The 113320-nt window shown below is 72.7% G+C and carries 100 protein-coding genes, 1 tRNA gene and 1 pseudogene (2 of these 102 running past the window's edge); 40 read left to right on the forward strand and 62 right to left on the reverse strand.

The genetic code is table 11. The annotated features are described in order from the left end of the window. The 3 genes from tdh to IE252_RS18980 all read right to left on the reverse strand — a co-directional run. Positions 1 to 757, reverse strand: the 5' portion of a protein-coding gene (gene tdh, locus IE252_RS18970; protein ID WP_190090629.1) for an L-threonine 3-dehydrogenase. The gene continues 272 nt to the left of window position 1, outside the view; 757 of the gene's 1029 nt are visible here — the first part of the coding sequence; it begins with the start codon at positions 755 to 757; its stop codon lies off the left edge, out of view. 173 nt (positions 758 to 930) lie between these two features. Further along, complete coding sequence (locus IE252_RS18975) at positions 931 to 4203, reverse strand: ATP-binding protein (RefSeq protein ID WP_190090630.1); 3273 nt, start codon at positions 4201 to 4203, stop codon at positions 931 to 933. A 40-nt stretch (positions 4204 to 4243) separates the two neighbouring features. Continuing rightward, positions 4244 to 4954, reverse strand: coding sequence for an MmyB family transcriptional regulator (locus IE252_RS18980; RefSeq protein WP_229848564.1), 711 nt, complete (start codon positions 4952 to 4954; stop codon positions 4244 to 4246). Positions 4955 to 5242: 288 nt separating this feature from the next. On the opposite strand from IE252_RS18980, the gene IE252_RS18985 reads away from it, so the two are divergent. The 3 genes from IE252_RS18985 to IE252_RS18995 all read left to right on the forward strand — a co-directional run bounded on the left by IE252_RS18985 (position 5243) and on the right by IE252_RS18995 (position 8045). Then, the gene (locus IE252_RS18985; protein WP_190090632.1) at positions 5243 to 5920 is read left to right on the forward strand and encodes a helix-turn-helix domain-containing protein; all 678 of its coding nucleotides are present in this window, start codon (positions 5243 to 5245) and stop codon (positions 5918 to 5920) included. Positions 5921 to 6009: 89 nt separating this feature from the next. Beyond that, the gene (locus tag IE252_RS18990) at positions 6010 to 7284 is read left to right on the forward strand and encodes a VWA domain-containing protein (RefSeq protein WP_190090633.1); all 1275 of its coding nucleotides are present in this window, start codon (positions 6010 to 6012) and stop codon (positions 7282 to 7284) included. Then, the gene (locus IE252_RS18995; protein ID WP_190090634.1) at positions 7284 to 8045 is read left to right on the forward strand and encodes a hypothetical protein; all 762 of its coding nucleotides are present in this window, start codon (positions 7284 to 7286) and stop codon (positions 8043 to 8045) included. The genes IE252_RS18990 and IE252_RS18995 overlap by 1 nt, the downstream gene beginning before the upstream one ends. A gap of 89 nt (positions 8046 to 8134) precedes the next feature. On the opposite strand, the gene pcaG is transcribed toward IE252_RS18995, so the two are convergent. The 4 genes from pcaG to IE252_RS19015 are packed head-to-tail and all read right to left on the reverse strand — an operon-like array spanning position 8135 to position 10990. After that, positions 8135 to 8656: a protocatechuate 3,4-dioxygenase subunit alpha gene (pcaG, locus tag IE252_RS19000; protein ID WP_190090635.1), complete on the reverse strand. Its 522-nt coding sequence runs from the start codon at positions 8654 to 8656 to the stop codon at positions 8135 to 8137. Continuing rightward, a complete protein-coding gene (pcaH, locus tag IE252_RS19005; RefSeq protein WP_190090636.1) occupies positions 8653 to 9417 on the reverse strand; it encodes a protocatechuate 3,4-dioxygenase subunit beta in 765 nt (254 codons plus the stop codon). The genes pcaG and pcaH overlap by 4 nt, the downstream gene beginning before the upstream one ends. A gap of 11 nt (positions 9418 to 9428) precedes the next feature. Further along, positions 9429 to 10190 (reverse strand): CoA-transferase subunit beta, encoded by a 762-nt coding sequence (locus tag IE252_RS19010; RefSeq protein ID WP_190090637.1) that lies wholly within the window; start codon positions 10188 to 10190, stop codon positions 9429 to 9431. Then, positions 10187 to 10990, reverse strand: a complete 804-nt coding sequence (locus IE252_RS19015) for a CoA transferase subunit A (protein ID WP_190090638.1) — start codon at positions 10988 to 10990, stop codon at positions 10187 to 10189. Before IE252_RS19015 ends, IE252_RS19010 begins: the two co-directional genes overlap by 4 nt. Before the next feature lie 190 nt (positions 10991 to 11180). Here IE252_RS19015 and IE252_RS19020 point away from each other — a divergent pair, with 190 nt between their 5' ends. After that, on the forward strand, positions 11181 to 11645 hold the full coding sequence (locus tag IE252_RS19020; RefSeq protein WP_190090639.1) for a MarR family winged helix-turn-helix transcriptional regulator: 465 nt from the start codon (positions 11181 to 11183) through the stop codon (positions 11643 to 11645). Positions 11646 to 11653: 8 nt separating this feature from the next. Here the strand turns inward: IE252_RS19020 and IE252_RS19025 are convergent, their stop codons facing one another. Further along, positions 11654 to 13063, reverse strand: a complete 1410-nt coding sequence (locus tag IE252_RS19025; RefSeq protein ID WP_229848566.1) for an FAD-dependent oxidoreductase — start codon at positions 13061 to 13063, stop codon at positions 11654 to 11656. 123 nt (positions 13064 to 13186) lie between these two features. On the opposite strand from IE252_RS19025, the gene IE252_RS19030 reads away from it, so the two are divergent. After that, positions 13187 to 14092 carry an alpha/beta fold hydrolase gene (locus IE252_RS19030; RefSeq protein WP_190090640.1) on the forward strand — a complete coding sequence of 302 codons (906 nt, stop codon included), beginning with the start codon at positions 13187 to 13189 and terminating at the stop codon, positions 14090 to 14092. A gap of 62 nt (positions 14093 to 14154) precedes the next feature. Here the strand turns inward: IE252_RS19030 and IE252_RS19035 are convergent, their stop codons facing one another. The 4 genes from IE252_RS19035 to IE252_RS19045 form a co-directional block, all read right to left on the reverse strand. Further along, positions 14155 to 16212: a phosphocholine-specific phospholipase C gene (locus tag IE252_RS19035; protein ID WP_190090641.1), complete on the reverse strand. Its 2058-nt coding sequence runs from the start codon at positions 16210 to 16212 to the stop codon at positions 14155 to 14157. Positions 16213 to 16388: 176 nt separating this feature from the next. Beyond that, positions 16389 to 18086, reverse strand: a complete 1698-nt coding sequence (gene qcrB / locus IE252_RS19040; protein ID WP_190090642.1) for a cytochrome bc1 complex cytochrome b subunit — start codon at positions 18084 to 18086, stop codon at positions 16389 to 16391. Positions 18087 to 18274: 188 nt separating this feature from the next. After that, on the reverse strand, positions 18275 to 18397 hold the full coding sequence (locus tag IE252_RS43995) for a hypothetical protein (RefSeq protein WP_268248416.1): 123 nt from the start codon (positions 18395 to 18397) through the stop codon (positions 18275 to 18277). A gap of 375 nt (positions 18398 to 18772) precedes the next feature. Next, positions 18773 to 18860 (reverse strand) — tRNA-Leu (locus tag IE252_RS19045). 322 nt (positions 18861 to 19182) lie between these two features. Here IE252_RS19045 and IE252_RS19050 point away from each other — a divergent pair. Beyond that, entirely contained in the window at positions 19183 to 20454 is a 1272-nt protein-coding gene (locus tag IE252_RS19050) for a DUF2254 domain-containing protein (RefSeq protein WP_190090831.1), read from the forward strand. Between the two features lie 65 nt (positions 20455 to 20519). Then, positions 20520 to 20975 carry a peroxiredoxin gene (locus IE252_RS19055; RefSeq protein ID WP_190090643.1) on the forward strand — a complete coding sequence of 152 codons (456 nt, stop codon included), beginning with the start codon at positions 20520 to 20522 and terminating at the stop codon, positions 20973 to 20975. Between the two features lie 131 nt (positions 20976 to 21106). On the opposite strand, the gene IE252_RS19060 is transcribed toward IE252_RS19055, so the two are convergent. Both IE252_RS19060 and IE252_RS19065 read right to left on the reverse strand, forming a co-directional pair. Beyond that, positions 21107 to 22642 carry an aldehyde dehydrogenase family protein gene (locus IE252_RS19060; RefSeq protein WP_190090644.1) on the reverse strand — a complete coding sequence of 512 codons (1536 nt, stop codon included), beginning with the start codon at positions 22640 to 22642 and terminating at the stop codon, positions 21107 to 21109. Positions 22643 to 22969: 327 nt separating this feature from the next. After that, entirely contained in the window at positions 22970 to 23917 is a 948-nt protein-coding gene (locus IE252_RS19065) for a beta-ketoacyl-ACP synthase III (RefSeq protein WP_373298572.1), read from the reverse strand. 281 nt (positions 23918 to 24198) lie between these two features. Between IE252_RS19065 and fdhD the strand changes: the two genes are divergently transcribed. Then, complete coding sequence (gene fdhD / locus IE252_RS19070) at positions 24199 to 25047, forward strand: formate dehydrogenase accessory sulfurtransferase FdhD (protein ID WP_190090833.1); 849 nt, start codon at positions 24199 to 24201, stop codon at positions 25045 to 25047. Positions 25048 to 25068: 21 nt separating this feature from the next. On the opposite strand, the gene IE252_RS19075 is transcribed toward fdhD, so the two are convergent. Both IE252_RS19075 and IE252_RS19080 read right to left on the reverse strand, forming a co-directional pair. After that, positions 25069 to 25602, reverse strand: coding sequence for an isochorismatase family protein (locus tag IE252_RS19075; RefSeq protein ID WP_190090645.1), 534 nt, complete (start codon positions 25600 to 25602; stop codon positions 25069 to 25071). 80 nt (positions 25603 to 25682) lie between these two features. Continuing rightward, complete coding sequence (locus IE252_RS19080) at positions 25683 to 26147, reverse strand: MarR family winged helix-turn-helix transcriptional regulator (protein ID WP_229848568.1); 465 nt, start codon at positions 26145 to 26147, stop codon at positions 25683 to 25685. Positions 26148 to 26254: 107 nt separating this feature from the next. Here IE252_RS19080 and IE252_RS19085 point away from each other — a divergent pair, with 107 nt between their 5' ends. Continuing rightward, complete coding sequence (locus IE252_RS19085) at positions 26255 to 27187, forward strand: quinone oxidoreductase family protein (protein WP_190090646.1); 933 nt, start codon at positions 26255 to 26257, stop codon at positions 27185 to 27187. On the opposite strand, the gene IE252_RS19090 is transcribed toward IE252_RS19085, so the two are convergent. Continuing rightward, complete coding sequence (locus tag IE252_RS19090; protein WP_190090647.1) at positions 27171 to 28202, reverse strand: bile acid:sodium symporter family protein; 1032 nt, start codon at positions 28200 to 28202, stop codon at positions 27171 to 27173. The two genes, IE252_RS19085 and IE252_RS19090, sit on opposite strands and share 17 nt — an antisense overlap. Before the next feature lie 171 nt (positions 28203 to 28373). Between IE252_RS19090 and IE252_RS19095 the strand changes: the two genes are divergently transcribed. Then, positions 28374 to 29243: a LysR family transcriptional regulator gene (locus tag IE252_RS19095; protein ID WP_190090648.1), complete on the forward strand. Its 870-nt coding sequence runs from the start codon at positions 28374 to 28376 to the stop codon at positions 29241 to 29243. Here the strand turns inward: IE252_RS19095 and IE252_RS19100 are convergent. After that, the gene (locus IE252_RS19100; RefSeq protein ID WP_190090649.1) at positions 29218 to 30183 is read right to left on the reverse strand and encodes an Lrp/AsnC family transcriptional regulator; all 966 of its coding nucleotides are present in this window, start codon (positions 30181 to 30183) and stop codon (positions 29218 to 29220) included. The genes IE252_RS19095 and IE252_RS19100 overlap by 26 nt on opposite strands. A 114-nt stretch (positions 30184 to 30297) precedes the next feature. On the opposite strand from IE252_RS19100, the gene IE252_RS19105 reads away from it, so the two are divergent. Further along, entirely contained in the window at positions 30298 to 31782 is a 1485-nt protein-coding gene (locus IE252_RS19105; RefSeq protein ID WP_190090650.1) for an MFS transporter, read from the forward strand. Positions 31783 to 32024: 242 nt separating this feature from the next. Further along, positions 32025 to 33824 carry an AMP-dependent synthetase/ligase gene (locus tag IE252_RS19110; RefSeq protein ID WP_190090651.1) on the forward strand — a complete coding sequence of 600 codons (1800 nt, stop codon included), beginning with the start codon at positions 32025 to 32027 and terminating at the stop codon, positions 33822 to 33824. 59 nt (positions 33825 to 33883) lie between these two features. Here the strand turns inward: IE252_RS19110 and IE252_RS19115 are convergent, their stop codons facing one another. From IE252_RS19115 to pqqA, 10 genes are all read right to left on the reverse strand, one after another. Then, entirely contained in the window at positions 33884 to 35962 is a 2079-nt protein-coding gene (locus tag IE252_RS19115; RefSeq protein ID WP_190090652.1) for a PQQ-dependent sugar dehydrogenase, read from the reverse strand. A gap of 20 nt (positions 35963 to 35982) precedes the next feature. Then, positions 35983 to 37257, reverse strand: coding sequence for a family 8 glycosyl hydrolase (locus IE252_RS19120; RefSeq protein ID WP_229848570.1), 1275 nt, complete (start codon positions 37255 to 37257; stop codon positions 35983 to 35985). Positions 37258 to 37267: 10 nt separating this feature from the next. Further along, positions 37268 to 38269 carry a chitinase gene (locus IE252_RS19125; RefSeq protein ID WP_190090653.1) on the reverse strand — a complete coding sequence of 334 codons (1002 nt, stop codon included), beginning with the start codon at positions 38267 to 38269 and terminating at the stop codon, positions 37268 to 37270. A gap of 156 nt (positions 38270 to 38425) precedes the next feature. Further along, the gene (locus IE252_RS19130; RefSeq protein ID WP_190090654.1) at positions 38426 to 41692 is read right to left on the reverse strand and encodes a glycosyl hydrolase family 28 protein; all 3267 of its coding nucleotides are present in this window, start codon (positions 41690 to 41692) and stop codon (positions 38426 to 38428) included. Next, positions 41689 to 42930: a glycoside hydrolase family 88/105 protein gene (locus tag IE252_RS19135; protein ID WP_229848572.1), complete on the reverse strand. Its 1242-nt coding sequence runs from the start codon at positions 42928 to 42930 to the stop codon at positions 41689 to 41691. The genes IE252_RS19130 and IE252_RS19135 overlap by 4 nt, the downstream gene beginning before the upstream one ends. Before the next feature lie 7 nt (positions 42931 to 42937). After that, a complete protein-coding gene (pqqE, locus tag IE252_RS19140; protein WP_190090655.1) occupies positions 42938 to 44044 on the reverse strand; it encodes a pyrroloquinoline quinone biosynthesis protein PqqE in 1107 nt (368 codons plus the stop codon). Then, the gene (gene pqqD, locus IE252_RS19145; protein WP_190090656.1) at positions 44041 to 44298 is read right to left on the reverse strand and encodes a pyrroloquinoline quinone biosynthesis peptide chaperone PqqD; all 258 of its coding nucleotides are present in this window, start codon (positions 44296 to 44298) and stop codon (positions 44041 to 44043) included. Before pqqD ends, pqqE begins: the two co-directional genes overlap by 4 nt. Next, on the reverse strand, positions 44295 to 45035 hold the full coding sequence (gene pqqC, locus IE252_RS19150) for a pyrroloquinoline-quinone synthase PqqC (RefSeq protein WP_190090657.1): 741 nt from the start codon (positions 45033 to 45035) through the stop codon (positions 44295 to 44297). The genes pqqD and pqqC overlap by 4 nt, the downstream gene beginning before the upstream one ends. After that, positions 45032 to 45940: a pyrroloquinoline quinone biosynthesis protein PqqB gene (pqqB, locus tag IE252_RS19155; RefSeq protein WP_190090658.1), complete on the reverse strand. Its 909-nt coding sequence runs from the start codon at positions 45938 to 45940 to the stop codon at positions 45032 to 45034. The genes pqqC and pqqB overlap by 4 nt, the downstream gene beginning before the upstream one ends. 10 nt (positions 45941 to 45950) lie before the next feature. Further along, positions 45951 to 46061: a pyrroloquinoline quinone precursor peptide PqqA gene (gene pqqA / locus IE252_RS19160; RefSeq protein ID WP_190090659.1), complete on the reverse strand. Its 111-nt coding sequence runs from the start codon at positions 46059 to 46061 to the stop codon at positions 45951 to 45953. Positions 46062 to 46357: 296 nt separating this feature from the next. Between pqqA and IE252_RS19165 the strand changes: the two genes are divergently transcribed. Then, entirely contained in the window at positions 46358 to 47197 is an 840-nt protein-coding gene (locus tag IE252_RS19165) for an aldo/keto reductase (RefSeq protein ID WP_190090660.1), read from the forward strand. A gap of 292 nt (positions 47198 to 47489) precedes the next feature. Here IE252_RS19165 and IE252_RS19170 read toward each other — a convergent pair whose 3' ends face one another. Continuing rightward, the gene (locus IE252_RS19170) at positions 47490 to 48449 is read right to left on the reverse strand and encodes a class I SAM-dependent methyltransferase (protein ID WP_190090661.1); all 960 of its coding nucleotides are present in this window, start codon (positions 48447 to 48449) and stop codon (positions 47490 to 47492) included. Further along, positions 48446 to 49432, reverse strand: coding sequence for an AraC family transcriptional regulator (locus tag IE252_RS19175; protein WP_190090662.1), 987 nt, complete (start codon positions 49430 to 49432; stop codon positions 48446 to 48448). Before IE252_RS19175 ends, IE252_RS19170 begins: the two co-directional genes overlap by 4 nt. A 116-nt stretch (positions 49433 to 49548) precedes the next feature. On the opposite strand from IE252_RS19175, the gene IE252_RS19180 reads away from it, so the two are divergent. Both IE252_RS19180 and IE252_RS19185 read left to right on the forward strand, forming a co-directional pair. Further along, entirely contained in the window at positions 49549 to 50412 is an 864-nt protein-coding gene (locus IE252_RS19180) for an NmrA family NAD(P)-binding protein (RefSeq protein WP_229848575.1), read from the forward strand. A gap of 214 nt (positions 50413 to 50626) precedes the next feature. Further along, positions 50627 to 51505: a sigma-70 family RNA polymerase sigma factor gene (locus IE252_RS19185; protein ID WP_190090664.1), complete on the forward strand. Its 879-nt coding sequence runs from the start codon at positions 50627 to 50629 to the stop codon at positions 51503 to 51505. A 36-nt stretch (positions 51506 to 51541) separates the two neighbouring features. On the opposite strand, the gene IE252_RS19190 is transcribed toward IE252_RS19185, so the two are convergent. Further along, positions 51542 to 51853, reverse strand: a complete 312-nt coding sequence (locus tag IE252_RS19190) for a 4a-hydroxytetrahydrobiopterin dehydratase (protein WP_190090665.1) — start codon at positions 51851 to 51853, stop codon at positions 51542 to 51544. 78 nt (positions 51854 to 51931) lie between these two features. On the opposite strand from IE252_RS19190, the gene IE252_RS19195 reads away from it, so the two are divergent. Then, positions 51932 to 52945: an NAD-dependent epimerase/dehydratase family protein gene (locus IE252_RS19195; RefSeq protein ID WP_190090666.1), complete on the forward strand. Its 1014-nt coding sequence runs from the start codon at positions 51932 to 51934 to the stop codon at positions 52943 to 52945. A 7-nt stretch (positions 52946 to 52952) separates the two neighbouring features. Here the strand turns inward: IE252_RS19195 and IE252_RS19200 are convergent, their stop codons facing one another. Together IE252_RS19200 and IE252_RS19205 are read right to left on the reverse strand one after the other, a co-directional pair. After that, positions 52953 to 54065: a sensor histidine kinase gene (locus IE252_RS19200; protein WP_190090667.1), complete on the reverse strand. Its 1113-nt coding sequence runs from the start codon at positions 54063 to 54065 to the stop codon at positions 52953 to 52955. Between the two features lie 2 nt (positions 54066 to 54067). Continuing rightward, positions 54068 to 54808 (reverse strand): response regulator transcription factor, encoded by a 741-nt coding sequence (locus tag IE252_RS19205; protein ID WP_190090668.1) that lies wholly within the window; start codon positions 54806 to 54808, stop codon positions 54068 to 54070. Positions 54809 to 54924: 116 nt separating this feature from the next. Here IE252_RS19205 and IE252_RS19210 point away from each other — a divergent pair, with 116 nt between their 5' ends. Genes IE252_RS19210 through IE252_RS19215 form a run of 3 tightly spaced genes read left to right on the forward strand, consistent with a single transcriptional unit; the run spans position 54925 to position 56938 of the window. Then, positions 54925 to 55635, forward strand: a complete 711-nt coding sequence (locus IE252_RS19210; RefSeq protein WP_373298573.1) for a glycosyltransferase family 2 protein — start codon at positions 54925 to 54927, stop codon at positions 55633 to 55635. Continuing rightward, entirely contained in the window at positions 55632 to 56282 is a 651-nt protein-coding gene (locus tag IE252_RS43310) for a TIGR04282 family arsenosugar biosynthesis glycosyltransferase (protein ID WP_229848577.1), read from the forward strand. Before IE252_RS19210 ends, IE252_RS43310 begins: the two co-directional genes overlap by 4 nt. Then, complete coding sequence (locus IE252_RS19215; protein ID WP_229848579.1) at positions 56279 to 56938, forward strand: methyltransferase domain-containing protein; 660 nt, start codon at positions 56279 to 56281, stop codon at positions 56936 to 56938. The genes IE252_RS43310 and IE252_RS19215 overlap by 4 nt, the downstream gene beginning before the upstream one ends. 64 nt (positions 56939 to 57002) lie before the next feature. Here IE252_RS19215 and IE252_RS19220 read toward each other — a convergent pair whose 3' ends face one another. After that, positions 57003 to 59015, reverse strand: coding sequence for a putative Ig domain-containing protein (locus tag IE252_RS19220; protein ID WP_190090671.1), 2013 nt, complete (start codon positions 59013 to 59015; stop codon positions 57003 to 57005). 250 nt (positions 59016 to 59265) lie between these two features. Here IE252_RS19220 and IE252_RS19225 point away from each other — a divergent pair, with 250 nt between their 5' ends. After that, positions 59266 to 60084: a TrmB family transcriptional regulator gene (locus tag IE252_RS19225; RefSeq protein WP_190090672.1), complete on the forward strand. Its 819-nt coding sequence runs from the start codon at positions 59266 to 59268 to the stop codon at positions 60082 to 60084. Between the two features lie 59 nt (positions 60085 to 60143). Here IE252_RS19225 and IE252_RS19230 read toward each other — a convergent pair whose 3' ends face one another. Together IE252_RS19230 and IE252_RS19235 are read right to left on the reverse strand one after the other, a co-directional pair. Further along, entirely contained in the window at positions 60144 to 60548 is a 405-nt protein-coding gene (locus IE252_RS19230; RefSeq protein WP_190090673.1) for a hypothetical protein, read from the reverse strand. Further along, positions 60548 to 61705 (reverse strand): molybdopterin-dependent oxidoreductase, encoded by a 1158-nt coding sequence (locus IE252_RS19235; RefSeq protein ID WP_190090674.1) that lies wholly within the window; start codon positions 61703 to 61705, stop codon positions 60548 to 60550. The genes IE252_RS19230 and IE252_RS19235 overlap by 1 nt, the downstream gene beginning before the upstream one ends. Before the next feature lie 172 nt (positions 61706 to 61877). Between IE252_RS19235 and IE252_RS19240 the strand changes: the two genes are divergently transcribed. Together IE252_RS19240 and IE252_RS19245 are read left to right on the forward strand one after the other, a co-directional pair. Further along, positions 61878 to 63260, forward strand: a complete 1383-nt coding sequence (locus IE252_RS19240; protein WP_190090837.1) for a glycosyltransferase 87 family protein — start codon at positions 61878 to 61880, stop codon at positions 63258 to 63260. Positions 63261 to 63263: 3 nt separating this feature from the next. Further along, positions 63264 to 64067 carry a helix-turn-helix domain-containing protein gene (locus tag IE252_RS19245; protein ID WP_190090675.1) on the forward strand — a complete coding sequence of 268 codons (804 nt, stop codon included), beginning with the start codon at positions 63264 to 63266 and terminating at the stop codon, positions 64065 to 64067. Here IE252_RS19245 and IE252_RS19250 read toward each other — a convergent pair. After that, positions 64057 to 64437 (reverse strand): nuclear transport factor 2 family protein, encoded by a 381-nt coding sequence (locus tag IE252_RS19250; protein WP_373298574.1) that lies wholly within the window; start codon positions 64435 to 64437, stop codon positions 64057 to 64059. The genes IE252_RS19245 and IE252_RS19250 overlap by 11 nt on opposite strands. A 244-nt stretch (positions 64438 to 64681) precedes the next feature. On the opposite strand from IE252_RS19250, the gene IE252_RS19255 reads away from it, so the two are divergent. Together IE252_RS19255 and IE252_RS19260 are read left to right on the forward strand one after the other, a co-directional pair. Further along, on the forward strand, positions 64682 to 67588 hold the full coding sequence (locus IE252_RS19255; RefSeq protein WP_190090676.1) for a glycoside hydrolase family 2 TIM barrel-domain containing protein: 2907 nt from the start codon (positions 64682 to 64684) through the stop codon (positions 67586 to 67588). A gap of 281 nt (positions 67589 to 67869) precedes the next feature. Next, complete coding sequence (locus IE252_RS19260; RefSeq protein ID WP_190090677.1) at positions 67870 to 68946, forward strand: type III polyketide synthase; 1077 nt, start codon at positions 67870 to 67872, stop codon at positions 68944 to 68946. 21 nt (positions 68947 to 68967) lie between these two features. Here IE252_RS19260 and IE252_RS19265 read toward each other — a convergent pair whose 3' ends face one another. The 6 genes from IE252_RS19265 to IE252_RS19290 form a co-directional block, all read right to left on the reverse strand. Further along, the gene (locus IE252_RS19265; RefSeq protein ID WP_190090678.1) at positions 68968 to 70566 is read right to left on the reverse strand and encodes an alpha/beta hydrolase; all 1599 of its coding nucleotides are present in this window, start codon (positions 70564 to 70566) and stop codon (positions 68968 to 68970) included. A 156-nt stretch (positions 70567 to 70722) separates the two neighbouring features. Beyond that, positions 70723 to 70872, reverse strand: coding sequence for a hypothetical protein (locus tag IE252_RS19270; protein ID WP_190090679.1), 150 nt, complete (start codon positions 70870 to 70872; stop codon positions 70723 to 70725). 62 nt (positions 70873 to 70934) lie between these two features. Next, positions 70935 to 71267, reverse strand: a complete 333-nt coding sequence (locus tag IE252_RS19275) for a hypothetical protein (protein WP_190090680.1) — start codon at positions 71265 to 71267, stop codon at positions 70935 to 70937. 130 nt (positions 71268 to 71397) lie between these two features. Beyond that, complete coding sequence (locus IE252_RS19280) at positions 71398 to 72792, reverse strand: amino acid permease (protein ID WP_190090681.1); 1395 nt, start codon at positions 72790 to 72792, stop codon at positions 71398 to 71400. Between the two features lie 66 nt (positions 72793 to 72858). Then, positions 72859 to 74985: a phage holin family protein gene (locus IE252_RS19285; protein WP_190090682.1), complete on the reverse strand. Its 2127-nt coding sequence runs from the start codon at positions 74983 to 74985 to the stop codon at positions 72859 to 72861. A 98-nt stretch (positions 74986 to 75083) separates the two neighbouring features. Beyond that, positions 75084 to 75488, reverse strand: a complete 405-nt coding sequence (locus IE252_RS19290; protein WP_190090683.1) for a recombinase family protein — start codon at positions 75486 to 75488, stop codon at positions 75084 to 75086. 267 nt (positions 75489 to 75755) lie between these two features. Between IE252_RS19290 and IE252_RS19295 the strand changes: the two genes are divergently transcribed. Next, positions 75756 to 76526, forward strand: coding sequence for an MBL fold metallo-hydrolase (locus IE252_RS19295; protein ID WP_190090684.1), 771 nt, complete (start codon positions 75756 to 75758; stop codon positions 76524 to 76526). Beyond that, a complete protein-coding gene (locus IE252_RS19300; protein ID WP_190090839.1) occupies positions 76526 to 77185 on the forward strand; it encodes a DedA family protein in 660 nt (219 codons plus the stop codon). Before IE252_RS19295 ends, IE252_RS19300 begins: the two co-directional genes overlap by 1 nt. Position 77186: 1 nt before the next feature. On the opposite strand, the gene IE252_RS19305 is transcribed toward IE252_RS19300, so the two are convergent. The 3 genes from IE252_RS19305 to IE252_RS19315 all read right to left on the reverse strand — a co-directional run bounded on the left by IE252_RS19305 (position 77187) and on the right by IE252_RS19315 (position 80387). Beyond that, a complete protein-coding gene (locus tag IE252_RS19305) occupies positions 77187 to 78257 on the reverse strand; it encodes an MBL fold metallo-hydrolase (protein ID WP_190090685.1) in 1071 nt (356 codons plus the stop codon). A 70-nt stretch (positions 78258 to 78327) separates the two neighbouring features. Beyond that, complete coding sequence (locus IE252_RS19310; RefSeq protein WP_190090686.1) at positions 78328 to 79542, reverse strand: aminotransferase class I/II-fold pyridoxal phosphate-dependent enzyme; 1215 nt, start codon at positions 79540 to 79542, stop codon at positions 78328 to 78330. 137 nt (positions 79543 to 79679) lie between these two features. After that, complete coding sequence (locus IE252_RS19315) at positions 79680 to 80387, reverse strand: ANTAR domain-containing response regulator (protein ID WP_190090687.1); 708 nt, start codon at positions 80385 to 80387, stop codon at positions 79680 to 79682. Between the two features lie 71 nt (positions 80388 to 80458). On the opposite strand from IE252_RS19315, the gene IE252_RS19320 reads away from it, so the two are divergent. Then, positions 80459 to 81661, forward strand: a complete 1203-nt coding sequence (locus tag IE252_RS19320; protein WP_190090688.1) for a PAS domain-containing protein — start codon at positions 80459 to 80461, stop codon at positions 81659 to 81661. Here IE252_RS19320 and IE252_RS19325 read toward each other — a convergent pair. Further along, entirely contained in the window at positions 81573 to 82406 is an 834-nt protein-coding gene (locus IE252_RS19325) for an RNA polymerase sigma factor SigF (protein WP_190090689.1), read from the reverse strand. The genes IE252_RS19320 and IE252_RS19325 overlap by 89 nt on opposite strands. A gap of 247 nt (positions 82407 to 82653) precedes the next feature. Between IE252_RS19325 and IE252_RS19330 the strand changes: the two genes are divergently transcribed. Then, complete coding sequence (locus tag IE252_RS19330) at positions 82654 to 83133, forward strand: CBS domain-containing protein (RefSeq protein WP_190090690.1); 480 nt, start codon at positions 82654 to 82656, stop codon at positions 83131 to 83133. 7 nt (positions 83134 to 83140) lie between these two features. On the opposite strand, the gene IE252_RS19335 is transcribed toward IE252_RS19330, so the two are convergent. Continuing rightward, positions 83141 to 83731 (reverse strand): TIGR03086 family metal-binding protein, encoded by a 591-nt coding sequence (locus IE252_RS19335; RefSeq protein WP_190090691.1) that lies wholly within the window; start codon positions 83729 to 83731, stop codon positions 83141 to 83143. 84 nt (positions 83732 to 83815) lie between these two features. On the opposite strand from IE252_RS19335, the gene IE252_RS19340 reads away from it, so the two are divergent. Then, entirely contained in the window at positions 83816 to 85336 is a 1521-nt protein-coding gene (locus IE252_RS19340) for a bifunctional phosphatase PAP2/diacylglycerol kinase family protein (RefSeq protein ID WP_190090692.1), read from the forward strand. A gap of 100 nt (positions 85337 to 85436) precedes the next feature. Here the strand turns inward: IE252_RS19340 and IE252_RS19345 are convergent, their stop codons facing one another. Then, positions 85437 to 86198 (reverse strand): MBL fold metallo-hydrolase, encoded by a 762-nt coding sequence (locus IE252_RS19345; protein ID WP_190090693.1) that lies wholly within the window; start codon positions 86196 to 86198, stop codon positions 85437 to 85439. 230 nt (positions 86199 to 86428) lie between these two features. Between IE252_RS19345 and IE252_RS19350 the strand changes: the two genes are divergently transcribed. Next, positions 86429 to 87238, forward strand: a complete 810-nt coding sequence (locus IE252_RS19350; RefSeq protein WP_190090694.1) for a methyltransferase domain-containing protein — start codon at positions 86429 to 86431, stop codon at positions 87236 to 87238. Positions 87239 to 87262: 24 nt separating this feature from the next. After that, positions 87263 to 87613, forward strand: a complete 351-nt coding sequence (locus tag IE252_RS19355) for a VOC family protein (RefSeq protein WP_190090695.1) — start codon at positions 87263 to 87265, stop codon at positions 87611 to 87613. Positions 87614 to 87695: 82 nt separating this feature from the next. On the opposite strand, the gene IE252_RS19360 is transcribed toward IE252_RS19355, so the two are convergent. The 4 genes from IE252_RS19360 to IE252_RS19375 form a co-directional block, all read right to left on the reverse strand. Beyond that, the gene (locus IE252_RS19360; protein ID WP_190090696.1) at positions 87696 to 89666 is read right to left on the reverse strand and encodes a DUF5107 domain-containing protein; all 1971 of its coding nucleotides are present in this window, start codon (positions 89664 to 89666) and stop codon (positions 87696 to 87698) included. Positions 89667 to 89830: 164 nt separating this feature from the next. After that, positions 89831 to 90379: a GNAT family N-acetyltransferase gene (locus IE252_RS19365; protein WP_190090697.1), complete on the reverse strand. Its 549-nt coding sequence runs from the start codon at positions 90377 to 90379 to the stop codon at positions 89831 to 89833. 260 nt (positions 90380 to 90639) lie between these two features. After that, positions 90640 to 91077: a YdeI/OmpD-associated family protein gene (locus IE252_RS19370; protein ID WP_190090698.1), complete on the reverse strand. Its 438-nt coding sequence runs from the start codon at positions 91075 to 91077 to the stop codon at positions 90640 to 90642. A 109-nt stretch (positions 91078 to 91186) separates the two neighbouring features. Continuing rightward, positions 91187 to 91435: a lipopolysaccharide assembly protein LapA domain-containing protein gene (locus IE252_RS19375; RefSeq protein WP_190090699.1), complete on the reverse strand. Its 249-nt coding sequence runs from the start codon at positions 91433 to 91435 to the stop codon at positions 91187 to 91189. Between the two features lie 197 nt (positions 91436 to 91632). Here IE252_RS19375 and IE252_RS19380 point away from each other — a divergent pair, with 197 nt between their 5' ends. Next, on the forward strand, positions 91633 to 92373 hold the full coding sequence (locus tag IE252_RS19380; RefSeq protein WP_190090700.1) for a GntR family transcriptional regulator: 741 nt from the start codon (positions 91633 to 91635) through the stop codon (positions 92371 to 92373). Between the two features lie 32 nt (positions 92374 to 92405). After that, complete coding sequence (locus IE252_RS19385; RefSeq protein WP_190090701.1) at positions 92406 to 93497, forward strand: adenosine deaminase; 1092 nt, start codon at positions 92406 to 92408, stop codon at positions 93495 to 93497. A gap of 62 nt (positions 93498 to 93559) precedes the next feature. Here IE252_RS19385 and IE252_RS19390 read toward each other — a convergent pair whose 3' ends face one another. Genes IE252_RS19390 through IE252_RS19405 form a run of 4 tightly spaced genes read right to left on the reverse strand, consistent with a single transcriptional unit; the run spans position 93560 to position 98692 of the window. Continuing rightward, complete coding sequence (locus tag IE252_RS19390) at positions 93560 to 94507, reverse strand: S66 peptidase family protein (protein WP_190090702.1); 948 nt, start codon at positions 94505 to 94507, stop codon at positions 93560 to 93562. Continuing rightward, positions 94504 to 96525 carry a S9 family peptidase gene (locus IE252_RS19395; protein WP_190090703.1) on the reverse strand — a complete coding sequence of 674 codons (2022 nt, stop codon included), beginning with the start codon at positions 96523 to 96525 and terminating at the stop codon, positions 94504 to 94506. The genes IE252_RS19390 and IE252_RS19395 overlap by 4 nt, the downstream gene beginning before the upstream one ends. A gap of 15 nt (positions 96526 to 96540) precedes the next feature. Further along, positions 96541 to 97866 (reverse strand): M20/M25/M40 family metallo-hydrolase, encoded by a 1326-nt coding sequence (locus tag IE252_RS19400; protein WP_190090704.1) that lies wholly within the window; start codon positions 97864 to 97866, stop codon positions 96541 to 96543. Further along, positions 97859 to 98692, reverse strand: a complete 834-nt coding sequence (locus tag IE252_RS19405) for a M55 family metallopeptidase (RefSeq protein ID WP_190090705.1) — start codon at positions 98690 to 98692, stop codon at positions 97859 to 97861. Before IE252_RS19405 ends, IE252_RS19400 begins: the two co-directional genes overlap by 8 nt. Positions 98693 to 98871: 179 nt before the next feature. On the opposite strand from IE252_RS19405, the gene IE252_RS19410 reads away from it, so the two are divergent. Then, complete coding sequence (locus tag IE252_RS19410) at positions 98872 to 99723, forward strand: lytic polysaccharide monooxygenase auxiliary activity family 9 protein (protein WP_190090706.1); 852 nt, start codon at positions 98872 to 98874, stop codon at positions 99721 to 99723. Between the two features lie 16 nt (positions 99724 to 99739). Here IE252_RS19410 and IE252_RS19415 read toward each other — a convergent pair whose 3' ends face one another. The 4 genes from IE252_RS19415 to IE252_RS19430 form a co-directional block, all read right to left on the reverse strand. Continuing rightward, the gene (locus tag IE252_RS19415) at positions 99740 to 100465 is read right to left on the reverse strand and encodes a class I SAM-dependent methyltransferase (protein ID WP_190090707.1); all 726 of its coding nucleotides are present in this window, start codon (positions 100463 to 100465) and stop codon (positions 99740 to 99742) included. A gap of 105 nt (positions 100466 to 100570) precedes the next feature. Continuing rightward, a complete protein-coding gene (locus tag IE252_RS19420) occupies positions 100571 to 103012 on the reverse strand; it encodes a SpoIIE family protein phosphatase (RefSeq protein ID WP_190090708.1) in 2442 nt (813 codons plus the stop codon). 134 nt (positions 103013 to 103146) lie between these two features. Continuing rightward, positions 103147 to 105546, reverse strand: a complete 2400-nt coding sequence (locus IE252_RS19425) for an MFS transporter (protein WP_190090840.1) — start codon at positions 105544 to 105546, stop codon at positions 103147 to 103149. 316 nt (positions 105547 to 105862) lie between these two features. After that, a complete protein-coding gene (locus IE252_RS19430) occupies positions 105863 to 106306 on the reverse strand; it encodes an SRPBCC family protein (RefSeq protein WP_190090709.1) in 444 nt (147 codons plus the stop codon). A gap of 166 nt (positions 106307 to 106472) precedes the next feature. Between IE252_RS19430 and IE252_RS19435 the strand changes: the two genes are divergently transcribed. The 3 genes and pseudogenes from IE252_RS19435 to IE252_RS19445 form a co-directional block, all read left to right on the forward strand. Further along, positions 106473 to 107513, forward strand: coding sequence for an Rv2578c family radical SAM protein (locus tag IE252_RS19435; RefSeq protein WP_190090710.1), 1041 nt, complete (start codon positions 106473 to 106475; stop codon positions 107511 to 107513). A 48-nt stretch (positions 107514 to 107561) separates the two neighbouring features. Next, positions 107562 to 107963, forward strand: coding sequence for a RidA family protein (locus IE252_RS19440; protein WP_190090711.1), 402 nt, complete (start codon positions 107562 to 107564; stop codon positions 107961 to 107963). Positions 107964 to 108000: 37 nt separating this feature from the next. Beyond that, positions 108001 to 108405 (forward strand): annotated as a pseudogene (locus IE252_RS19445) (GNAT family N-acetyltransferase); the annotation flags it as partial. Between the two features lie 74 nt (positions 108406 to 108479). On the opposite strand, the gene IE252_RS43315 reads toward IE252_RS19445, so the two are convergent. Continuing rightward, positions 108480 to 109055, reverse strand: coding sequence for an adenylosuccinate lyase (locus IE252_RS43315; RefSeq protein WP_229848581.1), 576 nt, complete (start codon positions 109053 to 109055; stop codon positions 108480 to 108482). A gap of 369 nt (positions 109056 to 109424) precedes the next feature. Here IE252_RS43315 and IE252_RS19450 point away from each other — a divergent pair, with 369 nt between their 5' ends. From IE252_RS19450 to ccrA, 3 genes are all read left to right on the forward strand, one after another. Beyond that, positions 109425 to 111206, forward strand: coding sequence for a 3-hydroxyacyl-CoA dehydrogenase family protein (locus IE252_RS19450; RefSeq protein ID WP_190090712.1), 1782 nt, complete (start codon positions 109425 to 109427; stop codon positions 111204 to 111206). Positions 111207 to 111321: 115 nt separating this feature from the next. Next, complete coding sequence (locus IE252_RS19455) at positions 111322 to 112140, forward strand: TetR family transcriptional regulator (RefSeq protein WP_190090713.1); 819 nt, start codon at positions 111322 to 111324, stop codon at positions 112138 to 112140. Between the two features lie 404 nt (positions 112141 to 112544). Continuing rightward, positions 112545 to 113320, forward strand: the 5' portion of a protein-coding gene (ccrA, locus tag IE252_RS19460; protein ID WP_190090714.1) for a crotonyl-CoA carboxylase/reductase. 562 nt of this gene lie beyond the right edge of the window; only the first 776 of its 1338 coding nucleotides appear in the window; it begins with the start codon at positions 112545 to 112547; the stop codon falls past the right edge of the window.

A 113320-nucleotide genomic window follows, 5' to 3' on the forward strand; every position in this document is an offset into this window, starting at 1 on the left:
TGTTGTCGATCATGTCGCGCATGGCCTCGGCGCGGCCCGACATCTCCAGGCCGACGTCGAAGCCCTCGCGCAGACCTAGCCGGCGCTGGGCGTCCGCGATCGAGGACTGCGCCACGTTCACCGCGAGCGTGGCACCGGCCTTGCGGGCCAGCTCCAGGCGCTCGGGGCTGACGTCGGTGATCACGACGTTGCGGGCGCCCGCGTGCTTGGCCACGGCCGCCGCCATGATGCCGATCGGGCCCGCGCCGGTGATCAGGACGTCCTCGCCGACCAGCGGGAAGGAGAGCGCGGTGTGCACGGCGTTGCCGAACGGGTCGAAGATCGCGGCGACGTCGAGCGGGACCGGCGTGCGGTGCACCCACACGTTGGCGGCGGGCAGCGCCACGTACTCCGCGAAGGCGCCGTTGCGCCCCACGCCGAGGCCGATCGTGGAGCGGCACAGGTGGCGGCGGCCCGCCAGGCAGTTGCGGCACTTGCCGCAGACCAGATGGCCCTCGCCGCTGACCAGGTCGCCGACCGCGATGTCCCGGACGTCCGCGCCGACCGCCGCGACCTCGCCGACGAACTCGTGGCCGAGGACGAGGGGGGTCTTGACCGCGCCCTGCGCCCAGCCGTCCCAGGAGCGGATGTGCAGGTCGGTGCCGCAGATGCCGGTGCGCAGCACCTTGATCAGCACGTCGCCGGGGCCGGTCTCCGGCTCCGGGACGTCCATGAGCCACAGTCCGGGTTCGGCGTGCTGCTTGACAAGGGCCTTCATGGCGGGCGGCTCCCGGGACGTACAAAGAGGGGCGAAAGCCATGGTTCCATGGCTGATCACTAATCTGCCGAGCAAGAGCCGCCCGCGTCCATCGAGGTTTTCTTAAGCGGGCCAACAGCCGAGCTTCACGCGCCCCTCGCGCACTCCCCCTTCACCCTGTTCACCACCGCACCTCACACCAGGGACGCGGCCGCCTCCACCGCGAGCCCGTGCCCCTCTTCGTACGAGCGGCGGTACGCGGTGTCGTCGAGCACGGCGCGCAGTTCGGCCTCGGCGCGGCGCCGCACGGCGGGCTCGGACGGCAGCGGGCGCAGCCCGAAGCCGCCGTGGCGCCCGTCGGCGTGCCGGTCGTAGGCGCCGAGCAGCCGGGCGCCCTCCTCGGCAGCGCCGAGGTGCGCCTTGGCCCAGGCGGCGACGAGGAACTGGCTGGTGATCAGATTGGGCGCGACCAGATACGCCTGCCCCTCCAGCTGCCGCACCGCCTCGCGCACATGCCCGAGCGCGTCGGCGTACGCGCCGCCGAGGCAGTCCAGCCAGCCGTCCACCCCGGCGACCAGACCGCGGAACATCTCCGGCACGTTCTTCGTGAACTCGGCCTCCATCAGCCGCAGTTGCTCACGCGCCCGGCCGACGCGAGCGGTGGCCGCGTAGTGGTGGGCGAGCAGCATCCGGGCGGTGCCGACGCCCTCGCCCGCGTAGTGGCGCGACTCCTCGACGGCGTCGAGCAGCAGCCGCTCGGCCCGCCCGGCCTCCTCGTCCGTCCGGGCGACGGCGAGGCGGACCGTGGCGAGACGCGCCTTGAACATGGGGCCCTGGGCGTACGCGCCGGTCCAGGTGGTGGACGCCATGGCGCGCTCGAAGTCGGCGGCGGCCTCCTCGTACCGGCCCCGCCGCGAGTGGTCCTCGCCGCGCGCCGAGAGCGTCTCGGCGATGGCCCACGGGTCCCCGAGCCGTTCGAACAGGGCCAGTGCCTCGTCCGCGTCGGGGCCGCCGACCAGCTTGGCCCGCAGCAGCAGCGCGAAGGCGAGGTCCCACGGTTCGCCGAGCGCCCGGCAGTCCTCGACCATCGCGTCGACGGCCTGCGGGAACCCGGCGAACTCGTGCGTGAGCATCCGGGCGAAGTACCAGACGGACCCGGGCTGGCGGCAGTTCTGCGGCAGCGCCGAGCCGTACGCGGCCACGATCCGGCGCAGATACGGCTGGGCCGCCGGGCTGGCGAACTCCGCGCCCTCGCCCTCGCCGCCGCCCGCGAACAGCATCATCCGCACCCCGCGCCGGGCCTCCCACAGCTGCTCCTCGGACCACGGCGGCGGCGCGTCGGTGCAGCGGGCGGTGAGCGGCACGGCGGGGCGCACCGGCTCCGCGAACGGGTCGGGCCCCATCCCGGCCGCCGCGAGCGACCAGGCGCGGGCGTCGCTCTGGTGGCCGCGCAGCTGCCAGAACCAGCTCATCGAGAGGGCCGTGCAGAGCGCGTCCTGCTCGCGGCCGTGCTCGACCGCCCGGCCCAGCGCGGTCCGTACGTTCCCGTGCTCGGTCTCGAACCGCCGCATCCCGTCGGCCTGCCGGGGCCCGCGCAGCACGGCCTCGCCGGTGCGGGCGAGTTCGCGGTACGCGACCAGATGGCGCAGCTCGACCGCCGCGCCCTCGCCCGACTCGGCGAGCCGCTCGGCGGCGTACTCCGCGACGGTCTCAAGGAGCCGGTAGCGCATCGCGCCGCCGTCCGGGTCCGCCACGACCAGGGACTTGTCGACGAGGGAGGCGAGCAGGCCGAGTACGTCGCCGGGGTGCTCGGCCGGGTCGGCGGGATCGGCGCAGACCGCCTCCGCCTCGGGCAGCGCGAAGCCGCCGGAGAAGACGGCGAGGCGGCGCAGCACGGCCCGCTCGCGCGCGTCCAGGAGCTCCCAGGACCAGTCGACGACGGCCCGCAGGGTCTGCTGCCGGGGCCGCAGCGTCCGGCTGGTGCGGGCTCCGTCGCCCAGCAGGCGGAAGCGGTCGTCGAGGCGGTCGGCGAGCTGGCGCGGGGTGAGCATCCGCAGCCGGGCCGCGGCGAGTTCGAGGGCGAGGGGCAGCCCGTCGAGGCGGCGGCAGACCTCCGCGGCGGCCTCCGGGTCCTCGGCCACGCGGAAGCCCGCCCGGGCCGCCGCGCCCCGCTCGCCGAACAGCCGCAGGGCGGTGTCCAGCGGCAGGGGTCCCACCCCGCGCACCCGCTCGCCCGGGACGCCGAGGGGTTCCCTGCTGGTGGCGAGAATGGTGACTTCGGGGCAGGCGGTGAGCAGTTCGTGCGCCAGCTCGGCCGCCCCGGCGGCGATCTGCTCGCAGTTGTCGAGGACGAGCAGCATCCGGCGGCGGCCGCAGTGCGCGACGAGCCGTGCCAGCGGGTCTCGGGGCCCGGCCTCGGCCGCGGTGAGCAGCACGCTCTCGCGCGCGCCGAGCGCGGTGAGCAGGGCCTGCGGCAGCTGCGCCGCCTCCCGTACGGATGCGAGCTCGGCCAGCCAGACGCCGTCGGCCCACTCGTGGGCGACAGCTTCGGCGGCCTCCAGGGCGAGCCGGGTCTTGCCCGCGCCGCCGGGTCCGGTGAGGGTGACGAGCCGGGCGTCGGCCAAGTCGGCGCGCAGGGCGAGGAGTTCGGGCTCGCGCCCGACGAAGGAGGTGAGGCGGGCGCGGAGGTTGCCGGGGGCGCTTTCCGCGCGTCGAGCCGGATCCGCCGATGGGGTGTCCTTCAGCAACTCGGCGTGCAGCGCCCGCAGTTCGGGACCCGGGGCGGTGCCCAGCGCGTCGTCGAGGGCGAGGCGGGCCGACTCGTACGCCGCCAGCGCCTCGGCCCGGCGGCCCGCCGCCGTCAGGGCGCGCAGGTACAGGGCTCGCAGCGGCTCGTCCAGGGGCGCCGCCGCGACCAGCCCGGCCAGTTCCGGCAGGGTGTGCTCGGCGCGGCCGAGCGCGGTGTCGGCGGCGAGGCGGCAGCGGCGGGCCTCGGCGTGGCGGCGCTCGGCCCGGACGACCAGCGGGTCCCGTTCCCGTACCGGAAGCTCGGCCAGGACCGGCCCCTGCCACAGCGCGAGGGCGTCGTCGAGCAGTTGCGCCGCCTTCCGCGCGTCCCCGTCCGCCAGCGCGTCCGCGCCTTCCCCGGCCAGCCGTTCGAAGCGGAACACGTCGATGTCGTCGGGGTCGGCGGCCAGCCGGTAGGCGCCCGGCGCGGACTCCACGGCGTCCCGGCCGAGCGCCCGCCGCAGCCGTCCGACCAGCGCCTGGACGGCCGCGGCCTCGTCGGCGGGTGCGGTGTCGTCGGCCCAGAGCCGGGCGGCCAGCTCCGCTACCGGCACCGCGCGTCCGGCGCCCGCTGCCAGCGCGGCGAGCAGGGCCCGCAGCCGGGCGCCGCCGAGCGGCACCTCACTGCCGTCCGGGCACAGGGCCCGCGTCGGTCCGAGTACGCGGTAGCGGAGTGTCACCCGCCCATTGTCTACGGCGGCCGTGACCGGCGGCTCCCGATCAGCTCTCGACGGGGGCCGGTTCCATGCGGACGAGGCTCAGATGGCCCCGGCGCCGGGTGATCACGACGTTCCTGGGCGCGCTCTTGGGGGCGTGCGCGCGGGGCTCGGCGGGCGTGCGGCGCAGCACCAGGGTGACCCGGCGCAGTCCCAGCTCGCCCAGCGTCCCGGAGGACTCGTCGAGGACGCGGCACTCCACGGCGTCCCAGCCGGGGTCGGGGTGGCGCACGGCCCGTACGGTCCCGTCGTGGTGCACGGCGGCCGGGCCGACCATGCGCATCCAGTGCGGCAGGCCCTGCTGGTAGGCCGCGCTCATCAGCGGGTCGTCGGCGATCTCGCGGTGCACGGCGCGCAGTTCGGGGTCGTGCGGGTCGCGCTCCAGGGCGGACGAGAGCTGGGCGAGCATGGGGAGGCACCAACCCGTCTCGTGCTGGGCGAGCACGGAGCCCGCGTGGGGGTGGAAGAGGACGAAACGCAGGAAGTTGTCGCGGGGCATCGCGGTGGGGTGGGGGCCCACGGCGCGGAACAGCCTGTCGTACGCGGTGTTGGCGTGCACGACGTTCCAGCTGCGATCGACGAGGAACGACGGTAAGTCCGTGGCGTCCATCATCGCTATGTGGTCGTCGACGTAGGCACGCGCCTCGGCGTCCCACTGGTCGGTGGCGGTGGCGCCCCGTCCGTTGTCCGGTACGGGGCCGGCTGACCTGTTCACCAACGGTTCTTTCACCATCGAGAACGCGACTCCTCTTGCAGGCACGCGGTGCGCCTGCCGTCCTCCACGTCCTCATCGCACAGAGGTCGATCTTCGCACCGTGCTGCGATCCTGCTCCCGCCGACAAGACAATGTCAACCATCGTGGCATTCCGGCCCGAGAACGCCTCAAATACGCCACAGCTGTGGCAAGTTCTGGTTCTCTACGGCGTGAGCAAGTAGCCTCCGGACATCTTCACTCTGTGTTCGAGGTGTGCGGAGCAACTCGTGTGATCTAGGAGAATTACTGGTGACGGACGGCTTCTCGGATCCGGGACCGGCGGCCACGGGCCCTCTGGGGGACATCGCGGCCCGCGTCGACGAACTGGCCCGCAAGCTCGGAATGAGCCAGGCAGAGGTCTTCGACGTGCACCAGCTCTCCGACGCCTCGGGCGTTCCGGCCGACGTCGTCCAGGCGCTGCTCGAAGGCCGTCCGGCCGGTGAACCGGACGTCCAGGCCCGGTTCCTCCAACGGTTCGGCGCGCTGCGCCGCTCCCGGCTGAAACCGAACGGCCGCCCCTACACCCAGCAGGAGATCGCCGACGGCGCCGGGATGTCCCGGCAGCAGGCGGGCGCCCTCATCAACGGCGACCGGCGCCCCACCATGGAGCACTGCGACGCCATCCAGCGCTTCTTCAAGGTCCACGCGGGCTATCTCACCGCCGAGGACAGCGAGGCCCTGAGCGACGCGCTGCTCCGTACCGAACAGGAGCTGCTGCACGCCTTCGCCGCCCGCGAGCACGACCGGGAGCGCGAACTCGACGCGCTCGCCCCGGCCGGGGACGACCCCCTTGAGCGCCTGCTCCAGGACCACGGTGTGCGCGGCATCGCCTGGCGGGCCGCCCAGCTCCCCACGGACAAGCACCGCGACAAGGTCACCGAGTGGCTGGACATGCTTCTGGAGAACGTGAAGCGCGCGGATCCCTGACCCGGGCGGGCCCCGGTCCGCCGCCCGGCGGAACCGGCCGCGGAGTCGCTGGATTTGGGCGGGGATACGATCTTCCATAGGATCCGGCGATGATCACCAGAAAACGGTTGGCGGCCGGGGTGGGCGCGCTGCTCGCCACCCTCGCCACCGGCATCCTCCCGGCCGACGCGGTCGCGGCCGACGGACCGCCCGCACAGAAGGCCGCACCCAAGGTCGAGCTGGTGCTCGACGTCAGCGGCTCCATGCGGGCCCGCGACATCGACGGCCAGTCCCGGATGGTCGTCGCCAAGCAGGCCTTCAACGACGTACTGGACTCGGCCCCGCCGGAGGTCGAGCTCGGCATACGGACGCTCGGCGCCAACTACCCGGGCAACGACCGCCAGGTCGGCTGCAAGGACACCCGCCAGCTGTACCCGGTCGGCCCGCTCGACCGCACCGAGGCGAAGACCGCCGTCGCCACCCTCGCCCCGACCGGCTGGACGCCGATCGGCCCCGCCCTGCAGGGCGCGGCGCAGGACCTCAAGGGCGGCGAGGCGACCCGCCGGATCGTGCTCATCACGGACGGCGAGGACACCTGCGCGCCGCTCGACCCGTGCGAGGTGGCGCGCGACATCGCCGCCCAGGGCATCCACCTGGTCATCGACACGCTCGGCCTGAACCCGGACGCCAAGACCCGTGACCAGCTGACCTGCATCGCGCAGGCGACCGGCGGCACGTACACCTCGGTGAAGCACAAGGACGAGCTCAAGGACCGCGTCAAACAGTCGGTCGACCGCGCCGCCGACCCGGTGGTGGTCCCGGTCGCCACCAACGGCGCCGCGAGCTGCGAGAGCGCGCCGCAGCTGAAGCCCGGCCTGTACACCGACCGCGAGACGTTCGGCGAGCACCGCTGGTACAAGGTCGACGTCAAGCCCGGCCAGGAGCTGCGCGCCGCCGTCAGCATCGGCGCCGACCGCGCCGTCAACAACGACTACGGCGTGCTGATGCGGGCCGTCACCCGGCACGGCCGGGAGATCGTGCGCGGCTCCGAGGCGGGCGACGGCCGCACCGACCTGATCTCTACGGGTCTGCGCTATCCGAAGCCGAAGGCGAAGGACGACGCCGACAAGGACGCCGTGGAGACCGTCTGCCTCCAGGTCAGCAACTCCTTCTCGGCGCCCGCGTCGGTGAAGACCACGCCCGGTATGCCCGTCGAGCTGACCGTGGACGTCGTCGACGGCCCCGACCAGCCCTCGGACGTGGCCGCCTTCGGCCTCGGCCGCGGCTGGTGGCTGCTCGGCGTGCTGGTGCTCACCGGCCTCCTCGCCGGTCTGCTGTGGGGCTGGATCTCGCGCTGGCGCGTGGCTGTCTGGAGGACCAACTGATGCGTACCACAAGGATGCTGGCCGCGGCGCTGCTCACCGGCGCCGCGCTGCTCGCCCCGGCGGCACCGGCCTTGGCCGACACGCCGTCGCCCGGCCCGAGCAAGTCCTCCGGCGCGCCGACGGAGGCGGGCACCACGTTCCGTACCGCGACGCCCGTCAAGCAGGGCCAGCAGGCCACCGCGACGGCCTCCAGCGGTGACTACCTGTACTGGGTCTTCCCCGCCGACGCGGGGCAGCGCCCCACCGTCGACGCCACGGTGACGCTGCCGTCCGCCGGCCGCCAGACCGCGACGACCTGGCGGATCGACGTGTACGACGGGCTGCGCCGCCGCCAGCCGTGCATGTACGGGGCGCAGTCCCGCTCGGCCGCGCCCGACGCCACCAGCGTGACGCTCTCCTGCACGCTGCGCCCGGTGCGCGCCTGGGCCGACGGCTGGTCGAACGACCCGCTGCCGGGCAGCTACTACGTACGACTCACCGCCGTCGGGCTGCCCGCCTCCGAGCGGGGTCTGCCCGTCAAGGCGGAGATGAAGCCGACCACCAAGGACACGGGCGGCGCCCACGCGGTGGACGGCAGCCTGTCCACGCCGCTGGGCGCTGGCGGCCCGAAGGCGGAGCCGGAGGACGGCTGGTCGTCCGGCTGGTGGACCGACCGCTGGATCTGGACGGCCGTCGGCGGTGTGCTCGGCGCACTCGCCGGTGTCGCCGGGTACGCGCTGACGCGCGGCCGGGGCCGCGCGTCGTACGTCCCGCAGAGCTGACGCTCCGTCACTCCCCCTTCGCCGTCGGCCCGGCAGGCACGCGCCGGGCCACGGCGGAGGCGGCGGGGATCCCGAGCGCGTCCCCGAGGTCAGCGGAATGCGAGGAACACCGTCTCCTTCGGTCCCTGGAGGTGGATGTCGAAGCGGTGGGCGCGCACGGCCGGGTCGGCCACGGCCATCAGCGTGCGGCGCAGCTCCGGCTCCAGGGAGTCGAGCAGCGGGTCCGGCGCCTCGCTCAGATACACCCGGGTGAACAGGTGGTGCAGCAGGCCCCGCGCGAAGACCGCGACGCACAGGTACGGGACCCCGCCGGGCGCCAGCGTCCGCAGGGTCCAGTGGCCGGACGCGTCGGTGGGGACGCGGCCGAAGCCCGTGAAGTCGACCCCGTTGCGGCCGAGCGAGCCGGGTTCGCCGGTACGGGAACCGTCCGGTCCCGGCTGCCAGAATTCCAGGAGGGCGTCGGGCACCGGCTCGCCGTCCCCGTCGTAGACGTGGCCGTGCAGCGTGAGGGTGTCCGGGTGGCCCGGCGGGGCCATCGCCTCGCCGCCCGCGAAGGGCAGGGCGTGGCCGTAGAAGGGCCCGATGGTCTGCGAGGGCGTGGGCTGGTTCACCGCTCCCCCTCCTCGAACGTGGTGGCGGACGTGCCGCCGAGCACGATGTCCCAGCGGTAGCCCAACGACCAGTCCGGTACGGAGAGTCGGGGATCGTACGCCGCGACCAGCCGGCTCCGCGCGGCCTCGTCGGGGACCGAGAGGAAGATCGGGTCGTACTCCAGCAGCGGGTCGCCCGGGAAGTACATCTGGGTGATCAGCCGCTGGGCGAAGGCCGTCCCGAAGAGCGAGAAGTGGATGTGCGCGGGCCGCCAGGCGTTCTCGTGGTTCTGCCAGGGGTACGCGCCCGGCTTGACGGTGGTGAAGGAGTAGCGCCCGTCCGCGTCGGTGAGGCAGCGGCCGAAGCCGGTGAAGTGGGGATCCAGCGGCGCGCGGTGCCGGTCGAGTTGATGGGCGTACCGCCCGGCCGCGTTGGCCTGCCAGATCTCGGTCAGCTGGCCCGCCACCGGCCGCCCCCCGCTGTCCACGATCCGCCCGCTGACCGTGACGCGCTCGCCCAGCGGCTCGCCCCGGTGGTGCGCGGTCAGGTCGTGGTCGAGCGGGCCGACGTCGGTGGCGCCGAAGACCGGCCCGCGCAGCTCGACGGCCTCCGGGTCGCGCACCGGGAACGGCGGACGCCTCGGGTGGCGCAGCCGACTGCCCACGTACGGCGGGAAGTCGCGGGGCGGGTGGTCGGCGCCCCGGACGTCGGCCGCCTCGGTGTCGACGACGTGCTGATCAAGACCGTCGGGCGGCTTCCCGTACTGCTGACGCACTGCCATCTCTCCCTCTCTCAGACCGACTTGAGGGCGTTCAGCTCCCTCAGCTCCAGTTCGCTGGGCGGTGGTGTCACCCCCACCCGGTCCGCGGTCCGCAGCGGCCACCCCGTCGCCTCCCGCACCTGGCCGACGGTGACACCGGGGTGCACCTCGGTCAGTATCAGTTCGGCGGTCGCCGGATCCGGGCGCAGCACGCCGAGGTCGGTGATGACGGAGACCGGGCCCCGGCCGCGCAGCCCGTGCCGGGCGCGGTCGCCGGGGCCGGTGCCGTGGCCCAGCGTGGTGACGTAGTCGAGGCGCTCGACGAAGGTGCGCGGCGAGTGGCGCACCGCGATCAGCACCTCGCCGCAGTGCGCGGCGATCTCGGGGGCGCCGCCCGCGCCGGGCAGCCGCCCGCGCGGGCGGCCCGGACCCCGGTCCACCTCTGTGGTGTTGATGTTGGCGTACCGGTCCAGCTGCGCGGCGCCGAGGAATCCGACGTCGATACGGCCGCCCTGGAGCCAGTAGGTGAACATCTCGGTGACCGGTACCAACGCGTCGGCGGTGTCGGCGAGTTCGCCGTCGCCGATGGAGAGCGGCAGCCGGGACGGCTTGGCGCCGATGGCACCGGACTCGTAGATCAGGACCAGGCCGGGGTTGTGCACGCGGCGGGCGAGGTTGGCGGCCGTGGACGGCAGTCCGATGCCCACGAAGCACGTCCGCGCACCCACGAGGGCCCGGGCCGCGCCGACCGCCATCAGCACGTCGCCGCCGACGCGGCCCGGTCCGTCGCTCATCCGGTCACACACTCCTTGAGCCACTGCTGGAACACGTCCCGGTCGCGCGAGACGCGGTCCCACTCCCGGTAGTAGTCGTTGTCCCGTTCCGAGTACCCGGCGGCGTACGAGGGATGGGCGCCGCCCGGCACCCAGGCGACGGCGTCGACCACCCAGCCCGGCAGCACCACGCCGCCCGGGCGCGGCTCCAGCACTTCGACGAGCTCCTCGACGGTGACGAGCACCCGCTCGGCCGCGAGGACCGCCTCCTTCTGCACCCCGGCGAGCCCCCACAGCTGGACGTTGCCGTCGCGGTCGGCCTGCTGGGCGTGGATGACCGTGACGTCCGGGTTGACCGCGGCGACCGCCGCCAGCTCCTGCCCGGTGAACGGGCAGTCGATCGTTGACAGCGTTGTCGTACGGCGTCCCAGATCGCTGCCCCGGTAGCCGTTGAGGAGCGCGAACGGCAGCCGGGAGGCGCCCGCCGCATAGCGGTTGGCCATGCCCGCGTGGCTGTGCTCGTCCAGCTCCAGCGGCCGCGGCCAGCCGTTCTCGACCGCGTCGCGGAACCGGTGCAGCGAGCCGACGCCCGGGTTGCCGCCCCAGGAGAACACCAGCTTCCTGGCCAGCCCCGCCCCGATGAGCTGGTCGTAGATCACGTCCGGGGTCATCCGCACCAGCGTGAGATCGGTGATGCCCTGCCGGATGACCTCATGGGCCGCCGCGAACGGAATGAGATGGGTGAACCCCTCCATGGCGACCGTGTCCCCGTCGCGAATCAGGTCGGCCACCGCCTCGCGCAGCCCTCGAATTTCGGCCATTGCTTCCCCCTGCCCTTCGCTTCCCCGTAGCGGTAGGCTCAGTGTTTAGTCAGTGCACTGAGCACCTACCGCCTTCCGAAGCTAACGGGACGAGTCGGACGGGTCAACACCCGCAGTGGGCTGAACACTTGACCGTACGCGGTTGACCGAAAGCGCTCGCTATCGAGCGGCAGCACGAGAGGAACACACCGTGTCCGCAGTCGACTTGAGCGGCCACCCCGGACATCTGGCCCGGCGGCTCCAGCAGGTCCACTATCTGCTCTGGAACACGATGGTCTCCGAGCAGACCACGTCCCCGCAGTTCGCGGTCCTCAACACCCTGGTCGCCTCCCCGGGCCTGGACCAGCGGACCGTCGGCGAGCGGGTGGGCCTGGACCGGTCGACGATCGCCGAGGTCATCAGCCGGCTGACCCGGCGCGGTCTGCTGCGCAAGACGCGCGACCCGCGCGACGGCCGCCGCTCCCGGCTCGACGTCACCGACGAGGGCCGCGCGGTGCACCGCGAACTCACCGTCCGCACGGCTCGGATGAACGAGGTGTTCCTGGCCCCGCTGGCCCCCGCCGAGCAGACCGTCTTCCTCGACCTGCTGCGCCGGGTCGCGGACGCGGCCGAGAGCTTCGGCGGTGCGGCCGAGGAAGAGGCGCAGGCCGGCTGACCCGGGGTCTAGACCCCCTCTCGCCGCACCGGCGGTTCCTGCGGGGTCGGCCGTACGGGACCGAACAGCACCGCCCTCGCGATGCGCGGCGCGAACAGCGCGGTCACCGGGGCGGTCAGGTACAGCACGTCGCGGAAGACCCGGCCGACCGCCGGATCGCCCGGCGCGCGGGCCTCGACGCGCGCGAGGTACCACCCGGAGACCCGGTCGGCAGGCGTGCTGCGCGCCGCGCCGCCCGTCGCGGTCGGCATGTTCTTGTCGGAGCCGGCCGAGATGTCCCAGGCCTGCCGCGAGGCCGCGAACATCGCCTTCTGCACCCGCCGGGTCGTCGGCGTACGGCGTGTGTCGGCCAGCGCGTCGCGCAGCGCGAGGGCACTCATGGCGGCGACCGTCATGCCCTGGCCGTAGATCGGGTTGAACACGCACTGGGCGTCACCCGTGGCCAGGAATCCGGCGGGACGGCGGCCCGGAAGGTCGTAGCGGCGGCGGATGTTCGCGGTGGTGCGGTAGGCGAGCGCGGGCGCGTCGGCCTTGGCCGCGTCCAGCCAGTTCCGGGTGATCGGGTGCGGCAGCCGGTCGGCGAACTCGGTGAACCCCCGGTCGTCCAGCGGCGGTTCGTTGCCCCGCAGCCCCGAGAGCGTGACCATCCACCGGTCGCCCTCGGCGGGCAGCACCACCGCGCCGTGCGTCTGGCCGGGGTTGGGGACGATGAAGTGGGGCTCCGCGTCGTCGTCCTCGCCCGTACGGTAGACGCGCGTCGCGTAGGCGAGCCCGGTCTCCAGGGTCTCCTCGACGGCCGGTTCGGCGCCGATGGCACTCAGCCAGTCGGCGGCCTTGCTGCCGCGGCCCGAGGCGTCGACCACCAGGTCGGCGGCAAGCCGCTGCGGCTCCCGGCCCACGGCGACGGCTGCCGCGCCCCGCTCGCGCAGCAGCACCCCGCGCACCCGCGAGGCGTCGCCGACCAGGCCCACGGTCTCGGTGCCCTGGACGAGCTCGATACGGGGATCGGCCAGCACCCGGCGGCGTACCAGCCACTCCAGCAGGGGCCGGGTCGGGCAGATGAAGAAGGCGGTCTCCTCGGTGCGGCGGAACCAGCGCCCCGCCTGCCACTGCGCCAGGTCGCTGGGCGCGCCGACACGGGGCGCGCCGTGTGCCATCAGCTCGTCGGTGAATCCGGGCAGCAGGGCGTCGTAGGCGCGTTGACCGCCCGGGATCAGCACATGGGTGTGGCGGCTCTGCGGCACCCCGCCGCGCGGCTCGGGCCCGTCGGGCAGCCGGTCGCGCTCGATCACCGTGACCCGGTCGGCGTGGGCCGCGAGCACCTGGGCCGCGAGCAGCCCCGCCAGACTCGCCCCGATGACGACGGCGTGCCGCCCCCCGTCCCCGGACGCGCCGGTCCCGTTCACCGTCTCCAACACCGTGCTTCCCCTTGTCCGCCGCGATCCGTGGCCGCCCAGTATGACGCGCCGCGACGCCCTCGACCTGGCGGAGTCATACGATTTGGCCCGATCCGACCGCTCGCTCGGCAAAGGTCAGGCCCCATGGAACGCACCGACCGCACCGCTCCCCCTGACCCCGGGATCGACGGCTTCGCCTACCACCGCGTGCCGGTCGCCCAGGCGGTGGCGCTCCAGGTGGCCGTGGGCGGTTCGGGCCCGCCCGTGGTCCTGCTGCACGGCTTTCCCCAGACACATCTGATGTGGCGTCATGTCGCCGCCGAGCTCGCCGCCGACCACACGGTGATCTGCCCGGATCTGCGCGGCTACGGCGACAGCGACAAGCCGGTGGACACCGACGGCTCGGTGTACGCGAAGCGGACCCTGGCCGCCGACGTCGTCGCCCTCGCCCGTGCGCTGGGCCACGAGCAGTTCGCGCTCGTGGGGCACGACCGGGGCGCGCTGGTCGCGATCCGCGCCGGGCTCGACCACCCGCACGCCGTCACCCACCTCGCGTCCCTCGAAGTGGTGCCGACCCTGGACACCTGGGACGTGCTGCGCGGCACGTCCGGCGCCGCCGGGTTCCCGCTCTCTCTGACGGCCCAGCCGCCGGGCCTGCCGGAGCGGATGATCTCCGCCACCGCCGACGAGTTCTTCGGCCACTTCCTCGACCTGTGGACCCGCGACCCGGACGCCATCCCCGCCGAGGTGCGCGCCGCGTATCTGCGGGCCTGCCGTGCGGCCGTCCCCTCGATCGTCGCCGACTACCGCGCCTCGGCCCACATCGACGTCGAGCACGACACGGCCGACCGCCGCTGTGGCAACCGGCTGCGCATGCCGGTGACCGTGCTCCAGCAGGACTGGGGCGCCGCCCCCGACGCCGGGACGGCCGAGCGGTGGCGCACCTGGGCCCCCGACCTGGTCCACCGGACCGTCTCCTGCGGCCACTTCATGGCGGAGGAGTCCCCGGCGGAGGTGGTGGAGGTCCTGCGCGAGCTCCTGGCGCGCTGACCCCCCGTACACGCGGACCGGGCCGCCCCCTGGGGGACGGCCCGGCCGTTGAGGCGGAACGATCAGGCGGTGAGGATCGCCGGGTCGCTGACGCCGGCCGTGCCGGTCTCCACGTGTCCGGCGAACCGGCGCAGGAAGGTGGAGGCGGTGCTGGAGACCACCGACACGTCGTACCAGCGCTTGCTCGCCGTCAGGTCGACCGTGTACTTGACGGTGGCGCCCGGCTGGACCGTGAGCGCCTGGGAGGCGCCGCCGTACCCGTCGGTGACCGTGAGGCGCGCGCTCGACGTGCCCGCGTTGGTCAGGGTCAGGTCGAGGTTGCCGGTGGTCGCGTTGTGCCGGGCGGTCACCTCGGGGCCCGCGGTCTTGCCGGGGTTGCGGAAGGTGCGCAGGAACCCGTTGGGGCCGAAGACCGTGAGGTCGGTGGTGCCCTTCGAGTACGCGGTGTTCCACGTGTCGGAGAGCGTCTTGCCCGCCTCGGTGGTGTACGTCCACGGCCCGTCGGTGCGGTTCGGCGAGGTCACGAAGAACTGCGCGCCCGCCGAGGCGCCCGCGCCGAAGGTCAGCGTGAACTTGCCGGTGGACGCGTTCGCCGAGCCGTCCACGTACGGCGCGTACCGCAGCGGCCGGGTCTTGCGCGAGCCGCGCTCCTGCTTGGGCACGCTGCCGGTGGTGGGCGGCACCGGCACGAAGTCCGGGTGCCGGTTGTGGTCCGGCGGCAGATAGCCGGCCGTCGAGGGCAGCGAGGCGGGCGTGGTGTTGGACTTGCCGAAGTCGAACGCCGAGGTCAGGTCGCCGCAGATGGCCCGCCGCCAGGGCGAGATGTTGGGCTCCTGGACGCCGAACCGGCGCTCCATGAAGCGGATGATCGAGGTGTGGTCGAAGGTCTCGGAGCAGCTGTAGCCGCCGGTGGACCAGGGCGAGACGACGAGCATCGGAACGCGCTGGCCGAGCCCGTAGGCACCGGCGCCGTGGCTGATGTCACCGGCGTAGTAGTCGGCCGAGGTCGAGACCGTGGACAGGCCCTGGTTGGCCGAGGAGGGCGGGAACGGCGGCACGATGTGGTCGAAGAAGCCGTCGTTCTCGTCGTACGTGATGAACAGCGCGGTCTTCGCCCACACATCGGGGTTGGAGGTCAGCGCGTCGAGCACCTGGGAGATGTACCAGGCGCCGTAGTTGGCCGGCCAGTTGGGGTGCTCGGTGAACGCCTCGGGCGCGGCGATCCAGGAGACCTGCGGCAGCTTCCCCGCCTTCACGTCGGCCTTGAGGATGTCGAAGAAGCCCTGGCCCGCCTTGGCGTTGGTGCCGGTGCGCGCCTTCTCGTAGAGCGCGTCGCCGGGCTTGGCGTTGCGGTAGCTGTTGAAGTACAGCAGCGAGTTGTCGCCGTAGTTGCCGCGGTAGGCGTCGTTGATCCAGCCCCAGCCGCCGGCCGCGTCAAGGCCGTCGCCGATGTCCTGGTAGATCTTCCAGGACACCCCGGCCTTCTCCAGGCGCTCGGGGTACGTCGTCCAGCCGTACCCCTTCTCGTCGTTGCCGAGGACGGGCCCGCCGCCGGTGCCGTCGTTGCCGGTGTACCCGGTCCACATGTAGTAGCGGTTCGGGTCGGTGGAGCCGATGAACGAGCAGTGGTACGCGTCGCAGATGGTGAAGGCGTCGGCGAGCGCGTAGTGGAACGGGATGTCCTCACGGGTGAGGTACGCCATCGTGGTGGACGTCTTGGCGGGCACCCACTGGTCGTACTTGCCGTTGTTGAACGCCTTGTGGCCGCCGGCCCAGTCGTGGTTGAGGTCCTGGATGAACTGGAGACCGAGGTTGTCCGCCTTGGGCCGGAACGGCAGGACTTCCTTGCCGCCGCCCTCCTGGTGCCAGACCGGCTTGCCGCTGGGGAGCGTGACGGGGCGCGGGTCGCCGAAGCCGCGCACGCCGCTGAGCGAGCCGAAGTAGTGGTCGAAGGAACGGTTCTCCTGCATCAGGACGACCACGTGCTCGACGTCCTGGATGCTGCCGGTGCTGCCCTGCGCCGGGATGGCGGCGGCGCGGGCGATGCTGTCGGACAGCATGGTGAGGGCCGCGGTGCCGCCGGCGAGCTGCATGAACCGGCGCCGATTGAGTTCAGCCATGAGTGAGGTGACCTCTGCAAGGGTGTGGGGACAGAAGCGACTGGAGTGTTCCAAGAACAGCGAGCAATACGGAAGACCCAGTGGCGTATCCGTGTCGAGCGGCGGTACGCGAGACGAACACGGGCCCCGCCGTGACGACCGGCGGGGCCCGTGTTCCGTACCGATGCGCGATGCCTCTAACGGGGCTGGTGCTCCTGCTCCTCCACCTGCTCGTGGCCGTGGCTGTCGCCGTGGCCGTGGCCCGAGGCCTGGATCTGCTTGTACTCCTCGACGGTGGCCTTGGGGACGTGCGAGCCCGGCCCGTACATGGCCTTGGCGAGCTTGGCGCGCAGCCGCTGGGAGCGGGTGGTCTTGCGCCGGACGCCGTTCGCGTCGACCTCCGGGCCCAGTTCGAAGGGCGCGGGCTGCTCGTGCTGGGTGAGCTTGTACAGCTGGCCCTGGTCGAGCGGCTCGTGCACCTCCACGTACTCACCGTGCGGCAGCCGCTTGATCATGCCGCTCTCCCGGCCGTGCAGCGCCTTGTCGCGGTCGCGGAGCTGGAGTCCGTGGCAGATGCGCTTGGTGACGATGAAGGTGAGCACCGGTCCGGCGAAGAAGGTGATCCGTACGAACCAGGTGATCGAGTTGATCGAGAGGTGGAAGTGGGTGGCCCACAGGTCGTTGCCGCCGCCGATCAGACACACGAAGTACATGGCCAGCCAGGCCGTGCCGAGGCCGGTGCGGACGGGGTGGTTGCGCGGCCGGTCCGCGATGTGGTGCTCGCGCTTGTCGCCGGTGACCCACGCCTCGATGAACGGATAGGCGCCGATCGCGGCGAGCAGCACCGGGAAGAGCATGAAGGGGATGAGGACGCCGAGGGCGAGCGTATGGCCCCAGGCGTTGATCTCCCAGCCCGGCATCACCCGGATCAGGCCCTCCGAGAAGCCCAGGTACCAGTCGGGTTGGGCCCCGGTCGAGACGAGGTCCGGCCGGTAGGGCCCCATCGCCCAGACGGGGTTGATGGTCGCCACCGCGCCCATGATCGTCAGCAGCCCGAAGACCAGGAAGAAGAACCCGCCCGCCTTGGCGGTGTAGACGGGCATCAGAGGAGCGCCCACCACGTTCTTCTCGGTCCGTCCGGGACCGGCGAATTGGGTGTGTTTGTGGTAGAAGACCAGGATCAGATGGGTGACGACGAGCCCCAGGATGAGCCCTGGCAGCAGCAGCACGTGCGCCGAATAGAGCCGGGGAATGATGTCGTGCCCCGGGAACTCTCCGCCGAAGAGGAAGAAGGAGATGTACGTGCCGACGATCGGGATCGACAGGATGGCGCCGTCGGCGAACCGGATGCCGGTGCCGGAGAGCAGGTCGTCCGGGAGCGAGTAGCCGGTGAGGCCGGTGATGAGGGCCGTGAACAGGATGGTCCAGCCGAACAGCCAGTTCAGCTCGCGCGGCTTGCGGTAGGCCCCGGTGAAGAACACGCGCATCATGTGCACCAGCAGCCCGGCACAGAAGACCAGCGCGGACCAGTGGTGGACCTGACGGATCAGCAGCCCGCCGCGCACGTCGAAGCTGAGGTCGATGGTGGACTCGTAGGCCCTGGTCATCCGGACGCCGCTCAGCGGGGTGTACGAGCCGTTGTAGACGACCTCCACACCGCTCGGCTCGAAGAAGAGCGTCAGATAGATGCCGGTGAGTATGAGGACGAGAAAACTGTAGAGGCAGATCTCGCCGAACATGAAGGACCAGTGGTCCGGGAAGATCTTGCGCATCTGGGTCCGGGCGATGGAGTAGATGCCGAGGCGCCCGTCCGCCCAGTCGGCCAGCTTCTCGCCCTTCGCCGGCTCTTTGGGTCGCGCTGTGTCCTCGGTGCCGCTCCTGATATCGGTGCTCATGCGTCTCCCCCTCAGGCGTTCCATCCCTCAAGGCCTGTAACAGGGTAGACATCCGAACACCCGGGCCAACAGCCCCCACCCGGACGCGAGTTGAGTGACCCGGGCCACGTGGTGACGCTGTGTTCCGGGCGGGGGCCGACCGCGACACCCGCCGGACGCCTCGGACACGCCCGGCGGGTGCCCGCGGGTCAGCCGCCGAGCGGGACCTCGCGCGGGACGAACTCCCAGGTGGGCTCGGACAAGGCGGTGACGGCGGCGATGGCTATCGCCGCGGTGACGGCTGTGGCGGTGGCGGTGGCTGTGGCGTTCAAGTGCTGCTCCCCTGCGAGGTGTTCGGTGGGGTGGGGGTGACGGCGGAGATGGCGGTACCGGCGGCGCCGTGACAACGGCGGCTCGCGATGGGACGCCTAAGAATACCTACCGAGCGGTTCATTTTGCCAGCGGCGGTGCAAGCTCAAGTAGGCCTCAAATGCCACAGAAGACTCAGGAACGGGATCTTCCATCGAATGGAACCAGGCACTTCGGTCTTATTTCGGTGCGCGAACCAGGACGCCGCTCACTACGGACGTGGGTCGTGTGTACCGCGTCCGGCTATAGCGGGAGTCGCGAGGGGCGCCGGGCCGCATGCGCACCGGCCCCGGAAACGCAGAAAACCCCAGATCGACTGGGGTTCTCGCTGGTGTTGCTGGTGTCCGAGGGGGGACTTGAACCCCCACGCCCGATAAAGGGCACTAGCACCTCAAGCTAGCGCGTCTGCCATTCCGCCACCCGGACTAGGTGTGTGTCTCGCGGGCTTTTCCCCCGCGGCGACAGAGATAACTCTACCAGGGGTTTGAGGTGGTGTTCACCCGCATATTGCGTGGTCAGGCGATCGCGGGGCCTTGGCATGGGTGACGGTCGGGCTCCTCGGCCGTTGATCGCCCGAACGGGGGCCGAGGGTGGTCGTTCGGGCACTCAGCGTGAAACCCGCAGGGGCGGCGTCCGCGCCACCATGTGGGTACGGCCGTGGGCTCGCCGGGCGTGGGGCCCGGGTCGCGCGGGGTGCGGGCCCTAGCCTCGGGGCGTGGGCAACGGCGAGCGTTATCGGCGGCCCCGGATGCTGTCTCCGCTGCGGGAGCATCTGCGGGACACCTTCTGGTTCGCGCCGAGCGCGGCGCTGGTGCTGGTGTACGTGCTGTGGCAGCTGGCGTACTGGCTGGACACGGCGATCGTCGACGAGCTCCAGCGGCAGCGGGAGTACGACGCGGTCAGCGAGCTGATCGGGGTCGTCGACGATCTGAAGACCGTGATCACCACGGTCAGCTCGGCGATGATGACCTTCATCGGTGTCGTCTTCAGCATCTCACTGGTCGCCGTGCAGATGGCGAGCGGGCAGTTCACCCCGCGCGTGGTGCGGATCTTCGTACGGTCCCGGATCACCAAGCTGACCTTCGCCGTCTTCCTGGCGACCTTCGCTCTGTCGCTGCTCGTCCTCACCTCGTACAGCGGGGTGACCGATCCCAAGCTCGTGGACAGCGTGCCCATCGCGCAGAGCCTGCTCACGATCGGCATGGTCACGCTGAGTCTGCTGCTCTTCATCGCGTACGTGAACGCCACGCTGCGGTTGATGCGCGTCGGGCACGTCGTCGACCGGATCACCGCCGAGGCGTTCCGGGTGGTGCAGAAGATGCCGCAGGGAGGCGTGGGCGAGGAGCCGGCGGCGGAGAGCGGGCAGATCGGGCACAGCGGGCGGGCCGGGGTGCTGCGGGACGTGAACATCGCGCGGCTCGTGCGCGCGGCCCGGCGCCAGGGCGTCGTGCTGCGGCTGATCCCCCGGATCGGGGACTTCGTGGTGCCGGGCACGCCCGTGCTCGCGGTGCACGGCGGTCGGGCGCCGTCGCGCGGCGCGCTCGGGTACACCGTGTCGGTGGGGGTGGAGCGCACGTTCCACCAGGACCTCGGGTTCGGGCTGCGGCAGCTCTGTGACATCGCGCTGCGGGCCCTCTCCCCCGCCGTGAACGATCCGACGACGGCCGTGCAGTGCCTCGACCGGATCGTGCAGCTGCTCGCCGAGCTCGCCCACCGGCCGCTCGGCGCGGTGGGACACCGTGACCGCCGGGGTGCCGTACGGCTGGTGCAGCCCGTCCCCTCCTGGGAGGACCTCGTCGACCTCGGCTTCACCGAGATCCGTATCTACGCCGTCGGCAGCCCGCAGGTCACCCGGCGGATCGTGGCGGCCCTGGACGAGCTGCTGCGGCTGGCTCCCGAGCAGCGGCGCCCGCCGCTCCTGCGGCACCGGGCCCTGCTCGTCCACGCCGTGGAACGAGACGTTCCGGAGGCGGCCGAGCGGGCGTTCGCGCTGGAGGCCGACCGGCAGGGGATCGGCTAGCGCCTGCCCGCCCCGGCTCCCGCCCTCCCCGTCGGCAGCCCCTCCGTCAGTGGTTGACTGCGCCCATGAGAATTGGCGACAAGGTCGACGACTTCAAGCTCCCCGACGAGACGGGCACCCTGCGCACCCTCTCCGAGCTGGTGACCCAGGGCCCGGTGGTGCTCTTCTTCTACCCGGCCGCCTTCACCCCCGGCTGCACCGCCGAGGCGTGCCACTTCCGCGACATCGCCGGGGAGTTCCGGGCGCTCGGGGCCCAGCCGATCGGCATCAGCGCCGACGCGGTGGAGCGGCAGGCCGAGTTCGCGCAGAAGCACTCCTTCGGCTATCCCCTGCTCTCGGACTCCGACGGCACGGTACGGGAGCTGTTCGGCGTCAAGCGCGGGTTCAGCATCGCCCCGACCAAGCGTGTCACCTTCGTCATCGACACCGACCTGCGGGTGCTGGAGGTCGTCAAGAGCGAGCTCCGGATGAGCGTCCACGCCGACCGCGCCCTCGCCGCCCTGCGCAAGCGCGACGCGTAGGCCGTCGGTATCCCCCCGTACGCGTGAGGGCACGCCGCCGGTCCGGCTGGCCGGGGTCGGGGGTGCTGCTCCGACCCCGGCCAGCCGGTCGTGTACTCAAGCCGTTCGCGTACTCAGGAAGCCGACGCCTCCTACGCGTACGACTCCGGGAAGTTCCCCGGCAGCCGCTCCCCCGCCGGGCCCTCGGTGACCGCCCGCACCAGCAGCTCGCCGCCGACGAAGGCGCCGCGCCACGAGGCGCCGAAGCCACCGAACAGCTCCTCGCGGTCGCCGCGCGAACGCGGCTTGCCCCGGCCGACCTTGAACGCCCGGATCTGCGGCGCCAGGCGGGCGTACGTCTCGGGGTCGTCGGTCGACAGGCTGGCGACCAGGGCCCCGTTCGAGGCGTTCATGGCGGCCAGGAGCTCCGCCTCCGTGTCGACCAGGACGATGGTGTCGACCGGGCCGAACGGCTCCGCGTGGAACAGCGGTGAGGACGAGGGCGGGTTGAGCAGGCTCACCGGCGGCAGGTACGCGCTGGTGTCCTGGCCCGGCAGGAACCGGCCGTCGGCGAGGCCGCCCCGGTGCAGCGGGACGGCGCCCCGGTCGATCGCCTCGGCGACCTGGTCGCCCAGCTCCTTCGCCTTCGCCGCGTTGATCAGCGGCCCGAAGTCCAGCTCGGGCAGGGCGTCTTCGGGGTGCTCGACCGCGAGGGGGTGGCCCGTGCGGACGGTGTGGACCGCCGGGAGGTACGCGGCGAGGAACCGGTCGAAGAGCGCGCGCTGCACGACGAACCTCGGATACGCGGTGCACCGCTGCTTGCCGTAGTCGTACAGCTTCGGGATGACGGCGGACAGCGCGTCCCAGTCCGTGTAGTTCCAGATTCCCCAGGTGTTGAGTCCTTCCTGTTCGAGGATGTGCCGCTTGCCGATGTCGGTGACGGCCGTGGCGATGCGCGCGCCGGTGTCGCGCCCGCCCACGAACGACACACAGCCGATCTCCGGCGAGCGCACCAGGGCCTCGGAGAGCTCGCCGCCGCTGCCGCTGACGAGGGTGACGGGGATGCCCTCGCGCGCGGCCAGCGCACTGGCCAGGGTGAGGCAGGAAAGGCCGCCGTCGGTCGGGGTCTTGGCGATGACCGCGTTGCCCGCCAGTGCCTGTACCAGCATGGCGTGAACGAGCACGCTCATCGGATAGTTCCAGCTCGCGATGTTGGAGACGGGGCCGTCGAGCGGGGTGCGGCCCTCCAGCATCGCGTCGATGTTCTCCACGTACCAGCGGACCCCGTCGATGGCCCGGTCCACGTCCGCCTGGGCCAGCTTCCAGGGCTTGCCTATCTCCCAGACGAGGAGCAGGGCGAGGAGTTCGCGGTGTTCGGTGAGCGCGTCGAGGGTGGCTCCGACGCGGGCGCGGCGCTCGGGCAGCGGGATGTGCCGCCAGGCGCGGTGCTGGTCGAGGGAGGCGCGGACCGCCTGTCGGGCGGTGGGCGCGTCGAGTCGCGGCGGGCCCGCGATGGGGCTGCCGTCGATCGGGCTGGTGGCCGGCAGGGCGCGTCCGTCGGGCTGCCACTGGCCGTTCCAGAGGTTGAGGACGCGGTCGTCCCGGAAAGCCTCGGGGGCGATCGCCCGGCAGCGCTGCCAGGCGTCGGTCCAGGCGGTGCCGGGCTTGAGGATGAGGGTGGGTGCCATCTGTGGGTCTCCGCTCGGGTCGGGCGGGGCAGGAAGTGGCGCTGGCCGCCCTCGCACCGGGCGGCCGTACGGCGACGTTAGTGACTCGGAGACCTGCCGCGATACGCACCCACGGTCAATTATGAGTGACATCACTTGAGGCCGGGGGCTGTTGGGCGCGCGTGTGCCCGGCCGGGCGGTCGATGCCCGCGCACAGCCAGTGGTCCTGCCCCCGGGTGCGGTGAACCCTCGGTGTCAGGTCACGCGCCGTCAGCGACGACCCTCGCGCGGCCCGACGGCGACGTCGAGAGCGACGTGCCCGCGCGGATGCCCCGGCCCCTGCTCCCGTCACGGGCAGCGGATGACCTGTCCCGCGTACGACAGGTTGCCGCCGAAGCCGAAGAGCAGGACCGGGGCGCCGGTGCGGATCTCGCCGCGTTCCACCAGCTTGGACAGGGCCATCGGGATGCTGGCGGCCGAGGTGTTGCCGGAGTCGACGACATCGCGGGCGATCACCGCGTTCACCGCGCCGATCTTGCGGGCCACCGGCTCGATGATGCGGAGGTTGGCCTGGTGCAGGACGACGGCGGCCAGCTCCTCCGGGGTCACCCCGGCGCGCTCGCACACCCGACGGGCGATCGGCGGCAGCTGGGTGGTGGCCCAGCGGTAGACGGCCTGGCCCTCCTGGGCGAAGACGGGCGGGGTGCCCTCGATCCGTACGGCGTGGCCCATCTCGGGGACCGAGCCCCACAGGACCGGGCCGATCAGCTCCTCGTCCGCGGCCTCCACCACGGCGGCGCCCGCGCCGTCGCCGACCAGGACGCACGTGGTGCGGTCGGTCCAGTCGGTGACCCCGGTCATCTTGTCGGCGCCGATGACCAGGGCCCGGGTGGACGAGCCGGCCCGGACCGCGTGGTCGGCGGTGGCCAGGGCGTGGGTGAAGCCCGCGCAGACGACGTTGAGGTCCATGACGGCGGGCGAGCCCATGCCGAGGCGGGCGGCGACCCGGGCCGCGGTGTTCGGGGAGCGGTCGATCGCGGTGGAGGTGGCGACCAGGACCAGGTCGATGTCGGCGGGGGTCAGCCCGGCTGCGGCCAGCGCCTTGGCGCCGGCGTGCGCGGCCAGCTCGTCGACGGGTTCGTCGGGCCCGGCGACGTGGCGGGTGCGGATGCCGACCCGGCTGCTGATCCACTCGTCGCTGGTCTCGACCATGGCGGCGAGCTCGTCGTTGGTGAGCACCTTGGCGGGCTGGTAGTGCCCGAGCGCGACGACGCGTGAACCTCGCAAGCCGGTCATGCCGCGGTTTCCCCTCGTAGGACATCAGGAGCCATCCAGTCTTCGTGGCTACCGACCGGTACAGGGGCAAGAGATCCAACAGGCTTCCCGGCGTGCCTTTGGAGCCTTGTGTCAGCTCCCGAGGGTCTTGCGCGTACCGCGGCGCCGACTGACGCCTCACTTTCCCCGTGCAGGACAATGAGCTCGTCGAGGTCACCTCGCCGCACGACGGCCCGGTGACCCACGGCACCCTCGCATCAAGGGCCGCTTCGGCCTCCAGCACGTACAGAATCGGGAATGAGATGGGACGGGTCACCGAACGCCGCCGCATCATCCGCATCCGGGACGGGGCCGTCTCCGCCCGGCCGGACACGCTGGTGGCCGAGGAGCCACTGGAGATCCGGCTGAACGGCAGACCGCTCGCCATCACCATGCGCACCCCGGGCGACGACTTCGCGCTGGCGGCCGGGTTCCTGGTCAGCGAGGGCGTGATAGCGGCGGCCGACGAGGTGCAGTCGATCGTGTACTGCGCCGGGGCGACCGCCGACGGGGTCAACACGTACAACGTGGTGGACGTGAAGCTCTCCCCCGGCGTCGAGGTCCCCGACATCACGCTGGAGCGCAACGTCTACACCACGTCGTCGTGCGGTCTGTGCGGCAAGGCCAGCCTGGACGCCGTCCGTACGCAGGCGCGCTTCCCGATCGCCGACGCTCCCCCGGTCAGCGTCACCCCCGAGCTGCTCGCGAGCCTCCCCGACCGGCTGCGGGCCGCCCAGCGCGTCTTCGACCGGACCGGGGGCCTGCACGCGGCCGCGCTCTTCTCGGAGGAGGGCGAGCTCCTGGACGTACGGGAGGACGTGGGGCGGCACAACGCGGTGGACAAGCTGGTGGGGCGGGCCCTGCGGGACGGGCGGCTTCCGCTGTCGCGGGCGGTGCTGCTCGTCTCGGGGCGGGCCTCGTTCGAGCTGGCCCAGAAGGCCGTGATGGCCGGGATCCCGCTGCTCGCCGCCGTCTCGGCGCCGTCGTCGCTCGCCGTGGACCTGGCCGCCGAGACGGGCCTGACCCTGGTCGGCTTCCTGCGGGGCGCCAACATGAACGTGTACGCGGGCGAGCACCGCATCGCCCTGGAGGCCCCGGCCGCCCAGGGCTGACGGGGCCCCATAGTCGGTGTCCTACGGCGCCGCCGCGAAGACGACCGCCGAGGCGGGCAGGACCGTGCCGAGGCGCGGGAAGTTCAGGCCGACCGCCGCCCGGTGCTCGTCCTCGGTGAGCGCCGCCATGGCGTCCTCGGCGAAGACGAGTTCATAGCCGAGGTCGGCGGCGGCGCGGGCGGTCGACTCGACCCCGAGGTTGGTGGCGATGCCGCCGAACACCAGCGTCGTGACGCCGCGTTCGGCCAGCCGCTCGTGCAGACCGGTGCCGTGGAAGCCGCCGATGGTCCGCTTGACGACGGTCAGGTCGCCGTCCGCCGCGAGCCCCGCCACCAGGTCGCTGCCGGGCGGCTGCACCTCGACGTGCGGCCGCTCGACGCGGACGAGCACGACAGTGGCGCCCGCCGCACGGGCGCGCGCCGCCAATTCCTGGGCGGTGGCGACCACTTCGTCCCCCGAGCGGGGCGCGAGCGGCAGCGCGGTGATGCGGTCCATCAGATCGACGAGGACGAGCGCGGTACGGGCGGGATCCAGCGGAGCGTCAGGTGCGGTCATGACGGCACGCTACCGCCCCGATGATCAAGAAGACGGCCGGGGGCGCCCCTTGCGGCAACCGCGATGACCAAGGGCGCCCATCAGGCCCCCTCCTCCAGCTCCGCCGCCCCGATCCGCCGCAGCAGCGCCATCAGCTGCTCGCGCTCGGCCGCGCCCAGCGGTGCCAGGAGTTCGTCGTTGGCCCGCTCGGCCGCCACCGCGCAGCGGGCCAGCATCGCCTCCCCCTCCTCGGTGACCGAGACCGCGTTCTTGCGGCGGTCGCGGGGGTCCGGCTCGCGTACGACGTATCCGTCGGCCTGGAGGTCGTTGAGGACGCCGACCAGATCCTTGGGGTCGAGCGAGATCCGGCGCCCTAGGTCGGCCTGGGCGAGCGGTCCGTACTCGGACACGGCGGCCAGTACGGCGTGGTGCCACATCTTGGCGCCCTCGTTCGCGATGGCCGCCGCCACGAGGCCGCGGCCCCTGGTGGCCGCCCGGCCGAGGATCCAGCTGGGCAGGGCCTGGATGCGCTGGAGGGCGGGGAGGGAGTCGGCGCGTTCGGTCACGTAGACGACCTTACCCAGAAACCATTGGACTTCCCAACGATTCCCGGTCTATTGTTCAACTCGTTGGGACCACCAATGAATCCAGTCCATCCACACCGGGAGAGTCCATGCGCCGTGTTCGCTTCGAGGTCAACGGCGGCCCCGAGGTCCTGTTCACCGAGGACGTCGAGGCCCCCGCGCCCGGGCCCGGCGAACTGCTGGTCCGCACCGACGCCATCGGCGTCACCCTGCCCCTCGTCCGCAAGGTCCGCGAGGGCAAGGGGCCGTTCCCGCTCGGGGGCGAGGTCGCGGGCACGGTGACCGCGGTCGGCGAGGGCGTCACCGCCTTCGCCCCGGGCGACCGCGTGACGGGACTCTGCTTCTCGCACGGGTACGCCGAACTGGCCGTCCTCCACGAGGCCATGGCCTCCCGCATCCCCGACCACGCCTCGTCCGTCGAGGCGGTCGCGCTCGTCCGCAGCGGTCTGGTGGCGCGCGGCGCCTACGAGTCGGCGCGGCCGCAGCCGGGCGAGTCGGTCCTGGTGACGGCGGCGGCGAGCGCGGTCGGGCAGCTCGCGCTCCAGCTGGCCCGGGCGGGCGGCGCGAGCCGGGTGGTCGCGGCGGTGAGCTCGACCGAGAAGGCCGATTTCGTACGGGAGATGGGCGCCGACGAGGTCGTGCTCTACGGCGACGAGTCCTGGGGCGAGCCGGTCGACGTCGTCCTCGACGGCGTCGGCGGCGAACTGCTCAAGCCCGCGGTGAAGGCGCTGGCGCCGGGCGGACGGCTGGTCGCGTTCAGCTCCGGCGGCGGCACCGTCGAGGTCTACGACCTGCTGGTCGGCGGCAAGTCGGTGATCGCCTTCCAGATGGCGCTGATCGCCCGCGGCAAGCCGGCGCTGTACGCGGCCTGGCGCGACGAGCTGTGGGAGCTGCACCGCGCCGGCAAGCTGCGCGCGGCCGTCGCCGCCGAGCTGCCGCTGGAGGAGGCCGCCCGCGCCCATGAACTGATCGACTCGCGGCGCAACTTGGGCAAGGTGGTGCTCGTCACCGGCGCCGCGTGAGAGCGGCGGGCCGGGCGACCGGGCCGGGCGCCGCCTCCTCCAGCGGGTCGCGCGCCCGCCGTCTGGCGATCACCGCGCAGACCATCAGCTGCATCTGGTGGAAGAGCATCAGCGGCAGCACCGCGAGCGCCGCCTGGGCTCCGAACAGGACGCTGGCCATGGGCAGCCCGGCCGCCAGGCTCTTCTTGGACCCGGCGAACTGGATCGCGATCCGGTCGCCCCGGCCGAACCCGAGCCGCTTCGCCCCGTACCAGCTCAGCGCGAGCATCGCGGCGAGCAGCACCGCCTCGACCCCGAGCAGCGCACCGAGCCGGGCCGGGCTCACCTGGCCCCAGATGCCCCGGACCATGCCCTCGCTGAACGCGGTGTAGACGACCAGCAGGATCGAGCCCCGGTCCACCAGGCCCAGCACCTTCTTGTGCCGGGTGAGGAAACCTCCCACCCAGCGCCGCAGCAACTGCCCGGAGGCGAACGGCACCAGGAGCTGGAGGGCGATCTTCAGTACCGAGTCCGCCGGGACGCCTCCGGCGCTGTCGCCGAGCAGCAGCGCCGCGAGCAGCGGGGTCACGAAGATCCCCGCCAGGCTGGAGAAGGAGCCCGCGCAGATCGCGGCGGGCACGTTCCCGCGCGCGATCGAGGTGAAGGCGATCGAGGACTGGATGGTCGACGGGACCAGGCACAGGAACAGGAGCCCCTGGAAGAGGTCCGGGGTCAGCACCACCGGCACAAGCCCGCGCGCGGCGAGCCCCAGCAGCGGGAAGAGCACGAACGTACAGGCCAGGACCGTCACATGGAGCCGCCAGTGGCGCAGCCCGTCCAGCGCCTCCCGGGTGGAGAGCCGGGCCCCGTACAGGAAGAAGAGCAGGGCGACGGCCCCGGTCGACGCGCCGCTAGCCACCTGCGCGGCGCCGCCGGAGACCGGGAGCAGCGCGGCCAGGGCCACCGTGCCGATCAGCGTCATGATGAACGGGTCGATCGGCAGCCAGGACGGCAGCTGGGGCGTGCGGCGGTTCATCGGCTCCACTTGGCTCTTCGCTCGGCGCCTTTCCGGGCCTTCGCGGGCGGTCGGGTCGTACGGCTTCGTGCCGCGCCCGGTCGGACCCTCTCGATCATTCACCCCGCCGGGCCGATCGGGAATCCCGTACACCACTCTGACTGTCATCGCGTTCCGCGATAACCTGCTGCCGTGTACGAGCCGCACCAGCTCCGGACCTTCCTGGCCGTCGCCCAGACGCTCAGCTTCACGCAGGCCGCGCGGCGGCTCGGGCTGCGGCAGTCGACGGTCAGCCAGCACGTGCGGCGCCTGGAGGAGGCGACCGGGCGGCCGCTGTTCAACCGGGACACGCACAGCGTCCGGCTCACCGAGGACGGCGAGGCGATGCTCGGCTTCGCCCGGACGATCCTGGCCGCGCACGAGCGGGCGGCGGCTTACTTCACCGGGACCCGGCTGCGCGGGCGGCTGCGGTTCGGCGCCTCCGAGGACTTCGTGCTCACCCGGCTCCCGGAGGTCCTGGAGGCCTTCCGCCGCGACCATCCGGAGGTCGACCTGGAGCTGACGGTCGAGCTCTCCGGCACCCTGCACCGCCGTCTGGAGGCGGGCCGCCTCGACCTGGTGCTCGCCAAGCGGCGCCCCGGCGACACCCACGGCGAGCGGGTCTGGCAGGACACCCTGTGCTGGATCGGCGCGCCGGGGCTGCGCCTGGACCCCGACCGGCCGGTGCCGCTGATCCTCTTCCCGCCGCCGGGCATCACCCGGGCCCGGGCGCTCGAAGTGCTCGAGGAGCACGGGCGGCCGTGGCGGATCGCCTGCACCAGCGGCAGCCTGAGCGGACTGGTCGCGGCGGCCCGGGCGGGGCTCGGCGTGATGGCGCACACCCGCGGACTGGTCCCGCCGGGGCTGGTGCCGCTGCCGCCGAGGTCGGGGCTGCCCGAGCTCGGGCCGGTGGACTTCGTGCTGCTGCACGGCGGGCGCCGCCCCTCGGCGCAGGAGGCGGCGGACGCGCTCGCGGCGGCGATCCTGGCGAGCGGCCTCAGCCCGCGTACGTCAGCCGCTTGACCTGGCGCAGTAAGGGCGCGGTCTCCACGTGCCGGACCCCTTCCAGGGTGCCGAGCTTCTCGCTGAGGTACGTGTAGAGCCCGGCCGGGTCGCGGCAGATGACGACCGCGACCAGGTTGGCAGGCCCGGAGGTGGCACCCGCGAAGGCGACTTCCGGGTGCGAGGCGAGGGCCGCGCCGACGGCCGCCAGCGCCGAGGGCGCCACCGTGATCCACAGCAGCGCCCTGGTCCGGAAGCCGAACCGGGTCGTGTCGAACTCAACGTCGATGAACAGCGCGCCGCAGCGCAGCAGCTGGTCCAGGCGCCGCTTGACGGCGGACTCCGAGCGCCCGGTGGCCTTCTGGAGCTCGGGGTAGGACGCCCGGCCGTTGCGCGCGAGCGCGGCGATGAGGGCGTCGTCCTCCTCGTCGAGCCGGATCGGGGCGGACGGGTCCACCGGCGCGGGCAGCAGCGCGGCCCGCTCCTCGGCGGTGAGCGCCGAGTCCTTGGTGAACCAGCCGAGCGGGCCGCCGTAGAAACGGTGGAGCAGCTGGTGGGCGCCGATCTCCACGATGCTCGGGGTGCGCGGCAGCTTGCCGAGCAGCAGCGCCTCATAGTCCTCGGGCCGGCGCGACTCGGTCGTGCAGACCACCTCGGTGCCGCCCGAGGTCAGCCCGATCCAGGCGGTGTCGGACCGCCGGGCCAGCGCCGTCGCGATGGAGACGGAAGCGTCGGGGGTGCAGCGCAGCCGCAGCATCCAGCGGGTGTGGCCGAGCCGTTCGGTGTCGCGGACCCCGACGACCCGCAGCTCGCCCTCCGCGTACAGCCTGCGGTAGCGGCGGGCGACGGTCTGGTCGGAGACGCCGAGCACGGCGGCGATCTTGCTGAAGGGGGCCCGGCCGTCCAGGACGAGCGCGCTCACCAGCCGCTGGTCCAGCTCGTCGAACTCGGGTGAATCCATCGGCCTGAGCCCTTCCGATGTCGGATTCCTGCGTGTACGGCGGACTGGGTGGAGCTTCGGTCCGGCCGGAACCGATCGTACGGGACGTCGAAAGAACAAGGTCGGAGGAACGAAATGCGCAAGTGGGGGCCGTTGGTCGCCGTGTCCCTGGGAACGTTCATGCTGCTGCTGGACGTGACCATCGTGACGGTGGCGCTGCCGGACATGGCGAGTTCGCTGGACGCCTCGCTGTCGAGCCTTCAGTGGGTGATCGACGTGTACGCGCTGGCGCTGGCCGCGCTGCTGCTCGGGGCGGGCGCGGGCGCCGACAAGGCCGGGCGCCGGAAGTTCTACGCGGCGGGCACGGTGCTCTTCGCGGGCGCCTCGCTCGCCTGCGGTCTGTCGGGCGACGCGGGGACGCTGATCGCGATGCGCGCGCTCCAGGGGGTCGGCGCGGCCGCGATGTTCGCCACCACGCTGCCGCTGCTCGGCGCCGCCTACCAGGGCCGCGACCGCTCGGTGGCGCTCGGTGTGTGGGGCGCGGTCAACGGCGCGGCCGCGGCCCTCGGCCCGATCCTGGGCGGGCTGCTCACCGAGGGCTTCGGCTGGCGGTGGATATTCTTCGTCAACCTCCCGGTGAGCGCGGTCGCGGTGTGGCTGACGGTCCGGGTGGTCCCGGAGTCCAAGAGCCCGGCGGGCGGGCGCACCGACTGGGCGGGCACGGCCCTGTTCGCGCTCTTCGCCGGCACCCTCACCTATGGCGCGGTCAACGCGGGCACCGACGGCTGGTGCGACTCCCGCACCCTGCTCTCCTTCGCCGCCTCGGCGGCCGCGCTGCTGGTCTTCGTGGTGGTGGAGAGCCGTACGGAACAGCCGCTGATGGATCTGTCGCTGCTGCGGCGCCCGGCGTTCGTCGGCGTCCTGGTGGCGGCGCTCGCCCTGAACTCGGCGGCCTTCGGCGTCCTCCCGTACACCTCGATCTGGCTCCAGACGCTCCTGGACATGAGCCCGGTGACCGGCGGTCTGGCCCTGGTGCCGCTGGCGCTGGCGTCCTTCGTGACCTCGGCGCTCGGCGGGCGGTTCCTGCACGGCATCTCGCAGCGACTGCTGATCTGCGGCGGGCTGCTGCTCATCGCGGCCGGACTGTTCGGCCAGGCGATCCTCGACGCGGATTCCGCCTGGACGACGCTGGTCGCCGGTCTCGTGGTGACCGGCATCGGGGTGGGCCTGGTCAGCCCGGCCCTGGCGTCGGCGGCGCTCGCCTCGGTGCCGCAGCGCAGCAGCGGCATGGCGACCGGCGCCATGAACACCATGCGCCAGCTCGGCTACGCGGTGAGCATCGCGGTGTTCGGCACCCTCGCCACCTCCCGGATGGCCGACTCGCTGCACAGCACGCCCGAGGCCCGGGCGCTCGCGGGCGGCGCGGCGGGCTCGCTGCGCGGCCGGGTCCCCGACGAGGCGCTGCACTCCGCCTTCGCCTCGGGTCTCAACGGCGCCGCGGTCGCGGCCGGGGCGCTCGCCGTGGTGGCCGGGCTCGCCGTGTTCGCGCTGGTACGGGCGCCGAAGGCCGCGCCCGTCCAAGTACGGACCAACCGCGCGGTCCCGGTAGAGCGGGCGTGACCAGGTCGTACAGATTCCGTGGAGAAAAAACCGCCCGCGTCCGACTCCCGGGTCGGATCGCGGGCCGGGCGGGCCAGGCACCGCCGCGCTCACGGTGCTGACCTGTGGTGATGACGGTCACCCTCGCACTTGACCGTATTCCTCGACGCCCCTCCCGTCGGGACCCCGGGTGGGGTACCGTCACCGGCGCTGTGCGGAGCGCCACAAGGAGCAAGGTATTGCGCGAGTTCACTGTCCCACCCATGGCGACGGCGCCTTACGTCGGCGGGCTGGCGGACGTCGTGTTCGACCACGCCCTCGACGATCCCGACCGGGTCGCGCTGGCCCGCAAGGACGCGGCGGGCCAGTGGCAGGACGTGACCTCGGCACGCTTTCGCGACGAGGTGCTGGCGCTCGCCAAAGGGCTGATCGCGGACGGTGTGCGGTTCGGCGACCGGGTCGCGATCATGTCGCGGACCCGCTACGAGTGGACGCTCTTCGACTTCGCGCTCTGGTCCATCGGCGCCCAGCCGGTGCCCATCTACCCGACCTCCTCCGCCGAGCAGGTCTTCTGGATGCTGCACGACTCCGAGGTCACCGCGTGCGTGGTCGAGCACGAGGACCACGCCATGACCATCGGCTCGGTGGTGGACCGGCTGCCGCACCTCAAACGGCTGTGGCAGCTCGACGCGGGGGCGCTCGGCGAGCTCCTCGCGGTGGGCGAGCAGATCGACGACGACGTGGTGCACCGCCACCGCCGCGCGGTCACCCCCGAGTCCACCGCGACCGTCATCTACACCTCGGGCACCACCGGCCGCCCCAAGGGCTGTGTGATCACGCACGCCAACTTCATGTTCGAGGCGGACACCATGGTCGCCCGCTGGGAGCCCGTGTTCCACTCGCGCCCCGGCGACGAGGCGTCGACCCTGCTTTTCCTGCCGCTGGCGCACGTCTTCGGCCGGATGGTGGAGGTCGCCGCGGTGAGGGGCCGGGTCAAGCTCGGCCACCAGCCCGCGCTCTCCGCCTCCGCGCTGCTGCCCGACCTCCAGTCGCTGCGGCCCACCTTCATCCTTGCGGTCCCGTACATCTTCGAGAAGGTCTTCAACGCCGCCCGCCGGCGCGCCGAGGCGGACGGCAAGACCGGCCCGTTCGACAAGGCCGTGGAGATCGCGGTGAAGTACGCGGAGGCGCTGGAGCAGAAGGCCTTCGGCCTGGGGCCCGGACCCTCGGCGGGCCTGCGGATGCAGCACCAGTTCTTCGAGAAGGTCGTGTACGGCAAGGTCCGCGAGGCGATGGGCGGCCGGGTGCGGCACGCCATGTCCGGCGGCTCCAGCATGGGCCGCCGCCTGGCGCTGTTCTTCGCCGGCGCGGGCGTGACGATCTACGAGGGGTACGGCCTGACCGAGTCCACGGCCGCCGCCACCGCCAACCCGCCCGAGCGCACCCGCTTCGGCACGGTCGGCCAGCCCGTGCCGGGCACCACCGTGCACATCGCGGAGGACGGCGAGGTGTGGCTGCACGGCGGCCAGATCTTCTCCGGCTACCTCAACGAGCCCAAGGCGACCGAGAAGGTGCTCAAGGACGGCTGGCTGGCCACCGGTGACCTCGGCGCGCTCGACGAGGACGGCTATCTGACCATCACCGGCCGCAAGAAGGAGATCCTGGTGACCTCCGGCGGCAAGAGCGTCTCGCCGGTGGCCCTGGAGGAACGCGTCCGGGCGCACCCGCTGGTGGCCCAGTGCATCGTCGTCGGCAACGACCGCCCGTACATCGCGGCCCTGGTCACCCTCGACCAGGAAGGCGTCGACCACTGGCTGGCGATGCGCAACAAGCCGTCGATGACCGCGTCCGAGCTCGTGCGCGATCCCGACCTGGAGACCGAGGTGCGGCGTGCGGTGGTCGCCGCCAACACCCTGGTCTCCCAAGCCGAGCAGATCCGTACCTTCCGGATCCTCGCCCATCAGTTCACCGAGGAGCACGGTCTGCTCACCCCGTCGCTCAAGCTCAAGCGGCGGGCCATCGAGGAGGCCTACACGGTGGAGGTGGACGCCTTGTACCACTGAGCCGTCGTGGTACAGGGCGCGCCACCCCCGTGGGCCGGTCGACTCGCCTCCTGCTCAGGTCACTTGATCAGCACCTTGAAGACCTTGTCCGAGCCGTCGGGCGCGTCTCCGTTGTTGTCGCAGTTGGTGGTCGACAGCCACAGCGCGTCCTCGCCGGGCACCTTGGTGACCGTGCGCAGCCGTCCGTAGGAGCCGACGTAGTACGCGGTGGGTGTGCCCACGTTCTCGGTGTCCCCGTTGATCGGGACGCGCCACAGTCGCTCGCCCTTGAGCGCCGCCATGTAGACGACGTTGCGGACGATGGCGATGCCGCTGGGCGAGGCCTGCCCGGTGGGCCAGGACGCCTTGGGGTTGGTCATCCCGGCCGTGGAGCAGGAGCCCTCGCAGATGGGCCAGCCGTAGTTGTTGCCCGGTTTGATGAGGTTGAGCTCGTCCTTGGAGCTGTTGCCGAACTCGGCCTCCCACAGCCGCCCACCGCGGTCGAACGCCAGGCCCTGCGGGTTGCGGTGGCCGTAGCTGTAGACGTAGGTGCCGAACGGGTTGCCGGGTGCCGGTTTGCCGTCGGTGGTCATCCGCAGGATCTTGCCGTTGAGCGAGCCCTTGTCCTGGGCCAGGTCGGGGGTCTGGGCCTCGCCGGTCGAGGCGTACAGATACCCGTCAGGACCGAAGGCGAGCCGTCCGCCGTTGTGGTACTTGCTCTTCTTGATCCCCTTGAGCAGGACGGTGTAGTCGGAAAGCGTGCTCCCGTTGTACGTCATGCGCGCCACCCGGTTGCCCTCGGAGGCGCTGTGCATGAAGTAGACGTAGTGGTTGCTCGCCCACTTCGGGTCGACGGCGACACCCATCAGCCCGCCCTCACCGCTGGTGGTGACGGACTCCGGCACGGTCCCGACCTGCGTCTTGGTGCCGCTCGGCGTCACCTTGAACACCTTGAAGCTGTCCCGCTCGGTGACCAGCGCACTCGATCCGTCCGGCATCCAGAAGGTGCCCCACGGAATCGTCCAGCCACTGGAGAGCGTGCTGATGGAGGAGGGCACACCCCCGTCGCTCTGGCAGGCGCCGGTGGTGAAGGTGACGGCGTTGCTGTCCGGCGAGGCGTTGCCGCCCGCGTCCTTGGCGACGACGGTGAGTGTGTACGGGCTGTCGCAGGCGAGCCCGGTCACGGTGGTGCTGGTGGCGGGCGGTTTCCCGGTGACGCTCTTGTAGACGCTGGTGCCACTGCGCACCTCGTACGCGGTGACGCCCTTGTCGTCGGTGGACGCGCCCCACTTCAGGTCCGCGCTGCCGGCGGTGACGTTGGACGAGGTGAGCGTGCCGGGCTTGGTCGGCGGGGTGGTGTCGGTGCTGGGCCGGGTGGTGCAGTCGGCGGCGGCGCTGGCCGGGGAGACGTTTCCGGCCGCGTCGCGGGCGAACACCGTAAGGTTGTACGGGGTGTTGGGGCTCAGGCCCGTGAGGGTGTCGGAGGTGAGGTTGCCCGCCACCTCGCCGATCTTGTTGCCGTGCTCGTACACGTCGTACATCGCCACACCCACGTTGTCGCTGGAGGCGCCCCAGCTGAGGGTGAGCGAGTCCTCGGTGATCGCCGAGCAGCTGGGAGCGCCGGGCGCGGTGGGCGCCTGGCCGTCGCCGCCGGAGGCCGCGAAGTCGACGTAGTCGATGTTGGCGAGCCCCGCCGCGGTGGCGGCGCTGAGCCTGATCTTGTTGCTGCCCGCCTTCACCGGTGCGGTGAGGGTGGAGGTGGCCCAGGTGTCCCAGTCGGCGGTGGCGTCGAAGGCGCGTGCGGTGGCGACGGCCGTGCCGTTGACCAGGACGTCGGCGGGGCGGTTGGCGGTGGTGCCGTTCGCGTAGCGGATGCCCACCGTGGCGTTGCCCGCGGCGGCCGCGTCGACCGTGAACTCGACGTAGGCGCCCACCGCGTTGTTGGAGTTGACGAACCCGGTGCCCGAATAGCCGGTGTGGTTGGTGTCGACGGTGGAGCCCGCCGAGTAGGTGCCCTTCTCCGCCTCGTACCGCGTGGGGGCGGCGGAGGCGGACTGCGGCACCGCCTGCACAAGGCCCGCGCAGAGCAGCAGCACGGCGCTCGCGGCCGTCTTCCGCGCCAGGCTTCTCGCGGGTCGTGGGGGTTGTGCGAGACGCATCTGATCCTCCTTCACATGCCTTACGGCACCCAGTAGTTGCCGGATGCGACGATCATCGACTGGAGCTGGACGCTGGCGCCGTAGTAGAGCTTCGGGTCCACCGGGGTGGCGGCGAGCTTGCCCCAGAGCGCGTCGAGCCAGGCCTGCGAGCCGGGGTCGGTGAGCGCCGCGACGGCGAACGGGGCGGTGAACGCCATGTCCTTGCCGCTCTCGAAGGCCGAGCCGTTGAGGTGGTAGCCCGTGCCGATCTTGTTCGGGTCGCCGCCGGTCTTGGCCTTGATCCAGCCGTTGAGCTTGCGCGCCGAGGCGAGCGAGGCGGCGTCCCCGCTGGTCACCGCGTCCGTGGCGATGCGCCACGGGTCGCGGCAGGCGTTCCAGCCGAAGTCGCCGTCGTGGGAGCTTTCGAGCACCTTGCCCGGGGCGGGCTTGGGCGTGCTGTTGGTGGTGACGACGAAGTCGGCCAGCAGCCCGGTGGAGGCGGCGTACTTGGACTGCTGCGAGGTGATCAGGCTCTGGTGCGCGGTGCGGACGGTGTCCCAGGCGGAGTCGCCGGTGGCCGTCCGGAAGGCCCGGAAGTGGTCGATCAGCCAGTCCGAGGAGCGGGTGATCCAGTGGTGGGACTCGCCGGACCCGGACCAGTCGCCGAGCAGCATCAGATGCGTGGTGGCGTTGACCTCGCTCTTCTTGATCCCGGCGATGTGCTTCACCGCCAGCTCCTTGTAGTCGTACGGACCGCCGCTCCCCCACTGCTTGTCGGCGAGCAGCAGTCCGTACGCCACATCGAGGTCCCCGTCGGTGGCCGAGTCCGAGCCGTCGACGCTCTTGCAGGAGGAGTCCTGCTCGGCGGCTAGCAGAGCGGAGTTGTTCACGGAGGGGTGGGCCAGGGTGTACTTCACCAGACCGTCGAAGATCTTCTTCGCGTCGGGATCCGCCCCCGCCATGAGGGCGGTGACGACCATCCCGTACCCCTGCCCCTCGGCCACATACGGGTGGTCGGCGTCCGGCGAGAGCACCTGGTACCAACCGTTGCCGCAGTTCTGCCTCACGAACGCGGACTTCCACGCCTTGTAGGTGGTGACGACCTGCTGGTCGACCGTCGCCTGTGTGCCGCTGGGCTTCAACGTGCCTGCGGTGTACGGGAACTGGTGGCTGCCGAACGGGACGGCCGGACCGGCCGCCGCGACCGACGGCGTGGTGGCGAGCGCGGTGGCCAGGAGGCCCACGGCGGCCGTGAGGGCACCGGCCGCGATTCCGCGACGCCGCATGGACTGCCGCTGTGTCATCTGCTGTGTCATCGTCACTCCCTCAGCCCGTGTACTGGACGACGATCTTGGTGAAGGCGTAGGGCGCCTGGGAGACCCCGCTGCACGAGTCGCCGCTGCCGCCCGAGCCGCACTGCCGGTCCCGGTTGACCGACCAGAAGGAGTACCGCGCTATGTGATGCTGCTTGGCGTAGCCGAGGATGGTCTGGAAGTCGCCGGTGGTGACGGTCTCCCCGGCCTCGTCGGTCTTGCCGTTCATGGACGACACCCCGATGTGCCGGTACGCGGTGTCGTCGCCGTAGCCGTACGCGCTCTTCACTGCGGCCTTCAGCCCTTCCAGGGCGCTCACGGTCGCCGAGCCCATGGAGCCGCTGTGGCCGCCGAAGTCGAACGGCATGATGACCCAGCCGTCGTTGGCGAGCCCGGCCGCGGCGCCCTTCCTGATGAGGTCCTTGCCGTTGGCGTCCGGCCCGCCGGGCGTGGTCCCCATGGTCACGTAGGTGACGATCCCGGGGTTGTTCGTCTTGACGATCTTCAGGGCGTCGACAACCCGCTTGCGCACGGTCGCGTTGGAGAACTCGGTGTTCTCGATGTCGATGTCCAGCGCCTTCAGGTGGTACGCGTCGATCACCTTCTGGTAGGCACCGGCCAGCGCGGAGGCGCTGGAGCACTTCTCGCCGAGCTTGTTGCCGCTCCAGCCTCCGACCGAGATGACGATGTCGCCGCCCGCGCCCCGGATGGCGTTGATCGCGGACTGGTCCGAGCCGCCGGTGAGCGCCCGCGAGCCGTCCCACTTCGGGTTGCAGCCGCCGTCGGAGAGGATGAAGGCGAGGGTGAACCACTTGACGCCGGTGGCGGCCATGACGTCGGTGGGCTTCTGCGGGTCGCCCCAGCCCAGGTACTCGTAGGGGGCGGCGGCCATGGTGCCCGCGGCGAGCGGCGGGGAGGCGACGGCCTTGGGCCCGGAGGCGACCAGGGGCAGGACGAGACAGCTGAGGCCGGCGGCGACCGCGGCGGCGCGGCGTCGGGGAGCGGCAACGTGCATGGGGGGTCCTTTCGAGGGGGGGGAAGGCGAGTTAGGAAAGCTTCCTAACCATCACTGCATAGCAGTGCCTGGAGAGCCTGATGTCAATGGCTCGCGTAGACCCAACTTCCGTTATGTGTGCGCAAGTTGGGGGCTTTGGGGTGGGAGCGCCCGGGATCAGCCCCGGCCGGATCCGGGTTCCTGGGCTCGCGATCCGGATGTGGCGTACGCCGAACCCAGCCACGTCTCGTCGATCCGCAGGCGCTTGTAGCGGGCGGTGTCGGAGGAGGCCGCGTAGGTGCTGGTGACTTCGAGGCGGACGTGGCGGGCCGTGGTCGCCGGGAGGTCGATGATCGCGACACCCCGCGCGCTGGGCAGCGTGCCGGACTTCACCGGGCTCCCCCAGGAGCTCCCGTCCGCGCTGACGTACACCTTGTAGCCCTTGATGCGCGCCGACTGCTCGATGTCGGACCTGGCGTAACTCACCGAGTCTTCCCGCTGGTTGATGCCGAGGTACTGGACTTTCGTGGCCGAGCCGAGGTCGTAGTCGAGCCGCACCGGGAGGGTCTTGTCGCTGTCCCAGTACGTCAGATAGCTGCCGTCGGCCGCGGCCGCGGCCCCGTGTCCGCTCGCCGAGGCGCTGGCGGTCATGGTGTAGGTGCCGGCGGGGATGATCCCGGTGCGCCCGGCCGTGGTGACCTTGAAGACGGTGTCGTACGGGTCCCAGCCGCCCAGGCCACTGAGGGTGAGCGTGCCGCCGGACTGGCTGTACGAAATCGCCGCGCCGGTGCGGAGGTTGGTCACCCCGGTCACCCGGTAGCCGTTGTCGCGCAGCTTGAGGACCGAGGTGCTGGGCGGGGTGATGACGTGGACGTACTGCCGGTCGGGGTCGGTCTTGGCGATGGTGGTGACGCCGTGGGCGCCGTCGTTCCAGAACCCGGGCTTGAGGCCGCCGTACATATAGCCGCCGCCCTCGACGCCGTGCAGCGACTCCCAGACGGGGTCCAGATAGCCGTTGGCGAAGTCGTTGAAGGAAGCCTGGTTGGCCGGGAACTTCCCGTTCACCTGGGCCGTTTCCGCCATGAGGGCTTTCACCGACGACCCGGCGTTGGTGACGAGCCGTCCCAGGGTGAGCTTCTTGTCGACGCTCGGATTCGATCCGTCGTACCACCAGGCGCCGGTGGACGGCAGTTTGAAGTCGGCCTCGGTGAGCCGCGGCTGGGCGGTGTAGAGCGCCTGCGGATAGTCGTAGGCGGGGCTAATCCCGGTCTTCTGCTCATTGCTGATCATATCCATGACCGGCGTGTCTTCGTTGTTGTTGCTGAGCGTGAAGGAGGGGCGCTTCTGCTGGATCTGCTCGTACAGGTGGTGGCTCTCCCAGTAGGCGTTGTCGTTGTCGATCCAGAAGCCGCCGAGGTCGGGATAGCGGTCCATGACCTCGAAGAAGTTGTCGTAGCTGAACTGCCCGAACCCGTCGCGGGTGGTCAGGTCGACACGGCTGCCCTTGTACGAGGAGTAGGCGGCGGAGTCCAGCCACTCATGGCCGCCCTCGTTGTGCCACTGGGGGTCGTCGGTCATATAGAGGATGGTCTTCAGGCCCTTGGCCTTGGCGGCCGCGATCAGCTCGCCCAGGAAGTCCCGCTTGGTCGAGCAGCTGCCGGGGATCTTCGACGGCCAGGGGCGGGCATAGCCGAGACGGCTGTGGAAGGTGGCGAGGACCAGATACTGCGCGTGCAGCTTCTGCGCCTCGCTCACCCAGTAGTCGGGCGTCCAGCCGCCGCCGGTGACGTCGGACTCCCAGGCCGAGCAGCTGGTGTGGGCGGGCGCGGTCCGCTCGCCCCAGTGCAGGAAGAGCCCGGAGGTCGAGGCGCGCAGGAAGTCCTGGCGTGGGTTCGCCGCGTACCGAGGTGTGAGGGGTGTGAGGGGTGTGCAGAAGGAGGTGGAGCCGGAGTTGGCGATCCGCAGGGCGCCGCCGGAGGTGTTGGCGCTGTCGGTGACGCAGTAGCCGCTGACGTTCTGGAAGCCCAGGTCGTGGGGGCTGCCGCTGCCGCGCTGCGCGGTGAAACGGGTGAACCGCACCGGGCCGCCGCCGTTGGCGATGACCGCGGGCCGCCCGTCATTGGCGGCGAACCGCACCGAGCTGTCGGTGAAGGAGACGTTGTCGGCGTTGTGCAGATACCAGCCGAAGGCGGGGCGGGTGCCGATGCTGTTCGGGTTGTAGTCCGTGGAGGTGTTGGTCGGCACACCGGTCGACATGGTGCCGTTGCCGCCGGGGACGGTGAGGTCGACGTGGGTGAACGTCACGCCGTTGATGTGGTTCGCGCCGGACTCGCCCCACAGGGTCGGGCTGAAGGAGGGGCTGCTGCCGGTCGCCTTGATGTTGTCGTACGTGACGTTGGAGATGTGCCCCACGCCGGGGCTGTTGCCGCAGCGTTTGCGGGTGCCGATCTTCAGCATGATCGGTGAGTGCACATTGGTCATGGTGATGTCGCGGTAGTGGACGTCGCTGATGTCGGCGCCGTCCATCGACACCAAGCCCAGGCCCGACTTGTTGGCGCCGTTGATGGTGATCGCCTGGAACTGGTAGTCGGTGAAGTCGCCGCAGGTCTCCGAGCCGAACATCAGCGCGTTGCAGCACTTCGCGGACAACTTGCTGTCGTGGACGGTGACATGACCGTTGGGGAGTTTGGCGCCGAGCGCGTAGTCGCTCTTGAAGACCAGGGCGTCGTCGTTGGCGGCGATGTCGGCGTTGGTGATGGCCACCTGGGTGGTGCTGATGATGTTCCAGCCGTCGCGGTCGCTCGCCGTGTCGATGTGCAGCCGGTCGGAGGTGACGTGCGAGCAGCCGTTGATCAGGGCGGCGAAGTGGCCGCCGCGCCGCAGGGTGATCCCACCGCCCAGGGTCAGTCCGTCGCACCGCGTCAGCGAGATGATCTTGTCGGCCTGGCCGGACTTGGGGTTGCCGGTGATGAGGTTGCCGCCGCCGTCGATGACCCCGGCGCCGGTGAAACCGATGTTGCTGAGCCGGTCGCCGTGGATCATGGCGTTGTGGAAGTGGCTGTGGCCGTAGTCCTGGTACTTGTCATACGGGTTGGACTCGGGCGGGTCGTACTTGCCCGCGCTGGACCCCTTGAGCGTGGCTCCGGAGTCGAGTTGCAGGGTGACGTTGGACTTCAGATGGATGGTGTTCTGCGACTTGTAGGTGCCGGACGGGAACCGCACGGTGCCGCCGCCGGCCGCGTTGGCCGCGGTGATCGCCTTGTCGACGGCCGGGCTGTCATTGGCGGAGCCGTCGCCCTTGGCGCCGTAGCTCTTGACGTTGAACTCGCCTGCGGCGGAGGCCGGTTGGGCGGGAGACTCCGACGGCGCCGCGAGGGCGGTGGGCTGGACGAGCGTGAGCAGCGCGGCCACGACGAGGCCGAGCAGCGCGGAGCATCTCTTCACCTGTCCTCCTCCAGTTGCTCGTTCATGATCAGAAAGGCGCCGAGGCCGTGGAAGTCGTTGGTGGCCCGGGTGCGTGCGATGTAGTAGGCGTAGTCACCCACGTTGGTGCCGATGGAGATGTCGGTGAGGTTGGTCCGGCCGTCCGTGCCGAGCGAGATCTTGGCGAGGACACCCTGGTAGCCGCGCTGGGCGACCGCTTCGTAGTGCGGGTCGATGTAGCCCTGCTGGACCGCGCGGTCCAGCGCGTAGGTGAACATGCTGGAGCAGGACGTCTCGGTCCAGTTGTCGGACTTGGCTCCCTTGTCGACGACCTGGAACCAGCGGCCGGTCTTCGGGTCCTGGTAGCGCTCAAGACCGCCCGCGAGGTTGCGCAGATACGTGAGGAGCTCGGCGCGCCGCGGATGCCCGGCGGGGATCGCGTCCAGCACACCGACGACCGCCATCGAGTACCAGCCGATGGCCCGGCACCAGTGCTCGGGGGCGAGCCCGGTGGACTTGTCGGCCCAGCTCGCGGTGCGTGACTCGTCGTACGCGTGCTTGAGCAGGCCGTTGGAGACCTGCAAGTGGCTGCCGTAGACGGCTAGTTGCTTGGCCGCCTCGTCGTCGGCGTACGCGGAGTCGCCGAACTCCTTGCCGTACTCGACCAGGAACGGGTTGACCATGTACACGCCGTCCGCCCACAGCTGGTGGGCACGGCTGCTGTTGTCGGCGTGCCAGAAGCCGCCGTCGGCGGTGCGGGGATAGGTGTTCAGCCGGTCGCGGACCTTCTTGGCGGCGATCCGGTAGCGGTCCTGCCCGGTCTCGTGGTGGAGGATCACGAGCAGTCGGCCCGCCTGCATGCTGTCGAGGTTGTTGAAGCTCTGGCCGATCTTCCCCGAGCTGTCCACGAACCGGTCGACGTAGCTCTTGATGTAGGAAAGCAGCTTGGGGTCGTGGGTGCGCTGGTAGACCTGGTACTGGCCGAAGAGGTAGAGCCCGACCGGGTACGACCAGCCGCCGATCGACGACGGGGTGAAGCGGGCCGTCGTCGACTTGGTCATGGCGACCGACCAGTCCGTGGCCCGGACGTCGGACCGGTGGGCCGCCCGGTGCTGGGCGGCCGTGGCGGGGGCTGTGGCAGTGCCGATCCCGCCCGCCGTGAGCGCGGCGGCCAGGAGGGCCGTGAGCAGGCGGGGACCCCGGCGGGAGGCGCGGGAAGGGGTGTCGGGGGCGCGGTGGGGGCCGCGGGTTCTCATCATGGTCACCTCATGGGGACGGCTGGGGGGACGACCTGTACGAACGGGGTACGGGCAGGGGCTGGGGCACGTCGGAGGTGCGGCGGGCCGTGAACTCTTGGACGAGGTGGTGGTCGGGGGCGCGGTGGCACGCCGGGTCGGTGCGGGCCGGGTCGCCGGTCAGCGCGTACGCCTGGCAGCGGCAGCCGCCGAAGTCGACGGTGCGCAGCTCGCACCCACGGCAGGGGTCGGGCATCCAGGCGGTGCCCCGGTAGGCGTTGAAGGCCGGGGACTCGCGCCAGATCCACTCCAGCGGCCGGTCGCGGACATTGGGCGGGTCGAGGCCCGGCAGCGACGCGGCGGCCGGGCAGGGCAGCACGGTGCCGTCGGGTGCCACGGTGAGCGAGACCGCGCCCCAGCCGCCCATACAGGGCTTGGCGGTGCCGTCGAAGTAGTCGGGGACGACCCAGACGAGCTCGACGCGCCCGGCGAGCCGCTCCCGCCAGCGCTCCACCGTGTCCCGGGCGCGCTCCAACTGGCCGCGTTCGGGCAGGAGGTGGTCCCGGTTGAGCAGGGCCCACCCGTAGAACTGGGCGTTGGCCAGCTCGATGCGGTCGACGCCCCAGCCGAGCCCCAGCTCGACGATGGCGTCGAGCGCGTCCAGGTTGTCGCGGTGCAGCACCACGTTGAGCCCCAGCGGCAACCCCGCCTCCCGCACCAGGGCGGCGGCCCGCTCCTTCGCCGCGAAGGAGCGACGGCGGCCCGCGATGCGTTCGGACGTCCGCGCGTCGGCGTGCTGGACGGACAGCTGCACGGCCCGCAGGCCAGCGCGTACCAGAGCGCTCAGGCGCTCCGCGTCGAGACCGATCCCGCTGGTGACGAGCTGGGTGTAGATCCCGGCCGCGTCGGCGGCGGCGACGATCTCGGGCAGGTCGCGGCGCAGCAGCGGTTCACCGCCGGAGAGGTGGGTGTGGATGACGCCCAACTCACCTGCCTGGGCCATGACGTGGCGCCAGTCGTCGGTGTCCAGCTCGCGACTTCGGCGTACCAGCTCCACCGGGTTGGAGCAGTACGCGCAACGCAGCGGGCAGCCGTGGGTGAGCTCGGCGAGCAGCGCCCAGGGCGGGTCGACGGTCATCGCAGCCACCCCTCGTCGCGTAACTTGCCGAGGAACACCGGGACTTCGTCGGCCACCGGCGCGCCCGGAAAGCGCGCGCCGAGCTCGTCGACGATCCCCCGCACGTCACGGCGGCCGTCGCACAGCCGCACGATGTGCCCGGCGGGGCCGCGCAGCACGACGACGCGCTCGGGCAGCACGAGCAGATCGGTGCCGCGCACCCGGTCGTGGCGCAGCAGCACGGACCGGGCGAGCGCCGGCCGCCAGGGGCTCATGGCGCACCCCCGGACGTGTCGGCCTCGCCGCGCTCCACCGCGTCGAGCAGCGACCACAGGACGTCGCACTTGAAGGCGAGCGCGGCGACGGCCCGTTCCTGCTGCTCACGGGTGCGCGCCCAGGACTTGACGAGGGCGAGCGCCTCACCGCCGTCGCGGCCGCCCTGCTCGATCCGGGTGCGGAAGTACGTGAGCCCATCGGCCTCGATCCACGGATAGTGCCGCTCGAACGCGTCGATGCGGGTGCGCATCAGCCCCGGCGCGGAGAGCTCGGTGAGCGAGGCGGCGACGGCGTCGAGCAGCGGCCGCAGCCGGCAGAAGTTGACGTATCCGTCGACCGCGAGCCGTACGCCGGGAAGCACCTCGGCACCCGAGGTAAGCCGCTCCCGGTCGATCCCGGCGGCCTCCCCCAGCCGCAGCCAGCGCTCGATCCCGCCCTCTCCGTCGCGCACACCGTCGTGGTCCTGGATGCGCCGCAGCCACGTACGCCGCAGAGCCGGTGTGTCGAACTTCGCGAGGATGTGGGCGTCCTTGACGGGGATGTGCCGCTGGTAGTGGAAGCGGTTGACGATCCACCGCCGCAGCTCGTCGGGGCACAGATCGCCCTTGTGCATCCGTACGTTGAAGGGGTGCCGGTCGTGGTAGCGGGCGTCGGAGACGGCACGAAGGTGTGACTCCAACTCGGCGTCGGTCCAAGGCAGTTGAGTGGCGTCGGCAAGGTTTCCGCGAGAACTCATAGCTCGATCACCATCCGCTCGGCGGCGACTTCGAGCCCCAGGGCGGTGAGCCGGGTGTGTTCGGCCGCGTCGGGGTCCGTGAGGGGGTTGGTGTTGTTGAGGTGGGTGTAGAGGCACCGGCCGCGTATCCCGGTGAGCCGATGGGCGGTGCCGTCGGGCCCGTCGATGGGCAGGTGTCCCATGGCGGTGGCGGTGCGGGGTGAGATTCCGGTGCGTACGGGCTCGTCGTCGTCCCAGAAGGTGCCGTCGACCAGGACGCAGTCGGCGTCCTCGACGGCCTTCTGCAAGGCGTCGGGCCAGGCGGCGAGGGCGGGGGCGTAGACGGCACGGGCGCCGGTGGAGGGTTCGTGGAGGAGGAGGGCGACGGCCCAGGAGAGGTCGTCCCGGGCTCCGGGCGGTGGGGGCAGTTCGTGCGCGTAACGCGGCCGTTTGGCCGAGATGGGCAGGGCACTCAGCTCGATGGCATCGCCGAGGGGCTGCGGGTCCGGGCCCAACTCCCGCCATTCCAGGGGGGTATAGGGGCCGAGGACGTCCCCGAGGCGCAGTCCGTTCAGCAGTGCGTGCCGTACGGGCGGGGTCGCCCAGACCTCGACTCCGGTACGGGCCTCGCGGAGTCGGGCGATGCCGAGGGTGTGGTCGAGTTCGGCGTCCGTGAGGACGACGCCGACGACGGGGGTGTCCCGGAGGCCCGGGCCGGGGTGGAGGGCGGGGGCGGCCTCGATCTGGTCGGTGAGGTCGGGGCCCGCGTTGACGACGTACCAGCGGTGGTCGGCCACCCTGACGGCCAGTGACGCGTGGCGGCGGCGCCGGTGCGGGTGGGCGCGTGCCCCGGCACAGCCGGGGCACGCGCAGTTCCACTGGGGCAGTCCGCCGCCCGCCGCGGTGCCCAGCACCTGCAGCAGCATGGCGGTGGGTCTACCGGTCGGTGAGGGCGTAGGCGGTGACTTCCAGCGCGGTCTCGACGACCACATAGTCGGGAGTCACCCAGACCGGCGTTTCCTCCGATGTTTCCTTGGTGTCGTTCATGGGGTCGTACCTGCCTTTCCAGATCTTCCTGGGAGGTGGGGTTCAGGAGTGAACTCTGCACGGCATATGCAGGGGAAGGACCGGACGCGGCGTTCACAAGGATGTACCGCGTTCAGTTATGTGCCATAGAGTCGCGTCTTGTTGGTGCGCGGTCAATGGTCTGAACCGAGAAGGTCGGATCTGTAGCGCAGAAATCAGGCCACCGTCACAATGGGTTCAGCGCGCTGGGAATGGTTGTGTCCGCTTGATCGTTGATGTTGTGAGTACCAGACCGACGACGTAAGGATCGACCGCTCGTGAGCAAGGTCCCCTCCATCACCCTCAACAACGGCGTCGAGATGCCGCAGCTCGGTTACGGTGTCTGGCAGGTGCCGGACGCCGAGGCCGCGCAGGCGGTCACGACCGCGATCGAGACCGGGTACCGGTCGATCGACACGGCCGCGATCTACGAGAACGAAGTGGGCACCGGAAAGGCGATCACGGCGTCCGGGGTCGCCCGCGAGGAGCTGTTCGTCACCACGAAGCTGTGGAACAACGCGAGCGAGACGTGGACGCGGGACGGCGTCCTGCGCGAGTTCGACGCGTCCCTGGCCAAGCTGGGCCTCGACTACGTCGACCTGTATCTGATCCACTGGCCGCGCGCGATGCGCGACGACTACGTGGCGATCTGGAAGGCGTTCGGCGAGCTCGCACAGAGCGGCCGCGCCAAGGCGATCGGCGTCTCCAACTTCAAGGAGCCGCAACTGCGCCGGATCATCGACGAGTCGGGTGTGGTCCCGGCGGTCAACCAGGTCGAGCTCCACCCGCAGCTGGCCCAGCCGGAGCTGCGCGCCTTCCACGCCGAGCACGGGATCGCTACCGAGGCCTGGTCGCCGCTGGGACAGGGCAAGGGGCTGCTCGAGGTCCCGACGATCGTGGCGATCGCGCAGAAGTACGGGAAGACTGCGGCGCAGGTCGCGCTGCGGTGGCACGTTCAGCTCGGGACGATCGCGATCCCGAAGTCGGTGACGCCGTCGCGGATCGCCGAGAACTTCGACGTGTTCGGCTTCGAGCTCGACGCGGAGGACATCGCGGCGATCGCGGCGCTGGACGAGGCGAAGCGGCTGGGTCCGGACCCGGACGACTTCGACTTCTGAGCGGCCGGTCTCGTTCGTCTGCGAACCGGTGGCGGGCTGAGCGCGCGGTTCCCCGCGCCCCTTTTGGGGCCCGGTCTTTGTCTGCGGGTGAGTGGTGGGTTGCTCGCGCAGTTCCTCGCGCCCCTAAAAACCCGCCTTCGTCCGCAGACCGTCTGTGGCTGGTCGCGCAGTTCCCCGCGCCCCTTAGGGCCCGCTCCGCGGCAATCGCCTGGGCGGCCCGGAGGGGCGCTCTTAGGGGCGCGGGGAACTGCGCGACCAGCCCACCACAACCCGCAGACGAACACCGGGCCCCTCAGCCCGCCCGCCGTGCCGTATGGACAGACCTCGCCGCCAGCAGGAACACATCCCGCCGCCGCGCGAGACCCGCCTCGTCGGTCGGGTCGAGGAGGCGGGTCAGGACCGCCGCGTCCTCCGGCGACAGCCGTTCGCCCACCGTCTCCAGGTGACGGGTGAACGCGGACACCACCTGCTCCCGCACCGCCGCATCCAGCGGCGCCGGGAAGTCGACCAGGAAGGTGCGGGTGGCCGGGGACGTCAGCCCCACGGACGTCAGCAGGGCCGCCCAGTCCTCGGTCTCCTCCTTCGCGTCCGGCAGCTCCGCCCGCATCAGGGCGAACCGCTCGTCCACCAGCACGTCGATCCTGGCTTCCAGGCCCGGCTGCCCCATGCCGATGTCGCGCGGCAGCCGGCGCGTGGGCAGCCCGCCCTCGGCGAGCGCCACCGTGCCGCCCGGCCGCAGCAGGCCCGCGAACCCGGCGAGCGCGGCCCGCTGGTCGCCCAGGTGGTGCAGCGAGTTGCCCGCCCAGATCAGATCGGCCTCGCCCAACTTGCCGAAGCCTTCGGGGAGTTCGGCCTCGATCGTACGGACGCGGTCCGCCAGACCCAGCCGCTCCGCCCGGGCCAGCGCGTGCCCGAGGAGCGCCCGGTTGCCGTCGACGGCGACGACCTCGGCCTGCGGGAAGGCCTGGGCGAGTAGACAGGTCACCACGCCCGGGCCGCTGCCGATGTCGAGGATCCGGCGCACCTCGGCGTCCGGCCGCTGCCCGCCGATCCAGGCCGCGGCCTCCCCGTACGCCCCCGAGAACAGCTCGGCTTCGCCCACCAGGAGCGGCAGCAGGGCCTCCCAGTCGAAGTCGGCCCAGCCGTCGCCATGACCGTGGGAGTGGCCATGGGTGTGACCCCGGTGGCCACCGTGCCGGCTGTTCTGCCCGTCCTGCCCGTTCCGGCCGTCGTGGCCGCGCGATTCGCTCATGGCTCCACCCTGCCCCCGGCCTCCCCGGAGCCGGGAATCTCTTTGCCGTTTCGGCAATTCGTCCGGTGCTCCTGCGGGCTGACCCCGCGCACCCGCTTGAACGCGGCACTCAGCGCGAACGCGCCCCCGTACCCCACCTGCCGCGCGATCGCCTCGACCGTCGCGTCGCTCTCCCGCAGCAGGTCCGCCGCGAGCGCGAGCCGCCAGCCCGTGAGGTACGCCATCGGCGGCTCCCCGACCAGCTCCCCGAACCGCCGTGCCAGACCGGCCCGCGAGACCCCGCACTTCGCGGCGAGCGCGGCGACCGTCCACGGGTGCGCGGGCTCGTTCTGGAGCAGCCGCAGCGCGGGCCCCACCACCGGGTCGCCCATCGCCCGGTACCAGGCGGGCGCGTCCGCGCCCGGCCGGTTGAACCAGGCCCGCAGCACCGCGATCAGAAGCAGGTCGAGGAGCCGGTCCAGAACGACGCTCTGGCCGGGCTCGTCCCGGGAGATCTCCTCGTCGAGCAGCGGCATCACCGAGCAGTTCCACTCCTCGGCGGTGAGCACGAGCAGCGGCGGCAGCGCGTCGAGCAGCCGCCCGCTGATCTCGCCCTCCATCAGATACGTGCCGACGAGCATCGTGGCCGAGCCGTCGGCGGCGTTGCCCCAGGTCCGTACGCCCAGATCCATCGACTCCGCCAGCGGCTCGCCGCGCAGCGTGGTGCACGCCCCGCCCGGGCCGATCCTCGCGAACGGCTCGGCGTCGCGCGCGTGGGCGACGGTGTACGGGTCGGGGCCGCGCGCGACGACGATGTCACCGGGCCGGGCAAGGACCGGCGGCCCCGACTCCGGGACGATCCACGCCTCGCCGCGTGTCATCGACATCAGGCAGATGGGCGCCCGGTCCTCGATCCGTACGGACCACGGCGGCTCCATCACCATCCGCAGCAGAAACGCCCCACGGGCGCGCGGTCCGTCGAGGAGTCCGGCGAGTGCGTCCATGGCCGCGAGCCTAGTCGCAGCCCTGTCGGACCGGGTGGCGGAGCCGTAGACGCAGACGTATGCGCATGAGCCCTTGGAGCATGGAGAGTCGGGGCCGTGCCCGCGAAGCTGGACGCATGACGAACACAGAGCTGAACACCGATCAGGACACCTCCGCCACGCCGAACACCGTGCTCGTGACCAGCGGCACCGGCAAGACCGGGCACCGGGTCGTCGAGCGGCTCACCGCGCTCGGGGTGCCGGTCCGCTCCGGCTCGCGCAGCGGCGAGATGCGCTTCGACTGGGCCGACGAGTCGACCTGGGGGCCCGCCCTCGCGGGTGCCGACGCGGCGTATGTGGCGTACTTCCCGGACCTCGCGGCGCCCGGCGCGGTCGAGGCGATGCGGACCTTCGGCGGGCTCGCCGTCCGGCACGGTGTGCGGCGCCTGGTGCTGCTCTCCGGGCGCGGCGAGCCGGCGGCGGTCCTGGCCGAGGACGCCCTGCGCGAGTCGGGCGCGGACCTCACGGTCGTACGCGCCGCGTTCTTCGCGCAGAACTTCAGCGAGGGCGCGATGATCGAGGGCGTGCTCGCGGGCGAGATACCGTTCCCGGCGGGCGACACGGCCGAGCCGTGGGTGGACGCCGACGACCTCGCCGACGTCGTGGTCAAGGCGCTCACCGAGGACGGGCACGCGGGGCTGGTCCACGAGTTGACGGGCCCTCAGCTGCTGACCCTCGCCGACGTCGCGGCGGCGCTGTCGGCCGCGACCGGCCGCCCGGTGCGGTACGTGCCGATGTCCGGCGCCGAGTACGCCGGACTGCTGGAGCGGTACGGGCTCCCGGAGGGCGAGGCGCAGTGGCTCGCTGAGCTGTTCACGACGCTGCTCGACGGGCACAACTCCTCGACCACGGACGGCGTCAAGCGGGTCCTCGGCCGGGAGCCCAAGGCGTTCGCGGACTTCGCCCGGGACGCGGCGGCGGCCGGCGACTGGCAGGGCTGAGGACCGGGCCCGGCGGCCCGCCGGGCCCACCCCGACCGCCCCGATCGTTGATCTCCGGCCAGGTGACCGAAACCTGCCGTGACCAACACCACGCCCTCCGTGAGCGTCCGATTACCGCAATCGGGGCCTGCCGTCGGGTAGTCGCCATTCCTTCGGACTAGGTTTTCGTCTGTCACCGCATTGACGACACGCCGCGACGAAGGAAGCTGAACCGATGGACGAGAACGAATCCCTGGCGGAGCGATTCGAGGAGAACCGCCCGCGCCTTCGGGCGGTCGCCTACCGGATGCTCGGCTCGCTGAGCGAGGCGGAGGACGCCGTCCAGGAGGCCTGGCTGCGGGCGGACAGCTCCAGCGAGGGCGTGGAGAACCTGAGCGGCTGGCTCACCACGGTCGTCTCGCGGGTCTGCCTCGACATGCTGCGCTCGCGCCAGGCCCGGCGGGAGGATCCGCTCGACGTCCACGTGCCCGACCCGATCGTGGACCGCCCGGACCGGGTGGACCCCGAGCACGAGGCGCTGCTCACCGACTCGGTCGGGCTCGCCCTGCTCGTCGTGCTCGACACGCTGGCCCCGGCGGAGCGGCTGGCGTTCGTGCTGCACGACATGTTCGGGGTGCCGTTCGAGGAGATCGCGCCGATCGTGGACCGCGCCCCGGCCGCGACCCGGCAGCTGGCCAGCCGAGCCCGCCGCCGGGTGCAGGGCCGGGCCGTCCCCGACCCGGACCTGAACCGGCAGCGCAAGGTCGTCGACGCCTTCCTCGCGGCGGCGCGCGGCGGCGACTTCGAGGGCCTGCTCGCCACGCTCGACCCGGACATCGTGCTCCGGGCCGACTACGGGCCGGGCTCGCTCACCCCGTCCAAGACGGTGCTCGGCGCCCACGCCGTGGTCCAGAACGCGCTGTCCTTCGCCCAGTACGCCAGGTTCGCCCGCCCGGCACTGGTCAACGGCGCGATGGGCGTGGTCAACGCCCCGGAGGGCCGGACGATGGCGGTGCTCGGCTTCACCGTCCGGGACGACAGGATCGTCGAGATCAACATCCTGGCCGACCTGGAGCGGCTGGCCGACCTGGACGTGGCGGCGCTCGACGCGTGAGCCCGGCGCCTCCCGGGGCCCGCGCGCCCCGGGAGGTCAGCCCGCGCCGTGGCCGGGGGCGATCGCCTCGACGCGGTGGGCGAGTGCGAAGTCCTTCTCGGTCACCCGGCCGCCCGCGTCGTGGCTGTTCACCGTGAGCGCCACCGTGTTGTAGCCGAGCGTCAGATCGGAGTGGTGGTTCAGCTCGTCCTGGATCTGCGCGATGTGGATGACCATCGCGGTGGCCGCGAAGTGCGAGGCCAGCCGGTAGGTGCGGGCGAGGCGCTCCTCGCCGTCCGGGAGCGACCAGCCCGGCAGTTCGCGCAGGCGGTCCTCGATGTCCTTCTGCGACAGCGGCTCAACGGGCATGACCGGACTCCTTACGAGGTGGTGACGGTACGGGGTGGAACACGGCATCTCCGGCTCCGTCTCCGTAGCGTCGCCCCTATGCGTGTACTTGTCACGGGAGGCGCGGGCTTCATCGGCTCGCAGATCGTCTCGGCCCTCTCCGCCCGGGGCCATGAGCCCGTCGTCCTCGACCGCGCGGTCCGGCCCGGCGACGATGTCCGCGACCCGGAGGCGGTCGCCCGGGCGCTGCGCGGCGTGGACGCCGTCTGCCACCAGGCCGCGATGGTCGGCCTCGGCACGGACTTCTCCGACGCGCCCGACTACGTGGCCTGCAACGACCTCGGCACGGCGGTGCTGCTCGCCGCGATGGCCGAGCGGGAGCAGCGGGACCTGGTGCTCGCCGGGTCGATGGTGGTGTACGGGGAGGGGCACTACGAGTGCCCGCGCCACGGGCCCGTACGCCCCGGGCCCCGGCCGCACGAGGAGCTGGCGGCCGGGCGCTTCGAGCCGCTGTGCCCGCGCTGCGGCGCGGAGCTGACGCCGGGCCTGGTCTCCGAGGACGCGCCCGCGGACCCGCGCAATGTGTACGCCACCACCAAGCTGGCCCAGGAGCACCTGACGGCCGCCTGGGCGCGCGCCACCGGCGGGCGTGCGGTGTCGCTGCGCTACCACAACGTGTACGGGCCGGGGATGCCGCGCGACACCCCGTACGCCGGGGTCGCCTCCTTCTTCCGCTCGGCGCTCGCCCGCGGCGAGGCGCCCCGGGTCTTCGAGGACGGCCGCCAGCGCCGCGACTTCGTCCACGTACGCGATGTGGCCGAGGCGAACGCGGTGGCCCTGGAGGCCCTGCACGAGCGCCCGCCGGGGACCCTCACCGCGTACAACACGGGCAGCGGGACCCCGCACACGGTGGGCGAGATGGCCGAGGCGCTGGCCGGGGCGTACGGCGGGCCGAAGCCGGTGGTGACGGGCGAGTACCGGCTCGGGGACGTCCGCCACATCACGGCCGACTCGGCGCGGCTGCGCGAGCAGCTCGGGTGGCGGCCGGCGGTGGGGTTCGCGGACGGGATGGCGGAGTTCGCGCGGGCGGAGCTACGCCCGGCCACTGGCTGACGGTTTGTCAGGGACGGGCCGCCGGGAGGATCAGTTCGAAGCGGCAGCCGCCGTGCACGTTGTGGACGGCGGCGCTGCCCGCGTGCGCCTCGACGATGCCGCGTACGATCGCCAGGCCCAGGCCCGCGCCGCCCGGTGGGGTGCGCGCCTCGGTGCCGCGCCAGCCGGTGTCGAAGACGCGGTTCAGATCGTCGTCGGGGATGCCCCCGCAGCCGTCCGTCACCGAGAGCACCACCGACTCCGCGCGCGCCTCGGCCGCGACCGCGACCGTGCCGTCGGCCGGGGTGTGCCGGATCGCGTTGACCAGCAGGTTCGCCAGGACCCGGGTCATCTCCTTGCCGTCGACCTCGACCGGGACCGGCTCGACGCGGTCGCCGACCAGCCGCACGCCGTGCTCGCGGGCGAGCGGGTCGGCGCCCGCCAGCGCGTCACCGACCAGGTCGTGCACGGACATCCGGGCCGGGTTGAGGGTGAGGGCGCCCGCGTGGATGCGGGAGAGCTCGAAGAGGTCGCCCACCATGCCGTCGAGGCGCTCGACCTCGGTGCGGATCTGCCGGAAGTAGCGCTCGGGGTCCTTGGCCATGCCGTCCTCCAGGGCCTCGGCCATCGCGCGCAGCCCCGCGAGCGGGGTACGCAGATCGTGCGAGATCCAGGCGACGAGCTCGCGGCGGGAGGTCTCCAGGGCGCGTTCGCGCTCGCGGGACGCGGAGAGCCTGGCGCTGGTGGCGGCCAGCTCGCGGCTGAGCGCGGCGAGTTCGGCGGTGGCCGGCCCGGCGGGCGCGGCGAAGCTGCCGCCGTCGCCGAACGAGCGGGCGGCCAGGGCTAGTTGATGGCTGCTGGCGACGACCCGGCGGCCCAGGATGAGCGCGGTGGCGAGCGAGACGGCCGCGGCCATGGCGATGACCAGGGTGACGACCTTCAGGTCGTGCGAGGACAGGAACATCTCCCAGGCCACCGCGAGGGTCCCGGCGAGCATCGCGCTGACCGCGACGGCGGCCACCACGGCGAGCGAGGCGGTGACCGAGCGGTGGCGCAGCAGGCGCAGCGCGAGGGCCCCGAGCAGGCCCGCGGCGGCGGCCCCCAGGAACGCGTACACGGCTATGAGCAGGACGTCCTTCATGGTCAGGCCTCCTCTCCGGCGAGGCCCGCGCCCTGTGGCGCGTCGTCCGCGTCCGCCGCCTCGAAGCGGTACCCGACCCCCCACACCGTCTGGATGAGCCGCGGCTTGGCGGGGTCGTCCTCGACCTTGCCGCGCAGCCGCCGTACGTGGACGGTGACGGTGGACAGGTCGCCGAACTCCCAGCCCCACACCTCGCGCATCAGCCGCTCGCGGGTGACGGCCTCGCCGGGGTGGCTCATCAGATAGGCGAGGAGGTCGAACTCCCGCAGGGTCAGGGCGAGTTCAGAGCCCTGCTTGACCGCGCGGCGGGCGGCCGGGTCCAGGACGATGCCCGCGCGTGAAACCGGCGGGCCCGGCCGGGCGGCGGCGGCCCGGCTGCGGCGCAGCACGGAGTCGACGCGCAGCACCAGCTCGCGCGGGCTGAACGGCTTGGTGACGTAGTCGTCCGCGCCTATCTCCAGGCCGAGCACCCGGTCCTCCTCGTCGCCGCGCGCGGTGAGCATGATGACCGGTACGGGACCGGCGCTCCGCAGGGTGCGGCAGACCTCCAGGCCGTCCATGCCCGGCAGCATCAGGTCGAGGACGACGAGGTCGGGCCGGCGCGCACCGGCCGCGCGCAGGGCGGCGGGGCCGTCGCCGACGTGCTCGACCTCGTACCCGGCGCGTTCGAGATAGCCAGTGACCACCTCGGCCACGGTCGGGTCGTCGTCGACGACGAGGATGCGGGACTGGGCGTTGTGCATGGCCACAGGGTCGCATCCGGCGGGCCGCCGCGTCGCCACCCGGATGGCCGACCCGGGACGACGTCCCTGTTTCGTAAGAACCCGAAGTCCCGATTTGTCCGCCGCGCCTTCGTACCGTGAGGGGCGTGACCGACTCGATCCCCACGACGGTGGACGTCGTACTGCCCTGCCTCGACGAGGCCGAGGCGCTGCCCTGGGTGCTGGCCAGGATCCCGGCGGGCTGGCGGGCCGTCGTCGTCGACAACGGCTCGACGGACGGCTCGGCCGAGATCGCCCGCGCGCTCGGCGCGACCGTGGTGCACGAGGCCCGGCGCGGCTTCGGCGCGGCCTGCCACGCCGGGCTGCTGGCGGCCGACGCCGAGTACGTCTGCTTCTGCGACTGCGACGGCTCACTCGACCCCTCGCTCCTCGCGCCCTTCGTACGGGAGGTGGCCGCCGGAGACGCCGACCTCGTCCTGGGGCGGCGCAGGCCCACCGCGCGCGGGGCCTGGCCGCCGCACGCGCGCGCCGGGAACCTGGCCCTGGCCAGGATGCTGCGCCGCCGCACCGGGCTGCGCCTGCACGACCTGGGCCCGCTGCGGGCGGCCCGGCGCGCGCCGCTGCTCGCGCTCGGCGTCGCGGACCGGCGCAGCGGCTATCCGCTGGAGATGGTGGTGCGCGCGGCGGACGCCGGGTGGCGGGTGCGCGAGTACGACGTGCCGTATCTGCCGCGCACCGGCAGGTCGAAGGTGACCGGCACCTGGCGGGGCACCTGGCAGGCCGTGCGGGACATGCGCGCGGTGCTCGCCCTGCCGCCGGTTCCCGCCGCGACGGCGGGTGTGCGGTGACGGCGCCGGTCACCCTCCTGGTGATCGCCAAGGCGCCGGTGCCGGGCCGGGTCAAGACGCGGCTGACCCCGCCGTACTCGCCCGAGCAGGCCGCGCGGATCGCCGAGGCGGCGCTCGCCGACACCCTGGACGCGGTGCTCGCCGCTCCGGCCCGGCGCCGGGTCCTGGTCCTCGACGGGGCGCCCGGCCCGTGGCTCCCACCGGGCATCGAGGTCGTCCCGCAGTGCGCGGGCGGCTTGGACGAACGCCTGGCGGCGGCCTTCGCGCTCGATCCGGGCCCGGCCCTGCTCATCGGCATGGACACCCCGCAGGTGGGCCCGGATCTGCTGGCCCCGGCCCTGGCCGGATGGGGGCCGGGCGAGGCCTGGTTCGGCCCGGCGGCCGACGGCGGCTTCTGGTCGCTCGGCCTGACCGCTCCCGACCCTTCGCTGCTGCGCGGGGTGCCCATGTCCGTCCCCGAGACGGGCGCGGTCCAGCGGCGGCGGCTCGTCGACGCGGGGCTCACCGTGCACGAGCTGGAGCCGCTGCGGGACGTCGACATCGCGGCCGACGTGCGCGAAGTGGCGGCGCTCGCGCCGGACGGCCGGTTCGCGCGGGCGGTCGCCCTGTGCGGGGGCGGTTCCGTCGAGGCGGGCGCCGCGCGATGACCACGACCGCCGTGCCCGCCGCGCTCGCCTGGCGGGCCGATCCGTACACCGCCGCCCTGCGCAGCGGGCGCGGGCCGCTGTTCCTGCACCGCCGGGACGGCTGGCTGCTGCCGCTCGAAGTGGAGCGCTGGTGCGCGGCGCCGGACCCGGCCGACCTGACCGTGCTGCGGCGGTGCCGGGGCGCCGTGCTGGACATCGGGTGCGGGCCCGGGCGCCTGGTGGTGGCGCTCGCCGCGCTCGGTACTGCCGCGCTCGGCGTCGACGTCAGCCCCGAGGCCGTCCGCCGCACCCAGCGCTCGGGCGGCAGCGCCCTGTGCCGGTCGGTGTTCGACCCGCTGCCCGGCGAGGGCCGCTGGCACACCGCGCTCCTGCTCGACGGCAACATCGGCATCGGCGGCGACCCGGCCGCCCTGCTGGAACGGGCGGCCCAACTACTGTGTCCCGACGGGCAGTTGCTCGTGGAGGCGGCGCCCTTCGACGTGGACGAGCACGTGGAGGTGCGGGTGGCCGACGGCCGGGGCGCGTTCGGGACGGGCTTCCCCTGGTCTCGGCTCGGCGCCGCCGCACTCCTGAAGTACGCGCACGCCACCGGCTGGCGGGCGGCCGAGCGGTGGACGGCGGCCGGGCGCCCCTTCGTCGCGCTGCGCCGGACGTGAACGGGGGGGCCGGGCCCGAACTCTGGGGAGGAGTCCGGACCCGGCCCTGTTCACCGTGGGGGGATCAGCTGAGGTTCAGCGCCGTGTCGTCGACGACGAACGACGTCTGCAGGCTGGAGTCCTCGGTGCCGTTGAACTTCAGGGTCACCGTCGACCCGGCGAGCGACGACAGGTCGAACGTCTTCAGCGCGTAACCGGTGTTCTTGTTGAGGTTGGAGTAGCTGGCCAGGGTGGTCGAGCCGGCCGTCACCGTCAGCTTGTCGTAGGCGGTGGAGGTGGTCGTCTCTCGGGTGTCGATGTGCAGGTAGTACGTCAGCGTGGCGTGGCAGTTCTGCGGGATGGTCACCGTCTGGGAGAGCGAGTCGGTGTGCGTCGAGCCGTAGCCGTCCAGCCAGGCCTTCCAGGAGCCGGAGTGCGCGGCCTCGCTGCCGCTGTTGTCGATCACACCGGCCGTCGCCGACCAGGGCGCGGCCGAGCCGGTCTCGAAGCCGGGGTTGCCGAGCAGCTGGGCGGGCTGGCAGCCACCGGTCTGGGTGACGGTCCAGCTGAACGAGGTGCTGCCGGTGGCCGCGGTGGTGTCCTTGGCGGTGACGGTCACGCTGGAGGTGCCGACGGCCGTCGGGGTGCCGGAGATCAGTCCGGTCGAGGAGTTGATGGACAGCCCCGCCGGAAGACCCGTGGCGCTGTACGTCAGGCTCTGCCCGGCGTCCGAGTCGGTGGCCTTGATCTGGAGGGAGACCGCCGTGTTGACCTGGGTGCTCTGGTCGCCGGGGTTGGTCACGGTGACCGTGTTGCCCTGGCTGGTGCCGCCGGTGAACGCGGCGGTGCCGTTCGGGGTGCCGAGGCCGGTCGGGCCGTCGTAGCCGGTGCCCGCCTTGCACAGGTAGGTGCCGCAGGAGCCGTTGGCGCCGGACGTCACGTCGTACAGCGACGCGGTGTGGGCGTACGGGTAGGAGGCCGGGTAGCTGCCCGCCGCCGGGGTGCCCGCCAGGGCGTAGACGCCCGCGATGATCGGCGCGGAGGCGCTGGTGCCGCCGTACACGTTCCAGCCGCTGGCCTGGTAACTGTCGTACACCGCCAGGCCGGTGGCCGGGTCGGCGACCGCGGAGACGTCGGCGACGGTCCGCTTGGCGCAGCCGGTGTCCTTCTGCCAGGACGGCTTCGGGTCGTAGGCGGAGCAGCCGGAGCCCGCGCCCTGACCGCCTGAGCTGGTGCCCCAGACCGACTCGGACCAGCCGCGCGCGTTGCTCGCACGGCTCAGCGAGGTGCCGCCGACCGAGGTCACGTACTGGGAGGCGGCCGGGTACTCGACGCCGTAGCCGCTGTCGCCGGAGGAGACGGTGATGGCGACGCCGGGGTGGTTGAAGTACGCGGAGTCGGAGGTCGGGTCGGTGGAGTCCTCGCCGCCGCCGTAGCTGTTGGAGACGTACTTGGCGCCCATGGTGACCGCGCGGTTCACGGCCGCGCCCAGGTCCTCCATGGTGGGCTGGTTGGCCTCGACGAGCAGGATGTGGCAGGACGGGCAGACCGCGCTGACCATGTCGACGTCGAGGGAGATCTCACCGGCCCAGCCGGAGTCGGGCGTCGGGTAGCTGGTGCCGCCGTTCTGGTCGACCTTCTTGAAGCAGCCGTTGGCGGTGGTGCAGGCCGGCAGGCCGTACTGCGAGCGGTAGGTGGCCAGGTCCGACTCGGCGTTGGGGTCGTCGTAGGCGTCGATGATGGCCACGGTGGCGCCCGAGCCGCCGGATGGCAGGGCGTAGGCGCTCTGCAGGTCGGAGGGGCCGTAGCCGGAGGGGGCTGCGTCCGGCACGACGCCGAGGCGGTGCTTCACGTCCGTACGGGCCAGGGCCAGGCAGGACATCCGGCCCGGCTGGGTGGCCTGCGCGCACAACCGCTCGGTGGGGGCGGCGGTCTGGGCGGTGGTGTCGTGCGCGGGGGCGGCGGAGACGGACGGGGCGGCGGCCAGGAGCCCGCCGGTGGCGAGCGCCACCAGGGACACGAGTGCGGTGGCGGCTCTGCCGGTGGGCTTCCTGAGCCCGAAGGGTCTGTTCGTGTGCGGGGATCTCTTCGCGTACATGGAACTGCCCTCCATGGGGGGTCGGCTCGCCGGGATGAGGGACGAGCGGAAGGCGACCGTCGATGGATCTGCATGGCGGGTGCATGACAAGATCGCCTCTGAGAAAGTGCCACCCTGCTGAGTGGTGGCACGGTTGAAGGTAGGACAGCCACCGGGCGCCGACAACTTCGGTAGGGCAAAGCGAAAGGCAAGGATTCTTCTCGGCTCCGGCTGGATCACACCGCACTGATCGCGTATACCGTGGTCGACCATGGAGCCGGAGCAGGAGTCGGTCAACGACCTGGTCGCCCTTGGGCTTTCGCGCTACGAGGCGCGGGTGTACCTCGCGCTGGTGCGGCGCGACTCCTATACGGCGGCCGAGGTGGCACGGGAGGCCGAGGTGCCCCGCCAGCGCGTCTACGACGTGCTCGACGGCCTGGTCAGGGCGCAGCTGGCGGTCGCGCACCGGGGGCGGGTGGCCACGTTCGGGGCGGTGGCCCCGGAGCTGGCGCTGACCCGTCTGATGGCTCGTCAGAGGGAGTCCCTGGAACGGCTGGAACGCGTCTCGACGGGGCTCACGGCGGCGCTGCTGCCGCTGTGGGAGGCCGGGCGGTCACACACCGACCCGCTCGACTACATCGAGGTGCTGCGCGACCCGAAGACGATCGCCGAGCGGTTCGCGGACATCCAGGACCAGGCGGACAGCGAGCTCCTGACCTTCTGCCGCCCGCCGTTCGTCGCGCCCGCCGCCAACCTCCCGGGCCTCAAGGCCGCGCGGCGGCTGCGGCGGGGCGGGGGGACGGTGCGGGCGCTGTACACGTACGACGCGCTCCGGGACGAGGAGGTCCTGGAGAACGTCGCACGCTTCGGCGAGGCGGGCGAGGAGGCGCGGTTCACCGAGGAACTCCCCCTCAAGCTGGTGATCGCGGATGCGGCGCTGGTGCTGTGCGACATGCCGGATCCGGTGGCGGGGACCGGTGCGACGACTGCTCTGTACATCGAGCATCCGGCGCTGGCCGCGTGTTTGCGGCTCGCGTTTTTGACGGTGTGGGAGGGGGCGGAGACTATGCAGCGGGCTCGGGCTTTGTAGGTGCCGTGCGGTGTTTGTCTGCGGGTTGTCGTGGGTTGCTCGCGCAGTTCCCCGCGCCCCTAAAGACCGCGGCGCCGGCGCGCGGCCTGTACGCGCCTGACGGCCAGCACCAGGACCGCCCCGAACCCCACCACCCCCAGCAACACCAACCAATTCCGTACGTAATCCAGCGGCAGCACCGTCGCGTTGTTCTTCGGGCCCGGGCGCAGGATGTCCGGGAGGGCGATGGCTGTGAGGCAGCCTGCGGTCACCAACGCCGCTCGGAGCGGGCCGCGTACTCCCGGCCGGGTCAAGGCGCCCCCCAGGCCCACCAGCAGCACCAGCGGAGCGATCAGGCCGTCGTGCAGCACGATCGCGCCTACCAGCCACACCGCCACGTCCCACGGCGACTGCGCCCACACCAGTGACGCCCCGAGGCCCATCAGGGCGAGTCCGAGCGCGCCCACCGCGTAACGGCCCGCCATCACCGCACCTCCAGTCGCGTGACCCACTTGGTCTGGAGCACCCCGGGGCGGTTGGGGGCGATGATGCGGGCCGGGTAGCCGTGGTCGGGGGTGAGGACCTGGCCGTTGAGACGCAGGGCGAGGAGGGTGAGCGGGTCGCGCGCGTAGGTGCGGCCCATGTCCATCACTCGGTACGCGCCGTGCTGTTCGAGCGAGACGACCCGCAGCGCGGCCCCGGGCGCCCCGGCCCGTTCCGTCAGGTCCTTGATCCGTACGCCCGTCCAGTGCGCGTTCTTGCTCCACCCCTCGACGCACGCGATGGGCAGCTCCACCTCGTACTGGGGCAGCGCGGCCAGCTCGTCGAGGGTCAGCTCGTACGGGCGCGGCCCCGCCACCGTCAGCCGCCAGGCCGCCGTGTCCACCCGGGTCGTCCCCGCGGCCGCCGCCGTGCGGTTGACGGGCAGGCCGAGCGGGCCGTGGTCGGGGTGGCGCGGCGCCAGGAGGTCGACGTCCTTGAGCGGCGTGAACGACTGGCCCACCGTCGTCACGGTGACCGCGCCCACCGCCACCGCGAGCCCGGTGAGCAGCGAGCGCCGGTCGGGCGCGTTCTCCGGTTCCTGCGGCAACGCGCGCGTGGCGGCCGAGCGCTGCCACCAGTACGCCTTGATGTCCGGCCACTTGACGGCCAGGTGCAGCAGCAGCGCGCCGGTGAGGAGCCAGCCGACCGCGAAGTGGACGGGCACGAAGCTGAACGGCCACGGGTACCACTGCACGGTGTTGAGCAGCCCGGTCAGCAGCTCGAAGACGGCGCCCGCGACGAGCACCGCCACCGACAGCCGCTCGAGCGCGTGCCGTACGCCCTTGAGCGCGGGCCACACGAACAGCTTCGGGTAGACGGTCCACAGCTTGCCGAAGAGCAGCGGGATCGCGGCGATGCCCACCCCCACGTGCAGGCCCTGGTTCAGCCGGTATCCCCAGGTGGGGCGAGCGGGCAGGTCGTTGGCCAGCCAGCTCGGCGGGTGCTGGAGGTAGTGGCTCAGCACACCGGTGACCATGCAGACGAGCATGGCCACGCCGAGCAGGCGGCCGATCGCCGCCGCGGTGCGCCGGTCGTGCAGCGCGCCACGGAAGGACGGCAGCAGCGCCGACGGCGGTGGGAGCGGGAGTCGTGACTTCATGTCTCCATGACATCCCCGGAAGGCCCTGAACAGGGCTCCTGACACCTTACGGTTCACGGACGTGTGGTGTGCTGGGCCGTCCGGGCGCCCTTCGGCCTGCGAATGTGGACGGGTGATCGCCCCGCGTACCGACACCGCCCCGGCCGACCGGCCGACCGCCGCCCCGGGCGCCCTGCGCCGCACGGCGCCGACCGCCGTGCTCCTGGCCGCGCTGGCCGCCGTGCTCGTCCTGACGGTCGTCGAGGACGGCTACTACTTCCACCCGGGCACGCTCTCCTGGTGGTACCTGGCCTGCTGGCTGCTGTTCGCGGCGGCCGTCCGGTCGCTGCGCCGGGTCCCGGCCCGCCACCGCACCCGTCTGGTCCTGGCGGGCGGGGTGCTGGTCGCCGTGACCGGCCTGGCGGCGCCGCCGACCACCAGCACGGACATGTTCCGCTACGCCTGGGACGGCCGGGTGCAGGCCGCCGGGATCTCGCCGTACGACCACACCCCCGCGGACCCGGAGCTGGCCGGGCTGCGGGACGACTGGCTGTTCCCCAGGGGCTCGGCGTGCGAGGGCCCCGACCTGGCCCGGTTCGGCGAGCCGGACCGCTGCACCCGCCTCAACCGCCCCAAGGTGCACACCATTTACCCACCGGTGGCCGAGGCGTACTTCCTCGGCGTCCACGGGCTCTCCCCCGCCGCCGCCCGCCACAAGCCGCTGCAGATCGGCGGCGCCGCGCTCGCCGTCGCCACCACGGGCGTCCTGGTGCTCGTCCTGCGGCGGCGGGGGGAGGACGTGGGGCGCGCGGCGTACTGGGCGTGGTGCCCTGCGGTGCCGATCGAGGGGGTCAACAACGCGCACGTGGACGTGCTGGCGGTGCTGTTCGCGGTGGCCGGGCTCGGCGCGGTCGCGGTGCGCCGCCGGGCGGTCGGGGGCGTGCTGATCGGCGCCGGGATCGCGGCGAAGATGCTGCCCGCCGTGGTGCTGCCGGGCGCCCTCGCGGGCGTGCTCGCGGGGCGCCGCCCGGACTGGCGGCGCGCGGCCGCGGTCCTCGTCCCGACCGCCGGTTTCGTGGCGCTCTCCTACCTCCCGTACGTCCTCGTCTCGCACGCGTCCGTCTTCGGCTATCTGGGCGGGTACGCGGAGGAGGAGGGGTACGACGACGCCTCCGCCCGCAGCCGGTACGGGCTGCTGCGCCTTGTGCTCCCGGACTCCTGGGCGCTGCCCGCGGCGCTCGTCCTGGTGGGCCTCGTCGTGCTGTACGTGCTGCGCCGGGGCGATCCGGAGCGCCCTTGGAGCGGGGCGCTGCTGGTGCTCGGCTGGGCGTTCTGCCTGATGACGCCCGGCTACTCGTGGTACGCGCTGCTGCTCGTCGCGCTGGTGGCGCTGGACGGCCGCTGGGAGTGGCTGGCGATCGCCGCGGCCGGAGCGGTCTGTTACGTGACGGCGTGGGCGATGCCGCACTCCTTCGACGTCGTCAGGACGAGCGCCTACGCGGTGGCGGCGGCGGTCGCGCTGGCCGGGTGGGGGGTGCGGCGCCGGGCGTTGTCAGTGGCCCGGGTTAGTGTCTGATCCATGACGACAACTGCCGGGATCGACACGGGAGTAGGGCCGATGCTGCGCGGCTGGCGCGAGCAGCGCAGGATCAGCCAGCTGGAGCTGGCCCTGCGCGCCGACTCGTCCGCGCGGCACATCAGTTTCATCGAGACCGGCAGGTCGCGCCCCAGCCAGGAGATGATCCTGCGCCTCGCGGAGCACCTGGAGGTGCCGGTCCGCGAGCGCAACGCCCTGCTCCTGGCGGCAGGGTACGCCCCGCAGTACACGGAAACGTCCCTGGACGACCCGTCCATCAGCTCCCTGCGCGAGGCGATGGAGCGGCTGCTGCGGGGGTACGAGCCGTTCCCGGCGCTGATAGTCGACGGTACGTACACGGTCCTCGCGGCGAACCGGGGCATCGAGATGCTCCTCGAAGGCGTGCCCGAGCGGCTGCTGACTCCCCCGCTCAACGCGATGCGCCTGACCCTGCACCCGCAGGGCATGGCACCGCGCATCCGCAATCTGCGCCAGTGGCGCGGCCATCTGCTCGAACAGATGGAGCGCCAGATCGCCCTGATGCGCTCGGACGCGCTGCGCGAGCTGTACGAGGAGGTCGCGGCGCACCCCGTGCCCGAAGCGGGGGACGACGACGGCCCCGACCACCTCGTCTGCCCCTTGGCGCTCCCGCTGGTCATCGAACACCGGGGCACGGTGCTTTCGTTCATATCGACGATCGCCACGTTCAACACACCGATGGACGTGACCGTCTCCGAGCTGGCCATCGAGACGTTCCTGCCGGCCGACCCGGAGACGTTCGCCTACCTCCAGTCGCTCACGCCGTAGGCGGTACGCGGTCGAGGAACCCGGCCACGGTGGCGATCCGCCCGTCCTCGGCGAACGTGACCACATCGGACCCGGCGACCGGCGCGGACCCGTCCGCGACCGAGACCAGCTCCCAGCGGAACCGGGCCAGGTCGTGGTGCCCGTCGACGACCCCTTCGAGGCGGAACTCGAAGCCGGGGAACTGGGCGTGGACCGCGCCGATCACCCCGGCTATCGCCTCGTACCCGGTGGCGTCGGACATCGGGTCCGTGTAGCGCCCGTCCGCGCTCCAGGCGGCCTCGACTGCCTTGGCGAGCTCCTCGGCCGAGCCGCTGGCGTTCCACGCCTCGAAGTAGCGGGCGACGGCGGTCTCGTAGCGGTTCTGGGACATGGAAATCAGCCTCCGGACAAGGATGTGAGTCAAGAACGAACACGGTGCTGGAACCCGGGCCCCGGCCGGAGTGCGCCGCCCGGGACCCGATGGCTCCACCTTGCCCGGCGGGGGTGGTGGGGGTCGATTACCAGGGAGGTAATGCGGGGGTGGAGTGCGGGGTGGCAGGCTGGCCGCCGTCCCCGGTCGTGAACCCCGTCCGCCCCCTTGTCCCCGCCCCGATCACCGCCATAGCCTCCCGATCGTGTCCTTCCGCAGCCCCGGCGTCACGGACGTCCCCTACGTCGCATCCCTCTCGCCCGGCGGCGGGGAGCACCTGCTTCCGCCACGGGCCTGGTACGCCGAGTCGGATGCCAGGCGGCTCTCGCTGAACGGGAGTTGGCGGTTCCGGCTCGCGGGGAGCGCCGACGCGTACGACGACGGCTTCGCCGCGCCCGGGTACGACGCCGGGGAGTGGGGCGAGGTGCGGGTGCCCGGGCACTGGGTGCTCCAGGGCTGCGGCGCTTTCGGCGGGCCGGTCTACACCAACCACCTCTACCCGTTCCCGGTCGACCCGCCGCGCGTACCGACCGAGAACCCGACCGGCGACCATCTGCGGGTCTTCGACCTGCCCGACGGCTGGCCGATCGGCGAGGGCGGCGCGGTGCTGCGCTTCGACGGCGTCGAGTCGTGCGCCCGGGTGTGGCTCAACGGCCAGGAGCTGGGCCACTTCAAGGGCAGCAGGCTGGCGCACGAGTTCACCGTCGGGCCGCTCCTGAAGGCGCGCGGGAACGTGCTCGCGGTGCGGGTGCACCAGTGGTCGTCGGGCTCATACCTGGAGGACCAGGACCAGTGGTGGCTGCCCGGCATCTTCCGGGACGTCACGCTGCTGCACCGCCCCGAGGGGTGCGTCGGCGACCACTTCGTCCACGCCTCCTACGACCACCGCACCGGCGCGGGGACCCTGCGGGTCGACAGCGACACCGCCGGCCGCGTCACCGTGCCCGAGCTCGGCATCGACCTCGCGACCGGCACGGAGGCGACCGTTCCGGTCGAGCCGTGGACGGCGGAGACCCCGCGCCTGTACGACGGGGTGCTGGCCACGGCGGGCGAGCGCGTCCCGCTGCGGATCGGCTTCCGCACGGTCGCCCAGGAGGACGGCCTGATCAAGGTCAACGGGCAGCCGCTGCTGTTCCGGGGCGTCAACCGGCACGAGTTCCACCCCGCCACCGGCCGGGCCCTGGACGCGGCGACCATGCGCCGCGATGTGCTCCTGATGAAGCAGCACCACATCAACGCCGTGCGGACCAGCCACTATCCGCCGCACCCCACCTTCCTCGACCTCTGCGACGAGCTCGGGCTCTGGGTCGTCGACGAGTGCGACCTGGAGACGCACGGCTTCGTCGAGCAGGCCTGGCGCGACAACCCGGTGGACGACGACCGCTGGACCCCGGCACTGCTCGACCGGGCGGCCCGGATGGTCGAGCGCGACAAGAACCACCCGTCGGTCGTCGTCTGGTCGCTCGGCAACGAGGCCGGGACCGGGCGCGGACTGACCGCCATGGCCCACTCGATCCGCTCCCGCGACACCTCGCGCCTGATCCACTACGAGGGCGACCCCGACTGCCACGACACCGACATGTACTCGCGGATGTACGCCTCGCACGCCGAGGTCGAGCGGATCGGCCGCCGCCTCGACGGCGGCCCGCAGTCCCGCCGCCGACTCCCCTTCGTCCTGTGCGAGTACGCCCACGCGATGGGCAACGGGCCCGGCGGACTCACGGAGTACCAGCACCTGTTCGACACGTACGAACGCTGCCAGGGCGGCTTCGTCTGGGAGTGGATCGACCACGGCCTGGAGCACCCGGCGTACGGCTATGCCTATGGCGGCGACTACGGCGAGGAGCTGCACGACGGCAACTTCGTCTGCGACGGCCTGCTCTTCCCGGACCGCACCCCCTCCCCCGGTCTGACCGAGTACAAGAAGGTGATCCAGCCGGTACGCATCGAGGGCGACGGCCGGGCGGGCACGGTCGAGATCACCAACCTGTACGCCTTCGCCGACCTTTCCGGTCTCGCCTTCACCTGGTCGTACGAGGCGGACGGCGTGCCCCTCGCCACCGGCACCCTCGCGGTGCCCGAGCTCGGCCCGGGCGAGCGGGCGGAGCTGAAGCTCCCCGAGCGCCCCGCCGGGGCCGAACCGACGGCCGAGACCCGGTGGACGGTACGGGCGGTACTCGCGGAGGCGACCGCGTGGGGAGAGCGCGGGCACGAGATGGCCTGGGCCCAACTACCCGTCAGTACACAAGTGTTGGCGCCTGCTGCCGTGGGCGCTCGCCCTGCCCGTTCCGGCGATCGGGTCACGCTCGGTCCGGCCGTCTTCGATGCCCGGACAGGAGCTCTCACGTCCTTCGGCGCCGTGGCCCTCACCGGGCTCCGCCTCGACGTGTGGCGCGCGCCCACCGACAACGACGAGGGCGCGGCCTGGCAGCCCGATCTGCGGTACGGGCCACGCTGGCGCGAGCTGGGGCTCCACCGCATGCACCACCGCCTGGACTCGGTGGAGTTGACCGGGGACGCGCTGGTCGTGCGCACCCGCGTGGCCCCGGCGGCCCGTGACGTGGGCCTCGCCACGGAGTACCGGTGGGCGTCCGACGGGACCCGGCTGCGGCTGACGGTCGCGGTCGCGCCGGAGGGCGAGTGGCAGGTGCCGCTGCCCCGGCTCGGCATCCGGTTCGGGCTCACGGGTACGGCCCCGGGCAGCCGCGTCCCGGTGCGCTGGTTCGGCGGCGGGCCGGGCGAGGCGTACCCGGACACGGCGGCCGCGTCGGCGGTGGGGCTCTGGGAGGCGGACGTCGACGACCTCCAGACGCCGTATGTACGGCCGCAGGAGAACGGGGCCCGGACGGAGGTCCGTTGGGCGGAGATCGGCGGGCTGCGCATCGAGGGCGACCCGGAGTTCTGGTTCACCGCGCGGCGCTGGACGACCGAACAGCTCGACGCGGCCCGGCACTTGACCGACCTCGTCCCGGGCGACACGGTCTGGGTCACGCTGGACCACCGCCAGCACGGCATCGGCTCCCAGTCGTGCGGCCCGGGCCCGCTTCCGCAGCACCAACTGCGCGTGGAACCAGCCGAGTTCACCTTCACCTTCTCCGAACTCACCGACTGAGGCGCGACCGGGCCGATCACCGGCAGGAGCACGCGGGAGCCTCCGGGCCGCCCGCGTGCTTCGCGCTGCCCGGGACCCGCCACCACCCCTCCATTCAGCCGTACCGCATCACCCGAACGAGCTACCCGGCCTGGAATCTCCCCCTAACCGGTTAATTACCCCTTTCGAGGACATGCGCATGACCACGGTCGGGGATACGTGACAGGCACACGACCGCACACCCCCTGGAGCACCCGCGTGGAAACCGCAGGCGTCCGCCCGGCAGGAGACAAGGAAGTTCCATGGCCACCCTGTGCCGACCCGCAGTAGCCGTACCCGACCATGTGATCACGCAGGAGGAGACGCTCGCGCTCGCCCGCGAGACGCACGCCGACCATCCCCAGCGGGACCTCGTCCTGCGCCTCATCCAGAACACCGGGGTCCGTACCCGGCACATCGTGCAGCCGATCGAGGCCACCCTGAAGCACCCCGGCTTCGAGGAGCGCAACCTGCTGTACGAGGCGGAGGCCAAGGCCCGGGTGCCCGGTGTCGTCCGGCAGGCGCTGGCGCACGCCGAGGTGGAGCCCAAGGACATCGACCTGATCGTCTACGTGTCGTGCACCGGCTTCATGATGCCGTCGCTGACCGCCTGGCTGATCAACACCATGGGGTTCAGGACCGAGACCCGGCAACTGCCGATCGCCCAGCTCGGCTGTGCCGCCGGAGGCGCGGCGATCAACCGCGCGCACGACTTCTGCACCGCGTACCCGCGCTCCAACGTGCTGATCGTGTCCTGCGAGTTCTGCTCGCTCTGCTACCAGCCCACCGACATCGGCGTCGGCTCGCTGCTCTCCAACGGTCTGTTCGGGGACGCGATCTCGGCGGCCGTGGTGCGCGGCGAGGGCGGCACCGGGATGCGGATCGAGCGCAACGGCTCGCACCTGGTGCCCAACACCGAGGACTGGATCTCGTACGCCGTGCGCGACACCGGGTTCCACTTCCTGCTCGACAAGCGCGTCCCGGGCACCATGGAGATGCTCGCGCCCGCGCTCAAGGCGCTGGTGGCGCAGCACAGTTGGGAGATCCCGCAGATGGACTTCTTCATCGTCCACGCGGGCGGGCCGCGCATCCTGGACGACCTGTGCCACTTCCTCGACCTGCCACCGGAGATGTTCCGCTTCAGCCGGGCCACCCTCACCGAGCGCGGCAACATCGCCAGCTCCGTGGTCTTCGACGCGCTGGCCCGGCTCTTCGACGAGGGCGGCGCGGCGGACGGCGCGGGCGGCCTCATCGCGGGTTTCGGCCCCGGCATCACGGCCGAGACGGCCATCGGCCGGTGGGCCAGGGCGGCCCCCATGGCCGCCGCGATGAGCAACTGAGCGCGCCCGGCTCGGCCGCGCTCAGTGCTCCGGGGGCGTCTCGCGGGCGCAGGACGTCCCCTCGGGCGGCAGGACACCGTCGAGCAGGAAGGTGTCCGCCTTGTCGCGGACGCACTGCGAGGCCGTGTACCCGCCGTGGCCCTCGCCCTCGTACGTGAGGACCACGCCCTTGCCCAGGTGGCGGGCGGTCTGCGCGGCCCACTGGTACGGGGTGGCGGGGTCGCCCTTGGTGCCGATGAGCAGGACGGGCGGCGCACCGGTCTTGTCTATCCTGCGGATGTAGTCCGTGCCGGCGGGCCAGCCCGTGCAGGAGATCGCCGCCCCTACCTGGTCCGGGCCGAACATCGGGGAGGCCTTGGCGAACTTCTTCTCCAGTGAGGCGAGTTCGGCGGCCGGGTCCTTGGCCCGCTCCGGGTCGTCGGCGCAGTTGACCGCGAGGAGCGCCTCGCGGCTGTTGTCGTCGTCGGCGCGGTTGCCCTGCGCGTCCTCCCCGGCGAACTGCTTGTTGATCTCGTCGAGGACGGCCGGGTCCCCCTTGTCGTGGAGGGTGGCGATGCCCTGCGCGAGGGTGGGCCACAGCTGCTCGGCGTAGAGCGAGTTGGTGATCGCGGTACGCAGGTCGGCGGAGGTGAACTCGGCGCCGGAGGCGGTCGTGGCGCTCTTGCGGTCGAGCCGGGCGACGGTCGCGTCCAGCGTGCTGGTCGCCTTGGCGGTGGTGGCGCCGAGCGGGCAGACCGCGCCCTGGGCGGCGCAGTCGGACAGGAAGGTGTCCAGGCCCTTCTGGAACGCCGTGGCCTGGGCGAGCGCCGACTCCGCCGCGTTCGCGGTCAGCGAGTCCACGGCGTCCAGGACCATCCGCCCGGTCCGCTTGGGGAACTGGGCGGCGTAGACCGCGCCGAGCCGGGTGCCGTAGGAGATGCCGAAGTAGTTCAGCTTCTTGTCGCCGAGCGCCTGGCGCAGTACGTCCAGGTCGCGCGAGGCGTTGATGGTGCCCACGTGCGGGAGCAGCTTGCCGGTGGTCCTGCGGCACTCCTCGGCCACCGTCCGCAGCTCGTCGACGAGCTGCGCCCGGCCCTCGGCGTCGTCGGTCGTGGCGCCGTCCGAGGAGCTCTCGATGTCCTGCTCGGCCTTGGCGCCGCAGCGCACGGGAGCGCTGCGGCCCACTCCCCGGGGGTCGAAGCTCACCAGGTCGTACGCGGGGGCGAGCCGCGCGGTGTCCGCAGTGAAGCCGCCGAGGCCCTTGAGGCCGGACTCGCCGGGGCCGCCGAAGTTGAAGACCAGCGAGCCCTTGGGAGCGGTCGGCGAGGCCGCGCCGGTCGGGGACGCCGTACCCGCTTCGGTGCCCGTGCCGGTGGGGCCCTCGCCGGACTCGGCCGCCCGCACCCGGCCCACCGCCAGCGCGATCGTGCCGTCCTCGGGCCGGGCGTAGTCGATGGGCACGGTGAGCTCGGCGCACTCCATGCCCTTGGGGGCGTCCGGGACCGTGCAGCCGCCCCAGGTCAGGTGCTGGGTGTAGAAGCGGGTCAGATCGGGCCCCCGCCCGTCCGCCGCGGCCGGGACCGCCAGGGCGAGCAGCGCCAGGGCCGCACCGGCGGCGCCCGCTGTCGTACGTCCGCGCATGGCAGACCTTTCGGTCGGGGTGCCCCCGCACCAAACGTAAGCCGCCGAACGGAGTACCGCACGACGGATCGCCCGCTGTCGTCACTCCCTGTGAGAACAGCAGGTCACCAGGGCGGCGGCCGGAACCCGTCCACCGCCCTGCCGTGTCGGCCCCGGCTACTTGCCGTGCGGGTCCGCCGGGGTTCGGTGCTGCTCCTCTCCGGGTTCGGGGTCCTCGCGGTCGGGGGTCGCGGGGGCCGGGCGACGGATCCGGGCGGCCTCGGCGCGCAGCATCGCGTTGAGCGCCGCGAAGGGGTCGATGGGCATGGCTGAACCACCTCGCTGTGCTGGTGAGTTGACGTACCGCTGGCTCGCAGAGCACGGCACGCTCAGCAGCGCAGCACCACACAGCGCACGGCATCGAGGGAAGAAGGCCGCACCAGGCCGGGGCCACCGGGCCCCCGTACGACCGGCCGGGGCGCCACTCGTACGGAACGGGCGCCCGGCGCCGGGCGGCTCGCGCGGGCCGACACCGGCGGCGCGGGCGCGGCCTCGTCCGACTGCTCCTCGCCCACCGGGCCCGGCACCGCCGACGACACGGCGGTCCGCTCCAGGGCGGGCGGTCCCGCCGCCTCCGCCCCCGGCGCCGCCCCGAGCAGCGCGGCCACCACGAGCAGCACCACGACGGCGCGGCGCAGGGCGGCGAGGAGAACGGGCGGCATGCCTCAACCTTGCCCGCAAAAGGCCATGAACTGCGCGGATCCGGGCGATATCCCCCCTCCCGGGTGAACGTCCGTCAGCGCACCGGGAACACCGGCCCCTTGAGGGTGAACGGCAGCGCCCCGCAGCCCTTTACGCGCGGGCGTTCTCCCGTACGGCCTGCTCGGGAAGCTCCACCGCGTCCGCCGCCGCCTCCTCCTGCGGGCGCTGCTTCCTGGCCGCGAGCAGCGCGTACACCAGGACGCCCGCGAAGAGGAACAGCACGCCCTGGTAGACCGCCGCGTAGCCGGAGCCGGCGACCAGCCAGAGGGAGAAGCCGGCGGCGAGGGCGGCGAGCAGTCCGTCGCGGATCAGGCGGCCGCGGTGGACGCGGTCGGCGCGGTCGGAGGCGAGGAAGTAGATCTGGGCGGCGGTGGACAGGAGGTAGGGGACGGTCGCCGTGAAGGTGGTGACCAGGACCAGCATCTCGAAGACGCCCTTGGAGCCCGCCGTGTAGTTGTAGACGGTCAGCGACGAGGCGAGGACGACCGTGACCAGGACGCCGACGGTGGGCACGCCCCGGTTCTTGCGGGCGAAGGCCTGCGGGAACAGGCCGTCCTTGGCCGCGGCGTACGGGGTCTGGGCGCTCAGCAGGGTCCAGCCGTTGAGGGCGCCGACCATGGAGACCAGCGCGGCGACGGCGACCGCGGCGCCGCCCCAGCCACCGCCGAACATGGCGTCGACGGCGTCGGTGAACGGCGCGGTGGAGGTCACCAGGCGGTCGTGCGGCACGGTGCCGAAGACCGAGAGGGTGCCCAGGAGGTAGATCAGGGCGGCGCCGAGGGTGCCGAGGATGGTGGCGCGGCCGACGTTGCGGCGCGGGTCGCGGACCTCGCCCGCGCTGACCGCGGCCGACTCGACGCCCAGGTAGCTGAAGAGCAGGATCGCGGCCGAGGCGGAGACCGCGCCCATCGCGCTGTGGTCGTCGGCCTGGAGGGGGCCGAGGTTGGCCGGGTCGAAGAAGAACAGCCCGCCGACCGCGACGAGCAGCAGCGGCGCGAACTTCAGGACGGTGGAGACCAGTTGGACCGCGCCCACGTACCGGGTGCCCGCGAGGTTGGCGAGCGCGGGGAGCCACTGGAGGGTCAGCGCCGCCGCGATGGTCGCCGCCTTGTTGCCGTGCAGGGGTATCAGCACGTCGAGGTAGCCCACGGCCGCGACCGCGAGCGCCGCGTTGGAGACCCAGGTGGTGATCCAGTACGACCAGGCGGCGAGGAACCCGGCGAAGTCGCCGAACGCCTCGCGCGCGTAGACGTAGGGTCCGCCGGTCTGCGGCAGCCGCTCGGCGAGGCGGCCGAAGACCAGCGCCAGCGCGATCGCGCCGACGGTCAGGACCGCGAAGGCGAGCAGGCTGATGGTGCCGAAGGGGGCGACCGACGCCGGCAGCAGGAAGATCCCGCCGCCGATGATGTTGCCCATGACCAGGGCGGTCGCCACCGGCAATCCGAACTGCCGGGCATGCCTGCTCTGGGTCTCTTGCGTGGTCATGGGGTGGTGCGCCTCTCTCCGTGCCAAAACCCGTTCATGGTCGGGTACGGAGGACCCCGCTCAAAATCACGCGGATTTGTCCCGCAGAGCGGCCCCTTCAACCGGAAATGGTCCGTCCGCTTCGCTCTCGGACCGGGGAATCTGCGTGGCGGCGGAAACCGGCACCTGCGGCCCCAGGCACTCGCGCAGCCAGCGCCGCAGCACGTGGTGCACCTGCTCGGCGCCCACCAGCTGCCCGCCGTCGGCGACCGGCGCCGACAGCTCGCGCGGCGACAGCAGGAACGGGTGCGCCTGCTCGCCGCCGAGTCCGCCGTGCGAGCCGATCTGCTCCTCGAAGGCGTGCACCTCGCCGGTGACCGGGTCGTACATGGAGTTGACCATGATGTCGGCGGTGTGCGGGAAGGTGTCGGTGCGCCGGACGGCGTCGGCCGCGCCGGGCGCCAACCCGGTCAACGGGCCCTTGCCGTCCTCCAGTTCCGCGAGCGGCACCTCGTGGATCCTGTCGGTGCCCGCGCCGCCTATGACCAGCGCGCCGTGCTCCTCGCTGCGCACCAGGAGGAACCCGATGCCGGGGTGCCCGGCGAGGGTGCGCAGGAGCGCGGGGTGGCGGCGGTCGATCTCCTCGCGGCTGAGCCGCCCTTCGGTGTCCGGGAAGGAGACGAGGCCCAGGTTGCCGGAGGCGAGCACGATCGGGTCGGAGCCGGGCCCCGCCTCCCCGTTCCCCGGGACCGGCCGGTGCAGCGCCACCCGCACCGCGTCCCGCGCCTCCGCGCCGCTCTTGGTGCGCCCGGCGCTGCGCGGCACGGGCAGCCCGCACCCGGCCCGCACCAGGTCCTTCAGGGTCAGCCCGTAGGCGCCGAGGAACGTCTGACCCGGGCTCTGCCCATGGTCGGAGAGCAGCACGATCCGGTACGCGCGCGGGGCGTGCTCGGCGACCTTGGCCAGCAGCGCGATCGACCGGTCAAGCCGCTCCAGGACCTTCTGGGCGTCCCGGCCGCGCGGCCCGGAGTGGTGGGCCACCTCGTCGTACGCCACCAGGTCGGCGTAGACGGCGGTGCGTCCGGCGAGCATGTCGCCGATCACCGCCGCGACCACCACGTCGCGCTCGACGACGGTCGCGAACGCCCGGATGAACGGGTAGAGCCCGCCACGCCGCACGCGCGGCGTATCGCCGCGCAGCCGGGCGCGGGTGGACTGGCCGAGCTCGCGGCCGACCTCGGCGACGAAGGAGAGCGCGGTGCGCACGGCGTTGGCCGGATCCGAGAAGTACGCGAAGTAGCCCGCCCGGGACCGGTTGCGGCGCCCGCGCCGGGCCGCCATCGACAGGACCAGGGCGAGCTGGTCGGCGCCGCCGGAGAAGAGGTTGCCGCGGCTGGCGCCGTCGACGGTGAGCAGCCCGCCGTCGCCGGTGCGCTCCACGGCCCGGCGCTGGAGCTCGACCGCGGAGGCGGGGCGGTTGGAGACCATCAGCTCGCCGGTCTCCTTCTCGTACCACCGGAAGGCGGGCACGTCGAAGGTGCAGCCGTGCAGGATGCCGAGCTGGCTGGCGCCGGTCTGGCTGGACCAGTCGGTGCGCCACGGGGTCAGCCGGTGGGAGTGCTCCAGCCAGCCGGCGACGGTCGGCATGAGACCGGCGCCGACCGCGTGGCACAGCACGTCGTGGCCGACGCCGTCGAGCTGGAGGAAGACCGTGCCGGGCGTCTCGGGGCCGCGGTCCCCGTCGCCGCGTCTGCGGCGGCGCCGGTCGGCCAGGCGCGAGAGCCTGCGCCGGTAGGCGTTGTCGTCCCGGACCGCGAGGGCGGTGGAGGTGGCGGAGGCGACCGCCGACATCGCGGCGGCCACCACCACCGCGGTCTCCGGCTGGGCCGCGCCGCGCCCGCTGGGGATCAGGCTCAGCGCGATCAGCAGCAGCGAGCCGTTGAGGAAGAACACCAGCAGGCCCAGGACCAGGGCCGGGACCAGCAGGAACGCGCGCACCACCAACGGCCACACCAGGGCGCTGAGCAGACCGAACGCCCCCGCGCCCCAGGCTGCGGTGAGCGCGACGCGGGTGATGCTGTCGCCGCCCGCGGACTTCAGCCGGAAGTCGGGCAGGATCCCCGCGAGCACCATCATCGTGAGCGTGGAGACCGCCCACACCACGATCACCCGCACCAGGGCGCTGCCCGCCGTCCGCCATCGCCCTGTGCTCACGCCGCTCGTCACTGCCTCTCGCCTAGCCGTTCCCTCCCAGCGTGTCACAGGGGCGGAAACCGGCCGACGAATTTGATTCGCGGCGGGCGGCGCTCGGGTCAGCAGCCGTCGTACCCGGCGGTCGGCATCGAGAGCCTGCGGTGGATGTGGGCCTTCTTGGCGGCGTCGTACGACGGTTCGTCGAGCCCGGCCGTCTCCAGGCGCACCCCGCGCCGCTCGCACTCGGCGGAGAAGTCCGGCACGGACGTCAACGCCCGGGCCAGGACGCGCTCGTTGGGCGCGACGAACAGGTCCACCTGGCCCGCCTCCACGTCCGCCCACAGGCCGAGGTGGTCGGGGCGCAGGCCGTAGAAGAGCAGCTGCCGGGTGACGACGTACCCCTTGTCGGCGGCCCAGCGCGCGCACATCTCGTGCTGGCTGCGGGTGTCCACCAGGAAGGGGTCCAGGTCGAGTTCCTCCAGCGGGGTCAGACTGGCGATCGCCGCCACTCGTACGTCACCCATGACCGACCCCCATGCCCTTCGTTTGTGGTGCCGACCCTACTCCTCGTTCACGGCGGCGAGGAGTAGCCGCATGAGTGGCAGATCTTCCAGCCGTCCTGGGTCACCGCGAGTATCCCGCCGCAGCGGGGGCACTGCTCAGAGTGCATGATCATGCCGGGCCTTCCCTTCTGACCGATGCCTACCCCGGACCCGGTCCGGTGCGCCCCCCGACACTTAGGCTCGTACACAACAGCGTGCGCGGTGGTTTTCGAGCGGAGGAGATTTCGGGTGCCGGTGGAGATCACCTGGTGGGGTCATGCCACCTGCACGGTCGAGGACTCCGGGATGCGGGTGCTCACCGATCCGCTGTTCGCCCGGCGCCTGGCGCATCTGCGCAGGCGGCGGGGGGCGGTGCCGCCGCCCGAGGCCGCCGTCGCCGAGGTGGTCCTGGTCTCGCACCTGCACTCCGACCATCTGCACCTGCCCTCGCTCGCCCGGCTCGCGCCCGGCACCCGCCTGGTCGTGCCGCACGGCGCGGTCCGGGCCGTGCCGGGCCTGCGCAAGCTCGGCCTGCGCCTCACCGAGGTGCGCGCCGGGGACCTGGTCGACGCCGGTGACCTGCGCGTACGGGCGGTGAGCGCACGGCACGACGGGCGGCGGCTGCCGTTCGGCCCGCACCGGGCGCCCGCGCTCGGCTATGTCATCGAGGGCCGGGCACGCACCTACTTCGCCGGGGACACCGGGCTCTTCGACGAGATGGCCGAGGAGGTCGGCCCGGTGGACGTGGCCCTGCTCCCGGTCGGCGGCTGGGGTCCGCACCTGGGCCCCGGGCACCTGGACGCGGGCCGGGCCGCCCAGGCGCTGGCCCGGCTGGGGGCGCGGGCCGCAGTGCCGGTGCACTACGGCACGTACTGGCCGATCGGGCTCGACGGGGTGCGCCCGCACGAGTTCCACGCGCCCGGCGACGACTTCGTGCGCCACGCGGCCCGGCTCGCGCCCGGGGTGACGGTGCACCGGCTCGCGCACGGCGAGAGCGTACGGCCGGAGGTCGCCCGGTGATCGCCGCGTTCCTGGCGCGGGCGGCGGGCCAGGTGCCGCCGGAGTCGACCCAGCAGGCGCTCGGCTATCCGTCCCTGTTCATCCTGGTGGTGCTGGGTTCGCTGGTGCCGGTGGTGCCCACGGGGGCGCTGGTGTCGACGGCCGCGGTGGTCGCCTTCCACCAGACGGCGTGGTTCTCGCTGCTGCTGGTCTTCGGGGTAGGGGCGCTCGCCGCGTTCCTGGGGGACGTCGGCCTGTACTGGCTGGGGCAGCGCGGGGTGCGCTCGCGCGGCGGGTCGCGGTGGCTGGCGGCGCTGCGCGAGCGGGCGGCGCCGGACCGCCTGGAGCAGGCCCAGGAGAAGCTGAACCGGCACGGGGCGGCGGTCCTGGTGCTTTCCCGGCTCGTCCCGGCGGGCCGGATCCCGGTGATGCTGGCGTGCCTGCTCGGCGAGATGCCCCTGCGCACGTTCGTACGCGGCGACGTGCCCGCGTGTGTGGCGTGGGCCGGGGCGTACGGACTCATCGGCATCCTGGGCGGCTCGCTCTTCCCGGAGCCGTGGCAGGGCGTGGTCGCGGCGGTCGTGCTGACGCTGCTGATCAGCGCGGCCCCGACGGTGTGGCGCAGGCTGCGGCATAGGGCGGCGGCGGCCGAACCGGCCGAGGCCCCGCACCCGAAGTAGGTCAGGCGGCCAGCACCCGCGAGGAGCCGACCGGCAGATCCCACAGATGCGCGCGCGGGCGGCCCGTCCGCTCCCAGGCCGCCCGCACCCGGGCCAGCGGTTCGAGCACCGGCTCGGCGGAGAGCACGAACGTGCCCCAGTGCATCGGCGCCATCCGCCGCGCCCCCAGGTCCTCGCACGCCTGGACGGCCTCCTCCGGGTCGGCGTGCACATCGCGGAGCCACCAGCGCGGCGCGTACGCCCCGATCGGGAGCAGGGCCAGGTCGAGCGCGGGGTGGCGGCGGCCGATCTCCTTGAACCAGTGGCCGTAGCCGGTGTCCCCGGCGAAGTAGACGCGCCGCCCCCGGCGGTCGCCGAGCACCCAGCCGCCCCACAGCGAGCGGCAGGTGTCGGTGAGGGAGCGCTTGGACCAGTGGTGGGCGGGGACGAAGTCGAACCGCACGGGTTCCCGTCCGGGCACGGCCAGTTCGGCCGACTCCCACCAGTCGAGCTCGGTGACCCGGGTGAACCCGCGGCGTCTGCACCAGCGGGCCAGGCCCGCCGGGACGAACAGCGGGGTGCGGCGCGGGAGTCTGCGCAGGGTGGGCGCGTCCAGGTGGTCGTAGTGGTTGTGGCTGATGACGACGGCGTCGACCGGCGGCAGGTCCTCCCAGCGCACCCCGACGGGGGTGAGCCGGGCCGGGGTGCCCAGGATGCGGCGGGACCAGACGGGGTCGGTGAGCACGGTGAGGCCGCCGATCCGCACCACCCAGCTGGCGTGCCCGGCCCAGGTCACGGCGACCGTCGCGGTGTCCACGGCGGGCAGCGGCCCGGGCGCGAACGGCAGCTCGGCGATGCCGCGCAGCCCCTGCGGGGACGGGCGCAGCGCCCCTTCCCTGGCGAGCCGGGCCATCGCGCGCACGCCGGGCAGCGGGGCGGAGAGGCGGTCGGCGAAGGACCGGGGCCAGCGGCGGTGCTCGCCGAGCGGGCGCGGGGGCGGCGCGGTGACCGGCGGGGCGGTCCGCGGGCGCAGGGCCCGGTCCGACTCCTGCGTCTGTCCCGACTGATCCGTCTGATCCGTCTGTTCCGTCATCGAGGCGGCTCCTGTCCGGTGGCGGTCCAACTGCGGCGGCGTGCCGGGCGCTGCGGTGGCCCGGCGGGGGTCACAGCCCGTCGAGCGCCTCCCCGAACGCGGCCAACGCCCGCCGCACGTGCGGCAGTTCCAGCGGCTCCGCCGCCGCCAGCGTCCGCGCGCACTCCTCCTCGGTCACCCCCACCAGCGGCCCCGTGGCGAGCCGGGCGCGCAGCGCGCCCAGTTCGTCGCCGAAGCGGTGGCCGCCGGGGGCGGAGGCGCCGAGCCGGCCGGTCAGGTACTCCTCCAGCTCCATCGAGTCGGTGACCCCGCGCGCGGCCAGCCGGTTGCGGAGCGGGCCGAGGTCGGCGTAGAGGTGGCGGCCGGCCTGCGGGGGCCGGGCGAAGGCCCCGGCGGCGAGGACCGCGCGGTGGGCCGCCTCGGCGAGGGCGCCGTGCAGGGCGGCGGCCCGGCCCATCCGGACCTCGACCGGGTCCGGCTCGCCCAGGGCGTGGGCGGCGGCCTCGGCGATCGGGCCCGCCACGACCGAGCCGAGCGCGGTGAGGACGTCGAGGGTGCGGGCCCTGGCCCTGGCCGCGCGCTCGGTGGCCGGGAAGCGGGCGACGGCGGCGGGCCACCCGGCCGGGGTGAGCGCGCCCGACAGGTCGGACAGGACGGTCACGTCGTCGGGGCACATCTCGGCGGGGCTGAACAAGACCGTGTCGTGCGGGTGGTGCAGGGTGTCGCGCCACGTCTCGTCGCTGATGATGTGCAGCCCCTCCCCCACGGCCGCCTCGCACGCCTCCCGTACGGTCTCGGGCGGCGCGACCGTCGCGGTCGGGTCGTCGGCGACGGAGAGCACCAGGAGCCGGGGCACCCCGCCCTCGGTGCGCACCCGGCGCACGGTCTCCAGGAGGGCGTACGGGTCGGGGACGCCGCCGCACTCCGCCGGGGTCGGCACGTGGTAGGCGGGCCGCCCCAGGAGCCGGGCCTGCGGGGTCCACCAGGCGGGGCAGGGCCGGGGCAGCAGGACGTCGCCCCCGTACGAGGCGAGCAGGGCGAACAGGAGCGCCGGGGCGCCGGGGGCGGCGGCCACCAGCTCGGGGTCGCCGCGCAGCCCGCGCCGCCGCCAGTAGCCGCAGGCGGCCTCGCGCAGCCGGGGTCCGCCGCCGGGCGGTTCGGGTGCGGTGCGTCCGGCGGCGCCCGCCAGGACGCCGGCAAGCTCGGGCAGGACGGGCAGCCCGGTGCCGGGTGCGGGCGGTCCGTAGCGGACGGGTCCCCGGCCTTCCGCCACCGTCCCGTGCATGCGCCGCCTCCTTCGCGCCCTGCGGTCCGCCGTTTCGGCACCTTGAGCCCTTCGCGGCCCCTGAAGCCCTTTATACGGAGGTTTGCTCGGCGGCGCCGCTCCGCATGCGCACGGGGATGTGCCGGACGGGTCGGCGGTCAGACGGCGCGGGGGACGGCGGCGAGCTCGTCCTCCAGGCCGCGGCCCTTGGTGCGGACCACGCCCGCGGCGAGCTCGGACAGCTTGCGGTTGGCGTGCTGCGAGACGGTGCGCAGCACCGCGAAGGCCTCCTCGGCGTCGCAGCCGAGCACGTGCATCACGATGCCGCTGGCCTGGTCGATCACCGCGCGGGAACGCAACGCCGTCTCCAGTTGCTCCACCTCGGCCAGGGCCGCGTGGTAGCGGCGGTCGCGGACGAGCCCCGCGGTGGTCTCCTCGCCGAGGATGCTCACCGGGCCGCCCACGGCGTCGTCGAGCGAGCCGGGGCGGAAGCTGTAGAGGCTGAGGGTGACGTCGATGCCGGAGCGGCGGAAGGGGAGGGTGACGCAGGACCGTACGCCCGACTCCAGGGCCAGGGCGCGGTATCCGGGCCAGCGGCGCTCCGTCAGCAGGTCCTCGGTGTCCACCGGCGCGCCGACGTCCAGCGCGGTCGGGATGGGCCCGTCGCCGCAGGCCAGCTGGACGCTGGCGAGCGGCGCGAGGTCGGGGTGCGTGGCGGTGACCCGGCTGTCGGGGCCGCTGTCGGCGATGGTCGCCACGGCGCCGCAGGCGGCGGGGGCGCAGCGCACCGACTGCTCGGCGAGCCGGGAGAGCCGGCCCACGGGGGAGGCGGAGTGCGGTCGTCGACGTTCCGGCTCCAAGAGCATGGGAGAACCTCCTGAACCGCGCCTTCCCCGCCCCAGGTCCGGGAAACGGTCCGAGCGGCTAACTTGCTGCCATGACGCGGACGGCGGACGACTTCGGCGAGGAACTGGCGGACTTCGTCCGACGGGTGGGCGAGCTGCGCACCGCGCGCTCGCAGTCCGACGGGGAGCGGCTGACCGTCCTCGACGCCGCGCTCTTCGAACTCCAGCACGTGGTCGACCAGTTGTGGCCCCGCTACGAGCAGTTCGTCGCCGAGGCGGCGGGCGCGCCCGGCTCGCCGGGCGACCGGCAGGAGCGGCTGCTGCTCAAGGCGCTGTTCCAGCGGATGCCGCTGCCGGTGGCGCTCGTCGACCGCGAGACAGTGGTGCGCAGGCTGAACTTCGCGGCCACCGGGCTGACCGGCGCCCGCGCCGGGTACGCGACCGGACGGCCGCTGGCCGCCCTGCTGATGCCCGGCGACCGCGCCGCGTTCCGCTCGCAGGCGGCGGCCGTGGCGCGCGGCGAGGGCGACCGGGGCCTGACCGTACGGCTGCAGCAGCGCCCGGAGGAGCCGCTGCTCGCCACCCTGACCGCGCTGCGGCCGCCGGACGAGCCGCATCCGGCCGTCCTGGTGGTCTTCCAGCCGGGGATATCCCGGGCGGCCTCGGCCGCCGCCCCGCCGCCCGAGGTGCCCGACCTCGCCGAGTCGACGCGGCACGCCCGGCTGATGGACCTGGTGGACACGATGGCGGCGGCGCTGCTGCGGCTGCCGCCCGGCGATCGCACCGAGGTGCTCGCCACGGCCGCCCGGGTGCTGTGCGGGCGCTTCGCCCAGTGGGTGGTGGCCGACGCGGTGGACGGCGGGCTGCGGCGCGTGGCCGTCCTGGGCCCGGCGGCCGAGGAGAACGCCGCGCTGCGCCACGCGGTCGCCGGGCAGGACCCGGCCCGTGCCCCACTGGTCGCGGAGGCGGCCCGGGCGGGGGCGACCTCGCTCCAGGTGCAGCCCGAGGACACCGACGGGTTCGGCCACGATCCCTCGGGCGCGCCGGTCCTGGCCCGCGCCGACGTGACGTCCCTGCTGTGCGTACCGCTCGGCGCGCCCGGCCCCGTACAGGGCGTGCTGACGCTCTTCCGTACGGGGCCGGCCCGGCCGTTCTCCATGGCCGAGGCGCAGGCGATGGACGTGATGTCCCGTCATGTGGCGCTGGCTATGCGGCGTCCCGCTCCACCCGGTGACGATCGGCCGGAGCCTGCTCCCGCAGCGCCTGATCCCGCAGCCGAGTGCAGCAGCGACTGATCAGCCGGGAGACGTGCATCTGGGAGATGCCCAGGTCCTCGGCGATCCTGCTCTGGGTCATGTCGCGGAAGAACCGCATGTAGAGGATCTGCCGCTCCCTGGGCGGGAGTCGGCGCAGCCCCGGTTTGACGGCCTCGCGGTCGACGACGACGTCGAGCGCCGGGTCGGGGGCGCCCAGCGAGTCGCTGAGGCTGTAGCCGTCCTCGGCGCCCGGCAGTTCGGCGTCGAGGGAGAGCGCGGAGAAGCTGTCGAGCGCTTCGAGTCCGGCCTTGACCTCGTCCTCGGTCATGCCGGTGTGCGCGGCGATGTCCGCCGCCGAGGGGTTGCGGGCGCCGGCGGTCTGCATGAGCTCCTGGCGGGCGGCGCGGACCCGGCCGCGCAGGTCCTGGACGCGGCGGGGCACGTGCAGGGTCCACATGTGGTCGCGGAAGTGGCGCTTGAGCTCGCCGGTGATGGTCGGCACCGCGAAGCTCTCGAACGCGGCGCCGCGCTCCGGGTCGTACCGGTCGACGGCCTTGACCAGGCCGAGGGCGGCCACCTGGCGCAGGTCGTCGAGGGCCTCGCCCCGGTTGCGGAACCGGCCGGCGAGCCGCTCGGCCATGGGCAGCCAGGCCCGGACCAGGTCCTGGCGCAGCGCGTGCCGTTCGGGTCCGGCGGGCAGGGCGGCGAGCCGCGCGAACGCGGCGGCGGTATCGGGGGCGTCGTCGTGCGGGTGCTTGGCTGTGGCCTGTGCGTGAGTACGCATGTGGGACAGCTCCCTGAACGGTGGTCTCGGATGGTGGTTACCGCCGGGAGGGCTGCGCCGGGTGCCCCGGCCGTCGACACGGGCACGCCCGGAGCGGACAGCCGCTCCCACGGACGTGCCTCCGGTCCGAAGCACGTTGAGCGCCTGCCCGGGGTCATCCGCTCCAAACGCCCCGGGTCCGGCATGGACGGGGCGGGGCGGGGTACTGCGCCGGGACGGAGCCGAGACGGAGACGAGGCGGAAAGCGATGGCACGGTACGTGCGGGAGGTCATGACGGCGGGGGTGGCGGCCGTACGGCCCGACGCCTCGCTGGTCGAAGCGGCCCAGCTGATGCGCGCCCAGGACATCGGGGACGTGCTGGTCGCGCGGGGCGACCAGCTGATCGGGGTGCTCACCGACCGGGACATCACCCTGCGCGCGGTGGCCGACGGCGCCGATCCGCTGACCGTCAGCGTCCAGTCCGTGTGCACCCGTTCACCGGTGTGCGTGGGCCCCGACGACGAGCTGGTGACGGCAGTGCGGCTGATGCGGCGGCACGCGGTGCGCCGGCTGCCGGTGGTCGAGGGCGGGCGGCCGCTGGGCATGCTGAGCCTCGGTGACGTCGCCGCCCACCAGGACCCCCGCTCGCCGCTCGGGGACATCAGCCGGGCGGCCCCGCAGAGCTGGCCGGAGGTGCCCCGGCAAGGCGGGCCGGCCGACCGGTCCGGCCCCCCTCAGCTGCGCTGATACGCCGTCAGACGGTCCGGCCGAGCATCGCGAGCAGCCGCGTCTGGGCGTCGGCCCCCTCGGGCACCGCCACGGGCGCGTCGAAGAGGCTGCGGGGCAGCTGGTCGGCGTACCCGCCGAACTCCCGCGCCGTCGCGTCGACCAGGTCCTGAGGCAGCCGCTCGTCCGCGCCGATCGCCCGGGACAGGTCCCAGGCGTGCACCACCGCGTCCGCCACCATCTGCGAGCAGTACGCGGCGGCGGGCGTCTTGCCGTACGAGAGCTCGACCGTGCCGTCGAGCGCGCCCGGCCCGGCGAACGCGGCCACCGCCGCGGCCTGCGCCGACTCCCACACGCCCACCGGGTCCGTGCCGAGCACATCGCCGTCGTAGGCGTCCCCGACGTCGGCGATGGTGCGGCCCTCCGCGACCAGCGGCGGCACCCACAGCTGCTCGACGGCCAGATGGTTGACGAGGTCCCGCACCGTCCACTCGGTGCACGGCGTGGGCAGGTCCCACTGGTCGGCCCGGACCGCGTGGACACGGGAGCCGAAGAAGGCGATGGCCTCGCGGTGGCGGTCGAGGAGCTGGGCGTGGTCCGCAGACGCAGAAGAGTCCATGGGACCACTCTTCCCGACCGGGGCGTACGGCTCAAGCGCGGATTGCCACGGATTGCGCCGGCCGCGTGCGGGTACCCATGGGCCATGTCTTTTCCGTCCCTGACGTCCGTACCGCCCCTGCCGCCCGCCGCCGGGCGGTCCGTCCGGACCGTGCCCCGCAGCCTCGGCGCCCATGACCGGGCGCTGTTCCGGGTGGCCGCCGACCGGAACTGGCCCGGCGCCCGCGCCGTGCTGCCCCGGCTGAGCCGGGCCGCCGACCACGGGCTGCTGTGGTTCGGCGCCGCCGCCGCGATGGCGGCCACCGGCTCGCCCCGGGCACGCCGGGCGGCGCTGCGCGGCGTGGCCTCCCTCGCACTCGCCTCGGCGACCGTCAACACAGTGGTCAAGCGGTCGGTGCGCAGGCCCCGGCCGATACTGGACCTGGTGCCGCTGGTACGGCAGTTGAAGCACCAGCCGATCACCACGTCCTTCCCGTCCGGGCACTCCGCGTCGGCGGCCGCCTTCGCGACCGGGGTGGCCCTGGAGTCGCTGGGCTGGGGCGCGGCGGTGGCACCGATCGCCTTCTCGGTGGCCGCCTCCCGGGTGTACACGGGAGTCCATTACCCGGGCGACGTCCTGGTGGGCGCGGCCCTCGGCGTCGGCGCGGCGTTCGCGGTACGGGGCCTGGTGCCCACCCGGCGCCAGCTGCCCGCGCCCGGGCGGCCGTACACGGACGCGCCCGCGCTGCCCGACGGCGAGCACCTGGTGGTCGTGGTCAACGAGGCCTCCGGCACGGCCGCCGCGAAGGCCGCGGCGGTGCGCGACGCGCTGCCGCTGGCCGAGGTGGTGGAGTGCGCCCCGGAGGACCTGGCGGGGGCGCTCGACAAGGCGGCGCTGCGGGGCCGGGCGCTCGGGGTGTGCGGCGGCGACGGCACGGTGAACCTGGCGGCCGTGGCGGCCGCCCGGCACGGCGTGCCGCTCGCGGTGTTCCCCGGCGGCACGCTCAACCACTTCGCGTACGACCTGGGCATCGAGGAGGTCCAGGACACCGCCCGCGCGCTGGCCTCGGGCGACGCGGTGAAGGTGGACCTCGGCCGGTTCACGCCGGGCCCGGACGGCGCCGCCGCCGGATACTTCGTCAACACCTTCAGCCTCGGCGTCTACCCGGAGCTGGTGCGGCTGCGTGAACGCTGGTCGCCCCGGATCGGCGGCTGGCCGGCCGGGGTCCTGGCGGCGTACGAGGTGCTGCGCGGCGAACGCCCCCTGGAGGCCGAACTGAGCGGAAAGCCGCACGCGCTGTGGCTGCTGTTCGCGGGCAACTGCATCTACCAGCGCCTGGGCCCGGCCCCGGCGCACCGCTACGACCTGGCGGACGGGCTGCTCGACGTCCGCGTGGTGCACGGCGGCCGACTGCCCGGCTTCCGACTGCTGGCGGCCGCGCTGGCCGGACCGCTCAGCCGCTCCCCCGTCCACGCGGCCCAGCGCATGCGCCGCCTACGCATCGCCCGACTCGCACCGGACACCCCCGTGGCGTACGACGGGGAAGTCGCCCGCATAGAGGGCGAACTGACGGTCGACAAACTGCCGGAGGCGTTGACGGTGTACCGGCCGCCGGTGCGCGCGTGACGGGGATGCGCGGGTACCGCGCCCTTCAGGGGCGCGGGGAACTGCGCGACCAGCCACCCACGGTCCGCAGCCGAAGGAACCACGCACCTCCACCGGAGCCTTAATCCGTGAACGTAGCCCCCGGCTTCAGAAGTCGCAGCCGCTCGCTCAGTCCGGCCGCGGCGAACGCCTCGGTCAGGGTGTCCGCGCCCTCGCTGAAGTGGCCCCAGTGCTCGAAGTGGAGCGGCACCACATGGCGGGCGCCCAGGATCTGGGCGGCCTCGGCGGCGGCCTCGCTGGTCAGGGTCAGCGGGGCGCCGTCGAAGAGCGGGGTGCGCGCGGCCCCGGCGAAGAGGACGGCCACGTCGACCGGGCCGAAGCGCTCGGCGACCGCGCGGACGTGGTCCAGCGAGGCGTTGTCGCCACTGACGTAGACGGTGGGCACCGCGTCGCCGTGCAGGACGAACCCGGTGACCTCACCGGCCAGCGCCTCGGCGCCCTCGGGCCCGTGCAGCGCGGGCACCCCGGTGATCCGCAGCCGCTCACCGAGCTCGTACGTCTCCCAGTTGGGCAGCGCCGTCACCGCGTCCCCGAGCCTGCCGTGCGCGGCGGGCGTCGACAGGACGAGCGGCACCCGGGCCAAGTAGGCGCGCCCGGACTCGTCCAGGTTGTCGGGGTGCTGGTCGTGCGAGAGCAGCACCGCGTCCACCGCCCCGGTCTCGTCGGCCTCGACGGCCGGTCCCGCCGTCTTCACCAGTTTGCGGTCCGTGCCGATCGGATAGTCGCCCGGAGCGTCGAAGGTCGGGTCGGTGACCAGCCGGACGCCGCAGATGTCCACGACGGCGGTCGGCCCGCCCACGTACCGGATCGATACCTCACCCATAGTGCCCTCCCAAGTGATCTTCCTTGCTCGGCAGGGGTAACGCACCCGACGCTACGGCTTGTTCCGCCTCGCCGGTAGTGCCGACTCGACGGCGCCCGGCTGCCCCGGAGCGCGCCCGGCGGACGACGCCGCGCTGTCCACATGGCGAAACGCAGATCTCACCATCCGACACGTCGGCGTACGGTGACGGTACGTACCGACCGCGAGAACGTCGAGAGAGGGAGCCGGTCATGTCGAAGGAGACCGCCGTCTACACCCACGGCCACCACGAGTCCGTGCTGCGCTCGCACAGTTGGCGCACCGCGGCCAACTCCGCCGCGTACCTGATCGGTGAACTCAAGCCGGACGCCAGGGTCCTGGACATCGGCTGCGGCCCCGGCACCATCTCCGCCGACCTGGCCGCACTGGTCCCGGACGGCCACGTCACCGCCGTCGACGCGGCGCCCGGAATCGTCGAGCAGGCGCGCGCGTACGCCGAGGGGCGCGGGCAGCGGAACATGGCGTTCGGCGTCGCGGACGTCCACGCCCTCGACCACCCCGACGACTCCTTCGACATCGTCCACGCCCACCAGGTGCTGCAACACGTGGGCGACCCGGTCCAGGCGCTGCGCGAGATGCGCCGGGTCACCCGGCCGGGCGGTCTGGTCGCGGTCCGGGACAGTGACTACGGCGCCTTCACGTGGTTCCCCGAAGTCTCTTCCCTGGAGACCTGGCTGGAGCTGTACCACCGGGTCGCCCGGGCCAACGGCGGCGAGCCGGACGCCGGGCGGCGGCTGCGGTCCTGGGCGCGCGAGGCGGGCTTCACCGACATCGCCTCCACCGCCTCGACCTGGTGTTTCGCGACGCCGGACGAGCGCGCCTGGTGGAGCGGGTTGTGGGCGGACCGCACGGTGGCGTCCTCGTACGCGCAGCTCGCGGTGGACGGCGGCCACACCACCGAGGCGGCGCTCGCGGCGATCTCCGAGGGGTGGCGGGAGTGGGGCGCCGACGAGGACGCGTGGTTCATGGTCCCCCACGGCGAGATCCTCTGCCGCGTGTGACGGTCACCAACTAGGCTCGTACGTATGGAGATCCTCGGAACCACACTGCGCATCTGCGTCGACGATCTGGAGACCTCGGTGGTCTTCTACGAACGCCTCACCGGAAGCAAAGCCCTCCGCTTCGAACGCGGCGGAGTCTCGGTCGCCGCGGTCGGCTGCTTCCTGCTGATGAGCGGTCCGGAGTCGGAGCTGGAGATCCTGCGCAAGGTTTCGGCCACGATCGCGGTGAAGGACGTCGAGGACGCCTACCGGGCCCTCACCGGCGTGGGAGCCCACGTGATCGCGGGCCCGGTCCCCACACCGGTGGGCCGCAACCTGATCGCGGTACACCCGGACGGCTCGGTGTTCGAGTACGTGGACCACAAGTCGGCGTAATCCGCTGGCAGGGCGCGCCCCTTAGGGGCGCGGGGAACTGCGCGACCAGCCGACCACGGTCCGCAGACGAACTCCGCGCCCCTTACCGCGCCTCCGGCCGCATCCGGTAGTCGTACCGCCCGGGCAACGGCTCATCCGTGATGCGCGCCCACACCTCCCCCAGTATCTCCGCGCCTTCGCGCAGATCAGCCACTTCGAAACCTTCGTCGAAGACGGAACGCGCACCGGCCAAGTCCCCCTCGGCAAGCAGGATCTGAGCCTCCAGAAGCCGAAACGCCCCCCGCCCCTGCGTAGGGGCCCGCAACCGATCCCACACCGCCCGCGCATCAACAGGGCGCCCCGCGCCCAACAGCGCCCCCACCGCCTCCCGCCCGAGCGCAGCCGTCGCCGCAACCCACTGCTCCCCGTCCCGCCGCTCCTCGCACAGGTCGTCGAACGCCTCCGCGTACAGCGACGCGGCCCGGTCCGCGTTGCCCGCGAGGTGGTCCGCGACCGCCAGGCACCGCAGCAGCGGCCAGCGCGAGGGGGCGAGCGGCAGCCCGCGCTCCCAGCTGCGTACGGCCTGCGCCCGGTCGCCCGCGTGCCACTGCGCGACCCCGAGGTGGTACTCGGTGAGCGGGGACGCGGGCGCCGTCTCCAGCATGTCCCGCCAATGCGGGGCCACCAGGGTCGGCCCGGGCGGGACGACCCGGCGCGGCTCGGGCAGCGCGCCGGCGTGGAGCAACTCCAGCCAGGGCGCCTGCTCTTCGCCGAGCGTCGACTCGGCGAAGGGCGTGCCCGGCAGCTTCAGGCTCCCCCGCAGCACTTCGAGCGCCCCCCACCCGGACCCGGTGGCCAGCGACTCGACGGGCTCGGTGTCGGCGTACGGGCGCCAGGCCGCGTACGCCTCCTCGACGCGCTCGCGCGGCAGCACCGCCTCCAGTCGCTCCGCCACCTCGCCGCGCGCGGCCGACCAGTCGTCGCCGTGGACGGGTCCCGGCGCGGCGGCGAGCGGGCCGTACGCCTCCAGCCAGGCGAATTCCGCGCCCGCCTCCAGCGGAACGTGCTCCAACTGGGTGCGTGCCAGGCCCGCCTGGATCTCCGCGTAACCGGTCGTCCCGGGCTCGGTCAGCCACTCCTGCCAGCGCCGCCCGCCCCGGCCCGAGCCCCACAGGAACAGCTTGCGCCCGCGCAGCTGATCGGTCGACGTCTGGATCAGGCCCTGCCCGGCCGCGTCGAGCGAGGCGATCCAGCGGCGGGTGCCGTCGGGCACCTCGTAGAAGTAGTCGGCGGGGTACTCGCCGCGCAGCGGATACGTACGGTCGGCGCCGTCCCACTCGGGGACCGGCACCCGCCGCAGCGTGTGCTCGTATCCGAAGTGCCAGGCCTGGTCGGCGGGGGCGAGGACGCGGGTGCGCTCGCCCTCCTCCACGGCAATGTTGGACCACCAGTAGACGGGCGCGGTCCGCTCGTGCGGGTTGCGGACGCGGACGCCCACGTACAGGAAGTCGGAGTCCTCGGGCAGCCACAGGTCCACCTGGAACGGCAGGTCGCGCAGCCGCTCCCACTCCCACAGGCGCAGCATCTCGCCGCCGTCGGGGGCGGGGACGACGGCCGCGTGCACGGGGGCGCAGGAGAGGGTGGTGTGGCCGGTGGCGCCGATGTTCCACTCGATGCCGCCGGAGAACCAGGCGCCGTTGAGGGCGAAGTCGGCGGGCTGCAGCACGGGGTTGACGTAGAGGAGTTCGCGGCCGGTCGGCTTGTGGAAGAGGGAGTGGATCCGGCCGCCGAGGCCGGGCAGTACGGTGACGCGCAGCCGGGAGTTCTCCAGGACGAGCGTGTCGAGGTCGGTGGGGGTGCGCTCGCGGCCGTAGCCGTCGAGGATCCGGACCGGCAGGACCGTCTCCAGCGGCTGGTAGCCGATCTGCCGGGCCATGTCGCGCGGCAGGTCCTCGCGGGCCCGTTCGTCGAGGGTGTGCACCTCGTCGAGCGGGCGCAGCGCGGGCAGCGGGTTGGGCGGCCCCAACGGGGCGGCGGGCAGGGTCAGTACGGCACGTCGCACGGTCGTGGCCAAGACAACCTCATTCCCTCGCGCGGTCGGCCGCCCCGTCCCTGCGGCCGCCCCGTGACCATGGAACACGGCGCGCGCCGCACTGACCAGAGGATCCCCTGGTCAGGATTGCGCAAAGGCGTCTGCCGGTGGCATCGCGACGGGGTCAGCGCGGCTCGACGACGGGGTCAGCGGGGCTCGACCATCTCCGCCGTGATCGCCCAACGTTCGTGGTCGCGCCAGGCGCCGTCGATGAAGAGGAAGTCCGGCGAGAAGCCCTCGAGGCGGTATCCGGCGCGGCGGACCAGGGCGATGGAGGCGGTGTTGCGGGGCTGGATGTTCACCTCCAGGCGGTGCAGGCCGAGCGTGCCGAACGCGTACCGGGTGACCAGGTCCAGCCCTTCGCCCATCAGCCCGCGCCCGGCGGCGTGCGCGAAGGCGCCGTAGCCGAGGGCCCCGCTCTGGAAAGCGCCCTCGACGATGTTGTTGATGTTGATGAACCCGGCGATCCGGTCGTCCTCGCGGGTACAGACGAGGAACCCGTACCGGTTCGGATCCTCCATCAGCCGCCCCGCGTAGGCCGCGTACGCGTCGGGTTCGGCAGGCGGAAACAGCCACGGCGCGTGCAGGTTTCGGCTCTCCCGGGCGAGCGCGGTGAACTCCCCCGCGTCCTCCAACGTGAAGCCTCGGATACCCACGCGGGGGCCTTCGGCGAGGTAGGTGATCTTGTCGGACACGGGGTCAGGTTACGCGGGGATTCGTCTGCGGGCCGGTGGCGGGCTGGTCGCGCAGTTCCCCGCGCCCCTGAGATGCGCCCCTGCGGGGCGCCCCCAGGGGGATTGCCGCGCAGCGGCATCTGTAGGGGCGGGGGGAACTGCGCGAGCAACCGGCCACGACCCGCAGACGAACACCGGGCCGATAAGGGGCGCGGGGAACTGCGCGACCAGTTGGGGACGGCCCGCAGACGAAACGGGATCCAGGGGCGGGACGGGGCCCGCTACTTGCCCCGCAGCGACTCCACCAGCTTCACAATCCGCCGCTGCCGCGTCTCCGCACTCTTCGCGCCCTCGATCTCCCCCACCTGCTTCCGCTTGAGACTGAACGCCATCCGCTCATACGCCCCCCGCAACGCGGGATCCGCATCGAGCACCGCCGCGAGATCATCCGGCGCCTCCACCACCCGCGGCTCGTCGTCGAGCTCGACGTCGACCTCGATCTCCTCGCCCAGGTCGACCCCGCTCGCCTCGCGGTTGGCCGCGCTGATGCCGATGAGGATCTGACCGCGCATGGCGGCGACCCGGGTGCGCCACGAGTGGCCGTTGACCGCGACGACCACGGGCGGCCGCTTGCCCTGCCCGAGCCCGTCGACGACCTCCTGCGGCACCTCCACGCCCAGCGCGTTCCCGGACGGGATGACCGTGGCCTTGAACTTCATGCTCGTACTCCTCGCCCTCACCCTGCATGCCCGTGTCAAACGGACACGATATACCGCGAGTTGTCGACCATCCGGCCGCGTTCGTCCGGCCGCGTTCATCCGCCCACGGTCATCTGCCCCGCCGCCGGATGAAGTAGCCCCCGCAGATCACCCCGACCACGAACACCGCGAGCAGCGCCAGATAGAGCGGCATGGAGACCTCGGGGATCAGCAGCCGGATCTTGACCTGGCGGGTGTTCTCGAAGATGAAGATCAGGGCGAGGACCGCGATCGTGCCGACCGCGACCCGCGACGGCGTGAGGGCGCCCCCGAACCCCGTGCCGCCCTTCGTCCCGCCCGACGCGTTCTTGGGGCTCATGACCCGGCCCTTTCTGGGGGTGCCTGCCTTGGAGGGGTGGAGGACACCCCTTCCGTACAGGATGGACGGGTCCCGTACCGGAAGCGGCCCTGGAGCGGTCCGTACGGGTGAGCCGGGCATCCCGGTCCGGCCCGGGGCGTCGCCGCCCACCCGAGCCCGCCTTGTCAGACAAGTGACGGCCGGGCCATGCTTGCGCCATGGCAGTCAGCGGACAGCAGCGCAGGCCGGTCGTCGCCCTGTACGAGCGGATCGCCGACGCGATCCACGACGGCACCTACCCGCCGGGCTCCACCCTGCCCTCGGAGCCCAGGCTCGCGGGCGAGCTGGGGGTGAGCCGCCCGGCACTGCGCGAGGCGCTGCTGCTGCTCCAGGAGGACGGGCTGCTCACCGTGCGCCGGGGCGTGGGCCGGACCGTCAACGACCGACCGCCCCGGCGCGGCTTCGAGCAGCTCCAGCCGCTGGAGGAGCTGCTCGGCACCGGCGGCCCGGTGCGGGTGCGCGCCCTGCTGCGCAGCGTCGAGGAGCCGACCGACTTCACCACCCAGCACCTGCTCCCCGCCGCCGGCGCGGAGCTGCGGTTCTGGGAGACGGTGCTGGTCGGCGAGGCGCTGGCGGTGGCGCTCTGCCATGAGTGGGCCGCTCCCCAGGACGTCCTCGAACGGCTGCACCCGGCGTTCGCCGCCGCCCTCGCCGACGAGCCCGCCCGCTCGATGCTCGCGGTCCTGGCGGACGCATCGCGGGGCGTGCCGCTGACCGCCCACAGCGGGGTCACGGCGACCCTCCTCGGCCGCCGCCGGGGCGAGCAGCTGGACCGCCCCGCCGACACCCCGGCCGTACTGATCACGCAGGTCGTACGGGTGGAGGGCACCCCGGTCCTGGCCGCCAAGCACATGCTCCCGACCGGGTCCCCGGCGCTGCCCGTCCTGCACAGCGGCTAGCCCGCGCGGCCGAGGCTGTACACTCCCCGGTCATGCACTTGTCTGACAACCCTGCCGCCCAGCCTGTCGCCGACTGGATACGCCGCGCGCCCAAGGCCGTCCTCCACGACCACCTCGACGGTGGTCTGCGCCCCGCCACCATCGTCGAGCTGGCCCGCGCGTGCGGCTACGAGGGCCTGCCCACCGAGGACCCGGCGGCGCTCGCGGTCTGGTTCCGCGACGCGGCCGACTCCGGTTCCCTGGAGCGCTATCTGGAGACCTTCGCCCACACCTGCGCGGTGATGCAGACCCGCGAGGCGCTGGAGCGGATCGCGGCGGAGTGCGCCGAGGACCTGGCGGCGGACGGGGTCGTCTACGCGGAGGTGCGGTACGCGCCCGAGCAGCACCTGGAGCGCGGGCTCGCCCTCGACGAGGTCGTCGACGCGGTGAACGCCGGATTCCGCGAGGGCGAGCGCCGCACCGGCGGGAAGATCACGGTCCGCGCGCTGCTCACCGGCATGCGCCACACCGACCGCTCCCTGGAGATCGCCGAGCTGACCGTGGCGCACCGCGACCGCGGGGTGGCCGGCTTCGACATCGCGGGCGGCGAGATCGGCAACCCGCCGGCCCGCCACCTGCCCGCCTTCCAGCACCTGAAGCGGTCGAACTGCCACTTCACCATCCACGCGGGCGAGGCCGTCGGCGCGGAGTCGATCCACGAGGCCGTGCAGATCTGCGGCGCCGAGCGCGTCGGCCACGGTGTGCGGATCACCGACGACATCACGGTGCACGAGGACGGCACGGCGGACCTGGGCCACCTCGCCTCCTACCTGCGCGACAACCGCATCGCCCTGGAGGTCTGCCCGACCTCCAACCTCCAGACCGGTGCGGCCAAGGACTACGCCTCGCACCCGATCGACCTGCTGCGCCGCCTCGGTTTCCGGGTCACCCTGAACACCGACAACCGGCTGGTCTCCGGCACCACCATGAGCGAGGAGTTCCAGCACATGGTGGACGCCTTCGGCTACGGGCCCGAGGTGTTCGAGCAGTTCACCACCGCCGCCGTGGAGGCCGCGTTCCTGCCGCTGCCGGAGCGCCGCCGCATCATCGACGAACTGGTCCGCCCGGGCTACGCCGCCCTGTAGCGGACGGTGCCGTACGCCTCCATGACGTACGTTCCATGGCGTACGGCACCACGGCGTACGCGCTACACCAGCGCGGGCACCTCCAGCGTGAGCGTGCCCGCGTCGGCGTCGAGCACCGCGGGCACCCCCAGCGGCATGGTCAGCGAGGGCGTGCAGTGGCCGAAGCCGAAGTGCTCGACCACCGGCACGCCGAGCGGTGCGAGCCGCTCGTACAGCACGGCCCGCACCTTCTCGTACGGTCCGCACTCCTCCCAGGAGCCGAGCGCCACCCCGGCGACCCCGTCCAGCCAGCCCGAGCGCAGCAGCTGGGTGAGGATGCGGTCGATCCGGTAGTCCTCCTCGCCGACGTCCTCGATCAGGAGCAGTCCGCCGCGCGCCGACGTCCTGGCGTGCGGGGTGGCGAGGTCGGCGGCGAGCAGGGCGAGGCAGCCGCCCACGGTGACCCCGCGGGCCCGGCCGGGCACCATCGGGCGGGCGCCCTCCGGGGCGAGCGTGCGGGCCGCCTCGGGGTCGAAGAGCGTGGTGCGCAGGGAGCGCTGGGTCGGGTCGTCCTTGAGGAAGGTCGCCGCCGACACCATCGGCCCGTACAGCGTGGAGAGCCCCAGCCGTATCGCGAACGCCTCGTGCAGCGCCGTCACGTCGCTGTAGCCGACCAGCACCTTGGGTCCGGCGGCGCGCATCGCGTCCCAGTCGAGCAGGTCCACCATGCGCTGCGCCCCGTAGCCGCCGCGCGCGACGAGCACCGCGTCGACGGACGGGTCGCACCACGCCTCCTGGAGGTCGCGGGCCCGGCCCTCGTCGCCGCCCGCGAGGTAGCCGAACTCCGGGTGCCGGTCGCGGACATGGGGCATCACGACCGGGTCGAGGTCCCAGCCGCGCAGGATGTCCAGGCCCGCGTCGAGCCGCTCCCCCACCACCGGCCCGCTGGTGGCGACCACCGCCACCCGGGCGCCGGGCCGCAGCCGGGCAGGCCGGGTGAGCGGGGCGGGGGTGTGGTGCGTCGAGGTCACTTCTTCAGCTCCAGGAGGGGGACGTCGGGCCGGTCGATGCCGAACGTCTGGGCGTACAGGGAGAGTTCCGCCTCCAGGGCGCGGACCATGGTGTCCGCCCGGCGGAAGCCGTGTCCCTCGCCCTCGAAGGCGATGTACGCGTGCGGTATGCCGCGGCCCGCCGTCCTGGCCAGGAACCGTTCGCACTGTACGGGCCGGCAGATCACGTCGTCGAGCCCCTGGAGCAGCAGGAACGGCACGCTGATGCGCTCGGCGTGGGTGATCGGCGAGCGCTCCTCGTACCGGCCGGGGAGCTCGGCGCGGGGGCCGATGAGGGATTCCATGTACTGCGACTCGAAGTCGTGCGTGCCGTCGTCCGACGACCAGTCGGTGAGGTCGAGGACCGGGTAGATCACGGTGCCGCAGGCGTAGACGTCGGTGGTGGCGAGCGAGGCCGCCGAGGTCCAGCCGCCCGCGCTGCCGCCCCGGATCGCGAGCCGCCGGGGGTCGGCGGTGCCCTCGTCGGCGAGTGCCCGGGCCACGGCCGCGCAGTCCTCGACGTCGACGACGCCCCACTGCTCACGCAGCCGGTCGCGGTACTCCCGTCCGTAGCCCGTGGAGCCGCCGTAGTTGACCTCGGCCACGCCGATGCCGCGCGAGGTGAAGTAGGCGATCTCCAGGTCGAGGACGAGCGGGACCTGGCTGGTGGGGCCGCCGTGCGCCCAGATCACGTACGGCGGCAGCTCGTCGGCGGGCGCCGTCCAGCCGGGGTGGTGCGGCGGGTAGACCAGGGCGTGGATGTCGCGGCCGCCGGGGCCGGTGAAGGTGCGGATCTGCGGTTCCGGGTAGTACGCCGGGTCCACCGGGTCGTCGTGGGCGCGCCCGACGACGCGGGTGCGGCCCGACCGGGTGTCCAGCTCGACGACCTCGGCCGCCGTGCGCGGGCTGGCGGCGACGCCGACGACCCTGCTGCCGTGCACCGCGAGCGTGGAGCCCCAGGCGGTCCAGGGGCCGGCCGCGTCCACGACCTCGCCGCTCTCCGGGTCGAGGATGCCGAGCGCGGTCGCGCCCCTGCCGTGGACCACGGCGATCAGGCCGTTCTCCAGCGGGTGGAACCAGCGGCGGCCGAGCTGCCAGAGCGGCCCGCCGAACTCCTCCTCGCGCGGGCAGAGCGGCACCGCGGCGCCCTCGCGGTCCGCCGGGTGGGAGGAGGGCGAGACCGCGGGGGCCGGGTCGGCGCGGTAGAGGTTCCACCAGCCGGTGCGGTCCGAGGAGAAGAGCAGCCGGCCGTCGGGCGCCCAGTCGGCCTGGGCGATGGATTCGCCGGGTCCGCCCGCGACCGGCCGGGCGCCTTCTAGGACCCCGTCGTCGCCGAGGTCCGCGAGGATCAGCTCGGTGCCGTCCCACGGCATGTCCGGGTGGTCCCAGGCGAGGTAGGCCGCGCGGGAGCCGTCCGGGGAGATCCGGGGGCCGGTGACGAAGCGGTGCCGCCCGTCGGAGAGCTCGCGCACCCGGCCGCGGTCCTCGGCGGCCGAGCCGTCCAGGGGCACGGCCGCCAGCACCCGGCGGACGTCGGTGGGCGCCTCGCCGGTGAACTCCTCCAGGACGCACCAGACTTCGCCGCGCTCCGGCACGAGCACCGGGTCGGCCCAGCGCAGCCCCTGCCCCACCGCCGACAGCGGGGTGAGCGGCCTCGGCTCCCCGGCGCCGTCCGGCTCGTACGCATACAGCCGCTGGTCCGGGAAGTGGGCGAAGACCACGAGCGGGCCCCCGTCGCCGCGCGGGACGGCGGCCCACGGCCGACCGCCGTACTCGATGACGCGCGTCCTCACGTTCCACGGCGCGGGCAGCAGCGACCGCGCGTCTCCGTCGGTCCGGCGCCGGACCAGGGCGCGGCGGCCGCCCTCGGTGGGGCGCGGCTCGGTCCACCACACCTCCTCGCCGACGACCCCGACGAAGTCGGGCGACCCGTCGCGGCCGGCGGCGAGCTCGGCGTCGATGGGCGACGGCCACGTTCCGTAAGGCCCGATGGGCACCATGTCTTCCCACTCCCCCTACGCCGCGCGCAGATAGTGATCGAGGACGCGCACGCCGAAGTGCAGCGCGTCCACCGGGACCCGTTCGTCGACGCCGTGGAACAGCGCCGGGTAGTCGAAGCCGGGCGGCAGCCTCAGCGGCGAGAAGCCGTAGCCGGTGATGCCGAGCCGGGAGAACTGCTTGGCGTCGGTGCCGCCGGACATGCAGTACGGCACGACGTGCCCCTCGGGGGCGAACTCCTCGACGGCCGCGCGCAGTTTGGCGTACGTCGGCGAGTCGACCGGGGCCTGGAGGGCGACCTCCTTGTGGTGGAACTCCCAGTCGACGTCGGGGCCGGTGAGCCGGTCGAGCGTGTCGCGGAACTCGTCCTCGCCGCCCGGCAGGATCCGCCCGTCCACGTACGCGGTGGCGTGCCCCGGAATCACATTGATCTTGTAACCGGCTTCGAGCATCGTCGGGTTGGCGCTGTTGCGCACGGTCGACTCGACCAGGGCGGCGGCCGGGCCGAGCTTGCCGAGGAGCTCGTCCACGTCGAAGTCGGGGGCGGCCGGGTCGGCCGCGATCCCGTACACCCGGGCGAGTTCGGCCAGGGCCGCCCGGACCGTCGGCGTGAGCCGGACCGGCCATTGGTGCTCCCCGATCCGGGCGATCGCGGCGGCCAGTCGGCTGACCGCGTTGGCCCGGTTCACCTTGGAGCCGTGGCCCGCCCGGCCGTGCGCGGTGAGCTTCAGCCAGCCGGTGCCGCGCTCGCCCGCCGCGATCGGGTAGAGGGCCGTTCCGGGGCCCGCGTGGAAGGTGAACGCGCCGGACTCGCTGATGCCTTCGGTGCACCCTTCGAACAGGCCGGGGTGGTGGTCGGCGAGGAAGCCGGAGCCGTCGATCGCGCTGGCCTCCTCGTCCGCGGTGTACGCGATGACGATGTCCCGACGGGGGCGGATCCCCGCGCGCGCCCAGGCCCGGACGACCGCGAGGACCATCGCGTCCATGTTCTTCATGTCGACGGCGCCGCGCCCCCACACCACGCCGTCGCGGACCTCGCCGGAGAAGGGGTGCACGTCCCAGTCGGCGGGCTCGGCGGGCACCACGTCCAGGTGACCGTGGACCAGGAGGGCGTCCGCGGAGGGGTCGGTGCCCTCGATGCGCGCCACCACGTTGGTGCGCCCCGGCGTCCGCTCCAGGAGGACGGGCTCCAGACCGGTGGCGGCGAGCCGCTCCGCCACGTACTCGGCGGCGGGCCGCTCGCGGCAGTCCCCGCCACCGCGGTTGGTGGTGTCGATCCTGATGAGCTCCGAGGTGAACGACACGACCTCGTCCAGCGCCCGACCGTCGATGTGCTCAGCCATACTGCTCCTCCACCGCAGCCGAGACGATCGTGGTGACCGCCTTGAAGGTGCGGATGCCGTCGTACATGGTGCCGCTGGTGTAGGCGACGCGGCGCTCCCCGGTCCGCTCGGCGCCCGGGACCACCGTGGCGGCCATCGCCAGGTGCTCCGCGTCGAATTCGAGCTCGACGGTGAACGGCCCACCCTGCACCGGATCCTGACGCACCGCCAGACCCGCTGCCACCTTGGCGGCCGCCCTGATGTCGGCGGCCGTGCGCGCCGGGGTGCGGCACACCGCCGCGTACCGCGACACGTGGTCCTTGACCGCCACCTTCTGCGCCCCCGGTGCGTACCCCTCGGCGTCCGCGCACGTCAGGTCGTCGCCGGTGACCAGGACCACCGGCACTCCGTACTCCGCGACCACGTGCGCGTTGAGCAGACCCTCGCTCGCCCTCGTCCCGTTCAGCCAGACGCCCGTGATGGAGTTGGCGAGATACGTGTGTGCCAGCACGCCCTCGGTGCCCGCGCCCGTGTGGTAGCCGACGAACGCGACCCCGTCCACGTCGCCGTGCTGGACGCCCTCGACCATGGACAGCGACTTGTGCCGCCCGGTGAGCATCTCCACGCGCTCGTCCAGTCGTTCCAGCAGCAGATTGCGCATGGACCAGTGCGCCTCGTTGATGAGGACGTCGTCGGCGCCGCCGTCGAAGAAACCCAGCGCCGCCGCGTTCACATCGGACGTGAACAAGCCGCGGCAGCGCTCCCACTGCGGGGTGCCCGGCAGCACGTCGGCGGGCCAGGTGACACCGGTGGCGCCCTCCATGTCGGCGCTGATGAGGATCTTCATGCCACGAAACCGTACGCGTCGCGGAACGCCCTCACCAGCCCTGTGGATAACCCCGAACGCGTGTCCTCGTCGGCCCCCGGCCACCCGTCCGCGATCGAGCCAATTGGTGCAGACCTCTTGCATGTTGGTCCAGACCAATGCCAGCCTCTGGTCCGAACCAGCTGAGAAGGAGCCCCCACATGTCCGTACGACGCACAGCAGCCTCGCTCGGTGTCCTCGGTGTGGCGTCCGCGTCACTGCTCTCCGTCGCCGGCTCGCCCGCCGCCGCGCACGGCGCCGTGTTCAACCCGGTCAGCCGGGTAGCCGCCTGTTACGCGGAAGGCCCCGAGACGCCCAAGTCGCAAGTGTGCAAGGACCTGGTCGCCGACTCCGGCACCCAGCCGCTCTACGACTGGAACGAGGTGAACATCGCCAATGCCGACGGGCACCATCAACAGCTCATCCCCGACGGCAAGTTGTGCTCGGCCAACCGTGAGAAGTACCGCGCGCTCGACTGGGCCCGCACCGACTGGCCGGCCACCGGCGTGGCGGCGGGCTCGTTCGGGTTCAAGTTCCGGGTGACGGCCCCGCACTCGGGGACGATGACGGTCTACATCACCAAGGAGGGCTTCGACCCGACGAAGCCGCTGAAGTGGTCCGACCTGGATTCGCAGCCGGTCGCCACGTACGCCACCACGCGGACCTCGACCGACGGCTACTACAACTTCACCGGGAACCTGCCCGCGCGCACCGGCCGCCACATCATCTACAAGGTGTGGCAGCGCAACGACAGCCCCGAGGCGTTCTACAGCTGCTCGGACGTCGTGTACGGCAAGTCCGCGCAGGCGGCGGCCCAGCCGTCGGCGCCCAGCCAGCAGGGCATCGACGCGGGCGCGTCGAAGTCGACCGTGAGCCACCACGGGCACGGCGGCGGCACGCCGTCGAAGGACTCGTTCGCGCTCGGCGCGGCGGCGCAGCCCGTCGCGGCGGTCTCCATGGCGGGCGTGCTCGCCGGCGGGATCCTGCTGCTGCGCCGGCGCAAGGACTCCTGACCCCGCCCGCCGGACCTCACCCGGTGCGCCCCACCACCCACCACTTGGAGGGCAGCGCGATCCGGGTGCCGTCCGGCCGGTACTCGGTCGTGGTCAGCGGCAGTTCGCCGCGGGCCACGACCGTCAGTCCGGCCGCCCCGAGCAGCGCGGGGACGGCCGCGTCGGCCACCTCGCCCGGGGTGAGGCCGTGGGCGAAGACCGGGCGGAGCTTCGGCGGCGCCCCGGCCGGGTCCTGCGCGAGCCCCATCAGGACCGGCTTGGCCGCCTCCGCGAGCTCCACCAGGAAGGCCCGGCCGCGCGTCCCCACCAGCGTGGCGACGGCGTCGGCCAGCGGCTGGCGGTCGGCCGGTTCGCACTGGTGCAGCACCCCGCGCACATACACGTTGGCGTCGCCCAGGCGCGCGTGCAGCTCCTGGACGGCCTTCTCGTCGGTCGCGTCCAGCTGGTCGAACCGGACCCGCCCGTCGGGGTCCTGGCTTCTGGCCCGCTCGACCGCGGCGGGCGAGAGGTCGACGCCGACGACGCTGTCGTAACGGTCGGCGAGGAAGCGGGCCTGGGTGCCGTTGCCGCACCCCAGGTCGACCATGGGCAGCGCCAGATCGGCGAGATGGGGCTCGAAGAGCGCCAGGTGGGGGCCTGCCGTCAGGGCCGGTTCGGCGTCCCAGAACACCGCGCCCGTCTCGTCGGGCGCCTCGTTCCAGAACCCGTCCCAGGCGTCCTTGTACCGACTCGTCACGCTCATGACCGACTCCCCAGGCTGGCACGCACAGTGTCAAGATCGGTCTATCGCTCCGGGGGCACGCCGACAAGCACCCGGCGCAATCATTCACCCCGCGTTCGAGCCGCTTCAGCGCCTCGTGCGCCCCCTGCGCGGCAGCGACACCTCGAACCACACGGTCTTGCCCTCGCCCGTGCGGCTCGTCCCCCACTCGCGGGCCAGCCGGCTCACCACCCGCAGACCGCGCCCGGCCTCGTCGAGCGGACCGGCGTGCAGCAGCATCGGCAGCGTGTGGTCGTCGTCGACGACCTCGCAGCGCAGCGACTCGGCCCGCACCATCCGCAGCCGCACCTGGTGGCTGTGCGCATGCCGTACGGCATTGGTGACGACCTCGCTGACCAGCAGCTCCACGGTCTCCGCCACCTCCTCCAGGCCCCATTCGCGCAGTCGCCCGACGACCAGGCGGCGGGCCCGGGCCACCTCGCGCGCGTCTATGGCGAGCGGCCACTCGGCGACGTCCTCGCGCGCGATGCCGTTGAGCCGGGCCATCAGGAGGGCGACGTCGTCCTTGCGGCCGCCCCGGGTGTTGAGGGCGCGGATGATGGTGTCGCAGGCGTCGTCCATGGAGGCGGCCGGGTGCGCGGCTGACTCGCAGAGGGTGGCCAGCCCGACGCCGATGTCCTCGCCCCGCATCTCGACCAGGCCGTCGGTGCACATCACCAGCCGGTCGCCGGGCTCGACACGGACGCGCGCGGTCTCGAACGGCACGCCGCCGACGCCGATGGGCGCTCCGGTCGGCAGGTCGAGCAGTTCGCTGCGGCCGTCGGCGGCGCGGACCAGGACCGGCGGCACGTGGCCCGCGTTGGCCAGCAGGAGCTCGCCCTCGATGGGGTCGTAGACCGCGTACAGACAGGTCGCCAGATAGTGCTCGCCGAGCCGCTGCGCCAGGTCGTCGAGGTTGCGCAGGAGCTGGGCGGGCGGCAGGTCGAGGGCCGCCATGGTCTGGACGGCGGTGCGCAACTGGCCCATCATCGCCGCCGAGTTGAGGCCGTGGCCCATGACGTCCCCGACCACGAGGGCGATGCGGGAGCCGGGCAGCTTGATGGAGTCGAACCAGTCGCCGCCGACCCGGCCGAGCAGGGTGCCGGGCAGATAGCGCGTCGCCGTGTCGCAGCCGGTCATCTGCGGGGTGACCTGCGGCAGCATCGAGTCCTGGAGGGTCTCGGCGACGCTCTCCTGGTAGGTGTACATACGGGCGTTGTCGAGCACCAGCCCGGCGCGGGCGGCGAGTTCGGCGCCGGTCACCCGGTCCATGTCGTTGAACTCGGTCCGCTCCGCGTGGCGCAGCAGGATCATGAAGCCGAGCACCACATTGCGCGCCTTGAGGGGAACCACCAGCATCGACCGGCCGTTGATCAGAGGCCGGATGTCGCGCTTTTCGAACTGCGAGGCGATGGCGGTTCCCATCTGCTCGCTGATGCGCGGGACGAGCACGGGCTCGCCGGAGGTCATGCACTGGAAGAAGGGGGTGTGCGCGGGGAACGGCATGGACTCGCCGACCGGTACGACGTCGTCCCACCGTCCGGGTGCGTCGACGTGCTCGACGGCGACCCGGTGCCACAGGGTGGTCTCGTCCGGCGGCCCGTCCGGGAACCCCTCACCGGCGATGACCTGTTCACGCAGATACGTGCCCGCGACATCGGTGAAGCGCGGCACCACGGCGGCGCTCACTTCCTGGATCGTCCGGGACAGATCGAGGGAGGAACCGATTCGGCCACTGACTTCGTTGAGGAACTCCAGCCGCTCGCGCACGGCGGCGTATTCGAGGTCCTGCTCGAACTCGGAGGCGGGCGCCGACCCGACGGCGGCCAGTGCCTGGTCGCCGCCCCGGGCGGCCCTGCGCTCGGCCCGGCGGGGCACACCCCAGTCGGGCGTCACCGGCACCCGGTCGTGCTGGCTGAATTCCAGCACGGGATAGCCGAGTTCGAGCACCTGCGAGACGATCCGGGAGCTCTCGCCGACGCTCATGCTGGGCAGGATCTCGGGCAGCCGCCCGGCCAGCTCGTCGGCGCCCTGGAACTCGGTGTGCAGGCCGAAGCCGGGCGCTATCCGCTCCACCGCGCCGCGGCCCGGCCCCGGGTTGTCGGCGTGCAGCTGCCGCGCGTCCGCCGCCAGCACCAGAAGGCGCTCCAAGCCCGGCCCGACCAGCGGATACGCCCACCAGAGCACCTCGACGCGGGGCCGCCCGGGATCCGAGAGGGTGGCTCGCCCGGCCGTCGGGTACGAGGTGAGACCGCTGAGCGAGGCGTCCAGGCCCGGCCCGAACTCGTCGTAGGCGTCCAGCTCGCGCAGGACGTCGCCGGGTCGGTCCTCGCGCAGCGCGCCGGAGACGGGGAGCAGATCGAGGGCGAGCCGGCCGACCGCCTCCTCGCGGGCGGGTCCGAAGAGCCGGCGCGCACCGGTCGACCAGTGCGACACCAGCCCGTCGCCGTCCACGACGATCACGGCAAGCGGAATCCGTCCGGCCACGGCGGACTGCCGCGGCAGTGTCGGCGGAGTGCCACTGTCCATGGGTGGAGGCTCCTTCCCCGCCGCAAGGATCTGCGGCTGTGCCACCTACCGTACGGCCATGCGAAGGCCCCGCGCGGGGCAACGCCGGAATAGGGCGCACGCCCGCGTGTACCGGGCATTTGGTTGAAGAATAGTCAGTCCTCGTGGCCCAGCTGGAGGTCCCGCTCGGTGCGTCCGCCGCCCGCAACCTGGAGCACCGTGGCCACCGGCGGATACCCGGCGGCGATCACCGTGTACTCGCCCGAGGAGAGGTCGACGAAGCGGAAGGTGCCGTCGGGGCCGGTGGTGAGGGTGTCCACGACGTTCCCGGCGGCGTCGAGGAGCGTCACGCGCGCGTCCTCGACCGGCCGTCCGCCGCTCGCCCTGACCGTGCCGCGCAGCACCGCGCCGCCCGCGAGCTCGATGTCCTGCCGGGTCTCGCGCGAGGCCTGGACGCTCACCGGGAGGGCCGCGGGCCGGAAGGCGGGCGCGCTGGCGGCCAGGGTGTACTCGCCCGCCACCAACTCGCTGATCACATAGGCCCCTTCGCGCCCGCTGCGGGTGGTGGCGACGACCTCGCCGCGTACGTCGGTGAGGGTGACGGCGGCGTCCCTGACCGGGGTGCCGTCGGCGGTGACCACGGATCCGGCCAGCCGCCCGGCGCCGCCGAGGACCACGTCGAGCTCGACCGGGCGCTCGCCGACGGTCACCGAGACGGCCTGCGGCTGGTGCCCTCCGGCCGCCGCGATCAGGACGTAACTGCCGGATCCCGGAACGCTCAGCGCGTACCGCCCGTCCTCGCCGCTGCCGCCGCGCCCGACCTGCTGCCCGCGCACGTCGACGAGGGTGAGCGCGGCGCGCGGCACGGTGGTCCCGTCGCTGTGCTGGACCGTTCCGCAGACGGGAACTCCGCTCGTGTACGGGGCGTTGGACGTACGGGCGTGGGGCACGGGTGCCGGTTCGACTGCGGGGGCGTTCTGGGACACCAGCGGTTTCTCCTTGAGGAAGAAGGCGAGCAGGAGGCCGAGCACGAGCACGGGCACCAGATAGAGGAAGATCCGCGGCATCGCCTCGGCGTAGGCGCGGATGTAGCCGTCGCGCAGGGCGGGCGGCATGGTGTGGACCAGCTGCGGGGTGATCGACTCGGGGTCGGGGAGCCGGGCGCCCGCGGGGAACTGCTCGGTGAGGGAGTGCGCGAGGCGGTTGGTGAACAGGGTGCCGAAGACGGCGGCCCCGACGCTTCCGCCGATCTGCCGGAAGTAGTTGTTGGCGCTGGTGGCGGTCCCCAGGTCGGCGGGGTCGGCGGCGTTCTGCACGGCGAGGATGAGCACCGGCATCACCAGACCGATGCCGATGCCCAGGACGGCCATCCAGACGCTGTAGTCGAGCCGGGGCGTGTCGGTTTCCAGCCGGGAGAGCAGCCACATGCCGACGGCCGAGACGGCGCTGCCGAGGACCGGGTAGATCTTGTAGTGGCCGGTGCGGCTGATGAGTTGGCCGGAGATGATCGAGGCGGCGACGATACCGCCCATCATCGGCAGGACGAGGAGTCCGGACTCGGTGGCGCTGGCGCCGTCCACCATCTGCAGGAAGGTCGGCAGATAGCTGGCCGCGCCGAAGAGCGCGACGCCGATGACCGCGCCGACCAGACCGGAGATGTTGAAGATCGAGTCGCGGAACAGCCGCAGCGGGATGACCGGTTCGCGCGCGTAGTTCTCCACGACGACGAAGAGCAGGGTCGTGCCGACGGCTCCGGCGGCCAGCCCCAGGATGGTCCGCGAGCCCCAGGCGTACTCGGTACCGCCCCAACTGGTCAGCAGCACCACGCACGTCGACGCGGCGACGAGCAGGAGCGAGCCGAGGACGTCCAGGCGCGGGCGGGCCGCGGGCCGGGGCAGTTTGAGGACGACGGCGATGACCGCGAGGGTGACCAGACCGAAGGGGACGTTGATGTAGAAGCACCAGCGCCACGAGGTGTGGTCGGTGAAGAAGCCGCCGAGCAGGGGTCCGGCCACCGAGGCCAGTCCGTAGACGGCGCCGATCAGGCCCATGTAGCGGCCGCGTTCGCGGGGCGGCACGATGTCCGCGATGATCGCCTGCACGCCGATCATGAGCCCGCCGCCGCCGATTCCCTGGAGGGCGCGGAAGGCGATGAGTTCGTCCATCGTCCGCGACCAGCCGGCCAGCGCCGAGCCGATCACGAAGACGACGATGGCGAACTGGAAGACGGGTTTACGGCCGAAGAGGTCGCCGAGCTTGCCGTAGATGGGCAGCCCGATGGTGGAGGCCAGCAGATAGGCGGTGACGGCCCAGGAGACCTTGTCGAGGCCGTGCAGATCGCCGACGATCTTCGGCAGCGCGGTCGCCACGATCATCTGGTCGAGCGCCGCGAGCAGCATGGTGAGCATCAGGCCGACGAAGACCAGCCGCACCCGGCGCGGGGTGAGCCCCACCAGGGCCTCGGCCGGGCCCTCCACCGGTGCCGGGACCGGCGGCCCGTCGACCGGCGCCGCGTCGGAGAACTCCGGGGCCGGCTGCTGCGCGGCCCGCCGCATCCACCGCCGCTCCCCCGAAGGCCCGCCCTGCGCCGGGTCCTTCACCAGAGTGATCCCACCCACGTCTGCTCCCCTCGTCGCGCCGCCTGATTCGCCTGCGCGGCGTACATACTGCGCATCGGGCGCTAATGGGGAGCAAGCGGAAGAGGAGTGGGGCGGGGGCGCACAACTCGCCCTGGAGGGGCGCGCGTCCACCGCCCCATCAGCGCGTTTCACACGACCCGGGACGCGCGGGCGCACCACCGGGCCGCCGTGAAAACCACTCGAACCGGTGACTGTGACCGGAAACGCGCAGGGGCTGGCTGTCGGCCGGGGCCTACTTCTCGACCTCGGCGGCGAGCTTGCCGAGCACGGTGTCGTAGATGCGGTTGAGGCCCTTGGGGGCGAAGGTCTTCTCGAAGAAGCCGCCGATGCCGCCGGCGCCGTTCCACACGGTGGTGACGACGACCTTGGAGCTGCCCTCCCCGGCCGGGGTGACGGTCCAGGTGGTGACCATGGACGAGTTGCGGTCCTTCTCGACGAGCTGGCCCTCGGTCGGCTCGGACACCTCCAGCAGGCAGTCGCGCACGCGCTTGCTGGTGGCCTGGAGCTTCCAGTGGACGAGGGTGCCCTCGCCGTCGCCGCCCTCGCGCACCTGGTACTCGCTGAAGTGCTCGGACAGGAGCTTGGGGCGGCTGTCCTTGTAGTCGGCCACGGTGTCGAACACCGTCTCCGGGCTCGCCGCGATGATCCGCTCCGTGGTGGCCTCGACCTGCGCCATGGCTCTTCCTCCAGCACTCGTGACATCCGGGGGGCTGCGCCCGGATTCGGGGTGGGCAAAGCCAATCACCTCGGGTCCGGGCCCCCAAAATCGGGGTTGCCGCGATCATGGGAACAGGTGTTCTATTCTGGGGTCAGTGCTACGGAAGAGGCCCGAGGAGGCGTTCATGCGCTGGGACAATCTGGCCGAGACCGATTCACCGGGGCCGGGCGCGGGCGGCGCGGCCGCGCTGTTCGACGCGGACGCGGTGGTCACCCGCACCTTCGACACCCCCGAGTTCCGCGGGGTCACCTTCCACGAGGTCCGCGCGCGTTCGATCGTCAACCGGGTGCCCGGGGTGTCCCGGATGCCGTTCGAGTGGACCGTCAACCCGTACCGGGGCTGCACGCACGCGTGCGTGTACTGCTTCGCCCGCAAGACCCACAGCTATCTCGACCTCGACACCGGCATCGGCTTCGACTCGCAGATCGTCGTCAAGGTCAACGCGCCCGAGCTGCTGCGCCGCCACCTCTCCTCCCGGCGGTGGGAGGGCGCGCACATCGCCATGGGCACCAACGTCGACTGCTACCAGCGCGCCGAGGGCCGCTACCGGCTGATGCCGGGGATCATCGAGGCGCTGCGCGACCACGCCAACCCGTTCTCCATCCTCACCAAGGGCACGCTGATCCTGCGGGACCTGGAGCTGCTCAAGGAGGCGTCCGAGGTCACCCACGTCGGCATCTCCGTCTCCGTGGGGTTCGTGGACCACGCCCTGTGGCGCACGGTCGAGCCGGGCACGCCCGCGCCCGAGCGGCGCCTGGACGTCGTACGGACGCTGACCGAGCACGGCATCGGCTGCGGGGTCCTGATGGCCCCGGTCATCCCCTTCCTCGGGGACCACCCCGACCAGCTGCGCGCCACCGTCCGCGCGATCGCCGCCTCCGGCGCGACCTCGGTGACGCCGCTGGTGCTGCATCTGCGGCCGGGGGCGCGCGAGTGGTTCATGGAGTGGCTCGCCGAGCACCATCCGCAGCTGGTGCGGCGGTACGAGCGGCTGTACGCGGAGGGTGCGTACGCGCCGAAGTGGTACCAGCGCCGGATCACCCGCCAAGTACACGAGCTCGCGACCGAGTTCGGCATCGGACCGGCGCACCGGGGCGCGGCCCGGCGTATTCCGCGGCGGGTGGAGCCGGAGCCGGCCGGTCCGACCCAGCTCACCCTGCTCTGACCAAAACCTGGTGGCCGCGTTGTCAGTGGCATGGTCCAGGATGGACGCATGACTTCGCTCACGCACATCGCCACCCCGGACGGCCTCGCACCCGGCGTCAACTACAGCCATGTGGTGTGGGGGACGGGCCGGTTCATCGCGATATCCGGCCAGTGCGCGCTGGACGAGAAGGGGAACGTGGTCGGCGAGGGCGACCCGGTGGCACAGGCGCGGCAGATCTTCGAGAACCTGCGCCGCTGCCTGGAGGCCGCGGGGGCGACCTTCGACGACGTGGTGAAGCTGACCGTCTTCGTCACCGACATCGCCCATCTGCCCGCGGTCCGCGCGGCGCGTGACGAGCACCTCGACACGGTCCGGCTCCCCGCCAGCTCGGCGGTGCAGGTCTCGGCGCTGTTCCGCCCCGAACTCCTGATGGAGATCGAGGCGTTCGCGGTGGTCGCGGACCGTTGAGCGCCGAACGTTGAGCACGGACACCCGTATACGGGACATGACCGCGGCCGACTGCGAGGCGGTAGCGGCCGTCCGTATCGAGGGCTGGCGGACCGCCTACCGGGGCCTGATCCCGCAGCCGTACCTGGACGGTCTGAGCGTCGAGCGGGACGCCGAGCGCCGCCGGGAGTATCTGGCGGGCGGCGACGGCTCGGTGGTCGACGCGGTCGCCGAGCGGGCGGGCGAGGTGATCGGCTGGGGGTGCTACGGGCCGTACCGGGAGGACGGCGGCGGGCGGACCGCCGACGGTGAGCTGTACGCCCTGTATGTGCACCCCGACCAGTGGTCCACCGGCGCCGGGCGGCTGTTGACGGCCGAGCTGACCGCCCGCGCGGCCGCCGACGGGTATCCGCGCCTGCTGCTGTGGGTCCTGAAGGCCAACGACCGGGCCCGGCGGTTCTACGAACGCGCGGGCTTCACCCCGGACGGCGCCGAGGAGGACTTCGTCGTGGACGGGGTCGCGGTGCCCGAGGTGCGCTACGCGATGCGCCTGAGCGCGACGGCCGCCGCCGACGCCAGCCGGGGGCGGGCCAGCGCCACCTCCAGGACCTCGACCGCCCGCTTGTCGCCCAGCTCCCCCAGCCCCTCCACACAGGCCAGCGCCACCCGCCAGTAAGGGGTGTCGGGCGAGAGCAGCGGCCGCAGCGTGGCGATCAGCGCCGGTACGGCCTCGGGGGCGCGCAGCGCGGTGAGCAGCCGCACCGGGTGCAGGGCGTAGGCGGTGCGCAGCTGGTTGGTGGCGAGCGCGGCCGCCGCCCGTGCGGTGCGCGGGTCGCCGAGCCGGGCCAGGGCGTGCGCGGCGGAGACGCAGCGCGCCGGGTCCCGGTGGTTGAGCAGCAGCACCAGCGCCTCGAAGGCCCGCCGGTCGCCCGCGCAGCCGAGCCGGAAGGCCGCGATCTCCCGCGCCCACAGCGGCCGTTCGCGCTCGGTGAGCACGGCCGCGAGCTCGTCCCGGTCGTCGGTCGAGAGCAACCGCTCGTACGCCGGCACCGCGTCCGACGCCCTGGCCTCGCCCCGCAGCCGGTCCGCCAGGGACCGGAGCTCCTCGTCCATGCGGGAAGAGTAATGGCCCACGGCGGGCGCGCGAGAGGTCCGGCCGCCAGCCGGGGCGAGCCAGATCACACGGACTGCTTACCTCCGCACTATGGCGCGCTCGTTACTCACCAGTTAATCTCAAGTGAGCGGGTACCCCCCGCGAACTCCGGTGGCCTGGTGACGCAGCCACCGCGAGTGTTCGTCGGTTCGGCAGTTTCACGGCGTGGCCCCGGGACCGGGTCCGTCGGCCCTCAGCACCACCACGACTCACCTCCCGCACGCCGTGCGCCGCCGCGCGCACCCGCGTCCTCACCGACACCTTCGCGACAGCCGGACGCCGGTCGCGTGCGCCCTCTCCTCAGTCGTCACTCACCCTGGAGTCCCGTGATGGACACCCCCCTGAACACCGTCGCCGTGGTCGGTCTCGGCACCATGGGCACCGGCATCGCCGACGTGCTCGCCCGCGCGGGCCGCGAGGTCATCGGCATCGACATCAGCGAGCAGGCCGCCCGCCGGGCCGTGGCCTCCCTGGAGGCGTCCACCGCCCGGGCCGTGGCCCGCGAGCGCATCACCGAGGAGGAGCGGCGCGACGTCCTCGCCCGGTTCCGCACCTTCACCGACCTCCAGGCGGCGGCCGACGCCGACCTGGTCATCGAGGTCGTGCCCGAGTCGTACGAGCTCAAGCAGCAGGTGTTCGCCGCGCTCGACGCCATCGTCGCGCCCACCGCGATCCTGGCGACCGGCACCAACGCCCTGTCCGTGACCCGGCTCGCCGCCGAGTCGGCGCACCCCGAGCGCGTCCTGGGCCTGCACTTCTTCAACCCGGCCCCGGCGATGAAGCTGGTCGAGGTGGTCTCCTCTGTGCTGACCGCGCCGCCCGCCGTGGACGCGGTCACCCAGCTCGCCCTGGCGCTCGGCAAGGAGCCGGTCGCGGTCGGCGACCGCCCCGGCTTCGTCGCGGACGGCCTGCTCTTCGGCTACCTCAACCAGGCCGCCGCGATGTACGAGTCGAAGTACGCCTCCCGCGAGGACATCGACGCGGCGATGAAGCTGGGCTGCGGGCTGCCGATGGGCCCGCTGGAGCTGCTCGACCTGATCGGCATCGACACCGCCCGCACGGTCCTGGAGGCGATGTACACCGACTCCCGCGACCGGCTGCACGCCCCCGCGCCCATCCTCGGCCAGCTCGCCGAGGCGGGCCTGACCGGCCGCAAGACGGGCCGCGGCTTCTACACGTACGAGGCCCCGGGCAGCACGACCGTCGTGCCGGACGCCCAGACGCCCGCCACGGCCGCGGGCCCGGGCGCCGGCCGCGGGATCCGCTCGGTCGGCGTGGCCGGTTCCGGGACCATGGCCTCCGGGATCGCCGAGGTCTTCGCCAAGGCGGGCTACGACGTGGTGCTCGCCGCGCGCGGCCTGGAGAAGGCCGAGACCGCCAAGTCCCGTATCGCCAAGTCGCTTTCGCGCTCTGTCGACAAGGGCCGGATGACGGCCGAGGCCCGCGAGGAGACGCTCGCCCGCATCACCCCGGCCGGTGCCCTCGAGGCCTTCGCCGAGGTGGACCTGGCCGTCGAGGCGGTCGCCGAGGACCTGGGGATCAAGCAGCAGCTGTTCGCGTCCCTGGACAAGATCTGCAAGCCGGGCGCGGTGCTCGCCACCACCACCTCCTCGCTGCCGGTCGTCGCCTGCGCCCGCGCCACCTCGCGCCCGCAGGACGTCATCGGGATGCACTTCTTCAACCCGGCGCCCGCGATGAAGCTGGTCGAGGTGGTCCGCACGGTCCTGACCTCGGACGAGGTGCACGCCACGGTCCGCGAGGTCACCGCGAGGATCCGCAAGCACCCGGTGGACTGCGGGGACCGGGCCGGGTTCATCGTGAACGCGCTGCTCTTCCCGTACCTCAACAACGCGATCAAGATGGTCCAGGAGCACTACGCCTCGCTGGACGACATCGACGCGGCGATGCGGCTCGGCGGCGGCTACCCGATGGGGCCGTTCGAACTCCTCGACGTGGTCGGCCTCGACGTGTCGCTGGCCATCGAGAAGGTGCTGCACGCCGAGTTCCGCGACCCGGGCCTGGCGCCCGCCCCGCTCCTGGAGCACCTGGTCGCGGCCGGGTGCCTGGGCCGCAAGACGGGCCGTGGATTCCGCGAGTATGCCCGGCGCTGAGCCGTGGGGCTCCCCCGTCCACCGGCCGGGGGAGGGCTGGGGCGGGCTGCTCGATCCGTCGGGCGGTCCGCCCCCGCGAGCGCGACTTCCTGCACATATGCAGTACGTTCGGTCCATGCCCCAGCCCGCTGCCTCATCGAAACGGCCGACCCGAACGTCCGCCACCCCCGACGCCCCGGAAAGTGCCGCCGGCAGCCGCGCGGCCGCCCAGCGGCTCAAAATGCGCCGCGAGCTGGCGGCCGCAGCAATGGAGCTCTTCTCGGCCAAGGGGTACGAGGCCACCACGGTCGACGAGATCGCGGCCCGCGCCGGGGTCGCCCGCCGCACCTTCTTCCGCCACTTCCGCTCCAAGGAAGAGGCGATCTTCCCCGACCACGACGACACCCTCGTACGGGCCGAGGCGGTGCTCAACGCCGCTCCCCCGCACGAGCATCCGCTGGACACGGTGTGCCGGGGGATCAAGGAGGTCATGAAGATGTACGCCTCCTCCCCCTCGGTCTCCGTGGCGCGCTACAAGCTGACCCGCGAGGTGCCCACCCTGCGGGAGGCCGAGATCGCCTCGGTGGCCCGCTACGAGCGGCTCTTCACCCGCTATCTGCTCGGCCACTTCGACGAGCACGAGCACCACGCCGGGAACGACGACCCGCTGCTCGCGGAGGTGGCCGCCTCGGCGGTCGTCACCGCGCACAACCACGTGCTGCGGCGCTGGCTGCGGGCGGGCGGCCAGGGCGACGTGGAGGCCCAGCTCGACCACGCCTTCGCGATCGTCCGGGACACGTTCGGATCCGGGATCGGGGCGGGCCGCACCGCCGAGCCGAAGCCCGCCGCCGCGTCCGTCTCCACCAGCGACGAGGTGCTGGTCGCGGTGGCGCGCACGGACGCGCCGCTGGACGAGATCATGCAGTCGATCAAGAAGGCGCTCCGCCGGCGCTGAACCGGTACGACCCGCCGAAAGCCGCCCCACCAGGGCGGCTTTCGGCGTTTCCGGAAGCGTTCACGGAGGCGTTTGCGGAAGCCTTCACGAACCGGAATCGATCGATCATCGCTCATCCGTGCAGGTCATTACGCAATTGAGAGAAATTGTTGGCACGCGGTGTCTTGCCGACTGGCACTGCGTGCCATACGTTGATGTTGTCCGGGCGGCCGGCGTGCAGAGACCTTTCGTACGCCGGCTGTCCCCGCAAGCTTCCCCAGCGAGCGCGCCCGGACGCCTGCGTCACAGGCACCCTCCCGCGCCCACCAGGCGCCGCCGATCCCGTAGTACCGCCGAACCGACGGCACACCTCCACAGCAGCAGTCCCCTCAGCGTTCCCAACGCGCTTCGCCGGAGGCAACACCGTGAAGGAAATCCTGGACGCGATTCAGTCGCAGGACAGTACGGCCGCGGACATCGCGGCTCTGCCCATCCCCGAGTCGTACCGCGCGATCACCGTGCACAAGGACGAGACGGAGATGTTCACCGGGCTCGCCACCCGGGACAAGGACCCGCGCAAGTCGCTGCACCTCGACGAGGTGCCGGTCCCCGAACTGGGCCCCGGCGAGGCCCTGGTGGCCGTCATGGCCTCCTCGGTCAACTACAACTCGGTGTGGACGTCGATCTTCGAGCCGCTCTCGACGTTCGGCTTCCTGGAGCGCTACGGCAAGGTCAGCGAGCTCACCAAGCGCCACGACCTGCCGTACCACGTCATCGGTTCCGACCTGGCGGGCGTCGTCCTGCGCACCGGCCCCGGCGTCAACGCCTGGCGGCCCGGCGACGAGGTCGTGGCGCACTGCCTGTCGGTGGAGCTGGAGTCCTCCGACGGCCACAACGACACCATGCTCGACCCCGAGCAGCGCATCTGGGGCTTCGAGACCAACTTCGGCGGCCTCGCCGAGATCGCGCTGGTCAAGTCCAACCAGCTGATGCCCAAGCCCGCCCACCTGTCGTGGGAGGAGGCGGCGGCGCCCGGTCTGGTGAACTCCACCGCCTACCGCCAGCTCGTCTCGCGCAACGGCGCCGGCATGAAGCAGGGCGACAACGTCCTGATCTGGGGCGCGAGCGGTGGACTCGGCTCGTACGCCACGCAGTTCGCGCTGGCCGGAGGCGCCACGCCGATCTGTGTCGTCTCCAGCCC

This window comes from Streptomyces melanogenes, from assembly GCF_014649795.1.
GTDB classification, from domain to species: Bacteria; Actinomycetota; Actinomycetes; order Streptomycetales; family Streptomycetaceae; genus Streptomyces; species Streptomyces noboritoensis.

Coding starts and splice junctions, on each gene's coding strand:
- IE252_RS19450 (WP_190090712.1), top strand. CDS start 109,425: ATGGACACCCCCCTGAACACCGTCGCCGTGGTCGGTCTCGGCACCATG.
- IE252_RS19230 (WP_190090673.1), bottom strand. CDS start 60,548: ATGGCGGGCCGTTACGCGGTGGGCGCGCTCGGACTCGCCCTGATGGGC.
- IE252_RS19350 (WP_190090694.1), top strand. CDS start 86,429: ATGTCGAAGGAGACCGCCGTCTACACCCACGGCCACCACGAGTCCGTG.
- IE252_RS19305 (WP_190090685.1), bottom strand. CDS start 78,257: ATGACGGAACAGACGGATCAGACGGATCAGTCGGGACAGACGCAGGAG.
- IE252_RS19400 (WP_190090704.1), bottom strand. CDS start 97,866: ATGGCTGAGCACATCGACGGTCGGGCGCTGGACGAGGTCGTGTCGTTC.
- IE252_RS19340 (WP_190090692.1), top strand. CDS start 83,816: ATGTCTTTTCCGTCCCTGACGTCCGTACCGCCCCTGCCGCCCGCCGCC.
- IE252_RS19440 (WP_190090711.1), top strand. CDS start 107,562: ATGACTTCGCTCACGCACATCGCCACCCCGGACGGCCTCGCACCCGGC.
- IE252_RS19290 (WP_190090683.1), bottom strand. CDS start 75,488: ATGGGTGACGTACGAGTGGCGGCGATCGCCAGTCTGACCCCGCTGGAG.
- IE252_RS19205 (WP_190090668.1), bottom strand. CDS start 54,808: ATGCACAACGCCCAGTCCCGCATCCTCGTCGTCGACGACGACCCGACC.
- IE252_RS19420 (WP_190090708.1), bottom strand. CDS start 103,012: ATGGACAGTGGCACTCCGCCGACACTGCCGCGGCAGTCCGCCGTGGCC.
- IE252_RS19260 (WP_190090677.1), top strand. CDS start 67,870: ATGGCCACCCTGTGCCGACCCGCAGTAGCCGTACCCGACCATGTGATC.
- pqqB (WP_190090658.1), bottom strand. CDS start 45,940: ATGCTGCTGCAGGTGCTGGGCACCGCGGCGGGCGGCGGACTGCCCCAG.
- IE252_RS19015 (WP_190090638.1), bottom strand. CDS start 10,990: ATGGCCGAAATTCGAGGGCTGCGCGAGGCGGTGGCCGACCTGATTCGC.
- IE252_RS19105 (WP_190090650.1), top strand. CDS start 30,298: ATGCGCAAGTGGGGGCCGTTGGTCGCCGTGTCCCTGGGAACGTTCATG.
- IE252_RS19075 (WP_190090645.1), bottom strand. CDS start 25,602: ATGACCGCACCTGACGCTCCGCTGGATCCCGCCCGTACCGCGCTCGTC.
- IE252_RS19035 (WP_190090641.1), bottom strand. CDS start 16,212: ATGGCTGAACTCAATCGGCGCCGGTTCATGCAGCTCGCCGGCGGCACC.
- IE252_RS19200 (WP_190090667.1), bottom strand. CDS start 54,065: ATGAAGGACGTCCTGCTCATAGCCGTGTACGCGTTCCTGGGGGCCGCC.
- IE252_RS18990 (WP_190090633.1), top strand. CDS start 6,010: ATGATCACCAGAAAACGGTTGGCGGCCGGGGTGGGCGCGCTGCTCGCC.
- IE252_RS19010 (WP_190090637.1), bottom strand. CDS start 10,190: ATGAGCGACGGACCGGGCCGCGTCGGCGGCGACGTGCTGATGGCGGTC.
- IE252_RS19235 (WP_190090674.1), bottom strand. CDS start 61,705: ATGAAGTCACGACTCCCGCTCCCACCGCCGTCGGCGCTGCTGCCGTCC.
- IE252_RS19425 (WP_190090840.1), bottom strand. CDS start 105,546: ATGCGGCGGGCCGCGCAGCAGCCGGCCCCGGAGTTCTCCGACGCGGCG.
- IE252_RS19415 (WP_190090707.1), bottom strand. CDS start 100,465: ATGAGCGTGACGAGTCGGTACAAGGACGCCTGGGACGGGTTCTGGAAC.
- IE252_RS19170 (WP_190090661.1), bottom strand. CDS start 48,449: ATGAGCGAATCGCGCGGCCACGACGGCCGGAACGGGCAGGACGGGCAG.
- IE252_RS19270 (WP_190090679.1), bottom strand. CDS start 70,872: ATGCCCATCGACCCCTTCGCGGCGCTCAACGCGATGCTGCGCGCCGAG.
- IE252_RS19370 (WP_190090698.1), bottom strand. CDS start 91,077: ATGAAGTTCAAGGCCACGGTCATCCCGTCCGGGAACGCGCTGGGCGTG.
- IE252_RS19385 (WP_190090701.1), top strand. CDS start 92,406: ATGCACTTGTCTGACAACCCTGCCGCCCAGCCTGTCGCCGACTGGATA.
- fdhD (WP_190090833.1), top strand. CDS start 24,199: ATGGGACGGGTCACCGAACGCCGCCGCATCATCCGCATCCGGGACGGG.
- IE252_RS19455 (WP_190090713.1), top strand. CDS start 111,322: ATGCCCCAGCCCGCTGCCTCATCGAAACGGCCGACCCGAACGTCCGCC.
- IE252_RS19310 (WP_190090686.1), bottom strand. CDS start 79,542: ATGCACGGGACGGTGGCGGAAGGCCGGGGACCCGTCCGCTACGGACCG.
- pqqC (WP_190090657.1), bottom strand. CDS start 45,035: ATGAGTTCTCGCGGAAACCTTGCCGACGCCACTCAACTGCCTTGGACC.
- IE252_RS19115 (WP_190090652.1), bottom strand. CDS start 35,962: ATGCGTCTCGCACAACCCCCACGACCCGCGAGAAGCCTGGCGCGGAAG.
- IE252_RS19125 (WP_190090653.1), bottom strand. CDS start 38,269: ATGCACGTTGCCGCTCCCCGACGCCGCGCCGCCGCGGTCGCCGCCGGC.
- IE252_RS19030 (WP_190090640.1), top strand. CDS start 13,187: ATGGAACGCACCGACCGCACCGCTCCCCCTGACCCCGGGATCGACGGC.
- IE252_RS19050 (WP_190090831.1), top strand. CDS start 19,183: ATGCTGTCTCCGCTGCGGGAGCATCTGCGGGACACCTTCTGGTTCGCG.
- pcaH (WP_190090636.1), bottom strand. CDS start 9,417: ATGGCAGTGCGTCAGCAGTACGGGAAGCCGCCCGACGGTCTTGATCAG.
- IE252_RS19315 (WP_190090687.1), bottom strand. CDS start 80,387: ATGCTCTTGGAGCCGGAACGTCGACGACCGCACTCCGCCTCCCCCGTG.
- IE252_RS19135 (WP_229848572.1), bottom strand. CDS start 42,930: ATGATGAGAACCCGCGGCCCCCACCGCGCCCCCGACACCCCTTCCCGC.
- pqqE (WP_190090655.1), bottom strand. CDS start 44,044: ATGACCGTCGACCCGCCCTGGGCGCTGCTCGCCGAGCTCACCCACGGC.
- IE252_RS19090 (WP_190090647.1), bottom strand. CDS start 28,202: ATGAACCGCCGCACGCCCCAGCTGCCGTCCTGGCTGCCGATCGACCCG.
- IE252_RS19375 (WP_190090699.1), bottom strand. CDS start 91,435: ATGAGCCCCAAGAACGCGTCGGGCGGGACGAAGGGCGGCACGGGGTTC.
- qcrB (WP_190090642.1), bottom strand. CDS start 18,086: ATGAGCACCGATATCAGGAGCGGCACCGAGGACACAGCGCGACCCAAA.
- IE252_RS19100 (WP_190090649.1), bottom strand. CDS start 30,183: ATGGATTCACCCGAGTTCGACGAGCTGGACCAGCGGCTGGTGAGCGCG.
- IE252_RS19120 (WP_229848570.1), bottom strand. CDS start 37,257: ATGACACAGCAGATGACACAGCGGCAGTCCATGCGGCGTCGCGGAATC.
- IE252_RS43315 (WP_229848581.1), bottom strand. CDS start 109,055: ATGGACGAGGAGCTCCGGTCCCTGGCGGACCGGCTGCGGGGCGAGGCC.
- IE252_RS19185 (WP_190090664.1), top strand. CDS start 50,627: ATGGACGAGAACGAATCCCTGGCGGAGCGATTCGAGGAGAACCGCCCG.
- IE252_RS19380 (WP_190090700.1), top strand. CDS start 91,633: ATGGCAGTCAGCGGACAGCAGCGCAGGCCGGTCGTCGCCCTGTACGAG.
- IE252_RS19060 (WP_190090644.1), bottom strand. CDS start 22,642: ATGGCACCCACCCTCATCCTCAAGCCCGGCACCGCCTGGACCGACGCC.
- IE252_RS19335 (WP_190090691.1), bottom strand. CDS start 83,731: ATGGACTCTTCTGCGTCTGCGGACCACGCCCAGCTCCTCGACCGCCAC.
- IE252_RS19405 (WP_190090705.1), bottom strand. CDS start 98,692: ATGAAGATCCTCATCAGCGCCGACATGGAGGGCGCCACCGGTGTCACC.
- IE252_RS19395 (WP_190090703.1), bottom strand. CDS start 96,525: ATGGTGCCCATCGGGCCTTACGGAACGTGGCCGTCGCCCATCGACGCC.
- IE252_RS19345 (WP_190090693.1), bottom strand. CDS start 86,198: ATGGGTGAGGTATCGATCCGGTACGTGGGCGGGCCGACCGCCGTCGTG.
- IE252_RS19220 (WP_190090671.1), bottom strand. CDS start 59,015: ATGTACGCGAAGAGATCCCCGCACACGAACAGACCCTTCGGGCTCAGG.
- IE252_RS19195 (WP_190090666.1), top strand. CDS start 51,932: ATGCGTGTACTTGTCACGGGAGGCGCGGGCTTCATCGGCTCGCAGATC.
- IE252_RS19215 (WP_229848579.1), top strand. CDS start 56,279: ATGACCACGACCGCCGTGCCCGCCGCGCTCGCCTGGCGGGCCGATCCG.
- IE252_RS19325 (WP_190090689.1), bottom strand. CDS start 82,406: ATGCGTACTCACGCACAGGCCACAGCCAAGCACCCGCACGACGACGCC.
- IE252_RS19110 (WP_190090651.1), top strand. CDS start 32,025: ATGGCGACGGCGCCTTACGTCGGCGGGCTGGCGGACGTCGTGTTCGAC.
- pqqD (WP_190090656.1), bottom strand. CDS start 44,298: ATGAGCCCCTGGCGGCCGGCGCTCGCCCGGTCCGTGCTGCTGCGCCAC.
- IE252_RS19245 (WP_190090675.1), top strand. CDS start 63,264: ATGACGACAACTGCCGGGATCGACACGGGAGTAGGGCCGATGCTGCGC.
- IE252_RS19085 (WP_190090646.1), top strand. CDS start 26,255: ATGCGCCGTGTTCGCTTCGAGGTCAACGGCGGCCCCGAGGTCCTGTTC.
- IE252_RS19355 (WP_190090695.1), top strand. CDS start 87,263: ATGGAGATCCTCGGAACCACACTGCGCATCTGCGTCGACGATCTGGAG.
- IE252_RS19065 (WP_373298572.1), bottom strand. CDS start 23,917: ATGACCGGCTTGCGAGGTTCACGCGTCGTCGCGCTCGGGCACTACCAG.
- IE252_RS19280 (WP_190090681.1), bottom strand. CDS start 72,792: ATGACCACGCAAGAGACCCAGAGCAGGCATGCCCGGCAGTTCGGATTG.
- IE252_RS19275 (WP_190090680.1), bottom strand. CDS start 71,267: ATGCCGCCCGTTCTCCTCGCCGCCCTGCGCCGCGCCGTCGTGGTGCTG.
- IE252_RS19190 (WP_190090665.1), bottom strand. CDS start 51,853: ATGCCCGTTGAGCCGCTGTCGCAGAAGGACATCGAGGACCGCCTGCGC.
- IE252_RS18995 (WP_190090634.1), top strand. CDS start 7,284: ATGCGTACCACAAGGATGCTGGCCGCGGCGCTGCTCACCGGCGCCGCG.
- IE252_RS19175 (WP_190090662.1), bottom strand. CDS start 49,432: ATGGACGCACTCGCCGGACTCCTCGACGGACCGCGCGCCCGTGGGGCG.
- IE252_RS19180 (WP_229848575.1), top strand. CDS start 49,549: ATGACGAACACAGAGCTGAACACCGATCAGGACACCTCCGCCACGCCG.
- IE252_RS19055 (WP_190090643.1), top strand. CDS start 20,520: ATGAGAATTGGCGACAAGGTCGACGACTTCAAGCTCCCCGACGAGACG.
- IE252_RS19435 (WP_190090710.1), top strand. CDS start 106,473: ATGCGCTGGGACAATCTGGCCGAGACCGATTCACCGGGGCCGGGCGCG.
- IE252_RS19250 (WP_373298574.1), bottom strand. CDS start 64,437: ATGTCCCAGAACCGCTACGAGACCGCCGTCGCCCGCTACTTCGAGGCG.
- IE252_RS19430 (WP_190090709.1), bottom strand. CDS start 106,306: ATGGCGCAGGTCGAGGCCACCACGGAGCGGATCATCGCGGCGAGCCCG.
- IE252_RS19225 (WP_190090672.1), top strand. CDS start 59,266: ATGGAGCCGGAGCAGGAGTCGGTCAACGACCTGGTCGCCCTTGGGCTT.
- IE252_RS19265 (WP_190090678.1), bottom strand. CDS start 70,566: ATGCGCGGACGTACGACAGCGGGCGCCGCCGGTGCGGCCCTGGCGCTG.
- IE252_RS19330 (WP_190090690.1), top strand. CDS start 82,654: ATGGCACGGTACGTGCGGGAGGTCATGACGGCGGGGGTGGCGGCCGTA.
- IE252_RS19410 (WP_190090706.1), top strand. CDS start 98,872: ATGTCCGTACGACGCACAGCAGCCTCGCTCGGTGTCCTCGGTGTGGCG.
- pqqA (WP_190090659.1), bottom strand. CDS start 46,061: ATGAACGACACCAAGGAAACATCGGAGGAAACGCCGGTCTGGGTGACT.
- IE252_RS19320 (WP_190090688.1), top strand. CDS start 80,459: ATGACGCGGACGGCGGACGACTTCGGCGAGGAACTGGCGGACTTCGTC.